115 protein-coding genes and 1 riboswitch (1 of these 116 running past the window's edge) are annotated in these 115,343 nt (G+C 34.9%); of the genes, 95 read left to right on the top strand and 20 right to left on the bottom strand.

Annotation, left to right across the window (positions count from 1 at the left end; translation table 11 throughout):
* The 11 genes from rpsM to rpsI form a co-directional block, all read left to right on the top strand.
* Positions 1 to 238, top strand: the 3' portion of a protein-coding gene (gene rpsM / locus ACLTBU_RS02990) for a 30S ribosomal protein S13 (RefSeq protein ID WP_177670741.1). It extends 131 nt beyond the left edge of the window; only the last 238 of its 369 coding nucleotides appear in the window; its start codon lies beyond the left edge, outside the window; its stop codon occupies positions 236 to 238.
* 24 nt (positions 239 to 262) lie between these two features.
* On the top strand, positions 263 to 670 hold the full coding sequence (gene rpsK / locus ACLTBU_RS02985; protein WP_053983255.1) for a 30S ribosomal protein S11: 408 nt from the start codon (positions 263 to 265) through the stop codon (positions 668 to 670).
* Positions 671 to 688: 18 nt separating this feature from the next.
* Positions 689 to 1,315 carry a 30S ribosomal protein S4 gene (gene rpsD, locus ACLTBU_RS02980; protein WP_177670743.1) on the top strand — a complete coding sequence of 209 codons (627 nt, stop codon included), beginning with the start codon at positions 689 to 691 and terminating at the stop codon, positions 1,313 to 1,315.
* Between the two features lie 51 nt (positions 1,316 to 1,366).
* The gene (locus ACLTBU_RS02975) at positions 1,367 to 2,326 is read left to right on the top strand and encodes a DNA-directed RNA polymerase subunit alpha (protein WP_177670745.1); all 960 of its coding nucleotides are present in this window, start codon (positions 1,367 to 1,369) and stop codon (positions 2,324 to 2,326) included.
* 24 nt (positions 2,327 to 2,350) lie between these two features.
* On the top strand, positions 2,351 to 2,875 hold the full coding sequence (locus tag ACLTBU_RS02970) for a L17 family ribosomal protein (RefSeq protein WP_177670747.1): 525 nt from the start codon (positions 2,351 to 2,353) through the stop codon (positions 2,873 to 2,875).
* Positions 2,876 to 3,031: 156 nt separating this feature from the next.
* On the top strand, positions 3,032 to 3,895 hold the full coding sequence (locus ACLTBU_RS02965) for an energy-coupling factor transporter ATPase (protein ID WP_177670749.1): 864 nt from the start codon (positions 3,032 to 3,034) through the stop codon (positions 3,893 to 3,895).
* Positions 3,871 to 4,734: an energy-coupling factor transporter ATPase gene (locus ACLTBU_RS02960; RefSeq protein WP_177670750.1), complete on the top strand. Its 864-nt coding sequence runs from the start codon at positions 3,871 to 3,873 to the stop codon at positions 4,732 to 4,734. The genes ACLTBU_RS02965 and ACLTBU_RS02960 overlap by 25 nt, the downstream gene beginning before the upstream one ends.
* Complete coding sequence (locus ACLTBU_RS02955) at positions 4,731 to 5,522, top strand: energy-coupling factor transporter transmembrane component T family protein (protein ID WP_177670752.1); 792 nt, start codon at positions 4,731 to 4,733, stop codon at positions 5,520 to 5,522. Before ACLTBU_RS02960 ends, ACLTBU_RS02955 begins: the two co-directional genes overlap by 4 nt.
* Positions 5,523 to 5,573: 51 nt before the next feature.
* Positions 5,574 to 6,335 carry a tRNA pseudouridine(38-40) synthase TruA gene (truA, locus tag ACLTBU_RS02950; protein WP_249332636.1) on the top strand — a complete coding sequence of 254 codons (762 nt, stop codon included), beginning with the start codon at positions 5,574 to 5,576 and terminating at the stop codon, positions 6,333 to 6,335.
* Positions 6,336 to 6,600: 265 nt separating this feature from the next.
* Entirely contained in the window at positions 6,601 to 7,038 is a 438-nt protein-coding gene (gene rplM / locus ACLTBU_RS02945) for a 50S ribosomal protein L13 (RefSeq protein ID WP_177670755.1), read from the top strand.
* 24 nt (positions 7,039 to 7,062) lie between these two features.
* Positions 7,063 to 7,455: a 30S ribosomal protein S9 gene (gene rpsI, locus ACLTBU_RS02940; protein WP_177670756.1), complete on the top strand. Its 393-nt coding sequence runs from the start codon at positions 7,063 to 7,065 to the stop codon at positions 7,453 to 7,455.
* Positions 7,456 to 7,608: 153 nt separating this feature from the next.
* On the opposite strand, the gene ymfI is transcribed toward rpsI, so the two are convergent.
* Positions 7,609 to 8,358 carry an elongation factor P 5-aminopentanone reductase gene (ymfI, locus tag ACLTBU_RS02935; protein WP_249332635.1) on the bottom strand — a complete coding sequence of 250 codons (750 nt, stop codon included), beginning with the start codon at positions 8,356 to 8,358 and terminating at the stop codon, positions 7,609 to 7,611.
* Positions 8,342 to 9,211: a deoxyribonuclease IV gene (locus tag ACLTBU_RS02930; protein WP_249332634.1), complete on the bottom strand. Its 870-nt coding sequence runs from the start codon at positions 9,209 to 9,211 to the stop codon at positions 8,342 to 8,344. The genes ymfI and ACLTBU_RS02930 overlap by 17 nt, the downstream gene beginning before the upstream one ends.
* A gap of 160 nt (positions 9,212 to 9,371) precedes the next feature.
* Here ACLTBU_RS02930 and ACLTBU_RS02925 point away from each other — a divergent pair, with 160 nt between their 5' ends.
* The 12 genes from ACLTBU_RS02925 to ACLTBU_RS02870 all read left to right on the top strand — a co-directional run bounded on the left by ACLTBU_RS02925 (position 9,372) and on the right by ACLTBU_RS02870 (position 24,697).
* A complete protein-coding gene (locus ACLTBU_RS02925) occupies positions 9,372 to 10,373 on the top strand; it encodes an LCP family protein (RefSeq protein ID WP_249332633.1) in 1,002 nt (333 codons plus the stop codon).
* Positions 10,374 to 10,587: 214 nt separating this feature from the next.
* On the top strand, positions 10,588 to 11,892 hold the full coding sequence (locus ACLTBU_RS02920; protein ID WP_412217483.1) for an LCP family protein: 1,305 nt from the start codon (positions 10,588 to 10,590) through the stop codon (positions 11,890 to 11,892).
* Positions 11,893 to 12,004: 112 nt separating this feature from the next.
* Positions 12,005 to 14,836, top strand: coding sequence for a phosphodiester glycosidase family protein (locus tag ACLTBU_RS02915; protein ID WP_412217480.1), 2,832 nt, complete (start codon positions 12,005 to 12,007; stop codon positions 14,834 to 14,836).
* A gap of 229 nt (positions 14,837 to 15,065) precedes the next feature.
* Entirely contained in the window at positions 15,066 to 15,551 is a 486-nt protein-coding gene (locus tag ACLTBU_RS02910) for a hypothetical protein (RefSeq protein ID WP_177670766.1), read from the top strand.
* 24 nt (positions 15,552 to 15,575) lie between these two features.
* Positions 15,576 to 17,501, top strand: a complete 1,926-nt coding sequence (locus tag ACLTBU_RS02905; RefSeq protein ID WP_412217477.1) for a DUF5693 family protein — start codon at positions 15,576 to 15,578, stop codon at positions 17,499 to 17,501.
* The gene (gene csaB / locus ACLTBU_RS02900) at positions 17,480 to 18,562 is read left to right on the top strand and encodes a polysaccharide pyruvyl transferase CsaB (RefSeq protein WP_249332630.1); all 1,083 of its coding nucleotides are present in this window, start codon (positions 17,480 to 17,482) and stop codon (positions 18,560 to 18,562) included. The genes ACLTBU_RS02905 and csaB overlap by 22 nt, the downstream gene beginning before the upstream one ends.
* A 9-nt stretch (positions 18,563 to 18,571) precedes the next feature.
* The gene (locus ACLTBU_RS02895; RefSeq protein WP_177670772.1) at positions 18,572 to 19,309 is read left to right on the top strand and encodes a WecB/TagA/CpsF family glycosyltransferase; all 738 of its coding nucleotides are present in this window, start codon (positions 18,572 to 18,574) and stop codon (positions 19,307 to 19,309) included.
* 268 nt (positions 19,310 to 19,577) lie between these two features.
* Positions 19,578 to 20,696, top strand: a complete 1,119-nt coding sequence (locus tag ACLTBU_RS02890; RefSeq protein WP_177670774.1) for an ABC transporter ATP-binding protein — start codon at positions 19,578 to 19,580, stop codon at positions 20,694 to 20,696.
* A 180-nt stretch (positions 20,697 to 20,876) separates the two neighbouring features.
* Positions 20,877 to 21,974 carry a PucR family transcriptional regulator gene (locus ACLTBU_RS02885; RefSeq protein WP_177670775.1) on the top strand — a complete coding sequence of 366 codons (1,098 nt, stop codon included), beginning with the start codon at positions 20,877 to 20,879 and terminating at the stop codon, positions 21,972 to 21,974.
* Positions 21,975 to 21,989: 15 nt separating this feature from the next.
* A complete protein-coding gene (gene ftsE, locus ACLTBU_RS02880; RefSeq protein ID WP_177670777.1) occupies positions 21,990 to 22,697 on the top strand; it encodes a cell division ATP-binding protein FtsE in 708 nt (235 codons plus the stop codon).
* On the top strand, positions 22,666 to 23,559 hold the full coding sequence (gene ftsX, locus ACLTBU_RS02875; RefSeq protein ID WP_177670779.1) for a permease-like cell division protein FtsX: 894 nt from the start codon (positions 22,666 to 22,668) through the stop codon (positions 23,557 to 23,559). Before ftsE ends, ftsX begins: the two co-directional genes overlap by 32 nt.
* A gap of 10 nt (positions 23,560 to 23,569) precedes the next feature.
* Positions 23,570 to 24,697 carry a murein hydrolase activator EnvC family protein gene (locus ACLTBU_RS02870; protein WP_412217470.1) on the top strand — a complete coding sequence of 376 codons (1,128 nt, stop codon included), beginning with the start codon at positions 23,570 to 23,572 and terminating at the stop codon, positions 24,695 to 24,697.
* Between the two features lie 161 nt (positions 24,698 to 24,858).
* Here the strand turns inward: ACLTBU_RS02870 and ACLTBU_RS02865 are convergent, their stop codons facing one another.
* Positions 24,859 to 25,758: a transposase gene (locus ACLTBU_RS02865; RefSeq protein WP_412217467.1), complete on the bottom strand. Its 900-nt coding sequence runs from the start codon at positions 25,756 to 25,758 to the stop codon at positions 24,859 to 24,861.
* 106 nt (positions 25,759 to 25,864) lie between these two features.
* Here ACLTBU_RS02865 and ACLTBU_RS02860 point away from each other — a divergent pair, with 106 nt between their 5' ends.
* The 3 genes from ACLTBU_RS02860 to ACLTBU_RS02850 all read left to right on the top strand — a co-directional run bounded on the left by ACLTBU_RS02860 (position 25,865) and on the right by ACLTBU_RS02850 (position 29,135).
* Positions 25,865 to 27,088 carry a S41 family peptidase gene (locus ACLTBU_RS02860; protein ID WP_412217464.1) on the top strand — a complete coding sequence of 408 codons (1,224 nt, stop codon included), beginning with the start codon at positions 25,865 to 25,867 and terminating at the stop codon, positions 27,086 to 27,088.
* Between the two features lie 61 nt (positions 27,089 to 27,149).
* On the top strand, positions 27,150 to 28,313 hold the full coding sequence (locus ACLTBU_RS02855; protein ID WP_177670787.1) for a S41 family peptidase: 1,164 nt from the start codon (positions 27,150 to 27,152) through the stop codon (positions 28,311 to 28,313).
* Positions 28,314 to 28,328: 15 nt separating this feature from the next.
* Positions 28,329 to 29,135 carry a hypothetical protein gene (locus ACLTBU_RS02850; protein ID WP_412182306.1) on the top strand — a complete coding sequence of 269 codons (807 nt, stop codon included), beginning with the start codon at positions 28,329 to 28,331 and terminating at the stop codon, positions 29,133 to 29,135.
* A gap of 345 nt (positions 29,136 to 29,480) precedes the next feature.
* Here ACLTBU_RS02850 and ACLTBU_RS02845 read toward each other — a convergent pair whose 3' ends face one another.
* Positions 29,481 to 30,302, bottom strand: coding sequence for a hypothetical protein (locus tag ACLTBU_RS02845; RefSeq protein ID WP_337528592.1), 822 nt, complete (start codon positions 30,300 to 30,302; stop codon positions 29,481 to 29,483).
* A gap of 163 nt (positions 30,303 to 30,465) precedes the next feature.
* Here ACLTBU_RS02845 and ACLTBU_RS02840 point away from each other — a divergent pair, with 163 nt between their 5' ends.
* The 7 genes from ACLTBU_RS02840 (at position 30,466) to ACLTBU_RS02810 (ending at position 38,485) form a co-directional block, all read left to right on the top strand.
* Complete coding sequence (locus ACLTBU_RS02840; protein ID WP_177670792.1) at positions 30,466 to 31,104, top strand: hypothetical protein; 639 nt, start codon at positions 30,466 to 30,468, stop codon at positions 31,102 to 31,104.
* Positions 31,105 to 31,120: 16 nt separating this feature from the next.
* Complete coding sequence (locus ACLTBU_RS02835; RefSeq protein WP_412217460.1) at positions 31,121 to 32,161, top strand: ATP-grasp domain-containing protein; 1,041 nt, start codon at positions 31,121 to 31,123, stop codon at positions 32,159 to 32,161.
* Between the two features lie 299 nt (positions 32,162 to 32,460).
* A complete protein-coding gene (tkt, locus tag ACLTBU_RS02830; protein WP_412217458.1) occupies positions 32,461 to 34,440 on the top strand; it encodes a transketolase in 1,980 nt (659 codons plus the stop codon).
* A 686-nt stretch (positions 34,441 to 35,126) separates the two neighbouring features.
* A complete protein-coding gene (locus ACLTBU_RS02825) occupies positions 35,127 to 35,897 on the top strand; it encodes a basic amino acid ABC transporter substrate-binding protein (protein ID WP_177670797.1) in 771 nt (256 codons plus the stop codon).
* Positions 35,898 to 35,971: 74 nt separating this feature from the next.
* Positions 35,972 to 36,676, top strand: coding sequence for an amino acid ABC transporter permease (locus ACLTBU_RS02820; protein WP_177670799.1), 705 nt, complete (start codon positions 35,972 to 35,974; stop codon positions 36,674 to 36,676).
* 50 nt (positions 36,677 to 36,726) lie between these two features.
* Positions 36,727 to 37,449 (top strand): ATP-binding cassette domain-containing protein, encoded by a 723-nt coding sequence (locus ACLTBU_RS02815; RefSeq protein ID WP_177670801.1) that lies wholly within the window; start codon positions 36,727 to 36,729, stop codon positions 37,447 to 37,449.
* Between the two features lie 133 nt (positions 37,450 to 37,582).
* Positions 37,583 to 38,485, top strand: coding sequence for an SH3 domain-containing protein (locus ACLTBU_RS02810; RefSeq protein ID WP_412217455.1), 903 nt, complete (start codon positions 37,583 to 37,585; stop codon positions 38,483 to 38,485).
* Positions 38,486 to 38,559: 74 nt separating this feature from the next.
* Here the strand turns inward: ACLTBU_RS02810 and ACLTBU_RS02805 are convergent, their stop codons facing one another.
* Entirely contained in the window at positions 38,560 to 39,618 is a 1,059-nt protein-coding gene (locus ACLTBU_RS02805) for an FAD:protein FMN transferase (protein ID WP_412217452.1), read from the bottom strand.
* 115 nt (positions 39,619 to 39,733) lie between these two features.
* Positions 39,734 to 40,252, bottom strand: a complete 519-nt coding sequence (locus ACLTBU_RS02800; RefSeq protein WP_412217450.1) for an FMN-binding protein — start codon at positions 40,250 to 40,252, stop codon at positions 39,734 to 39,736.
* A 352-nt stretch (positions 40,253 to 40,604) separates the two neighbouring features.
* Between ACLTBU_RS02800 and ACLTBU_RS02795 the strand changes: the two genes are divergently transcribed.
* The 5 genes from ACLTBU_RS02795 to nadC all read left to right on the top strand — a co-directional run bounded on the left by ACLTBU_RS02795 (position 40,605) and on the right by nadC (position 46,688).
* Entirely contained in the window at positions 40,605 to 42,473 is a 1,869-nt protein-coding gene (locus ACLTBU_RS02795; RefSeq protein WP_320651647.1) for an FAD-dependent oxidoreductase, read from the top strand.
* 21 nt (positions 42,474 to 42,494) lie between these two features.
* Positions 42,495 to 43,460 (top strand): polyprenyl synthetase family protein, encoded by a 966-nt coding sequence (locus tag ACLTBU_RS02790; RefSeq protein WP_177670809.1) that lies wholly within the window; start codon positions 42,495 to 42,497, stop codon positions 43,458 to 43,460.
* 154 nt (positions 43,461 to 43,614) lie between these two features.
* Positions 43,615 to 44,529 carry a quinolinate synthase NadA gene (gene nadA, locus ACLTBU_RS02785; RefSeq protein ID WP_177670811.1) on the top strand — a complete coding sequence of 305 codons (915 nt, stop codon included), beginning with the start codon at positions 43,615 to 43,617 and terminating at the stop codon, positions 44,527 to 44,529.
* Positions 44,530 to 44,560: 31 nt separating this feature from the next.
* On the top strand, positions 44,561 to 45,874 hold the full coding sequence (locus ACLTBU_RS02780; protein ID WP_412217445.1) for an L-aspartate oxidase: 1,314 nt from the start codon (positions 44,561 to 44,563) through the stop codon (positions 45,872 to 45,874).
* Positions 45,840 to 46,688: a carboxylating nicotinate-nucleotide diphosphorylase gene (gene nadC, locus ACLTBU_RS02775; protein ID WP_412217725.1), complete on the top strand. Its 849-nt coding sequence runs from the start codon at positions 45,840 to 45,842 to the stop codon at positions 46,686 to 46,688. Before ACLTBU_RS02780 ends, nadC begins: the two co-directional genes overlap by 35 nt.
* A gap of 89 nt (positions 46,689 to 46,777) precedes the next feature.
* Here nadC and dapA read toward each other — a convergent pair whose 3' ends face one another.
* Complete coding sequence (dapA, locus tag ACLTBU_RS02770) at positions 46,778 to 47,659, bottom strand: 4-hydroxy-tetrahydrodipicolinate synthase (protein ID WP_412217442.1); 882 nt, start codon at positions 47,657 to 47,659, stop codon at positions 46,778 to 46,780.
* 128 nt (positions 47,660 to 47,787) lie between these two features.
* Between dapA and ACLTBU_RS02765 the strand changes: the two genes are divergently transcribed.
* The 8 genes from ACLTBU_RS02765 to ACLTBU_RS02730 all read left to right on the top strand — a co-directional run bounded on the left by ACLTBU_RS02765 (position 47,788) and on the right by ACLTBU_RS02730 (position 52,136).
* Positions 47,788 to 48,396: a histidine phosphatase family protein gene (locus tag ACLTBU_RS02765; RefSeq protein ID WP_177670819.1), complete on the top strand. Its 609-nt coding sequence runs from the start codon at positions 47,788 to 47,790 to the stop codon at positions 48,394 to 48,396.
* Positions 48,397 to 48,494: 98 nt separating this feature from the next.
* The gene (locus ACLTBU_RS02760) at positions 48,495 to 48,893 is read left to right on the top strand and encodes a DUF3796 domain-containing protein (protein WP_177670821.1); all 399 of its coding nucleotides are present in this window, start codon (positions 48,495 to 48,497) and stop codon (positions 48,891 to 48,893) included.
* Between the two features lie 5 nt (positions 48,894 to 48,898).
* Positions 48,899 to 49,102: a helix-turn-helix transcriptional regulator gene (locus ACLTBU_RS02755; RefSeq protein ID WP_249333241.1), complete on the top strand. Its 204-nt coding sequence runs from the start codon at positions 48,899 to 48,901 to the stop codon at positions 49,100 to 49,102.
* 386 nt (positions 49,103 to 49,488) lie between these two features.
* The gene (locus ACLTBU_RS02750; RefSeq protein ID WP_412217439.1) at positions 49,489 to 49,737 is read left to right on the top strand and encodes a hypothetical protein; all 249 of its coding nucleotides are present in this window, start codon (positions 49,489 to 49,491) and stop codon (positions 49,735 to 49,737) included.
* A 193-nt stretch (positions 49,738 to 49,930) separates the two neighbouring features.
* Positions 49,931 to 50,470, top strand: a complete 540-nt coding sequence (hpf, locus tag ACLTBU_RS02745) for a ribosome hibernation-promoting factor, HPF/YfiA family (RefSeq protein WP_177670827.1) — start codon at positions 49,931 to 49,933, stop codon at positions 50,468 to 50,470.
* A gap of 150 nt (positions 50,471 to 50,620) precedes the next feature.
* Entirely contained in the window at positions 50,621 to 51,331 is a 711-nt protein-coding gene (deoD, locus tag ACLTBU_RS02740; RefSeq protein ID WP_177670829.1) for a purine-nucleoside phosphorylase, read from the top strand.
* Between the two features lie 157 nt (positions 51,332 to 51,488).
* A complete protein-coding gene (locus ACLTBU_RS02735; RefSeq protein WP_283246226.1) occupies positions 51,489 to 51,614 on the top strand; it encodes a hypothetical protein in 126 nt (41 codons plus the stop codon).
* A 33-nt stretch (positions 51,615 to 51,647) separates the two neighbouring features.
* On the top strand, positions 51,648 to 52,136 hold the full coding sequence (locus ACLTBU_RS02730) for a hypothetical protein (protein ID WP_177670832.1): 489 nt from the start codon (positions 51,648 to 51,650) through the stop codon (positions 52,134 to 52,136).
* A gap of 41 nt (positions 52,137 to 52,177) precedes the next feature.
* Here the strand turns inward: ACLTBU_RS02730 and ACLTBU_RS02725 are convergent, their stop codons facing one another.
* Positions 52,178 to 53,692, bottom strand: a complete 1,515-nt coding sequence (locus tag ACLTBU_RS02725) for a bifunctional metallophosphatase/5'-nucleotidase (RefSeq protein ID WP_412217435.1) — start codon at positions 53,690 to 53,692, stop codon at positions 52,178 to 52,180.
* A 173-nt stretch (positions 53,693 to 53,865) separates the two neighbouring features.
* Between ACLTBU_RS02725 and ACLTBU_RS02720 the strand changes: the two genes are divergently transcribed.
* The 4 genes from ACLTBU_RS02720 (at position 53,866) to gpmA (ending at position 56,118) form a co-directional block, all read left to right on the top strand.
* Positions 53,866 to 54,036 carry a hypothetical protein gene (locus tag ACLTBU_RS02720; protein WP_177670836.1) on the top strand — a complete coding sequence of 57 codons (171 nt, stop codon included), beginning with the start codon at positions 53,866 to 53,868 and terminating at the stop codon, positions 54,034 to 54,036.
* A 66-nt stretch (positions 54,037 to 54,102) separates the two neighbouring features.
* Positions 54,103 to 54,351, top strand: coding sequence for a type II CAAX prenyl endopeptidase Rce1 family protein (locus tag ACLTBU_RS02715; protein WP_412217433.1), 249 nt, complete (start codon positions 54,103 to 54,105; stop codon positions 54,349 to 54,351).
* A 147-nt stretch (positions 54,352 to 54,498) separates the two neighbouring features.
* Positions 54,499 to 55,248: a type I methionyl aminopeptidase gene (map, locus tag ACLTBU_RS02710; RefSeq protein ID WP_177670838.1), complete on the top strand. Its 750-nt coding sequence runs from the start codon at positions 54,499 to 54,501 to the stop codon at positions 55,246 to 55,248.
* A 123-nt stretch (positions 55,249 to 55,371) separates the two neighbouring features.
* Positions 55,372 to 56,118, top strand: coding sequence for a 2,3-diphosphoglycerate-dependent phosphoglycerate mutase (gpmA, locus tag ACLTBU_RS02705; RefSeq protein WP_412217429.1), 747 nt, complete (start codon positions 55,372 to 55,374; stop codon positions 56,116 to 56,118).
* 78 nt (positions 56,119 to 56,196) lie between these two features.
* On the opposite strand, the gene ACLTBU_RS02700 is transcribed toward gpmA, so the two are convergent.
* The 3 genes from ACLTBU_RS02700 to ACLTBU_RS02690 are packed head-to-tail and all read right to left on the bottom strand — an operon-like array spanning position 56,197 to position 60,214.
* Positions 56,197 to 58,041, bottom strand: a complete 1,845-nt coding sequence (locus tag ACLTBU_RS02700) for an ABC transporter ATP-binding protein (RefSeq protein WP_412217426.1) — start codon at positions 58,039 to 58,041, stop codon at positions 56,197 to 56,199.
* Entirely contained in the window at positions 58,031 to 59,767 is a 1,737-nt protein-coding gene (locus ACLTBU_RS02695; protein WP_412217423.1) for an ABC transporter ATP-binding protein, read from the bottom strand. Before ACLTBU_RS02695 ends, ACLTBU_RS02700 begins: the two co-directional genes overlap by 11 nt.
* Before the next feature lie 3 nt (positions 59,768 to 59,770).
* Entirely contained in the window at positions 59,771 to 60,214 is a 444-nt protein-coding gene (locus tag ACLTBU_RS02690; protein ID WP_249333236.1) for a MarR family winged helix-turn-helix transcriptional regulator, read from the bottom strand.
* A gap of 263 nt (positions 60,215 to 60,477) precedes the next feature.
* On the opposite strand from ACLTBU_RS02690, the gene secA reads away from it, so the two are divergent.
* The 22 genes from secA to ACLTBU_RS02580 all read left to right on the top strand — a co-directional run bounded on the left by secA (position 60,478) and on the right by ACLTBU_RS02580 (position 83,253).
* Positions 60,478 to 63,057, top strand: a complete 2,580-nt coding sequence (gene secA / locus ACLTBU_RS02685) for a preprotein translocase subunit SecA (RefSeq protein ID WP_412217419.1) — start codon at positions 60,478 to 60,480, stop codon at positions 63,055 to 63,057.
* Between the two features lie 193 nt (positions 63,058 to 63,250).
* Positions 63,251 to 63,817, top strand: coding sequence for a hypothetical protein (locus tag ACLTBU_RS02680; RefSeq protein WP_412217416.1), 567 nt, complete (start codon positions 63,251 to 63,253; stop codon positions 63,815 to 63,817).
* 28 nt (positions 63,818 to 63,845) lie between these two features.
* Positions 63,846 to 64,202 (top strand): hypothetical protein, encoded by a 357-nt coding sequence (locus ACLTBU_RS02675; protein WP_412217413.1) that lies wholly within the window; start codon positions 63,846 to 63,848, stop codon positions 64,200 to 64,202.
* Positions 64,203 to 64,561: 359 nt separating this feature from the next.
* The gene (locus ACLTBU_RS02670; protein ID WP_412217411.1) at positions 64,562 to 65,215 is read left to right on the top strand and encodes an MFS transporter; all 654 of its coding nucleotides are present in this window, start codon (positions 64,562 to 64,564) and stop codon (positions 65,213 to 65,215) included.
* A 389-nt stretch (positions 65,216 to 65,604) separates the two neighbouring features.
* Positions 65,605 to 66,327 (top strand): LytR/AlgR family response regulator transcription factor, encoded by a 723-nt coding sequence (locus tag ACLTBU_RS02665; RefSeq protein ID WP_412217408.1) that lies wholly within the window; start codon positions 65,605 to 65,607, stop codon positions 66,325 to 66,327.
* 347 nt (positions 66,328 to 66,674) lie between these two features.
* Complete coding sequence (locus ACLTBU_RS02660; protein WP_249333223.1) at positions 66,675 to 67,586, top strand: sensor histidine kinase; 912 nt, start codon at positions 66,675 to 66,677, stop codon at positions 67,584 to 67,586.
* Between the two features lie 491 nt (positions 67,587 to 68,077).
* On the top strand, positions 68,078 to 69,271 hold the full coding sequence (locus ACLTBU_RS02655; protein WP_412217404.1) for an MBOAT family O-acyltransferase: 1,194 nt from the start codon (positions 68,078 to 68,080) through the stop codon (positions 69,269 to 69,271).
* A gap of 12 nt (positions 69,272 to 69,283) precedes the next feature.
* Positions 69,284 to 70,477 (top strand): DHHW family protein, encoded by a 1,194-nt coding sequence (locus ACLTBU_RS02650; RefSeq protein ID WP_412217401.1) that lies wholly within the window; start codon positions 69,284 to 69,286, stop codon positions 70,475 to 70,477.
* A 6-nt stretch (positions 70,478 to 70,483) separates the two neighbouring features.
* Entirely contained in the window at positions 70,484 to 71,161 is a 678-nt protein-coding gene (locus ACLTBU_RS02645) for a response regulator transcription factor (protein WP_412217398.1), read from the top strand.
* Entirely contained in the window at positions 71,148 to 72,395 is a 1,248-nt protein-coding gene (locus ACLTBU_RS02640) for a sensor histidine kinase (protein WP_412217395.1), read from the top strand. The genes ACLTBU_RS02645 and ACLTBU_RS02640 overlap by 14 nt, the downstream gene beginning before the upstream one ends.
* Before the next feature lie 86 nt (positions 72,396 to 72,481).
* Complete coding sequence (locus ACLTBU_RS02635; protein ID WP_412217393.1) at positions 72,482 to 72,895, top strand: EamA family transporter; 414 nt, start codon at positions 72,482 to 72,484, stop codon at positions 72,893 to 72,895.
* Positions 72,896 to 72,946: 51 nt separating this feature from the next.
* Positions 72,947 to 74,057, top strand: a protein-coding gene (gene prfB / locus ACLTBU_RS02630) for a peptide chain release factor 2 (RefSeq protein ID WP_177670894.1) whose coding sequence is annotated in 2 segments (ribosomal slippage) — positions 72,947 to 73,021 and positions 73,023 to 74,057 — 1,110 coding nt in all. Because the reading frame shifts where the segments join, the coding sequence is not laid out codon by codon here.
* A gap of 160 nt (positions 74,058 to 74,217) precedes the next feature.
* Positions 74,218 to 74,661 (top strand): ACT domain-containing protein, encoded by a 444-nt coding sequence (locus ACLTBU_RS02625; protein WP_177670896.1) that lies wholly within the window; start codon positions 74,218 to 74,220, stop codon positions 74,659 to 74,661.
* A 16-nt stretch (positions 74,662 to 74,677) separates the two neighbouring features.
* Positions 74,678 to 75,895: a homoserine dehydrogenase gene (locus ACLTBU_RS02620; RefSeq protein WP_177670898.1), complete on the top strand. Its 1,218-nt coding sequence runs from the start codon at positions 74,678 to 74,680 to the stop codon at positions 75,893 to 75,895.
* Positions 75,896 to 75,907: 12 nt separating this feature from the next.
* Complete coding sequence (locus tag ACLTBU_RS02615; protein ID WP_412217390.1) at positions 75,908 to 77,140, top strand: cofactor-independent phosphoglycerate mutase; 1,233 nt, start codon at positions 75,908 to 75,910, stop codon at positions 77,138 to 77,140.
* A 93-nt stretch (positions 77,141 to 77,233) separates the two neighbouring features.
* Positions 77,234 to 78,442 carry an aspartate kinase gene (locus ACLTBU_RS02610; protein ID WP_249333215.1) on the top strand — a complete coding sequence of 403 codons (1,209 nt, stop codon included), beginning with the start codon at positions 77,234 to 77,236 and terminating at the stop codon, positions 78,440 to 78,442.
* Between the two features lie 228 nt (positions 78,443 to 78,670).
* Complete coding sequence (tmk, locus tag ACLTBU_RS02605) at positions 78,671 to 79,291, top strand: dTMP kinase (RefSeq protein WP_412217387.1); 621 nt, start codon at positions 78,671 to 78,673, stop codon at positions 79,289 to 79,291.
* 146 nt (positions 79,292 to 79,437) lie between these two features.
* Positions 79,438 to 79,785, top strand: coding sequence for a hypothetical protein (locus ACLTBU_RS02600; protein WP_412217385.1), 348 nt, complete (start codon positions 79,438 to 79,440; stop codon positions 79,783 to 79,785).
* Between the two features lie 85 nt (positions 79,786 to 79,870).
* Positions 79,871 to 80,137 (top strand): metal-sensing transcriptional repressor, encoded by a 267-nt coding sequence (locus ACLTBU_RS02595; RefSeq protein WP_177670907.1) that lies wholly within the window; start codon positions 79,871 to 79,873, stop codon positions 80,135 to 80,137.
* Between the two features lie 26 nt (positions 80,138 to 80,163).
* Positions 80,164 to 82,587, top strand: coding sequence for a heavy metal translocating P-type ATPase (locus ACLTBU_RS02590; RefSeq protein ID WP_412217383.1), 2,424 nt, complete (start codon positions 80,164 to 80,166; stop codon positions 82,585 to 82,587).
* Positions 82,588 to 82,616: 29 nt separating this feature from the next.
* Complete coding sequence (locus ACLTBU_RS02585) at positions 82,617 to 82,826, top strand: heavy-metal-associated domain-containing protein (protein ID WP_177670909.1); 210 nt, start codon at positions 82,617 to 82,619, stop codon at positions 82,824 to 82,826.
* Between the two features lie 136 nt (positions 82,827 to 82,962).
* Positions 82,963 to 83,253, top strand: a complete 291-nt coding sequence (locus ACLTBU_RS02580; RefSeq protein WP_177670910.1) for a cupin domain-containing protein — start codon at positions 82,963 to 82,965, stop codon at positions 83,251 to 83,253.
* 47 nt (positions 83,254 to 83,300) lie between these two features.
* Here ACLTBU_RS02580 and ACLTBU_RS02575 read toward each other — a convergent pair whose 3' ends face one another.
* From ACLTBU_RS02575 to ACLTBU_RS02560, 4 genes are read right to left on the bottom strand one after another with little or no spacing between them, the layout of a single operon-like run.
* Positions 83,301 to 84,251, bottom strand: coding sequence for an ABC transporter permease (locus ACLTBU_RS02575; protein WP_320651328.1), 951 nt, complete (start codon positions 84,249 to 84,251; stop codon positions 83,301 to 83,303).
* 3 nt (positions 84,252 to 84,254) lie between these two features.
* Positions 84,255 to 85,355 carry an ABC transporter permease gene (locus ACLTBU_RS02570; protein WP_412217379.1) on the bottom strand — a complete coding sequence of 367 codons (1,101 nt, stop codon included), beginning with the start codon at positions 85,353 to 85,355 and terminating at the stop codon, positions 84,255 to 84,257.
* Positions 85,348 to 86,880, bottom strand: coding sequence for an ABC transporter ATP-binding protein (locus ACLTBU_RS02565; protein ID WP_249333721.1), 1,533 nt, complete (start codon positions 86,878 to 86,880; stop codon positions 85,348 to 85,350). The genes ACLTBU_RS02570 and ACLTBU_RS02565 overlap by 8 nt, the downstream gene beginning before the upstream one ends.
* Before the next feature lie 57 nt (positions 86,881 to 86,937).
* Complete coding sequence (locus ACLTBU_RS02560) at positions 86,938 to 88,116, bottom strand: BMP family lipoprotein (protein ID WP_412217375.1); 1,179 nt, start codon at positions 88,114 to 88,116, stop codon at positions 86,938 to 86,940.
* 248 nt (positions 88,117 to 88,364) lie between these two features.
* Between ACLTBU_RS02560 and ACLTBU_RS02555 the strand changes: the two genes are divergently transcribed.
* Positions 88,365 to 90,503 carry a Tex family protein gene (locus tag ACLTBU_RS02555; protein ID WP_412217372.1) on the top strand — a complete coding sequence of 713 codons (2,139 nt, stop codon included), beginning with the start codon at positions 88,365 to 88,367 and terminating at the stop codon, positions 90,501 to 90,503.
* A 96-nt stretch (positions 90,504 to 90,599) separates the two neighbouring features.
* Here ACLTBU_RS02555 and ACLTBU_RS02550 read toward each other — a convergent pair whose 3' ends face one another.
* Positions 90,600 to 91,079, bottom strand: coding sequence for an N-acetyltransferase (locus ACLTBU_RS02550; RefSeq protein ID WP_337529039.1), 480 nt, complete (start codon positions 91,077 to 91,079; stop codon positions 90,600 to 90,602).
* A gap of 182 nt (positions 91,080 to 91,261) precedes the next feature.
* Between ACLTBU_RS02550 and ACLTBU_RS02545 the strand changes: the two genes are divergently transcribed.
* Positions 91,262 to 91,585 (top strand): phosphoribosyl-ATP pyrophosphohydrolase, encoded by a 324-nt coding sequence (locus tag ACLTBU_RS02545; protein ID WP_412217370.1) that lies wholly within the window; start codon positions 91,262 to 91,264, stop codon positions 91,583 to 91,585.
* 280 nt (positions 91,586 to 91,865) lie between these two features.
* Positions 91,866 to 91,993, top strand: a riboswitch (FMN riboswitch).
* Positions 91,994 to 92,101: 108 nt separating this feature from the next.
* Positions 92,102 to 92,728: an ECF transporter S component gene (locus ACLTBU_RS02540; RefSeq protein ID WP_177670919.1), complete on the top strand. Its 627-nt coding sequence runs from the start codon at positions 92,102 to 92,104 to the stop codon at positions 92,726 to 92,728.
* 58 nt (positions 92,729 to 92,786) lie between these two features.
* Here ACLTBU_RS02540 and rbr read toward each other — a convergent pair whose 3' ends face one another.
* Positions 92,787 to 93,374 (bottom strand): rubrerythrin, encoded by a 588-nt coding sequence (rbr, locus tag ACLTBU_RS02535; RefSeq protein ID WP_177670920.1) that lies wholly within the window; start codon positions 93,372 to 93,374, stop codon positions 92,787 to 92,789.
* 173 nt (positions 93,375 to 93,547) lie between these two features.
* On the opposite strand from rbr, the gene tsaE reads away from it, so the two are divergent.
* The 3 genes from tsaE to rimI are packed head-to-tail and all read left to right on the top strand — an operon-like array spanning position 93,548 to position 95,107.
* The gene (tsaE, locus tag ACLTBU_RS02530; RefSeq protein ID WP_249333713.1) at positions 93,548 to 93,964 is read left to right on the top strand and encodes a tRNA (adenosine(37)-N6)-threonylcarbamoyltransferase complex ATPase subunit type 1 TsaE; all 417 of its coding nucleotides are present in this window, start codon (positions 93,548 to 93,550) and stop codon (positions 93,962 to 93,964) included.
* Between the two features lie 8 nt (positions 93,965 to 93,972).
* Entirely contained in the window at positions 93,973 to 94,677 is a 705-nt protein-coding gene (gene tsaB / locus ACLTBU_RS02525; RefSeq protein ID WP_412217369.1) for a tRNA (adenosine(37)-N6)-threonylcarbamoyltransferase complex dimerization subunit type 1 TsaB, read from the top strand.
* The gene (gene rimI / locus ACLTBU_RS02520; RefSeq protein WP_249333711.1) at positions 94,667 to 95,107 is read left to right on the top strand and encodes a ribosomal protein S18-alanine N-acetyltransferase; all 441 of its coding nucleotides are present in this window, start codon (positions 94,667 to 94,669) and stop codon (positions 95,105 to 95,107) included. Before tsaB ends, rimI begins: the two co-directional genes overlap by 11 nt.
* Before the next feature lie 363 nt (positions 95,108 to 95,470).
* Here the strand turns inward: rimI and ACLTBU_RS02515 are convergent, their stop codons facing one another.
* Together ACLTBU_RS02515 and yjeM are read right to left on the bottom strand one after the other, a co-directional pair.
* Positions 95,471 to 95,794, bottom strand: coding sequence for a hypothetical protein (locus ACLTBU_RS02515; RefSeq protein ID WP_249333709.1), 324 nt, complete (start codon positions 95,792 to 95,794; stop codon positions 95,471 to 95,473).
* Positions 95,795 to 95,860: 66 nt separating this feature from the next.
* The gene (gene yjeM / locus ACLTBU_RS02510) at positions 95,861 to 97,357 is read right to left on the bottom strand and encodes a glutamate/gamma-aminobutyrate family transporter YjeM (protein ID WP_412217368.1); all 1,497 of its coding nucleotides are present in this window, start codon (positions 97,355 to 97,357) and stop codon (positions 95,861 to 95,863) included.
* A 131-nt stretch (positions 97,358 to 97,488) separates the two neighbouring features.
* Here yjeM and ACLTBU_RS02505 point away from each other — a divergent pair, with 131 nt between their 5' ends.
* Positions 97,489 to 98,031, top strand: a complete 543-nt coding sequence (locus ACLTBU_RS02505) for a hypothetical protein (RefSeq protein ID WP_412217366.1) — start codon at positions 97,489 to 97,491, stop codon at positions 98,029 to 98,031.
* An 87-nt stretch (positions 98,032 to 98,118) separates the two neighbouring features.
* Positions 98,119 to 99,399, top strand: coding sequence for a glutamate-5-semialdehyde dehydrogenase (locus ACLTBU_RS02500; protein ID WP_412217364.1), 1,281 nt, complete (start codon positions 98,119 to 98,121; stop codon positions 99,397 to 99,399).
* A 56-nt stretch (positions 99,400 to 99,455) separates the two neighbouring features.
* Here the strand turns inward: ACLTBU_RS02500 and ACLTBU_RS02495 are convergent, their stop codons facing one another.
* A complete protein-coding gene (locus tag ACLTBU_RS02495) occupies positions 99,456 to 100,214 on the bottom strand; it encodes a DeoR/GlpR family DNA-binding transcription regulator (RefSeq protein ID WP_177670928.1) in 759 nt (252 codons plus the stop codon).
* 134 nt (positions 100,215 to 100,348) lie between these two features.
* Between ACLTBU_RS02495 and ACLTBU_RS02490 the strand changes: the two genes are divergently transcribed.
* The 15 genes from ACLTBU_RS02490 (at position 100,349) to ispD (ending at position 115,037) form a co-directional block, all read left to right on the top strand.
* Positions 100,349 to 101,611: an MFS transporter gene (locus ACLTBU_RS02490; protein ID WP_412217362.1), complete on the top strand. Its 1,263-nt coding sequence runs from the start codon at positions 100,349 to 100,351 to the stop codon at positions 101,609 to 101,611.
* An 11-nt stretch (positions 101,612 to 101,622) separates the two neighbouring features.
* Positions 101,623 to 102,462, top strand: a complete 840-nt coding sequence (locus ACLTBU_RS02485) for an MBL fold metallo-hydrolase (RefSeq protein ID WP_412217360.1) — start codon at positions 101,623 to 101,625, stop codon at positions 102,460 to 102,462.
* A 199-nt stretch (positions 102,463 to 102,661) separates the two neighbouring features.
* Positions 102,662 to 103,888, top strand: a complete 1,227-nt coding sequence (locus ACLTBU_RS02480) for a putative glycoside hydrolase (protein ID WP_177670931.1) — start codon at positions 102,662 to 102,664, stop codon at positions 103,886 to 103,888.
* A 13-nt stretch (positions 103,889 to 103,901) separates the two neighbouring features.
* Positions 103,902 to 104,321, top strand: coding sequence for a hypothetical protein (locus ACLTBU_RS02475; RefSeq protein ID WP_412217358.1), 420 nt, complete (start codon positions 103,902 to 103,904; stop codon positions 104,319 to 104,321).
* Positions 104,312 to 105,286 (top strand): hypothetical protein, encoded by a 975-nt coding sequence (locus tag ACLTBU_RS02470; protein WP_412217356.1) that lies wholly within the window; start codon positions 104,312 to 104,314, stop codon positions 105,284 to 105,286. The genes ACLTBU_RS02475 and ACLTBU_RS02470 overlap by 10 nt, the downstream gene beginning before the upstream one ends.
* Positions 105,287 to 105,419: 133 nt before the next feature.
* Positions 105,420 to 106,277 (top strand): diadenylate cyclase CdaA, encoded by an 858-nt coding sequence (cdaA, locus tag ACLTBU_RS02465; RefSeq protein ID WP_249333698.1) that lies wholly within the window; start codon positions 105,420 to 105,422, stop codon positions 106,275 to 106,277.
* Positions 106,270 to 107,628, top strand: coding sequence for a YbbR-like domain-containing protein (locus ACLTBU_RS02460; RefSeq protein ID WP_249333697.1), 1,359 nt, complete (start codon positions 106,270 to 106,272; stop codon positions 107,626 to 107,628). The genes cdaA and ACLTBU_RS02460 overlap by 8 nt, the downstream gene beginning before the upstream one ends.
* Positions 107,629 to 107,736: 108 nt before the next feature.
* A complete protein-coding gene (glmM, locus tag ACLTBU_RS02455) occupies positions 107,737 to 109,086 on the top strand; it encodes a phosphoglucosamine mutase (protein WP_412217353.1) in 1,350 nt (449 codons plus the stop codon).
* A 123-nt stretch (positions 109,087 to 109,209) separates the two neighbouring features.
* Positions 109,210 to 110,301: a hypothetical protein gene (locus ACLTBU_RS02450; protein ID WP_249333695.1), complete on the top strand. Its 1,092-nt coding sequence runs from the start codon at positions 109,210 to 109,212 to the stop codon at positions 110,299 to 110,301.
* 296 nt (positions 110,302 to 110,597) lie between these two features.
* Positions 110,598 to 110,831, top strand: coding sequence for a hypothetical protein (locus ACLTBU_RS02445; protein WP_249333693.1), 234 nt, complete (start codon positions 110,598 to 110,600; stop codon positions 110,829 to 110,831).
* Between the two features lie 129 nt (positions 110,832 to 110,960).
* Positions 110,961 to 111,866: a ribonuclease Z gene (locus ACLTBU_RS02440; protein WP_177670939.1), complete on the top strand. Its 906-nt coding sequence runs from the start codon at positions 110,961 to 110,963 to the stop codon at positions 111,864 to 111,866.
* 137 nt (positions 111,867 to 112,003) lie between these two features.
* A complete protein-coding gene (locus tag ACLTBU_RS02435) occupies positions 112,004 to 112,216 on the top strand; it encodes a hypothetical protein (protein WP_249333691.1) in 213 nt (70 codons plus the stop codon).
* A gap of 21 nt (positions 112,217 to 112,237) precedes the next feature.
* Positions 112,238 to 113,260, top strand: coding sequence for a tRNA (adenosine(37)-N6)-threonylcarbamoyltransferase complex transferase subunit TsaD (tsaD, locus tag ACLTBU_RS02430; protein WP_177670941.1), 1,023 nt, complete (start codon positions 112,238 to 112,240; stop codon positions 113,258 to 113,260).
* Positions 113,261 to 113,271: 11 nt separating this feature from the next.
* Positions 113,272 to 114,339, top strand: coding sequence for a PIN/TRAM domain-containing protein (locus tag ACLTBU_RS02425; RefSeq protein WP_177670942.1), 1,068 nt, complete (start codon positions 113,272 to 113,274; stop codon positions 114,337 to 114,339).
* 17 nt (positions 114,340 to 114,356) lie between these two features.
* Positions 114,357 to 115,037, top strand: a complete 681-nt coding sequence (ispD, locus tag ACLTBU_RS02420; protein WP_249333689.1) for a 2-C-methyl-D-erythritol 4-phosphate cytidylyltransferase — start codon at positions 114,357 to 114,359, stop codon at positions 115,035 to 115,037.
* The last annotated feature ends 306 nt before the right edge of the window (positions 115,038 to 115,343 follow it).

The following is a 115,343-nucleotide window of genomic DNA, read 5'->3' as shown; positions in this document are numbered from 1 at the left end:
CGTTAAGGACTTAACTGATGATGAAGCTAACAAAATCCGCGAAATCATCGAGAAAACTCAAATGGTTGAAGGTGACCTTCGTCGTGAAATCGCCCTTAACATTAAACGATTAATGGAAATCGGATGCTATAGAGGAATTCGTCATAGACGTGGCCTTCCAGTAAGAGGACAAAAAACTAAAACGAATGCTCGTACACGTAAAGGTCCTAAGAAAACAGTAGCTAATAAGAAAAAATAGTTAAATAAAGGAGGTTAAGATCTCATGGCAGCAGCAAAAAAAGCGGCAAAAAAGGGTACAACTCGTAGACGTCGTGATAGAAAACATGTAGAACGTGGTATGGCTCATATCCAATCTACTTTCAATAATACAATGGTTACATTAACTGATACAAACGGCAATGCTCTTTCATGGGCAAGTGCAGGTGGCCTTGGTTTCAGAGGTTCTAGAAAATCAACTCCATATGCAGCTCAAATGGCAGCTGAAACAGCAGCTAAAGCAGCAATGGAACACGGTTTAAAATCAGTTGAAGTAATGGTAAAAGGTCCAGGATCCGGACGTGAAGCAGCTATTCGTGCGCTTCAAGCAGCTGGTTTAGAAGTAACATTAATTAAAGATGTAACTCCTGTACCACATAACGGATGTCGTCCACCAAAACGTAGAAGAGTGTAATAGGAGGTGTAAATAGAAATGGCTAGATATATCGGAGCGAAATGTAAACAATGTCGTCGTGAAGGTAAAAAATTATTCTTAAAAGGCGAAAGATGCTACACAGCAGCTTGTGCTATTGAAAGAAGACCATATGCACCAGGTCAACATGGTCAACAAAAAACAAAATTATCTGAGTACGGCTTACAGTTACGTGAAAAACAAAAAGCTAAAAGAATCTATGGTGTTCTTGAAGGTCAATTCAGAACATACTTTGAAAAAGCAGATGCACAACCAGGCATCACAGGTGAGAACTTACTTCGTAACCTTGAACTTCGTTTAGACAACGTAGCTTACCGCTTAGGTCTTGGACGTTCTCGTACAGAAGCTAGACAAGTTGTTCGTCACAACCTTGTTACAGTTAACGGTAAAAGAGTTAACATTCCATCATACCAAGTTAAAATTGGTGATGTAATTGAAGTTAAAGAAGATGCTAAAAGCTTCGAACGCTTCAAACAAATCACTGAAGTAACAGGTTCTCGTATTGTACCAGAATGGTTAGAAGCTGATATCGAAAATTTAAGAGGAACTGTTAAAGCAGCTCCTGCAAGAGATCAAATCGATACAGATATCCAAGAAACACTTATCGTTGAGCTTTACTCTAAGTAATAGTTCGTCACCCTCAAAAGACTATTTTAATATTAAAGGAGGGTTTATCGGGTGTTGGAATTTGAAAAACCACAAATTGAGATTAAAGAAATGTCACCTGACGGTAAATACGGTTGTTTTGTTGTAGAACCTTTAGAAAGAGGATATGGGACTACCCTAGGGAATGGATTACGTAGAATCCTTTCTTCTTCTCTTCCAGGTTCTGCAGTAAGCAGCGTAAAAATTGAAGGCGTACTACACGAATTCAGCAGTATCCCAGGTGTTAAAGAAGACGTTCTTGAAATCCTATTAAACATTAAAGGTCTTGCTATCAAAGACATTAGTGATAATATGGAACCAAAAGTAGTTTATATTGAAGCTACAGGTGAGGGCACAGTGACAGGCGCAGACATTAAATGTCCAGCTGAAATTGAAATCCTTAATCCAGAACATCATATCGCTACATTAAATGGCGGTTCAAACTGTCGTTTATATATCGAACTCACAATCACTAGAGGTCGTGGATACATCGGTACTAATAAACTTAAAAAGACAGATTTACCAATCGGAGTTATTCCAGTAGATGCAAGTTACACTCCAGTAGAGCGCGTAAACTTTACTGTAGAGGATACTCGTGTTGGTCAACAAACTGACTACGATAAACTTACATTACAAGTATGGACAAATGGTACTTTAAAACCTGATGAAGCAGTTAGCTTAGCTGCTAAAGTATTAAGTGAACATTTAAATCTTTTCATTGATTTAAGCGAAAATGCACGTAATGCTGAAATCATGGTAACTAAAGAAGATGACTCCAAAGAGAAAACACTTGAAATGACTATCGAAGAGTTAGATCTTTCTGTTAGATCATTCAACTGTTTAAAACGTGCAGGTATCAACACTGTTGAAGACCTTACAAATAAAACAGAAGATGAAATGATGAAAGTACGTAACTTAGGACGTAAATCATTAGAAGAAGTGTTCCAAAAACTTGAAGAGCTTGGATTTGCATTAAAACCAAGCGAAGATTAGTGACAAACTAAAGGAGGTTAAGGCATGGCTCAAAGAAAACTTGGACGTAATGCAGCTGGACGTAAAGCATTACTTCGTAATCAAGTAACAAATCTCTTATACCATGGTAAGATCAAAACTACTACAGCAAAAGCTAAAGAGATTCGCAAGATTGCTGAAGGCTTAATTGCAATGGCTGTACGTGAAAAAGATAACTATGAAGAAGTAAAAGTTACTGCTAAAGTTGCTAAAAAAGACGTTAACGGTAAACGCGTTAAAGAAGTTGTAGATGGCAAAAAAGTAACTGTATTTGAAGAAGTAGAAAAAACAATCAAAAAAGATAGCGCTACTCGCTTACATGCAAGAAGACAAATGTTAAAGGTATTATACCCTGTAACAGAAGTTCAAGCTAATAAGAGAAGACAAGCTAAATCTGTTGATTTAACAGATAAATTATTCAGCGAAATCGCTCCTAAATACGCAGACCGTAATGGTGGTTACACAAGAATCATCAAAATCGGACCTCGTAAAGGTGACGGTGCTGAAGAAGTTATTATTGAATTAGTATAATGTCCAGGGATTAAGAATTTGCTCTTAATCCCTTTTCTCTATTTATTTTTAAATATCTATTTACATGAGTAGATTATCCTTGTATCTTAAAAAGGGTGTATAACCTATTTATTTAAGTAGATATAGATGTGGAAGTATATAGAAAGAGGAATGTACATGAAGAATATAGTAGAAGCTAAAGATTTAACATTTGAGTACTTGATTCATGATGACCAAGGTGAAGTAGAAGATACGATTATTGCTTTGGATCATATTAATGTAACTATTAAAGAAGGTGAATTTGTAGCGGTACTTGGACACAATGGTTCTGGTAAATCTACTTTTGCCAAACATCTGAATGGTATTTTATCCCCTAAATCAGGAATGTTATGGGTTAATAATATTGACCTAAGTAATGGCGAGTATATATGGGAAGTACGTAAAGATGTGGGAATGGTATTTCAGAATCCAGATAACCAGATCGTTGCAACGATTGTGGAAGAAGATGTAGCCTTTGGTCCAGAAAATTTAGGAGTAGAGCCTAGTGAAATTAGAAAGCGTGTAGATGAAGCTATCCATACAGTAGAGATGGATGACTATAAACGTGTATCACCTAACCAATTATCGGGTGGGCAGAAGCAACGTATTGCTATTGCTGGTGTTATAGCTATGCAACCTAAATGTATTATTTTTGATGAATCTACAGCTATGCTAGATCCTATAGGCCGTTCCCAAGTTATGAAGACTATGCAAAAGCTGAATAAGGAGCAAGGTATTACTATTATTCATATTACACACTACATGCAGGAGGCTATTTTAGCTGATCGTATTATTGTTATTGATGAAGGTAAGGTATTACTTTCAGGTTCTCCGAAGGAAGTTTTCAAAAATGTAGAGGAAATTAGAAGAATAGGTTTAGATGTACCAGATTCTACTTATCTTATCTATCTCCTCAGACAAAAAGGGTATGATTTAGATCCAACCTTATTAACAACAAAGGAGGTTGTAGATGCAATATGGCAATTAAAATCAAACAACTAACACATATTTATAATGAAGGAACGCCTTTTGAGAAAGTAGCTCTTCATGATGTTAACCTGCATATAAAAGATGGAAGCTTTTTAGGGATTATTGGACATACAGGTTCTGGAAAGAGTACACTTATTCAGATGTTTAATGGGCTTTTAAAACCTACAAGAGGAGAGGTATATGTCAAAGGGATTAATATTCATGAAGATGGCGTAGATAAAAAACATATTAGACAATCCGTAGGTCTTGTATTCCAGTACCCAGAATACCAACTTTTTGAAATGACTGTATATGATGATGTAGCTTATGGACCTAAGAACTTAGGGCTAGAGGGAGATGCATTAAAGGAAAGAATAGAATCTTCTTTAAAAGCGGTAGGTTTAGATGAAGAGTTTTGGCAGAAGTCGCCTTTTGAATTATCAGGTGGACAGAAAAGACGTGTAGCCATAGCAGGTGTGTTGGCTATGAACCCAGATATCTTAATTTTAGATGAGCCTACAGCAGGACTTGATCCTAAGGGGAGAGAAGAACTGTTTAGTCAATTAAAAGAGATGCATGAAACAAGGCATTTAACCATTGTACTTATTTCACATAGTATGGAAGATGTAGCACGTTATGTAGAAGAGCTTATTGTACTTTATAGAGGTGAGATTGCCTTTAAGGGAGATACAAGAGAAGTCTTTAAGCATAGAGAAAGACTAGAAGAGATAGGTCTTGGCGTACCACAAATTAGACATATTATGGATGCATTAAAGGAAAAAGGCATGTTAGTAGATACAGATGTATTAACTGTAGAAGAAGCAGCAAGTAAGCTTATAGCTTGTTTAGAGAAAGAGGTGAATAACGCATGATACGAGATATTACGATAGGTCAGTATTATCCAATTAACTCACCTGTGCATAAGCTTGATCCTAGAACTAAGATTCTTCTGACGTTTGCTTATATTATTGCACTCTTTTTCGTAGATACTGTATGGGGATACTTAGGTGTATTCTTAGCATTAGCACTAGCTATTAAAGTAAGTAAAGTACCTGTTAAATACATGCTAAAAGGACTAAAGAGTATTGTGGTCATTTTACTCTTTACTGTTGTACTGAATGTGTTCTTTACAACAGGTGAACATACTATTGTAGACTGGGGTTTTATACGCATTACATGGGAAGGGATTTTCTTTGCACTTGAAATGGGAACGAGATTAATCCTACTTATTGTGGGAAGTTCACTTCTGACATTAACGACTTCACCTATTCAGCTTACAGATGGTATAGAAAGTTTATTAATGCCATTTACAAAGATTCATGTGCCAGCGCATGAAATTGCTATGATGATGAGTATCTCATTAAGATTTATTCCTATTTTATTAGAGGAAACAGATAAGATTATGAAGGCTCAGACAGCAAGAGGTGCTGACTTTGAGAGTGGTAATATTATGCAACGTGCGAAAGCTATGATTCCAATTATGGTGCCATTATTTATTTCTGCATTTAGAAGGGCAGAGGATTTAGCTATGGCTATGGAAGCTAGGTGCTACCAAGGGGGAGCGGGGAGAACGCGTATGAATAAGTTAGAGTACCACAAAGGAGACTTTCTAGCCTTTGGATTTGGCGTGCTTTATATTGTAATGTGTATTGTGTTATAAGATTAAAAGATAAAAAAAGAGACTTAAAGAGAGAATGAATAAGGAGGAGCTATGAGAAGAATACAACTTATTATAGCTTATGATGGAACAGATTATCATGGCTTTGCTAAACAGGAACATGCAATAACTATACAAGGAACTGTAGAAAATGCAATTTATAGTTTAACGGGTAAGAAAGTAGACTTAGTAGGGTCAGGGAGAACAGATGCTGGGGTTCATGCTAAAGGGCAATGCTGTATTATTGATATTGATACACCTATTCCAACAGAACGTTTTGCTAAAGCGCTTAATAGCAGATTACCAAAGGAAATTGTCATTAAAGAGGCAAGGGATGTAAAATCAGATTTTCACCCACGTTTTATGGCGAAGAAGAAGACTTACCGTTATCAGATTCTTACAAGTAAAGTGAATGACCCGTTTATAGGAAAGTATTGTTACTTCTATCCTTATAGCTTAGATATAGAAGCTATGAAAGAAGCAGCACGTAGAATAGAAGGCACACATGACTTTAAATGTTTTTGCGCTTCTGGAAGTACAGTCAAAGATACAGTGCGTACAGTTTATAGTATAGAAGTACATGAGCAAGATGATATAGTTTACCTAGATGTATGTGGGAATGGTTTCCTTTATAATATGGTACGTATTATTGCAGGAACACTCATTGATGTAGGAAGACATAGACTAACTGCACAGACTATTGAAGAGATGCTCGAAAAAAGGGACCGTACATTAGGTGGTCCAACAGCTCCACCAGAAGGTCTTACCTTATTAGAAGTGTACTATGATGCCGCGCTTCGTTATGAACAGACATAAAAAATTAATTAATGAGAAAAATTTTATACTTATTAACAAATATAAAGAGTTATAAACAATTTATATATAAAAATGTGGATAACTTTTAAGAAAAAATGGTTAAATTGTGCATAAATAAATCGGACCTAGTCTCTTGACAGTCCAAGTCACCTATACTATAATGTAATTTGTGTTAATAAGCCCACTTATAGAATCCAAATGCCCCGGATTTTATATCAAATAGACGGTTTAACTAGCGAAGACTAGGCCGAAGGAGGGAATTTATATGAGAACAACATACATGGCAAATGCTCAAAATGTTGAAAGAAAATGGTATATTATTGATGCTGAAGGTCAAACAGTAGGTAGACTTGCAAGCCAAATCGCAGCAGTATTAAGAGGTAAAAACAAACCTACTTATACTCCACACGTAGACTGTGGTGATCACGTAATCGTAATCAACGCTGAAAAAGTAGTATTCACAGGTAAAAAACTTGACCAAAAATTATACAGAAAACACTCTGGATACGCTGGTGGTTTAAAAGAAACTAAAGCTCGTGATATGCTTAACGAACATCCAGAACGCGTTGTTATGTACGCAGTAAAAGGTATGCTTCCTAAAAACTCTTTAGGTAGACAAATGCTTACAAAATTACGTGTATATGCTGGAACAGAGCACAATCATGAAGCTCAAAAACCAGAAGTACTTACATTCAAATATTAATCGTATCGAGAGGAGGCAATACAAATGGCAGCAGTTAGATATTATGGAACAGGTAGACGTAAAAGCTCAGTAGCACGTGTATACCTTGTACCAGGAACAGGTAAAATTACAATCAATAAGAGAGATATCGAAGAATATTTCGGTCTTGAAACATTAAAAGTTATTACTCGTCAACCATTAGTACTTACAGAAACATTAAACAAATTTGATGTTAGAGTAAACGTATATGGTGGAGGAACAACAGGACAAGCTGGAGCTATCCGTCATGGTATTAGCCGTGCGTTACTTCAAGCTGATGGTGAATTCCGTCCAGCTCTTAAAAAAGCAGGCTTCTTAACAAGGGACCCAAGAATGAAAGAAAGAAAAAAATACGGTCTCAAAGCTGCGAGACGTGCACCACAGTTCTCAAAACGTTAATTTTTCAAAGTCAATCCTTTATGGATTGGCTTTTTTATCTTTAAAAATAAGGATATAAGAAAGAGGCTATCAGTCTATCATCTTATATAAGATGAATAGAAGCAGATAGCCTCTTTCTTATTTAGTAGTTTAATGCATAAAGCCTATATATTATTAGAGTAGTCCACCATCTAAAGTAAGAATTTGCCCTGTCATATAGCTGGCTGCCTCACTGGCTAAGTAAAGACAGGTTTTAGCTACGTCTTCAACTTTACCAGTACGGCAAAGAGGTACTTCATCAACAAAAGCATTTTTATCTTCTTCAGAGAAGTGAGCATTCATATCCGTATCAATCCATCCGCAAGAGATGGCATTCACACGAATATTAGAAGGGCCAAGTTCTTTGGCAAGGGCTTTAGTGAAACCATTTAGGGCACTTTTACTCGTGCTATAAGCTACTTCGCAGGAGGCACCTACGTTACCCCAGATAGAAGAAATGTTGATAATGCATCCTTTGTGCTGACTAATCATAGAAGGGACTGCTAAGTGAGAGCAGTTATAGGCGGAAGTCATATTAATTTCCATTACTTTATGCCATATATCTGGTGTTGTATCTGTAAAGAGTCCTACATGGCTGATTCCTGCATTGTTTATAACAATGGTAGGATAGCTGCCAAGTTTTGTATAGGTAAAGTCAAAAAGTGCCTTTGCAGTAGTATACTCAGATACATCGCCTAAGAAACTATAGACTTTAAGAGATTCTTCCTTAAAAGAAGTAGTTGCTTGATCCAAAGCTTCCTTATTATGTGCACCATTAAGAATGACAGTAGCACCTGCTTTAGCAAAGTGGTAGGCAATAGAAAGGCCTATGCCTCTAGAAGAACCTGTAACAAGAACGATTTCGTCATTAAAGTTCACTATCATCGCCCCTTAAATAAGCAATTTCTTCTTTATATAAGTTAGTTTTTTTATCAAGCCAAGGTGTTTCTAAAATGAAAGGTCTACCTTGTACAGCTGGGTGATGAACAATTTTATAAAGTGTCTCACGGCCAATGTGATCTTTGCCCTTTGGATTATCTTCACCAGCACCAAGATTCGCATGACGGTCTTTGCGTGCGCCACGCACATTTAAAGAGCCATTAATATGGAAGACTTTTAGTTTATCAAGACCAATAATGCGGTCAAATTCTGCAATAACTTCATCAAAGTTATTAATGATATCATAGCCACTATCGTGTATATGGCAAGTATCAAAGCAGACACCGATTTTATCACTATATTTAACACCATCAATGATGGCTTTAAGTTCTTCAAAGTTACGACCTATTTCACTTCCTTTACCTGCCATTGTTTCAAGACAGATAAAAGGTTTAGTATCTTCTGTAATAACCTCATTAAGGCCATCAATAATACGTTGTGTACCATATTCAAGTGTTTCTGTAGTGAAAGAGCCTGGATGAAGTACAAGGTAGTTAGAACCCATCTCAGTTGTACGTTCGATTTCAAGTTTTAAGAAGTCACGAGCAAGCTGATAAGTATCTTCTTTGCAGGAAGCAAGATTGATGATATAAGGTGCGTGGATGACAATATCATCTAGACCATAAGCTTTCATAAAAGCTTGCCCTTCTTTAACTTTAAGTTTCTCCATAGGAGAGCGTTTTGTATTTTGAGGTGCACCTGTATAAATCATAAAGGTATTTGCACCGTAAGAATAAGCTTCTTTAGCTGCGCCTAAAAGGCCGCCAGACATAGAAACATGAGAACCTATTTTTAGCATGTATTATCTCCTTTTAATATTAGAATATATAAAATATTTACAACAAAATAGCTGTATAGTATACTGAAATGAAAGTATTCCTAAATTATAGTAACATAAAAAGCCACACATTATAAGGGATAACATAAGGAATAAAGAATAAACTAGGGGGAGTTATAAAATGTCTCGTTTGAGTGGAAAGAAGGCAGGACTTAAAATCTTTTTGATAGTAGCACTGATTACTTTTGTATTATGCGCAATGGTCACTATAGCAGGAGTAACAGCTTATTATGCTTTGGTGTATGATAAGGGCAATACAAGTGTCCATCAAGCAGAAGATGAAGGCATAGAGCCACAAGAAACGCCACAAGCTGAGATGGAAAGTATACAGCCTAGTGAGGCTAAGAAAGATGACAGCAAGACAGTTGCTATTTTTGGAACGGATAAGGCAGGGAGTTTGACAGATGTTATTTTAGTAGCGCATTTTAAGAGTGAAACCAATGAAGTGAATATCCTTTCTATACCACGTGATACAAAGGTTGAATGGACTAAGGAGCAGACTAGTATATTGCCTAAAGCACACCAGTGGGTGAGGGTCAGTAAAATTAATGAGATGACAAGCTGGGGAAGTATAGATGATATAAGACCTCTAACCATTGCTACACTAGAAAAGTTGTTAGGCGTTAAGATTGATCATTATGTGGTAGTCAATTTAGATGCTTTTAGACAGATTGTGGATGCTATTGGTGGAGTAGAAGTAGATGTGAAACAGCGTATGAAGAAGGACGATTATAGCCAAGGTTTACATATTGACCTTTATCCTGGTGTGCAGGTTTTAGATGGGGAGAAAGCAGAGCAATTTGTAAGGTTCAGGAGTTATCCTACAGGAGACCTAGGTAGAATAGAAGCACAGCAGCAGTTTTTAGAAGCTTTTGCAAAGAAAGTGTTATCACCTGACATAATTACTAAAATACCTAAAATTGTACCTATTTTATTCACATCTATTAAAACAGATGTAGGATTAACGGAGATTCCAACCTATTATCCTTATTTGAAAGAATTTAGTATGGATAAGTTACATTTTAGCGTATTACCTGGAGAAGCGCATGAGGAGAATAATCTTTCTTATTTCTTCCCAGATTTAGATGCGGTATGTACTTTAGTACAGGAACTTTTCTTTTAATAAAATAAATATAATTTTTAAAGAGGTGTCAAAATATTGATATCTCTTTTATTTATTTTGTTCATAAATTGAGTCTATAATAGAAAAGATAAAAAAATGCTGGAGAGAGACAATTTATTTTTGGCAGATTTTGTGCTATTATAATGCATGATGTATAATTACAATTTAATTTGGCATGAAATGGATAAAATTTTCGACACAGGGAGTGGAACGAATGAGTACTAAAGGTACTAAGAAAAAGTTGAATAAGAAGAAAAAGCTAGCAAGGACTTTTTTAAGAGCCATGCTAGGTACAGGTTTAATATGTATTATTGCCATTGTAAGTTTAGTGGGCTGTTATAATTACTTTTTTAAAGAAGAGGGTACAAGTAATAAACCTGGAAAAAATCAAGGTGCTACAAAGAAAGAAGAAAAGCTGGAGGATATCTATAAGAATGTTGCCGTATTTGGTGTAGATAAAGATGGATACCGAACAGACGTTATTTTCGTAGTCAACTTTAATAGTGAAACCAATAAGGTAAAAGTACTTTCAGTACCAAGGGATACAAAAGTAACTTGGTCAGAAGAACAAAAACAAAGTTTACGTGATTTAGGAAAAGGCGTTAGAACTGTATCTAAAATTAATGAAATGACAGCTTATGGCGGAATTGAAAATATTAGAGATTTTACTATTAATGAATTAGAGCGTATGTTAGGTGTAACAATTGATAATTATGTCATTGTTAATATTAAAGCATTTAATGAAATCGTAGATGCAATTGGTGGGGTAGATCTTTATGTACCGCAAGATATGAAGCACACTGACTATGCTGGAGAACTGTTTATTGACTTAAAAGAAGGTCAACAACATTTAGATGGAGATAAAGCAGAGCAGTTTGTACGTTTTAGAAGTTATCCAAATGGAGACGTAGACCGTGTAGCAGCTCAGCAAGTATTTTTAAGAGCTTTTGCAGATAAACTACTTAGTCCTTCTATTATTACTAAGATTCCAAAGCTCGTAAGTATTGTCTTTAATTCTATTACAACAGATATAAACTTAACTGAGATCCCACAATATTACCAATACATCAATAACTTTAATGGGGAGAACATATCTTTCCACATCCTTCCTGGAGAAGGATGCTATGAAGGGGGAGCATCTTATTTCTTCCCAGATTTAGATGCACTTGATGCCGTAATACAAGAGGTATTCTTTGATACTGTACCTGCAGGTCAGGAGCCAGTAGAAGAGGAAGTTGTCATAGATAAAGAAGTATCTATTACTATCCTAAATGGAAGCGGTATTACAGGTGCAGCAGGACGTGCTCGTGACCAGCTTGTAGAACAAGGTTATACAGTAAGTGAAGTTGGGAATTATCAAACACATGATGTAGTCACAACCATGGTGATTGCTAAAGATGAAACAAAAGCTAAGCAGTTTTTAACTTATTATCCAAATGCACAAATTACACAAGATGAAACCATTGCCACAGATATTCAAATTGTAATAGGAACTGATATAGAAACAAGTGTAGAATAAAATATAAGCTATAAAAGAATAGATTATAGAGCAATAGTCTACAAGCAGTAGATTAGAAGCAATATAGAATAAAGTAATAAATTATAAAGAGGGCAGTTAAGGAGGGAACAAAATGAAGGCAAGAAAATTATTACTATCTTTTATGATAGGGAGTGTAGCCTTAGGAAGTACTTATAGCACTTATGGTGCAGTACTCCATGAGATTACTCAGTCTCAAACTGTAACAAATGGGGCAACACATATTTCTAAACAAGTGCTGACAGATAGTGGCTGGCAAGATTTAAATATCTTAAGAATTGATTTAAGTAATGATAATGTGGTATTAAAGCCTATACAGTCTTCTGTTTTAGGAGAACGTAATACAATTATGAATTTAGCGACTAGTGCAGGTGCCTTAGCAGCAGTTAATGCAGACTACTTTGATATGAGTACAAAGACACCGGCATTTGGGCCTTCTATTAGTGAGGGGAGCCTTAACAATGCTTATCATAATGACTACTACACATTAGGACCACAAAAATATATGGGAACGCTTATAGTAGATGAAGAAGGTCAGGCTTCTATGGATTACTATAGTGTGAAAATGTGGGTAGAAACAGATGGACAAAAAGCTTTTGATTTATCAAGTTATAATAAAACACCATCTAGTATCCGAACACCTTTTGTTATTGATAGAACTTACTATGTAAATAATGCAGCACTTATTAGCAAGTATCAGCAAGTAGGCCTTTATACTGTTCTTATTGAAGAGGATACAGTCAGTTACATATCAGGATTAAATGAAGTAGTAGAAATACCAAAAGACGCCTACGCTATTATGATTAGCGGCGATACTTTTAGTAAATACATACCTTATTTAGAAGAAGGTAGTGAAATCGTACTCCAGCAAGTTATTACACTTAATAATGAAATTGTAGAGTCAGTTAGTGACTTACAAATGGGTATTGGCGGAGGTGGTCTTATTCTTAAAAATGGACAAGCCTACCAAGGTCAAGCTCATAAAGTATCTGGAGATAAAAAAGAACCTCGTACTATTGTAGCTAATACTTATACACCAAATGAAGTGTTACTGATTACCATTGATGGTAGAACCAATCAGTCTTTAGGTGCGAACCACACAGATCTTATTAAGATTTTACAAGAACTAGGTGCTAAAGATGCTATGTATTTAGATGGTGGAGGCTCTACAACTATGGTTGTAAGAAATGAGGGAGATATGAACCTTACGCTTCAAAATAAGCCATCAGGTGGTTCGCAAAGAAATGTAGCGAATGGTATAGGTGTATTTTCAACTAGGCCACAAGGTGAACTGGCTAAAATAATTATTGAGCCTTCAAGAGAACGTACTTTTGTAGGAGAGAGTGTTCCACTTATACTAAAAGGTGTAGATGAGAATGGAAATTCGGTAGTTTTAAGTAGTAAAGATGTAAGCATTCAGGTAGCTGGTGTCACAGGCAATTTTAATGGTCTTAATTTCACACCTGAATCAGAAGGTGATGCCCTTATTATGGTAACAGCAGGGGATGTGACAGGAACAGCTGAGATTAAAGTAACAAAGCCAACAGGTTTAATTATAGAACCCGCTACGTTGCAAATGGATGAGCAGACTACAAAGCAGGTTCAGGTATATGGTGTAGACCAAGAGGGCTATAAAGTACCTATTACACCAGAAAAGATTAAGTGGACAAGTGAGAGTGGTCAAGTAACTGCAGTTGGTAATAGCATAACAAGTACCAAACGTAGTGTAGACCGTTTAAATGCTTCCTATGCGGGTGTTACAGGTAAACTTAATGTAGTAGTAGGTGAGACAACAGTAGCTCTTGAGTCTTTTGAAGAGACTACAGGTAAATGGGCAGCAAGTAGTAAAGCTGTAGAAGGAAAAGTAGAGGCCTCTAAAGAAATTAAGTACCACGGTAATCAAGCCATTAAAATGACTTATACCTTTAATAAAGATGCCAATAAACAAGTTGCTTATACAGTATTTGAGAAGCCAGTAGTTATTCCAGAGGATGCAAGAAGCCTTAACATGTGGATTTATGCTAATGGACAAGGCGATACACTGAAAGTACAGGTTGAAGATGCAAATGAGCAAGTTCATTATTTAAAATTAGCTGATTCTTTAAGTCATAAAGGATGGAAGTATATGAGTGTCAACTTACCAGAAGATATGAAGCTTCCAGCTAAAATGACAAAGCTTTATGCTTATACTTCAGGTAATACACAGAAACGTACAAGTGCAATTTATATAGACCATGTTTCTATTACAAGAGGGCAAAGAGATTTAGCAGGGACAAGTACACGCTTAGATTATCAGTTTGACCCACTTTATAAGCCAAGCCTTCAAGCACCAGTAGGAAATCAGTATGTGGTTAAAGTAACAGGTCCAACAGCTCTTACAGGTCTAACACATAGTGAAGAAACGCTTAAGAAGATGGCAGATAAGCTTAATAAAGATGCATCAGCTATTATACAGGCATCAAGTAGCAACTTACCACTAGCCATTACAAAAGAACTCTATACATATGCAAATAGCTATAGTGATGTAGCCTTTAAAGATATAGAATTCATTTTTGCAGGAACAGATGGTGGTGGTATACGTCAAACAAGTGCTAGTCAGTGGAATATGTTGAAGCAGTCCTTAGAGATGGCACAGGCAAACAATATTATTTTAGTCATGAGTAGAAACCCACTTACGCAGTTTAATGATGCGAGAGAAGGACAGGCACTTCATGATTATCTTAAAGATTATAAAGCAAAGACTGGTAAAAACATCTTCGTCGTAACAACTGGAGGCCAGACAAAAGAAGTACAACTTGAAGAAGGTATTAGATACATAAGATTAAATGGCCTTGCTACACCAACAGATAAACTTACAGATAGTGAATATTTACTCTTCAAAGTTGTAGATGGACAGATTTACTATACATTTGAATCAATGATGTAAAAAGTGGGGAGTGGTTACAATACCCTCCCCATTTTTTACAATTTAAAAGATACAGGATACTAGATTCATAAGTCTAAAAGGTGTAGGTATGAAAAGTTTATAAAAAAGTATAGGACAGTAAAGAGTAAAAGAATCAAGTAAGAACTTGATGAAATAAAACGATAAAATAAAACGATAAAATAAAAATCTATAAGACAAAGCGAAGGATAAACAAAGGAGGGATCTACCCATGACAAAAAAAATGAAACTTGGTATGATTATGCTTGCTACACTTGTAGTAGGTTCAAGTGTATATGCTGCTAAAGGCGATGCAGGAAGCTCTAATGATCCACTAGTAACAAAAAGCTATGTAGACAGCAAAGTTACACAATTACAAAAGACAGTTGAAGTACAAGCAAGTATGATTGATTTATTAACACAAGAAATTAATAATATGGGTAAAGAAGAAAGTAGCAGCTATGAGGTTGTAACAGTACCAGCAGGACAAAGCATTGTAGGTAAACAAGGAACAGAGATTATTGTACGCTCTGGAAATGGACAGGTTCTTGCAAGTGATGGTGGTGGCCTTCAAGATATGACAGAAGGAACAGATTTATTAGGTGGAAGTGAAATTCCTAAATATCATTTAGTGATTATTCCAAGAGAAGATGGCAGAGGTATTTATGCTACAAAAGACTTAATAGTTATGGTTCGAGGCGGGTATAATATCCAATAATAATGGATTCATACGGAGGAAGAAATGAAAAATCAGACGAAAATTATAATAAGTAGTTTAATCATTTTATCCCTACTGATATGCGTATTTGTAGGTGTAAAACGTGTTAATGTGGAAAGTGATTATAAAGATATACAAATTGCTATTCGCTATAATGATATATTAAATATTGCGAAACAGACAAATGAACCAATTGAGAATGTACTGAAGAAGTTTAAGGACTTAGGTGCAAATGCTTTATTTGTAAGAGAAAATACAGTTATTCCTGCAGCAGGAAGCGACTTTATGAATTTTAAAGAACAAGGTAGAGCAACTGTCTATGAAGGTTATGAACTTGAAAAAGTATACCCAGATAGCGAAAATATTAAACGTTCTAACATCTATATCGAAGCTTACGACAAAGAGGCTTTTGATTTAATTTATAATAATTTAACGCTTAAAGGTATTAGTGCGTATAAAGCTGTTATTGATGGCGAAGATTATATTGAGTTAACAGTGCCTATGAGCATCTTAACATCATTAGGTGTAGGGTATAACTATGGAGACTTACAAATTGCCGCAGACTTAGGTTATGTGATTTTACCACAAGTTAAATCTTGGGACCATGTATCTGATGAATCTATTGCAAGCTTTATTGCGCAGATTGAAGCTATTCCTAACATAGGTAGTATCTACTTTGCAGATAGTAGTATAGTAGAACCAAGCAATTCTCAAATTATTGAAATGGTTAAAAAACATGGCTTAGGCTTTGTAGAGTTCTTTTCCGAAAAACAAAAAGGCTTTGGTAGCTTGGCAAAAGCAAGTAGTGAAAATGGTACAGCTTTCGGTGTAGAAAGACTTCATACTGTAACCGATGCACAAGTTAAACAATATACAACAGACGGACTTATGGATCGTTATATGTTAGCCCTTACAGAACGTAACTTACGTGTCTTCTTATTTAAGATGCCAAATACTTTAGATATTCAAAAAGATGCAAACTTCTTAGCAACAAACATTCAAACATTTAGAGTCTTAGCAGAGAGCAAAGGTTATACCGTAGCAGATGCTGTAGAGCCTTATAACTTACCAGTAGGTAACTATGTTTTAAGTATTTTAGCAGGGATTGCATCGATCTTAATGTTTGTTCTTCTATTAGATCACATGGAGATGATAAAGGTAGGTTATATCTTAGGTGCATTAGGTCTTATTGGATATGCAGGACTTCTTAAATTATCACCAAACTTAGGTCTTAAACTCATGGCACTCTTTGGGGCAGTTATCTTCCCAACTTATGGTGTACTGAGTATCTTAGATGTCAATGAGCGTTCTATGAAGGATACTATCTTAACCTTCCTTAAAGTATGTGCCATTTCATTTGGTGGTGCCCTTACTATTATTGGTACGATTTCTCGTACAAGCTTTGGCTTAGGCATTGATATTTTTGCAGGTGTAAAAGTAGCCATGCTTCTTCCTATTGTTCTTGTTGTAGCGATTGCTTACTACCAACGACATGGCTTAGATTTTAAGTATTACAAAGAGCTTTTAAGTAACAAAGTAACTTATCTTGCATTAGGTTTACTTGGAATTGCAGCTGTTGGGCTTATGATTTATACATCAAGAACAGGTAATACAGGCAGTATTTCAAGCTTTGAACTTGCCTTTAGACAGTTCCTTGATACAACACTTGGTGTAAGACCAAGAACAAAAGAGTTCTTAATTGGACATCCAGCTATGATTATTATGCTTTATTACGGTTATAAAGAAAAATATATTCCATTACTTGTACTCGGTATTATTGGTCAAATTTCTTTAGTTAACACTTATGCACATATTCATACACCTGTTATGATTTCTCTCATAAGAAGTGCTTACGGTATTGTATTTGGCCTAATAATTGGTATGATAGCAATATATGTGATTAAACTATTAGGCAAGGTGATGAATAAATGGATCGTAAAAAATCAGTAGTTATTTCAGGCTATTACGGTTTTAACAATATTGGGGATGAAGCAGTACTTTCATCCATTGTTACAGCACTTCGTAAGCATATACCAGATGTACACATTATAGTATTATCTAACGCACCAAGTCAGACAAAGGCTTTTTATGGTGTACAGGCCATTAATAGATGGCAGATTAAAGAGATTGCAAAAGCTATTAAAGCAAGTGATTTACTTATTAGTGGCGGCGGAAGTCTGCTACAAGATGTAACAAGTAATAAGGTTATTCCTTATTACCTAGGCATTGTTAAAATAGCTCAGTTCTACAAAAAGCCTGTAGTGTTCTATTCACAAGGCGTAGGTCCGGTTGCTAAAGGTCTAGGTAAATGGCTCGTTAAAACAGTAGGGAATAAAGTAACTCAAATTTTTGTAAGAGATGAAGGGTCTAAAGCCCTTCTTGAAACAATAGGTGTAAAGAAAGCACCGATTACAGTTACCATAGATCCAGTACTTGGTATTAAAGCTAAACCAGAACTTGTGGATAAACTTGCACCAAATCTTGTAGCAGGCAAAAAAGTAGGGATTTATATTAGGCCTTGGAAAAATGACAAGGAACTTGTGGATAAGCTAAAAGAGGTATCAAAATATATAGTAGATAGGGGATATGACCTTTATCTTATGCCAATGTATCATAAGGAAGATCTAAGTATTTCAGAAGAGCTTGCAAGTGATCTTGGTGAACATGTTCATGTCATTAGTCAAGAAATGACTATTGATGAAGTAGTAGCTTATACATCTCAGTTTGATTTTATATTAGGTATGAGACTACACAGTCTCATTATGGCTCATGCAGTAGGTGTGCCAATGATTGGTCTTTCTTATGACCCAAAAGTTGCAAGCTTCTTAAATGAAGTGAATGCGCCATATTGTGTAGATGTGGATAACTTAAATGTTACAAGACTTAAAGAATATATTGATAGACTTGTGGATAATTTTGAAGAGGAAAAAGAACGTATTTTCAAAATGAACCAAAAGAAAGAACAAAAAGTAGAATTGCCAGCAGAATATATTAAGCAGCTGCTTGGTTAGGAGGTAAACATGAGAGATACTATTAATGTTTTAGATGTCCCAGTAGACCGTATCACCATGGAGGAAGCAACAAGACGTATCAGTGAATTTGTAAACTCTACAACGTATCATACTGTTATTACTCCAAACCCTGAGATTGTCATGCTGGCAAAGGATAATCCAGAGTTTAAAGCCGTTATGAAACGTGCAGATTTAATTGTGCCAGATGGGATTGGTGTTGTACTTGCTTCAAAAATTTTAAAAAATAGTTTACCAGAGCGTGTAGCAGGATTTGACCTTGTGCAAAATACAATGAAGCAAGCTGTGGATAAAGGATATCGTTATTATTTCTTCGGGAGTAAACCAGGAGTTGCTGATTTAGCAGCGGAGAAAATGCGTAGCACTTATCCTGGTATTCAAATTGTAGGGACACATGATGGATATTTTACAGAAGAGGATATTCCAGCTATTATTGAAGAGATTAACAATAGTAATGCCAATATTTTACTTGTAGCATTAGGGGCACCAAAACAAGAATTATGGATGGATAAATACAAAGATCAGCTGCCTCATATTAGGGTGGCTATTGGTGTAGGAGGTAGCCTTGATGGTATGGCAGGCGTTGTAAAAAGAGCACCTGAGTTCTTCCAAAAAGTAGGCCTCGAGTGGTTCTATCGCTTAATGATGCAACCAACACGTGCAAAACGTATGTTGGTGCTTCCTAAATTTGTTATGGAAGTCTATAAAGAGAAGTACCATAAAAAGTAACAAAATTATGGGGAAGTTAATGCATTTACGGTGCAGGTTAGCTATATGGAGTAGAATATGACATAAAAACATGCTTAGGATTGAGGGTATTTCCAATAAATGTAAAATACTTTTAGGACTATTAACTAAAATAAAATTAGGGATTTTAGAGAAATAGCGAATAGCATGGACTCCTAAAATATAGTATATTTATATTATTAAATAAGTATTGTGTTTTTGCACATAGGTAATCACAAATAAGATCACATTAAGCCAAGGGGGAAAAATCATGGCAGAATTAAAATTAAATAATATTTACAAACGTTATCCAAATGGATTCGTAGCAGTAAAAGATTTCAATCTTCATATTCAAGATAAAGAATTCATCATCTTCGTAGGTCCATCAGGATGTGGTAAATCAACTACATTACGTATGATTGCTGGTCTTGAAGAAATTTCTTCAGGTGAACTTTGGATCGGTGATAAATTATGTAACGATGTTGCTCCAAAAGATCGTGACATTGCGATGGTATTCCAAAACTACGCTTTATACCCACATATGTCAGTATATGACAACATGGCTTTTGGTCTTAAACTTCGTAAAACACCTAAAGACGAAATTGAACGTCGTGTTACAGAAGCTGCTAAAATCCTTGATATTGACCAATGCTTAGATCGTAAACCAAAAGCATTATCAGGTGGTCAAAGACAACGTGTTGCTATGGGTCGTGCTATCGTTCGTGAACCAAAAGTATTCTTAATGGACGAACCTTTATCAAACCTTGATGCAAAACTTCGTGTACAAATGAGAACAGAGATCTCTAAATTACACCAAAGACTTCAAACAACATTCATCTACGTAACACATGACCAGGTAGAAGCTATGACACTTGGTACACGTATCGTAGTATTAAAAGATGGTATCATCCAACAAGTTGATTCACCAACTAAATTATATTCAAAACCAGAAAACTTATTCGTAGCTGGTTTCATCGGTTCACCACAAATGAACTTCGTTGAAGCTAAAGTAGTAGCTAACGGTTCAGATTTAGCTCTTGCTTTCGGAAATGCTACAGTTGCATTACCACAAGAAAAAGCTGAAAAATTAAAAGCTGGTAACTACGTAGGTAAAGAAGTTATGATGGGTATCCGTCCAGAACATATGGCAGATATGGAAACAGTAGGCGATCATGAAAAAGCTAAATTCGCAGTTATTTCTGCTACAGTAGAAGTAACAGAAATGCTTGGTTCTGAAACATACCTTTACATGGTATGTGAAGGCCACAATGTAACAGGTCGTGTTAACCCAAGCTGTAAAGCTAAACCAGGTAGCACAATTGCTATCGGTATCGATACAACTAAAGTTCATATCTTCGATATTGAAACACAACTTACAATTACAAACTAATTTATTAGTGCATAAAAAGCCTGCTCGTAAGAGTGGGCTTTTTTTAATAGTTTCTAAAAAAGGTGTAAATTTATTGATAAAAGGAGGCTAGCCACTTTTTTTTTATACTAAAATAGGATAAAATAAGATATAATGCGATAAAACTATTTTAAATTGATAACAAGTTGGGAGCTGATAGATGTGATTTCGAATCAAATTTTACAAAACACCATTGACGGCCTTAAGAATATTACAAGACGTGATTTTAATATACTAGATGCTGAAGCCAAAATTGTAGCAACAACTATTGAAAATGGTACAACAGAATATGTACCAGAAGTAGAAGCTTTCATTAATTCACATGCAGATAGTCAAGAAATGCAAGGCTTACATTATTTTAAAATTTATGATGAATATTTAGTAGAATATGTACTTGCTGTAAGTGGCGCAGATGATGAAGCTTATAAATTAGGTAAGCTTGCTGCGTTCCAAATTAAAAGCTTACTTGTAGCTTATAAAGAAAGATTCGACAAAGACAACTTTGTAAAGAACTTACTTTTAGATAATCTTTTATTAGTAGACATTTATAGTCGTGCTAAAAAATTACACATTGAAAATACTGTACCACGTGTAGTAATTTTAATTGAATCTAACCAAAGTAAAGAAGGCAATATTTCGGAAGTATTAAGAAATATTTTCCCAGATAAATCGAGAGATTTCGTAACAGCAGTAGATGAACGTAGTGTAATTTTAGTAAAAGAAGTAAATTCAGGGGAAGAAACAGAAGTAGATACTTACTCAAAAATGATTTATGATACATTAACTGCAGAAGCTATGAGCAACGTGCATATTGCAGTAGGTACAATTGTATCTGATCTTAAAGATGTTTCTAACTCTTATAAAGAAGCAAGTATGGCACTTGAGGTAGGTAAAATCTTCAATTGTGAAGATCATATCTCAACTTATTCAAAATTAGGAATTGGTCGTATCATTTATCAATTACCATTACCACTTTGCAAAATGTTCATTCAAGAAGTCTTAAAAGGTAAAAAAGTAGAAAACTTCGATGAAGAAACACTTATGACTGTAAATAAGTTCTTTGAAAACAGTCTGAACGTGTCAGAAACATCAAGACAACTTTATATCCATAGAAATACACTTGTGTACCGTTTAGATAAACTTCTTAAAATGACAGGTCTCGACCTTAGAAAATTCGACGATGCTATTGTATTTAAGATTACAATTATGGTAAGCCAGTACATGGAATATATGGAGAGACAAAATACTGGGAAGCTATAAAGTGGGGGGAGCCAAATGATTTACTTAAATAATGTCTCTAAAACCTATCCTAATGGAACAGTAGGGATTAAGCCCACTTCACTAAGTATTGAAAAAGGAGAATTTGTCTTTATTACAGGAAATAGTGGTTCAGGCAAATCCACCTTACTTAAACTTATGCTAAAAGAGATAGAACCTACACATGGTAAAATTAGTATAAATAATAAAGAGATTACCAAGCTAAGACGTAGACAAGTTCCGTATTTAAGAAGAGACATTGGAGTTGTTTTTCAAGACTTTAGGCTTTTGCCAAATAAGACAGTCTATGAAAATGTAGCATTTGCTATGCAAGTTGTACAGGCAACTAATAAAGAGATTAGAAGAGCTGTGCCCGTTGTACTTGGACTTGTAGGATTGGCTAAAAAAGCAAGATGTTACCCACATGAACTTTCAGGGGGGGAACAGCAACGTACAGCCATTGCACGTGCTATTGTCAATAATTCGCCTATTTTGATTGCAGACGAACCGACAGGAAATTTAGACCCAGCAACATCATGGGAGATTATGACCTTGCTTCAAGACATTAATCTAAGAGGGGTTACAGTTATTGTGGCAACACATGAGAGAGAAATTGTAAACGTGATGAAAAAACGTGAGATAGAAGTAAATAGCGGTATGATTGTAAAAGACATCTATGAGGAGGGCTATGAGGATGAAATGGAATACCATCAAGTATCTCTTTAAAGAAGGGATTCTTGGGCTATGGAAAAATCGTCTTATGGCACTTGCATCCGCAGGGACTATAGTGTTGTGCCTCCTCATTTTAGGTATGTCCTACTCCATAGCTAAAAATATTGAGTATATTATGCATCAAGTAGAGACGCAGCTAGGCATTTCTGCTTATGTTAATGAAGAAATAGAGGAAGCAAGGCTTACAGAGATTGCAGCTCTCATTAAGAATATGCCTCATGTCAATGAGGTGACTTATGTATCTAAAGAAGATGCGCTTAAAACTTTCGCGCAGGGGCAAGAAAACGATACGCTGTTTGAGCAGTTTAAAAATGATAATCCATTACCAGCTTCTTTTGAAATTAAAGTAGATCAAATAGAAAATCAAGATCAAGTTGTAGCCAAATTAAGTGCAGTACCAGAATTACAAGTAGAATACTTTAAAAATGAGTCTAAGATTTTTATGAATGTGAATAGATCTATTCAGCTTGTATCTACTGTTATTATTGGATGCTTAGTTATTATTGCACTTCTTTTGATTACTAATACCATTAAGTTAACTGTCTATGTAAGACGTAGAGAGATTAATATTATGAAGTATTTAGGCGCTACAGATGCCTTTATCCGCTTACCTTTTGTAGTGGAAGGTGTGCTTATTGGGATTATTGGCTGTATGATTCCTATCTATGCTATTAAAGAAGGGTATCAGTTCTTGATAGAGGTTATGGGAGATTCATTAGGAAGTTTTATGGGTGGAATGCATCTTGTACCTAGTGCACAAATTATGCAAGGGCTTGTTCCTATCTTTGTTGCTATTGGTGTAGGGATCGGCATGATAGGCAGTGCGATCGCCATCCGTAAACACCTTAAGGTATAGGAGGCATAGAATGAAACGAAATGAATTAGTCGTATGGATGACTATTATTGCGGTAAGTATTATGCCACTTCAGGCTTCAAGTATAAGCAAGAAGAAAGACGAGCTAGAGGCTGCTCAGCAAAGCATTAAAAATTCCAAGAATCAGCTTGAACAAGTAGAAGCAGAAAAAGCGCAGCTAGAAAAAGAAGTAGATGCGCTTGATAGAAAGATTATAAATGCTGAAGAAAAACTTTTAGCCATTGAAAAGGATATGGCAACAAAGAAAGCTCAGGTACAAAAAGCAGAAAATGAATTAGCCGATGCTATAAAGAAAAAAGAGTATCAGTATGAAGCTACAAAAGAGCGTATGGCTCAGATGTATAAAAATAAAAAATCTGGCTACATAGAGCTGATTTTTTCATCAGGAAGTTTAGGTGAGTTGCTTAATCGTACTAAATACATAAAAGTTATTTCGGAATATGATAATCAGCTTTTAGAAGAATATAAACAGCAAGAAAAAGTGATTGAGAATAAAAAGCAAACACTTGAACAAGAAGAAGCTGAAATTAAGAAACTATATGCTAACCAAAGCTCAGCTATGAAAGAATTAGAAAGCATGCGAGCAGATAAAAATGCTAAAATTAAGGCGAAAGATTCTAAGGCAAATAGTTTAAATGCAGAAATCGATGAGATGGAAGCTATTTCTAAACAGTTGGAAAAAGATATTAAAAGGCTGACGGAGAATAGCACAGTAAAATATAGTGGTGGAAAGTTTGAATGGCCTGTGCCAGGATACTATAGAATAAGTTCAGAATATAATCCACGTGAAAATCCTGTACTAAAGATTCCAGAGTTTCATCAAGGTATTGATATACCCGCGCCATATGGCAAACGCGTTAATGCAGCAGCAAGCGGTAAAGTTATTGTAGCTGGCTGGGTAAATGGATTTGGTAACACAGTTATGATTGATCACGGAAGCGGTATTGTAACTATATATGGACATAATTCCTCTGTAGTAGTTGATGTAGGTGATCAAGTAAGTAAAGGTCAACAAGTAGCCAAAATTGGCAGCACCGGACGTTCTACAGGTAATCATTGCCACTTTGAAGTCCGCATCAACGGCAGCCACACCTCCCCATGGAATTATTTAAAGAAATAGGGACGGTTCATAAAGATTAATAAAAATATACACTATTAGAATGAAAAATTTAGGATGAGTGCAAAATTAACATTCTTAAATGTATATGAAGGAGTTAAGATATAAATTTGAACATAGGAAATAAACCTGTATGAGCAGTAAGCTTATAGAGGTTTATTTTTCTATTGAGCATTAAGATGGATAAAATCTTCAACAATAGAAATATGGCTTGCAAGATATACGCCGTGATTAATAAGAGAAGATATACGTGATATAGAAATATTACCAAGCAACTTACTAATAGCTTTATGGGATAGATTTGAAAAGGCATGGAGCATAAAACAAGTTAATGCACGTAAGGTTGTATATTCATGAGAATACTTCATATAAATATACTTAGGAGAAACATTAAGATAGTGAGCTACATAGTTAATAATAAGATCTGGGGATAATAGGCGGGGAATGTACGTTCTGGTAGTATTAGATTGTGACATATAGAAAGGAATTTCGACATCTTTAATAATAGAAGTATCTATATCATGACTAATAAAGCTATAATATTGTTTTTTGTTTATAGTTTGATTTAGTCCTAATAAGGTGACTAAAAAAGAAGAATCGAGAATTTTAAATCGATTGCAACCTTGCATGTAATCAATTAAACTATTATAAGGATAGTCTATTAATTTATTATCCTTACCTAAGAGATCTTTGGGATTGGCATGAATATAAGTACATACATTAATGAGGTATTTAGTAGAATCAATGATTTTACTTTTAAATCGGTCCTGAAACACAGGACCACGACGATTATATTTATTATTGTAATGGATAGAGTAGCAAAGATTTAGGTAATGCATAACTTTAGAAATGTCACTCCCAAAACAATCAATAACTAGATGAGCATGTGTATTCATAAGTGCAAAAGAATAGAGTTTAAAGTTAAATTTAGCCTTGGCCTTTTTAATAAGGGCTAAGTAAATTTCTTTATCCTCTGTATCATTAAATAATTGAATTTCTGAGATAGAATGAATCATAATATGAAACATACTGTTATTAGTTTTAATACGTGCAACTCTAGGCATATAAAGGAATTCCTTTCTATAAAAGATATTAGAGTATTACCAAGAAATAAGAGAAAGATTCAATAAATAATAAAAATGGATGAACCGTCCCTAAGGAGGTAGGCTAGTGGAGAAAAGAGGATGGATGGGTGTTGGCGCTGGTATTTTAGTTGGGGTTATAAGCGTTGGCACTTTATATGGAATAAGTTATTTAAATAGCAATGGTCAAGGTGGAGTTATAGCTGATTTTCAGAAGGGGCCGGGGCTATTAAATAAGAGTGCTTATAATCAAACGAAAGCTAAGGCGCTTAGTGAGGTTATTCGTACAGCATATATTGGCGAAAGTAATAATGAGGATATGATTGAGGGAATTTATAAAGGCTATGTGTATGGTGTAGGCGATGGTTATACGACTTACCTAGATGCCGATAACTTCAGCAAAGAAGAAACAGAAGAGCAGGGAAATTATATTGGTACAGGCATTCGTTTCACATGGGGGATTACGAACCAACATTTAGTCGTAACGGATGTAGTGCCTAACTCTCCTGCTGATCAAGCAGGTATCGTAGTAGGAGATAAAATCTTTGAAATTGATGGCATCAAGGCCATGGGCTCTAACGATACAAAAATCTATGAAAAGTTAGCCTATACAGGAAACAATCCGGTCGAATATGTGTTTATGAATAATGAGGAGACTGAAACCAAAACGGTTCAGCTTGTAGTAGATGTAGTAGAGGTTAATCTAATTGACTCTAAGTTACTAAAAGATCATATTGGTTATATTGAGCTAAGCGGCCTGGTAGAGGATACACCGAATTTATTAAAGCAATCTATTGATCAATTGCTTAGTGACGGTGCTACACAGCTGATTTTAGACCTTAGAAGTGCGTCAAGTAGCAACTGTGAAGCTGTACAAGCTTTGACTAATCTTTTTATCGGTAATGAAGAGGTCTTTTCTGTAAAGAACAAAGATGGTTCAGTTACGCCTTATAGTACTACAGAAGCTCTTTATGATATACCGCTAGTAGTCCTAACGAGTACATTTACTGAAGGTGTTATAGAAGCTTTCCCAGCAGCTGTGCAGGCTTTTGATAGAGGCCTTGTAGTAGGTGACAAGACAGCAGGAAATGGCACAACACATATACGTGTTCCTTTAGAAGATGGCTCAGGCCTTTCTATCACTACAGGTATTGTATTAGATGCTACAGGTAATCAGATTATGGATGAGGGCATTACACCAGATGTTGCACAGAAAACTACTACAGATAATACATTAGAACTTGTTACAACAGGTATGTTAAAACTAGAGAATGACGTTATAGTGCAAAAAGCAATAGAGGTACTAAAATAAGGATAAGAATTTACAGTTTGACGTAACCTATCATTAATTCATTTTAAGGATGTGATACAAAGTGAAACAGAAAAGTTTTATAAAAGGTACAGCAATTGGCTTTGTATTATCAACAACTATCTTATTTGGGATGACAGTATTTGCAGACAAATATGATTTTATTGATAAAAAGATTGAAGTCATTGAAAAAACATTAGACAAATATTATGTTGGTGAACTGGATAAGACAGCGATGGAGGAAGGCATTTATAAAGGGCTTGTATCTTCTGTGGGTGACCCGTATACTACTTATTATACAAAAGAAGAATTTGACAGTATTATGGAAAAGACAAGTGGTGTCTATGCAGGAATTGGTGTACAAATGATGGTTGACCAGACAGATAATACTATTCTTGTAACAGATGTATTTGAAGGTTCTCCTGCAGAAAAAGCGGGTATGTTATCAAAGGATAAAATTGTAGGAGCAGAAGGGCAGCCCCTCACAGGAGATGACTTTAATGAAGCACCTAAAATTATTAAAGGTAAGCCAGGAACAAAAGTTACTGTGACTGTCTTTAGACCTTCAACCAATGAAACATTAGATTTAGAAATGAAGCGTGAAAATGTCATTTATCCTTCAGTCTCACATAAAATGTTAGAAGGGGATATCAATTACATTAAAATTAGTTCCTTTGAAGAGCTTACCTATGACCAGTTTAAAGAAGCATTAGATGAAGGTACAAAAGCTAACGCTGAAGGGCTTATTATTGACCTACGTGATAATACAGGTGGTCTTTTAGATGTAACAGTTCAAATAGTAGATGAACTCATTCCAGAAGGAGTTATTGTCTCAACAAAAGATAAAAATGGTAAAGTCAAAGAAATGACTTCAGATGATCAGTATGTAGATATACCTATCGTAGTACTTGTTAATGAAAGAAGTGCAAGTGCTTCAGAAGTTTTATCAGGGGCTTTAAAAGATCATAATAGAGCTATTCTTGTAGGTAATCGTACATTTGGTAAAGGTATTGTGCAAACCATTATGCCGCTTACAGATGGATCAGCTATTAAAGTAACAACTTCTCAATACTTTACTCCAAGTGGTGTGTGTATCCAAGGAGAAGGTATTGAACCAGATTATAAAGTGGATTTAGCACCTGAACTTATGATAAAAGCTAAGTTAGAATACAATGAAGACTTACAGCTTCAAAAAGCTGTAGAGGTATTAAGAGAGCAGATTCAATAAGGTAGGGGGCTAACTATGACGGCTTTTGTACAGTATGCTATACTGTATATGGCTAGGAAAATGGGGCTCATATTAGGAGACCCCATTTTTTTTATTATGGTCTTATATAGCATAGTTGTGTACAAAAGACAAATAGAAAAGATAAAGGGAAAAATCCCTTTCAAATATTTAGTCGGTGCAATTGGACAAGATTTGATAGTAGGGATATTCATAGGTATTATAGGGAGCTATCTTCTATCTTATAAGGGAATCAATTTTGAAGTAGATACTAATATTCTAGTTTTAATACCTATTGCCTTTTTACTCATTATGATACACCCGAGATTTGGTTGCTTTTCTTATGTGATTCCAGTAGCTTTTATGATCGAAGGAGTAATGCGGATTATAGGGAAAAATTTCTATCAACTCAATTATCCCATGCTCGTTAGCCTGGTTGGAATCTTACATATTATAGAAGGTTTACTGGTTATAGCAAGTGGCTGGCATCATGCTTATAGCGTACCTATTTATGAGAATAAGAAATTAGTCACTTATAAGATGATGCGACATATATGGATTGTGCCTTTATTTTTTAATCTATTAGGCACATCAACGGTTGTACCTCTTTATGCACTACTAGCCTATGGAGATCATGCTAAAGTACGTTCAACTAAGGCACAGTCCTTCCTTACAGGGTGTCTCATCCTTACATTTGGGCTTATTCTTACTTTACTTGGTTATTACATACATCCAAAAGGTTTACAGGCTAGTGGCATTATCCTGCTTATGCCAGTGTTACATGAACTTATTTTTATGGTAGAAGAGTACTGCAATAAGAAATAAGAAGTAGGCAAGAAGATAAGGACTAAGTAAGAGGATAAGAAGTAGGCAAGAAGATAAGGACTAAGTAAGAGGATAAGAAGTAGACAAGAAGATAAGGACTAAGTAAGAGGATAAGAAGTAGACAAGAAGATAAGGACTAAGTAAGAGGATAGGAAGCAGGCAGGAAGATAAGAAATACGTAGTAAGATAAGTAAATAAATAATAGGGTAAGTAATAAAGAATCAATAACTCACTAATAACTAATAAGAAAAGGGAGTGCTACAAAACTGGTATAAACTCGTTTTATAGCACTCCCTTTAGAATGTTCATTTCTTATTAAGCGTACATGTCCGTGTGTAAGATAATTTATTTTACATGCTCATGGTCTCTTAGATGATCCATGCAGTATTCATAGTTACCGTTACATTTTGAGCAGTATCTAAATTCCATATCTGGATCATCTAATTCTGTTTTACCACAGACATGACATTTGTGGAAAGCTACTTTAATAGGTGCACGTTTTTCTGCATCTAATTCACGTTTAGCAGCTCTAAATTGTTTTTGCCCTGCTAGCCCTTTACGACGTAATTTCTGATGCTTAAGTGCTGGATACGCAAAGAAGATGAAGTATCCAAGCAAAGAAGAACAGATTAAAGCAATTGTAGGAAGACCACCAGTAAGCATTTGCATACCTAAAATCACAAAGTAGAAGACTAATAAGTATTTTGCCTTAAATGGTATAAAGAAGTATAAATAAAATGTTGCATCAGGCATAAGTGTAGCAAAGGCAATAAATAAAGATAAATTAATGTAGTAAGCAAGAGAAAGTAATCTAATATCGAAGATAAAACATACAGCAATTGTCGCAATAATACTAGAGAAGTAAAATACATTGAAGTTAAAGCTTCCGATAATACGTTCAATCTGATTGCTAATAGAGTAATAAATAAAAAGCATTAAGATAAACCACAGTGGATTGAAGTCATCTGGTACAAAGATAAAGGTAATAAGTCTCCAAACTTGTCCAGATAAAATTAAATCTCTATCAAATACAAGTGCACTTAAAATGCCTGGACCTAGTAAATTAACGGCTAAAAACACGATAGCTTGTAAAGATAAAATATACAGCATCAAATTGGGAATAGCATATTTACCAAACTTTTTTTCAAGCTTATATAACCATTGCATAATGATGAAAAGTCCTCCTTAAAAATATTTAAAGTACATACCATGTACATATGGTATAATTATAGTATTAAATTATGATAGTAATATAAATAATTCTGCTTCAAGTATAGCATAGGAAAAAATGAAGTAAAAGAGGGAATAAGAGAAGAAGGAGTAGTATACAATGAAAACAAATAAAGAAAAGTTTAAGAGTATGAACAGCAAGCAAAAACTAGAGTATATCTGGGAATATTACAGATTTACTATATTAGGTACAATAATAGGTGTACTTTTAGTAGGTAATCTGGTCTATACTATGCTTAAGCCAAAACCTAATTTTGATAATCACCTTATTGTAACAGCTATGATGACCCTTGATACAGATAAAGAAGAATTAGATAGGGCTTACTTCAAGGAAAACTTTAATTCAGATATTTATTATATTCCTGCAGACTGGAGTGTGACAGACCAAGCAACGATTGTAAATGACCAAATGATGATGCTGAAAATACAAGTACGAGAAGCAGATGTTTTTGCTATGTCTCAGGCACGTTTTGACAGATATATGGAGATAGAGGGCTTCGATCCATTTATGCCACTTGAAGAAGTACCAGAATTTAAGCCAATACTTGAAGCACATAAAGACCATCTTCTTACAGCTAAAGGTGCAGAAGATGGCAAAGAACACGTTTATGGTATTAAAATCGAAAAGTCTAATGCCTTCCAAGGTGCTACCATTTTAGAACCTCTTGTAATTTCACTAATCAACCCACCTAAAAATATGGAAAAAGCTTTAGAGGTGGTTAATTACTTACTTCAATAAAGATGGAGGAACAAAGATGAATCAAATAGAAACTTTAGGTATTGTAGGAGGCAATCTCCTTGCCAATATGATTTGTATAGAAGCTAAAAAAAGATGTATTAAAACAGTTCTTCTGGAACCTGAACTTAATAATATAGCAGGGGAAACTTGTGATACACATATTACAGCACCTATTACAGAAGATACGATTAAAAGACTTGCTCTTAAAACAGATGCTATTATTTTATGCACAGGTAATCCACCTGTTCTATCATCCAAATTTATGAAAGAGCATGTGATTTACCCAAGTGGTGACGGTTTACAACTTATAGGTAACCGTGTGCATCAGCTTACAGCAGCTGAGCTTTGTGAGGTACCTACACCTAAGTATTATCACCAAAATAACAAGCTTACATTCTTTAAACAAATGGAACAAATTGAACTTCCTTTTAGACTGTATCAAATTTATGAAAATCGTTATGATGTACTTGATGTATACACAAAAGATGATTTAGAGAATTTCTTATTTGAAATCGATGAGTCTGCTATTGAATGGCTTATTGAGGAAATCAATGATTATGATAGGTTCTTAAGTATTACAGCATTAAAAGCTGGAGATAAGGTATGCACTTATCCAGTACAGGAAGAAGTTTTAAATGATGAAGCTGTGAAATACATTTATATGCCAGCAGATGTTTCAAAGGCCATGCATACAAAGCTTTCAAGATATGCTAAGAAAATTTTAAAAGATAGTGAGACAGAAGGCCTATTTACCTTTAAATTTGGCGTTAAACGTAACCGTCAAGTAGAGCTTATGTATATTAATCCAGGTATTACAGTAGGTGATATTGCTACAAATCATTACACAGATTTATCCGTTTATGAGCAGTTCCTTAATTTAATTCAAGGATTACCTATAAAAGATGGTGAAGTCATTAAGCCAAGCACAACAATAGTAATTAAAGAAGAGGATACAAAGAATATTCCTAAATTCCCATATCATCACTATCATTTAGATCGTTATAATAAACTGCCAGTCAGTTTATATATAAGTGAAAGTGTTATAAAAGAAGATTAGAATAATGTCTTGGCAAGTGGAAATAGAAGAGACTCTCATATGACTTATAATTAAGTTAAGTGAGAGTCTTTTTTGTATAATTAACCAGCAGCTATATTTTCTGAGATTTATACAAATAATAAAAGCATTAGTTATAGAGATAAGCGAAGTGAATACAAAGGTCTGTCTTTAATAAAAAACTCATAAAGAGTAGAAAAAGGGAAACTTCTGTTAAAACTTGTATACAATATGAACAAAGCATATTATAATGAAAAATAGGTATATGAATAGCTGTATGTATTTTAAGGAGGAAATTTTAAATGAATTTAGTAGACCAAAAGACAATTAACACTATCCGTATTTTGTCCGCCGAAGCCATTCAAAAAGCGAATTCAGGACATCCAGGTTTACCACTTGGTTCTGCGCCAATGGCTTATACATTATGGGGCAAACATTTAGTACACAACCCACATAATCCAAAATGGGCAAATAGAGACCGCTTTGTATTATCAGCAGGTCACGGTTCAGCATTACTTTACTCTTTACTTCACGTATTTGAGTATGGCCTTACAATAGAGGACCTTCAAAACTTTAGACAAGAAGGAAGCCTTACACCAGGTCATCCAGAATACGGTCATACAGTAGGTGTAGAACTTACAACAGGACCACTTGGACAAGGGATTGCATCAGCAGTAGGTATGGCTATGGCAGAACGCCACTTAGCAGCACACTTCAACAAAGAAGGTTATGACGTTGTAGACCATTATACTTATGCTTTAGTAGGTGATGGCTGTCTTATGGAAGGTATTAGCTACGAAGCTGCATCACTTGCAGGATCATTAGGTCTTGATAAATTAATCGTATTATACGATTCAAATAATATTACAATCGAAGGAAATACAGATATCGCTTTCACTGAAAATGTAAGAGCACGTTTTGAAGCACAAGGATTTGCTACATTCTTAGTAGAAGATGGTAATGATATAGAAGCCATTTCAAATGCTATTACAGCAGCAAAAGCATCTGGTAAACCAAACTTCATTGAAGTGAAAACACAAATTGGTTATGGTTGTCCTGCTAAACAAGGTAAAGCAAGTGCACACGGCGAACCTTTAGGAAATGACAACATTGCTGAAACAAGAAAATTCTTAAATCACCATGATGAAGCATTCTTCGTAGAAGACGAAGTTAAAGCAAACATCAAGGCAATCAATGAAGAAAATGCAGCTAAAGAAGCAGCATGGAATACACTATTTGAAAACTACGCTAAAGCTTACCCAGAACTTGCAAAAGAATGGGCAGCATGGCATAGCGACAAAGAAGTAAGTCTTGAAGAATTATATGCAAACTATGCAGATACTTCAAAAGCACTTGCAACTCGTCAAACATCCTATGAGATTATTAACCAAATTGCTAATAAAGTAGAGAACTTTGTAGGTGGTTCAGCTGACCTTGCACCTTCTACAAAAACATATATGGAAGGCAAAGGTGATTTCCAAAAAGATAGCTACGAAGGACGTAACCTTCACTTTGGTATCCGTGAACATGCTATGGCAGCTATCGCAAATGGTATGGCTGTACACGGTGGCATGAAAGTATACTGTTCTACATTCTTTGTATTCAGTGATTATATGAAAAACTCTATGAGACTTGCAGCACTTATGAACTTACCAGTTTCATACGTACTTACACACGATAGTATTGGTGTAGGGGAAGATGGTCCAACACACCAACCAATCGAGCAACTTGCAATGCTTCGTAGTATGCCAAACATGGTTACAATCCGTCCAGCTGATGGTAAAGAAACAGTAGCTGCTTGGGAATATGCATTAAACAGCAAAGACCATCCAGTATCACTTGTTCTTACACGTCAAAACTTACCATATCTTGCTGGTACAGGTACTAATGTAAAACGTGGTGGATACATCATTGGTGATGTAGCATCAAAAGATGCAGATATCATCCTTATTGCTACAGGTTCAGAAGTACAACTTATTGAAGCAGCAGCAAAAGAGCTTGCTAAAGAAGGCATTAAAGCAGCAGTTGTAAGTATGCCATCTACAGATTTATTCGATATGCAAGATAAAGCATACCAAGAAGAAGTACTTCCAAAAAATAAAACAAAACGTATTGCAGTAGAAGCAGCAAGCTCATTCGGCTGGCATAAATATACAGGCTTCGAAGGTGCAATCATTTCTATGGACACATTTGGTGAGTCAGCACCAGCTGATCTTATCTTCAAAAAACATGGATTTACTGTAGAACATGTTATGAAAGTAGCTAGAGAAGTACTTGCTTAATTAAAACATTTATAAAATCAAATAAGATAAAAATGAAAGAGTGAATAAAATCCTTCCTTATAAGAAGGTTTATTCGCTCTTTTTTTATAATCTAGTAAGGTTATACTTTTCTACGGATATAAAGGATTCAAAATAAATATGTCCACTTTTTTTAATAGTATCTAAGAGGAGTGTTTCTTGTCACTAAAGAGAATCTAAGATTATTTAGCGAAAGAAATAGGGGGCATAGATAAATTCTTATTAAGAAAAGGTTTACTTTATAGAATAGCTATGGAGTTATTTTCTTATTTTTGATGTATAAACATAAGTGTGTTTACAATACAGATAAATTGAGTTTTATACATAGAATAAACAAGTTATTCACATGAAAATAATGGGACAAACCTATAATAATCAAGTTATAAACAGACTTATACACATTATCCACAGGTTGCCTGTACACAAAACATATGTTTGGTAAAATTTATAAGAGGAAATAGAGGAATAAAAATTTAAAATTCATTAGAAAAGATTAAGGCTAGTATTTATAAGGGATTAGAACAGATATATTGAGATTTATACTAGGATAAAGGAGGAAATAAAGAAAAAAGCTATTGACTATTCATTCATAACTGTTTATAATTATGCGTATAGTGGATGAATAATTGAATTACGGTATAAAAATTAATTTTTGGGAGGATTAAAAGATGAAAATAAATAAATTATTAAAAATGAGTGCAGTTGTTTTAGCAGGGATATTAAGCTTAGGAACATTTACTGGATGCAGTAAAAGTGAAGATGTGATTGTAATGGGTACAAATGCCACATTTCCTCCATTCGAAGAAATCCAAGGCAATGAAATCGTAGGATTTGATGTGGATATTAGTAAAATCATTGCAGAGAAACTTGGCAAAACACTTAAGGTAGAAGATATGGAATTTAATCAATTGCTTGGGGCTGTAGCTAGTGGAAAAGTTGATTTTGTGGCAGCAGGTATGACAGTAGATGAAGAACGTGCGAAACAAGTAGACTTTTCAGACAACTACTTCGCATCTAAACAAGTTATTATTGTTAAAGAAGATAATGATAATATTGTAGAAGCAGAAGATTTAGTTGATAAAAAAGTAGGGGTACAACTTGGTACAACAGGAGATATTTTCGTATCAGGTTATACATCAGAAGAAAATGGCGGTACAATTGAAGTTATTCAATTTGATAAAGGTGCTTTAGCTGTAGCAGAACTTAGCCTTGGTAAAATTGATGCTGTTGTACTAGATGAAGAACCAGCTAAAAAAATTGTAGCAAACTACGAAGGTGTTAAAATTATAGAAGCACCATTCATTAATGAAAACTATGCACTTGCTGTAAAAAAAGGTAATACCGAACTCTTAGAGGATATTAATGAAATACTTGCAGAAATTCAAGCTGATGGTACTTATGATGCACTTTGCGAGAAATACTTCGGTAAAACAGAATAAGAATAAGAGTATTGAACTTCACCTATAGGGGGACATACCTATAGGTGAAGTTTTTCAGATGAGGGAGGAATTTTATGTTTAGTTATGAAACAATGATTGCGTTTTTTAATACTTTTATAGAAAGAAAGTATTACATGACCCTTTTAAGTGGTATACAAGAAACTTTACTTATGACGGCTATTGCTACAGTTATTGGTTTAATCATTGGTATTTTTGTAGCGATTATTCAAGTCTCTGAATTTCCAAGAAAACTTAAATGGTTAGAGAAAATCCTTAAGGGGATTGCTAAGCTTTATGTAGATATTATTCGTGGAACACCAGCTATTGTACAAGTAAGTTTTATTTGGCTTGTTGTATTAGCTGATGTAGTTATGGCGCGTCCTGTAGTAGGAGGAATCTCTTTTGGGATTAATAGTGGCGCCTATATGGCAGAGCTTATTCGAGCAGGTATTCAAGGTATCGATAAGGGCCAAATGGAAGCAGGACGTTCACTTGGACTTTCTTATTTTCAAACAATGAAACTTATTATTATACCACAGGCATTTAGACAAATGCTTCCAGCGCTTGTAAGTGAATTTATAGTCTTAATTAAGGAAACTGCCGTTATTGGTATGATTGGTGGACGTGATATTATGCGTGCAGGCAACATTATGATGTCAGATACAGGAAGCTTTATATGGCCAATTCTGATTGTGACTATAACATATCTTGTACTCACAAGTACCTTTACAATCATTATGCGTGTGATTGAGAAAAGAATGAATAAAGGTAGATTTTAGGGAAATATTTCCTAGGAAACTTAGAGAATGTATAAAAAGAGGTGAAATTTGTGATAGAGGTTAAAGGATTATGTAAAAGTTTCGGGGATTTAAAAGTATTAAAGGGAATTGATGACTCTATAAATAAAGGAGAAGTAGTCGTTGTCATTGGACCATCTGGTTCCGGTAAGTCTACCTACCTACGTTGTATCAACTATATGGAAGAAGCAACGCAAGGTCAGATCCTTATTGACGGTGTAGATATTACAGATAAAAGTATAGATATTAATGAAATACGTCAAAAAGTAGGCATGGTATTTCAACATTTTAATCTTTTTCCACATATGACGGTATTAGAAAATATTACACTTGCTCCAATTCAAGTGAAAAAAATGAGTGAAGAAGAAGCAAAAGAAATAGCATATAAACTTTTAGATAAAGTAGGGCTTAAAGAAAAGGCGAATGAATACCCTAACAAGCTTTCAGGTGGACAAAAGCAAAGGATTGCTATTGCACGTGCTTTAGCTATGAATCCAGAAGTGATGCTCTTTGATGAACCAACTTCTGCTCTTGATCCTGAGATGGTTAAAGAGGTATTAGAAGTTATTAAGGAACTTGCTCAAGAAGGGATGACCATGATGATTGTAACTCATGAAATGGGCTTTGCCAAAGAAGTAGGAACACGACTTGTTTTTATGGATGAGGGAAAAATTTTAGAACAAGGTCATCCTAAGGAAGTCTTTGAAAATCCTAAGGAAGAGCGTACGAAACTCTTTTTAAGTAAAGTGTTGTAATAGTTTTGATATAAGTATAAATACTCCCGAAAAGCTTGATAAAGGTGTGTAATTTGATTAAAATAGGATTACTTAACAATTATGTAATACATTTTAATAATCACATAATAATATAAGCCCGAGGAGATTACACATGAAACAACAACTTATGAAGAAAGCTTTTTTAGGATTACTGATGATGCAAAGCGTGCCTATTTTTGCTAACGTATTTGCAGTTGTACAAGATAAAGGCGCAGTAGCTTATTGCAATGAAGCACGTGCTATTTATGAAATCAGCAAAGGAAGCAATCTACGAGTAGTGGATCTCCAAGAGGAAAAGGATACTTATAGAATTGATATAGAAGGCCAGATAGCGGAAATTGATAAAAACCTTCTACATATTAGAAAAGTCATAGCACCTGTTACAGTAGAAGGAACTAAGGTAAGGAAGGAACCTTCGCCAAATGCACAGTTAGTAGAAGAGCTTGTAGTAGGGGAGATTGTTAGTGTACTTTATCAATCAGGGAATTGGTACAATGTAGTATTATCAGATCAAACTGAAGGATTTATTTATAAAGATCAGTTAAAGGATACGAGTTTAAAGCTCCTTCCAGTTAAAGAGTTTAAAACTCAAAAAGTAGAAGTACTAAATTGGGCTACGGCAAACCAAGTAATGCCAAGAGGGAGCGTAGCTACTGTTTTAGATGTATATACAGGCAAGAGATTCAAAATCAAGCGTACCTTTGGCACAAACCATGCAGATGTGGAGGCGCTGACAAAGGCAGATACACAAGTTATTAAGGGGATATGGGGTGGCTTTAGCTGGGAAAGACGTCCAGTTATTGTAGAGTTTAATGGACGTTATTTAGCAGCATCACTTGCTGGTATGCCACATGCAGGGGACTCCTTAAATGAGATTAAGGGGAATGGTATGAATGGTGTTATAGATTTACACTTTAGAGGTAGTAAAAGACATAAAGAGGGTAATATTGCAGCAGTAGTAGACCCACAACATCAAGCAGCAATTAATGTTGCAGCAAAGTATGTCTATAAATAGAATAGAAATTTAAGAAAAAGAGTGTCATCCATGAATACAGTCATGGATGACACTCTTTTTGCAGAGGAATAGAGTTAATTCCCTAATGTAAAGGCACCATTAGTCAGTACAAAATCATCTTTAATACCGTCTGTTAGATAAACTTTGGAGTCTTTAGTAATAAAGATGGCATCTATATTAGGAAGTGACTTAACAAACTCAAGCCCTTCTTCAAGCCCTTTCGAGAAAACTGCTGTTGAAAGAGCATCTCCATCTATAGAAGTCTCACTAATAATAGTCACACCGGCAATTTCATTATCGAAAGGATACCCTGTAGAAGGGTCTAAAATATGGTGATATTTTTTACCATCAGCCTCTAAGTAGCGCTCATATATACCAGAAGTAACGACAGATTGATTAGCAATAGGTATATAGCCTACTGTATTATTACGGCTTTCGAAAGGATCTTGAATACCTACTTTCCATAAAGAGCCATCTACTTTAGTACCAAGTGCATAAATATTACCACCTAAATCAATAAGTGCATGCTCAACACCTTTACTTTTAAGAAGCGTGGCAAGACTATCAGCTGTATAGCCTTTTGCAATTCCGCCAAGGTCAAGTTGCATACCTGGTGTTTGAAGGTAGATTGTTTTAGCCTCTTCATCTAACTCTATTTGTTTATAATTTATAAGTGGCAACACATTTTGAATTTCATCGGTAGAAGGCACACGAGCTTCAGGAAGACCAATGTTCCAAAGCTTTACAAGAGGTCCCACAGATACATCAAAAGAGCCATCTGTAAGTTCACTGTAGTAGTATCCTTTTTGTACAATATCAAAGAGTACATCATTGACGGGATGAGGGGTTGTACCCGCAGAGGCATTAAGTTCTGTTAGAAGCGTGCTATCTTTATTAAGACTTAATTCATTTTCAAGAAGTTTCACCCGTTCGAAGGCTTCATCTAAAATAGTTTCATCTTGGTGGTCAAAGAGAGAAACACTTACAGTTGTACCCATTAAAACTTCAGTACGTCTAAGTGGATCTGAAGGGGATGGTTTTTTTGAGCTATTAGAGTCTAACCCACACCCTGTAAAAATCATTAAAGTTAAACAGCACATGAATAGGCCGAAGCGTTTTTTAAAATTACACATAAAAAGTAATCTCCTTTCACATTTACTATAGCATACCCTAAATGTTAGAAGTAGGCTATGGGATAAAAATAAAAAGGATGTTCGGAAAACCGAACACCCCATTTAATAAAAGTTATTATTCAGCTGGAGCAGCAAGTACTAATACGTCTGTATTACCTGCTTGCATTTGTTCCATAAGTGCTGTTGTGAAAGTAACAAATTCTTCAGAAGAACTTGTTGCACCTGTTACAGCATCAACTTTAGTTGGATCTTGAGAAGCGATTAAGCTTTCTGCTAAAGCAACTTTGAATTCAGCTGGATTTGTACCTGCGTTTTCTTTCATGCTTGTATTGTAGCCTTCATCTTCTGATTTTAAAGCACCATCAGCATTGATGTAGTCAAAGTTTACTTCTGTCATTTTTCCATCAGCAACTGTTACTTCTACGAATGCTTTCCAGCCACGTGAATCTTCTTTATCGTATTCAGCTCTGTATGTTCCATCTTGTAAGCCAGTAGCTTCAGTGTTTTTGTCTGTCTCAGCTGGTGTAGTTGCTTCAGATTGAGCTGGAGTGTCTTCTTTTGAAGAACAAGCAGTAAGAGCTCCAATTGCAAGTACAGATGCACAGATTAAAGCTAAAAGTTTTTTCATTTTCATTTTTTTTCTCCTCTTATACATGAGTAAAATTTAAAATGTACTTTGTTAAAAAGCACTCACTTATTTTAGAGATTATATATGAATAAAAGATAAATAAAAAATTAATAAATTATTAATAGACAAAACATAATTCTTACTATATAGTAAAATAAGTTATAATTAATAAAAGAAATTGATGGAAAATGATTAAAAACTATAGATAAAAAATTAATTATAAGTTAAAATAAAAATAACATAAATTAGTTTTTTAATATAAAATGTTAATTTTTAAACTAGACATTAATAGGTATTTTGTGTAATATATGGTAGTTAAAGAATTAAAATTTATATAAGCTAGAAAAGGAGACAAGATATGGCAGCGAAGAATATTGTAATCTTAGGTGCAGGCTATGCTGGTGTACACGCAGCGAAGAAACTCGCTAAGAAGTACAAAAAAAATAATGATGTAACGATTACAATCATTGATAAAAATCCATACCACACACTTATGACAGAGCTTCATGAAGTAGCAGGTGGACGTGTTCCAGAAGAATCTGTTAAGTTAGATCTTCATAAAATTTTCCATAGAACTAAAGTAAATGTAGTTGTAGATTACATTGAAAATGTTGATTTAGAGAAGCAAGTTGTTAAAACAACACATGGTACATATGCATATTCATACTTAATGGTAGGTCTTGGTAGCGAGCCGGCATACTTTGGCGTGCCAGGTGTTAAAGAACATGGCTTTAGCTTATGGTCATTAGATGATGCGCTCACAATTCGCGAGCACATTAAAGAGCAGTTCAAAAAAGCATCTTTAGAAAGAGATGAAAAAAGAAGAAAAGAACTTCTTACTTTCATTGTAGCAGGTGCTGGATTTACTGGTATCGAAATGGCAGGGGAGCTTTTAGAGTGGAAAGACACACTTGCAGCAAAATACCATGTAGATGTAGAAGAAGTAAAAGTATATGTTGTAGAGGCAGCAGGCTCTATTTTAAATATGCTTGATCAACAGCAAGCAGCAAAAGCAGAAAAATACATGACAAAACATAAAATTGAAGTCATGAAAAATGCTCCAATTACAGAAGTAACAGCAGAAGGTATTACACTTAAAGATGGTAGAAAGATTGCTACACATACACTTATTTGGACATGTGGTATCCAATGTGCTGAAAGTGCAGTAGCTCTTGATGCACCAAAAACACGTGCAAATCGTCTTAAAGCAAATGAATATATGCAAGCAGAAGGTTACGAAAATGTATATGTAATAGGTGACTGTGCATATAATGAGGAAAATGGCAACTGTACAAACCCTCAAATTGTAGAAGCTGCAGAACAAACAGCTGCAACAGCTGCTAAAAACATCATTGCTTCTATTGATAATAAAGAAAAATCAAAATTCAAAGGTAACTACCATGGATTCATGGTATCTATTGGTGGACGTTATGGCGTAGCTAACCTTTCAGGTATTAAATTATCTGGTTTCTTTGCTATGGTTATGAAACACATTGTGAATATGTACTATTTATTTGGTGTGTTAAACGTTTACGCAGTATATCATTACTTACAACATGAATTCTTCGGAATGAAACAAAATAGAAATATTATGCGTGGGCATATTTCTTCACTTGGTAACCGTTTATGGACTTTACCACTTAGATTCTATATCGGTATTTTATGGTTAATCGAAGGTCTTAAAAAATTAGTTGGTGAAGGCACATGGGATGCAGCATGGGATGCTCTTCTTCAAAAAGGTGAATTTGCTTTCACAATCGGTTCAGACAGCTGGATTAAAGCTGGTAATGTAAAAATGCCATTTGAGTGGCTATATGATGCTGTATCTTCAGCATCACAAGCAGGTGACGCAGCTACTACTTTTGCAGAGCCAATCCTTAAAGAAATGCCTAATTTCTATGAATCTATTATGCAAATTTTCATTCCAAATCCAGACGTAGCAGTATTCTTCCAAACAATCGTAGTAGCTACTGAGATTGGTATTGGTCTTGCATTAATTGCTGGTTTATTTACATGGCTTGCATCAGCAGCTTCAGCATTTATGGTTATTAACTTTGTATTATCAGCAATGGCTGGATGGGATATTTTATGGTTCTTCTTCGGAAGTATTGCTCTTATGAATGGCAGCGGACGCACATTTGGTTTAGACCATTATGTATTACCTTGGATTAATAAGGTAGTTGGTGACTTTTGGGTAGGTGGCAAAGGTCACATTTATAAAAAGTAGTTAGTAGAAAGAGGTAAAGGCATGCATATCATTTGGAATAGATATCCGGAGATTAAACTAGAACTTGAAGCAATTATTGACTTGATGGATGAAAATGCAAAGTGCAAGGATAAAATAATTGAGAACTCAATTAAAGAACTTGTACATGCTAATGGAAAGATGATTAGGCCTGCCTTTACAATTCTTGCAGCGCATTTTGGAGACTATGAATCAGAGAAAGTTCGTGCTTTATCTGCTGTTGTGGAGCTCTTTCACATGGCTACCCTGGTTCATGATGATGTCATTGATGATGCTAAGCTAAGACGTGGGAGAGAGACCATTCAATCTAAATATGGGAAGGAATATGCCGTATATATTGGTGATTACCTATTCTGTATTTGTTTTAAAATTCTTGCTCAGACGGCGTCACTGCAAAGTATTCAGATGGATAGCAGAGCTATGTCTCGCATCTGTCTTGGAGAAATTGAACAGCTTAATTCTCGATTTGACACAGATGTTTCACTTAAAAATTATTTAAGACGTATTGCAGGTAAAACAGCAGAACTTTTCTCATTAAGTCTTTATATTGGAGCAGCTGAGAGTGGCTGTAATATGAGATTATCTAAGAGGTTTCACCGTATTGGGCATCATGTAGGGATGGCATTCCAGATTATTGATGATATTCTGGATTATAAAGGTGATGAAAAGACTGTAGGAAAAGATCAAGGTAAAGATATACGAGAAGGCGTTTATAACCTTCCTCTTATTTATGCTTTAGAGAAGAAGCCACAGGATCTTATAAATCTTTTAGAGAAAGAAGTTTATGAAGATGCAGATGTAGAACAGATTATTCAGCTTGTGAAAAACTACGGAGGCATTGAAAAAGCACAAAAGCTTGCTAAGAAATATACAGATAAAGCGTATAAAGAAATTCATAAACTCCCGGATAATCCGTATAAAGAGATTTTACTCGAAATCGTTACAATGTTATTAGAACGTTCTTATTAAAAGGCTACCCAATTGGGTAGTCTTTTTTTTATACCTTTATAAGGAAGCAATACATATGGATAAAAAAATAATACATATGACAAGACACATGTATTGTAAAAAAGTAAAATTAGTGATATATTAACACCTATATGACATTGAGGTGAGGTGCAATATGAAACCAGAAGAATATATGCAGGAGATTAAAAGGTTAAAGGAAGAAAGGGATGCGATTATTTTAGCGCATTATTATACAGATGATAAATTACAAGAAATTGCGGATTATGTAGGTGATTCTTATTATCTATCAAAAGTAGCAAGGGAGGCAAAAGAGCAAGTTATTGTTTTCTGTGGTGTAAAATTCATGGGAGAAAGTGCAAAAATCTTAAATCCACACAAAACTGTTTTATTACCAGATGATGTAGCAGACTGTCCTATGGCTCATATGGTAACACCACAGCAAATAAAACAAGTAAGACAAGAGCATGAAGACTTAGCTGTAGTATGCTATATTAACTCAACAGCGCAGATTAAAGCAGAATCTGATGTTTGTGTTACATCTGCAAATGCTTTAAATATTGTAAAAGCCCTTAAACAATCTAAAATTTTCTTTGTGCCAGATCAGCATTTAGGGACTTATGTAGCATCTAAAGTGCCAGAAAAAGAATTTATTTTTAATGATGGCTACTGTCACATACATAGAAGCATTCAGAAAGAAGCGGTGCTTAGAGAAAAAGCACTTAGACCAGAAGCTCAAGTACTTGTACATCCGGAATGTCCAAGTGAAATTGTAGACTTAGCAGATTATGTAGGAAGTACAACAGGTATTATTGATTACGTAGCTAAAAGTCAAGCAGATTCTTTTATTGTATGTACAGAAATAGGTATTCTGTATGAGCTTAAAAAGAACAATCCAAATAAGAACTTCTACTTTGTAGGGGAGAAAAAAGAATGTGCAGATATGAAACGTATTACACTTAGTAAGCTTTATGAAGCTTTAAGAGATATGAAGTATGAAGTTGTATTAGAAGAAGCTGAAAGAAAAGCTGCAGAAGAAGCACTTCTTGCAATGCATAGGCTAGCAGATTAAGAGAGATTAAACAAGGAAAAGAAGGGATAGTATGCGTGATTCATACGACATTATTATAGTAGGCACTGGAGTAGCTGGGTTATATGGGGCAATTCATTTACCAAGTGACTTAAAGATTCTTATGATAACTAAAGAAGGATTAGAAGATAGTGACTCTTATTTGGCACAGGGGGGCATTTCTACCTTAAGAAATAAAGAGGATTATGACTGTTACTTTGAAGATACTTTGAAAGCAGGTCGCTATGAAAATAATAGAGAGTCTGTTGATATTATGATTCGTGAGTCCACCAATACCATTGAAAAACTTATTGCATTAGGAGTGGAGTTTGATAAGGTAGATGGAGAACTTTCTTATACAAGGGAAGGTGCTCATCGTATTAATCGTATTTTACATCATCAAGATATAACAGGAAAAGAGATTACCTTAAAGTTAATTGAACGTGTTAAAGAGCAAGGTAATATAGAGCTTGTAACCCATGCTACTATGATAGATCTTATTACTAAAGAGAATGTATGCCAAGGTATTGTAGTATCTCACCAAGGATATATACAGCCTATTTATAGCAAAAAGGTTATACTTGCAACAGGTGGTATTGGAGGTTTATTTGAAAACTCTACGAACTTTAAACATTTAACGGGAGATAGTCTGGCTATAGCTCTCAAACATCATATAGCCCTCCAAGACATTCATTATATTCAGATTCATCCTACTACACTATATAGTAAAATGCAGGGGAGAAGATTCCTGATATCCGAAGCAGTAAGGGGAGAAGGGGCTTATCTTCTGAATCATGCAGGTAAGCGTTTTGTAGACGAACTTTTACCAAGAGATGTGGTAAGTGTAGCTATTTATGACCAAATGATAAAAGATGAGAGCCCTTATGTATGGCTTTCACTTATGCACTTAGGAGAAGAAAAGATTAAAAGACGCTTCCCTAATATTTATGAGCGTTGTATGGAAGAGGGATATGATCTATTAAAAGAGCCTATTCCAGTTACGCCAGCGCAGCATTATTTTATGGGCGGCATTAAGGTAGATAAGTATAGTAAGACAACAATGGACAACCTCTATGCTGTAGGGGAAACAAGCTGCAATGGTGTACATGGCCGCAATAGGCTTGCAAGTAATTCATTGCTTGAGAGTTTAATCTTTGCCAAAAGAGCAGCATGCCGTATAGTAGAAGAAGGACTAGGCGTGCTAGATGAGTGCGTTCCTATAGATGTACAAAACTATCAGATGGATAAACTAGAAGAAGATTATAAAGCGCTAATCTTAGAAGAAATTAAAAAGAAGGATGGGGATTTTTATGATAAATGGTGTCACAATGACTATCAATGTGGATGATAAAATACGTCTAGCACTTCAGGAAGATATTACCGGTGAAGATGTAACAACAGCAGCAATTATTAGAGAAAATACACGTTCTAGGGTTCAACTGATTTGTAAAGAAGATGGTATCCTGGCAGGACTTCCAGTTTTTAAACGTACTTTTGAACTTCTAGGAGAAACTGAATTTGAGACTTTCTTTAATGAGGGAGATCATATTAAAAAAGGAGACCTTATTGCAACTGTAACAGGTGATGCAAGAATTCTTTTATCAGGTGAACGTGTGGCGCTTAATTACTTACAAAGGATGAGCGGTATTGCTACTTTAACACATAGTTTAGTAAGTGAGCTTAAAGGGAGTCCTACAAAACTTTTAGATACACGTAAAACAACACCAGGTATGCGTGTTTTTGAGAAGTATGCAGTTAAAGTTGGTGGTGGCTACAATCATCGTTTCAACTTATCAGATGGGATCCTAATTAAAGATAATCATATTGGGGCAGCTGGTGGTGTAAAAGAAGCTATACGTTTAGCAAAAGAATATGCTCCATTTGTAAGAAAGATTGAAGTAGAAGTTGAGAATCTAGAGATGTTAGAAGAAGCCTTAGAAGCAGGAGCAGATATTATCATGCTTGATAACATGTCTAATGAGATGATGAAAAAAGCAGTAAGCTTAGTAAATGGTAGAGCAGAAACGGAATGCTCTGGGAATGTTACTAAAGCACGTCTTAAGGAGATTGCTGAAATAGGTATAGACTATGTGTCTTGCGGAGCACTTACACATTCAGCACCTATATTAGATTTTTCACTTAAAAATTTAACTAACTTATAAAGATAATAGAGTTTGTAGGGGATGCAATAAAATGCAAAGAAAAATGAGTAGGCTAGTAATAAGTGGCCTACTCATTTTTTAGTACTGAATTATTTAATAAGTCCATAGCTTTTTAGTGTTTCTACTAGGAAAGCTTCATTCTGAGGTTCCATATCAATAAGTGGTAGGCGGCATTTACCTACATTCATATTCATAAGGTTCATAGCTTTTTTCACTGGTACAGGGCTTGGTTCACAGAAAAGTGCTTTAACAAGTGGAAGGGTTTTAAGTTGAAGCGCTCTTGCTTTATCGATATCACCATCGAAGAAAGCTTGACAAAGTTCGTGAGTTTCTTTTGGAATAATGTTAGCCATAACAGAGATAACCCCTTTAGCACCAAAGGCAAGGTAAGGAAGTACTAATCCATCTTCACCAGAGTAAATGCTAAAGTCTTCAGGACATAGGTTCATAAGCTCACCTACATGAGAGAAGTTACATTCTTTAATAGCTACTATATTTTCAATTTGAGCAAGTTTAGCTGTCGTTTCAGGACTCATATCAAGTACAGTACGTCCTGGTACATTATAAAGAATAATAGGAAGTTTAACAGCATGTGCAATAGCACTAAAGTGTTCATAAAGTCCTCTTTGAGAAGTTTTATTGTAGTAAGGAACTACAGATAAAAGAGCATCTACGCCAACAGCTTCTGCATAACGGCTTGTTTCAATGGAATGATGTGTGTCATTGCTGCCTGTACCTGCAATAACAGGAATACGCCCAGCTACCTTTTCAACTGTATAACGGATGGCTTCTTTATGTTCCTCAATAGGAAGTGTTGGAGATTCACCTGTTGTACCACAGATGATAATAGCATCTGTGCCTTCTGCAATATGCCATTCAATAAGTTTACCTAATTTATCAAAATCAATCCCTGTTTCATTAAATGGGGTAATAATAGCAACACCAGAACCTGTAAAAATAGGTTTTTTCATCATAAATCCTCCTTTAGAAAAGTGATCTAGTTTTATTATACTATCTAGGCTATTAATAGTATATACAGGAATTGCCTTAAGGGGGTATAAGTACTACAATATTTTTATTAAAATAAGGGAGGATTAAGATGCTTACATTATACATAACAAGACATGGAGAAACCGAATGGAATATACAAAAGAGGATGCAGGGGCATAAAGACTCACCGCTTACAGAGAAAGGGCGTAAGCAGGCACAGGCTCTTGGAAACTATTTAAAGAATATTCCTTTTGAGAAGGTGTTTGTAAGTGATAGTAACCGTGCTTATGAAACAGCATGTACCATTATGGAAGGAAGAGATGTACCCATTATAAAAGAAGTAAGGCTTAGAGAAATGAATATAGGTATATGGGAGGGCTCTACTTTTGAAGAAGTAGAAAGGCTAGACCCTATAGAGTCCTATCACTTTTGGCATGAACCACATCTTTATAAACCACAGGGAGGGGAAAGTTTCTTTAATACAAGAGATAGAGCCTATAGCTTTATACAAGAACTCATAGAGCAGCATCAAGAAGGGAATATCTTATTAGTAACCCATACCATTACACTTAAGCATATTATGAGCTTATGGGATGAGAGAGAAGTGGCCGAGTTATGGAACGAACCTTTTGTATCTCAGACAAGTTTAAGTATTGTAGAACTAGAAGAAGGGAGGGGGACGATTAAAGCCTATGCTGAAACGCCACATCTAGAATAGAGAGGAAATTTTCTATTAAGAAGCATTGACGTCTTTAAATATAAGTGATATATTTATCACATAAAGATACAAATATATCACTTATAAGGAGGTGCTTTATGAAAAGAGATACGACTAGGACACGAAAAATTAGCCCTTGGTTAGGGTTATTAGGGTTACTAGGATTTATATCACCCATACTCTATATAGAATTAAGTAATCCTAATGCACTTTTATTTTTAGGTTTCTTTGGATTTTTTGGATTCTATTTTGAAGGTAAGATGTCTAATACGTTAAGAGATGAGCGCTTTCAATATAATGAGCAAAGAGCAGTAGCGACGGCGAGCAAAATAACACACGTATCGATGGCATTTATACTTATTATTACGGTCAACTGGGTATCACAAAGGGGAATAGAAATAGCATATACCTTTTTAGTTGCAGCACTAGCTCTTTTATGGGCCCTACAGATTTCTCTGCCACTAGGGTTACTCTACTACTATGAGAATAAGGAATAAAGATTATGCCAGAGTTTATATGTACATTAAAGAAATATAGATTAATGAAAGAACTGACTCAGGAACAGTTAGCAGAAAAAGTGGGAGTAAGAAGAGAGACAATTATGAGATTAGAAGCAGGGAAATATAACCCGTCACTTAAGCTTGCCATTGATATTTCAAAAGTCGTAGAAATACCTATCGAACAACTTTTCATATTTGAAGATTAAAAAAACTTAGTACACATTAATGTGTACTAAGTTTTTTTTAGGAGGAAAATTAAATAAGGAATTGACTTGCTAATAAAGTAAGTATGAAGAAAGTGAGAGAAATATTAAGAAAAAATAGATTTTTTGTTAAGTAATAGAAAGTAATAAAATACTTAGTTGATAGGTATAGTTACTAAGAAGAATTTGATATTAGAGTGCAAGATTTTATGAACCTTAATGTTGTATATAGAATGTTAATAAATTAGATAAGATTTATATATATATTATATACAATTTATAGTGCATTTCTTTACATGAACTACATAGGAAATGCCTATACTTCTGCCATAGTCATTAAAAATTTGCATAAGAATCTAAATTTATTTTGAATTGGAGGGTTATATACTATGAAGAAATTATTATTTATTGCATTGGCCTCAATTAGTGCAGCTGCATTTGTGGGATGTGCACCAACATCAGAAGAACCTACAGGTACTGAAACAAGTGCTGGAACTACAACTGATGCAGATACAACTGAAGCAGGAAGTACAGAGGCAGATAGTACAGAGGCAGATAGTACAGAGGTAGATAGTGCAGAGGTAGATAGCACAGAGGCTGATACAAGTAACGTAGATAGTACAGCTGATAACGAATAAAAGAAATACTATAAGAAATCAGTATAGCAAATATAGCCTTTTCAGCCTCTATATAGAGATGAAGAGGCTAATATAAAATAACACATAAAATTATAAAAAACTTTATTCAAAAAGAGGATTTTAGCATATCTTATCGAATATATATAGTATAACTTACCTGTTAACAGGCAGTTGATTGAAAGGAGAGATACATATGAAATACAACATTATAGGTAAAAATATAGAGGTTACAAAAGGCCTTGAATATGCCGTAGAAGATAAACTTCATAAACTAGATAAGTATTTTAATGATCAAACAGAAGTACAAGTAATGTTAAGTGTAGAAAAGCTAAGACACATCATTGAGATTACAATTCCTTTCAATGGACAAATTTTAAGAGGTGAAGTAGAGGGCAAAGATATGTATGCCATTATTGATGATGCCGTGGCTATTATTGAAAGACAAATTGTACGTTTTAAAAATAAATTAAGACGTAGACATCGAAGCGGAGGAAGCATTGCAGGACTTTCCGATGCATTTGCATCTATGGATACAGAGCCAGAAGAGCTGCTAAAAATAAATCGAAAAAAGAAATTTGCGATTAAACCTATGGATACAGAAGAAGCTATTATGCAAATGGAACTTGTAGGGCATAATTTCTTTGTTTATAGAGATGCTCATACTGAGGAAGTTAATGTAGTCTATAAACGTAAAAATGGAACTTATGGATTAATTGAGCCTATTATAGATTAAAATAAAACTAAACGTGCAGGTATATAACTTGCACGTTTTTTATTTAGAAGGTAAAATGTTACAGTAGGCTTTGTCTACCTTGAACAGTTAATCCGTGACATGATACATTTAAGAGGTAGATAAAATTATATATATATTAGGAGGATACTTATGAGTACACCAACTCCACATAACGGCGCAAAATTAGGCGATATTGCAAAAACAGTATTAATGCCTGGAGACCCATTACGTGCAAAATTCTTAGCAGATACGTATTTAGAGGATGTTGTTCAGTACAACTCTGTAAGAGGTATGTACGGTTATACAGGGACTTATAAAGGTAAACGTGTATCAGTACAAGGACACGGTATGGGTATACCATCAATCGGAATTTATACTTATGAATTATATAACTTCTATGGTGTAGAAAATATTATTCGTATCGGTTCAGCAGGTGCTATCGATGAAACGCTTCATATTGGAGATATTGTAATCGGTATGGGTGCTTGTACAAATTCAAACTATGAGGATCAATACTTATTACCAGGTCGCTATGCACCAATTGCATCATTTGACCTTGTGCAAAAAGCAGTATTAGAAGCTGAACGTTTAGGTTACACTTATAAAGTTGGTAACTTATACTCAAGTGATACATTCTATGATGATAGTTTAAGACTTAAGTCATGGCAAAAAATGGGTGTACTAGCAGTAGAAATGGAAGCAGCTGCACTTTATATGAATGCTGCACGTGCAGGTAAAAAAGCACTTACAATTTGTACTATTTCAGACTGTCCATTTACAGGAGAAGCAACAACAGCAGAGGAACGTCAAACTAAGTTTACTCAAATGATGGAAGTTGCTCTATCTTTAATCGAAGAATAAAACCTTAAGGGGCTGTTGCAACAGCCCCTTTTTAATAATCTCTCTAAAAGTTAAGATTCTGAATAAATTATAGTAAAAATAGATAAAATTTTTGAAAATGTATTGAATGCTAATGCATAGCGAGATTAAAATATAAGTAGTGCATATAAATGGTAATATGGAAGGTACTATTACACTACTTAATCGTTTAGGAAAACAATTTGACTTTAAGATTACCAATGACAGAAGAAGCGGGCAGAATTTAAATGCTTTAGAACCAAGTACGGTGATAGAACAAATTTAACACTATTTGAATAACCTTGAAGGATGTGGAAAAATGGAAATTAAATGCACGAAGGAAGAATTTAAAGTTTTACTTGATTTAGTTTATGCAGGAAATCTACTTATAAATGGTATGCGTGAAGTGGATGAGCGTATCGCACCTCATGCAGAACTGGAACAAAAAATTTTTGCTATGGCAAAAGAGTTTGGGCTTGAAGATTATATTGAATTTGATGAAGAATTTAAAGAGTATATGCCAACAAGAGCTTATGAAAACAGCGAAATCAATGACTATATTGATGCGTACGAAGATAAAGTGTTCTGGGAAGAGCTTGTAGTACGTATGGCAAGAAGACAAGCCCTTAACGAACTTGGTGATGAAAATCCAGATATGACTAATGCAGAACTAAGAGATAGACAGATTGAACTTGAAGAATACTATGAAGATGAATTTATCGAAAATGGTATTTATCATTTAAAATGGATTAAACCAGAGATTCAATCAGAAGAAGAAGCTAAAGCAAAAGCGAAAAGGGAACAATAAACATAAGGGAGATAGATTATGTATATCTATCTCCCTTATGTTTATTTAAGAATCGTAATATATTTATTTTTATCGACAGTTACATTTTTATGTTGCATAAAGTAGTCAATGATGATCTCAGGCATTTCTACAAGAATTTCTTTAACAACTTTACATGCAGGGTACATATCATAGCCACCTACACCGCTGTAACGGTAATTGTTCATAGCAAGTGTAAGGATATCGTTAGGACCTACTTCTTTGCCATTTAGACTCATGGATACTACACGTTCACCCACTGGTTTAGTAAGGTCGAAGGTATAGCAAAGTGGTGCGAAGTAATCATAGTTATAGTGAGATACTTTAGGTTTAAGGAATTTATCAGATACTGAAATCTCACCATTTTCTATGTGGAAGTAGCTTGCACTGTTCTCAAGGGCTGCTTTCACAACAGAACCTGTTACTTCAAGTACAATTAAAGTATTTGGGAAGATGTAAGTAGATACAATATCACGTACAGTTACTTCTTTGTTAAATCCTTTTACACTATTAGCAAAAGATGTGCAGGCAATATCAGCACCGCTTCTTTCTAATTGCACTTGGTTGATAAAGTTAGCAAGGTATGTGCCATTTAAAGACATCTCTAAGTGGTTACCAGGTACAAGATCTGTATCTAGGAAGCCAACGGGCTCATCAAGCCATGTTTGGAGTGCAGATTCAAGAGGCATAAGCTCATCGTAAAGTGCTTTGTTATAAGTAAGGCCTGTAGATACTAGTTTAGAAGTACTTGTGATTACGCCTTCTTCGCTGACTGTTACATCTACCTCGGCAAATTGTGTACCGTATTGAGGTGTTTGCACAATATGGGTACCTGCAATGTTTTTGTCTGCAAGTGCAATATGTTGATGACCTGTAAGAAGTACATCAAAATCAAAAGCTTCGCAGATTGCATAAGCTAAGTTTTCTTTAGAATCACTAAGTTTACGATTTGTTTCAAGGTCATATTCAATACCACCATGGTAAATACCGATTAAAAGGTCTACCTCACCTCTAAGCGCTTCATAAGAAGGGCGAATACTATCAAGTGTAGCACTTACAGTAAAATTTTTAAGGTTTTCAGGTTTTTCCCATACAGGAATGAACTCTGTGCTTACACCAATAATTCCTACTTTAAGGCCATTTTCAAGTGTATGAATAGCATGTTGCTTAATTGGAAGTTGATTAAGTTTATCCTCTACGTTGGTACAAAGGCATTTGGCATCGATATAATCAAGGTAGCTTTTTAAATAATCATAGCCATAGTTAAAATCATGGTTACCTAAAGTAATGTAATCATAGCCTGCTTTGTTCATTACTTCAGCAATTGGATTTTTTGGAAGGCCTAGACGACTTATATAAGTTGTAAAAGGAGAGCCTTGGATTGTATCGCCACCATCGATAACAAGTGTATTTCCGTCCTTTTTAAATTGCTCCATCATGCATAGGAAGCCTTGTGGTTTTAATTCCTGATCTCTATAATCTGTTGGATAAACATATCCATGAACGTCAGATGTAAAATAAATTTTTAAGTTTTTCATATTAAGCACCTCATTATATTCTAACAATACTTTGTATTATAGCAGTAAACGTTATAACAGGCTATCATTAGGATATGATTTTAAGCTTAGAATTATTGTAAAAAGTAAGATTTAATATATTCGGTTCGTTTGATATAATGAAAAGAGTTCAAGTAAGAAGTAAGGGAGGTATTTTGACACCTACAAGTGGGATTATTAAAATAGCAGGCAGAGCTTATAGGGAAGATAAGAATAATGCAAAACAACTTATAGGTTACTTATCAGGAAATAGTAAGCGATATGGTAGATTATCCCCTAGAGAAATTCTTGAGATTTTTGGTAGACTGTATGAAAGGAAGCTGTAGGAAGTTAAGAAGAGAATAGAAGAGCTTATTAAAAGTGAACTTACTTTCCAAGATGCCTTCGGGATAATGGCTAGGGTTCTTTTATCTAATGTAGGTTTTCTGATTCTAGCTTTAGTGTTCCTTACCAAAATGTTTGACTTCTGGATTAATCTTTTAGTTGTAGCCGTTATACCAGCTCTATGTGAAGAGATGCTTTTTAGAGGTATGATTCCTAAAGCTCTATTGGGGACGGGATTTGCTTACGCACTTTATAAGGGTGGCTTCATTTTCTTATGTAACTCATGCACCTTTTCAATAATAGGATTATTGTGTTAGTGCAACACCTTACTATGCATAAGGCAAAAGTAGCGTGATAGATGAAATATTAATGATGACAAGCATAATCTATATTATAATAGGAGTAGTTCAGGAGTATTACGAGTTAAACAAAATAAAAATAGAAATAGATAGAAGGAATGAAAAATGGGTTTAATTAAAACAAAACAACAAATAGAAGGCATTATAGAAAGTGCAAACATTAATACAGCCGTTTTAGATCATGTAGCAGCACATATTAAAGCTGGTATGACAACAGAAGATATTAATAAACTTGTACATGACTTTACAGTAGCGCATGGAGCTATTCCAGCACCACTTAACTACTGTGGTTTTCCAAAGAGTGTATGTACTTCTATTAATCATGAAGTATGTCATGGTATTCCAAGTAAAGATGTTGTCCTTAAAGATGGCGATATTATTAACGTAGATGTATCTACTATTTATAAAGGATACTTCTCTGATGCTTCTCGTATGTTTATGATTGGTGAGGTAAGTGAGGAAGCTAGAAAACTTGTAGAAGTAACACGTGAGTGTATGCAAAAAGGTATAGAAACGGTTAAGCCAAACGCTCACTTAGGTGATATTGGTGCAGCCATTTTAGCGCATGCTAGAGCAAATGGCTATAGTGTAGTACGAGAAATTGGAGGACATGGTATAGGCTTAGAATTTCATGAGGACCCTTATGTAAGCCATGTAAGCCGTGCGGGTACAGGTATTAGGCTTGAGCCAGGTATGATCTTTACGATTGAACCGATGGTGAATATAGGAACAGCACGTGTAAGGGAAGATAAGAAAAATGGCTGGACGATTTATACAGCAGATAATAAACTTTCTGCACAATGGGAAAGCATGGTACTTGTAACAGAAGATGGATACAAAATTTTAACCTGCTAATAAATACAAGCCCTGTGGGCTCATGAAGAGTGAGTTTACAGGGCTTTTTGTGCTCTTTTTGGACTTATTTACATAGAATGGATAGGAGGTGAAAAACTATAACGAGGTGAAAGGAGTGAAAAGGTGATTCAATTAGTACTTATTAGGCACGGAGAAAGTATGTGGAATCAGCAAAATAAATTTACAGGCTGGACAGATGTAGAGCTCTCAGAAAATGGTCTTATAGAAGCAAGAAAAGCAGGGATTGTTCTGAAACAACATGGTTTTACTTTTGATGAGGCTTATACCTCTATGTTAAAGCGAGCTATCCGCACCTTATGGATTATTTTGCATGAAATGGATTTAATGTGGATTCCTGTGCAGAAGTCCTGGAGGCTCAATGAGCGGCACTATGGTATGCTTCAAGGACTTAATAAGCAGGAGACTATAGATAAATATGGCGAGGAGCAGGTGCATGAGTGGAGGCGCTTTGTAAATATTAGTCCGCCACCTCTTACAACAGAAGATACTAGATATCCAGGAAATGATATAAAATATCAGGGACTTACCAAAGAGGAACTTCCTCTTACGGAGAATTTGGCAGATACAGAAAAACGTGTACGGGAAGAATGGGAAGAACATATTTTACCAAGTCTTAAAGTAGGTAAAAAGATTATTATATCTGCACATGGTAATACTTTAAGAGCACTAGTTAGATACTTAGATAATCTTTCAAGTGATGGCGTAGCCAATCTTAATATCCCTACAGGAACGCCTTTAATTTATGAATTTGATGAAACTTTACAGCCTATTAGACACTATTATTTGTCTATAGAAGGCGAATTGCCACCTAGTACTGTGCAAAAGTATGTACACGATAACTTGCTATAAAGTAATTTATTAAACAAAAAAGCTGATGCTATCCTTTCGGTGTAGGAGAGTAGCATCAGCTCTTTTTGTGTTATTTTATTAAGCTGATTGATCGAATTGGCTGTTATAAAGATCAGCATAAAGGCCACCTTGACTAAGGAGCTCTTCATGAGTACCTTGTTCCACAACAGTACCAGCTTTCATAACAAGAATCTTATCAGCATCTTTAATAGTTGAAAGTCTATGGGCAATAACAAAGTTTGTACGGCCTTCCATAAGACGTGTCATAGCATTTTGAATATAACTTTCTGTACGTGTATCTACACTACTTGTTGCTTCATCTAGAATAAGAATAGCAGGGTTAGCAAGGATAGCACGTGCAATAGTAAGAAGTTGTTTCTGACCTTGAGAAATGTTAGAAGCCTCTTCGTTAAGGATAGTATCATAGCCTTGAGGTAATGTACGAATAAAGTGGTCTGCATGAGCAGCTTTAGCAGCATTAACTACATCTTCAAAGGTAGCATCTTCCTTACCATAAGCAATATTATCCTTAATGGTACCTTTAAAGAGCCAGGTATCTTGGAGTACCATACCAAATAAATGGCGAAGCTCCTCACGTGTTAAATCTGTAATATCCACACCATCTACTTTAATCTTACCGCCATTTACTTCATAGAAACGCATAAGGAGGTTAATAAGTGTAGTCTTACCAGCACCAGTAGGACCTACAATAGCAATAGTCTGACCTGGTTCTACATCAATATTCATATCTTTCATAAGAAGGTGGTCTTCTTCATAGCCGAAGGCAACATGTTCAAATGTTACACTACCTTTAGGTTTTTCAATATGAACAGGACGTTGAGTTTCTGGCACAGCTTCTTGTTCATCTAATACTTCAAATACCCTTTCAGCAGAAGCTACAGTAGATTGAAGGATATTCGCAATGTTAGCAAGCTGATTGATAGGTTGAGTAAACTGTCTAGAATACTGAATGAAAGCTTGGATATCACCAATTAAGAGACGTCCTGTAACAGCAAGAAGTCCACCAACTACTGAGATAACTACATAGCCAAGGTTGTTAACGAGGCCCATAAGGGGCATAACAAGACCAGACATAAACTGAGCTTTCCAACCTGATTCATAAAGTTCATCATTAATTTTAATAAAAGTATCCACGGATTCTTTTTCATGTCCAAAAGCTTTTACAACGCGGTGACCTGTATACATTTCTTCAATATGACCATTTAAAGCTCCTAGTGCATTTTGTTGACCTGAGAAGTATTTCTGAGATCTTCCAATAATCGGCCTAATGACAAAAATACCTAAAGGTAAAGTAATTAAAATGACAACTGTAAGAAGTGTACTAATACTGAACATCATCACCGTTACACCAATGAGGGTAACAGCAGAAGTAATAAGCTGTGTAATACTTTGTTGAAGGGTATTACTAATGTTATCCACGTCATTCGTAATGGTACTTAAAACATCACCATGAGGATGGCTGTCAAAATATTTTAGTGGAAGACGTGCAAGTTTAGCATTCACATCTTTACGAAGTGTAAAGACTGTACTTTGGGCTACACCTGCCATAAGGTATTGCTGTAAATAGTTAAAGAAAGCACTTAGAATATAGAACCCAGCAAGTAGCATAAGAATTTTACTAAGAGCAGTAAAGTCTATACCACCAGTACCACTTGTGATTCTAGCAACACCTTCCACAATAGTATTGGTAGCACTACCAAGGATTTTAGGGCTTGCAACAGCAAATAAAGTACTGAGACCAGCAAGGACAAAAATAAGGATGAGTCTTGGAAACATAGGTTTTAAATAATTTAAAAGACGTTTCATAGAACCCTTGAAATCTTTAGCTTTGGCACCACCTAGAACCATGCCATGGCCCATAGGGCCACCATGACCACCTGGACGTTTTGGCTTATTTTCCATTTTCAATCTCCTCCTTTGAAAGCTGAGATAGAGCAATTTCTTTATAGACATCACAAGTATTAAGAAGCTCTTTATGTGTACCTTGGCCTACAATTTTGCCGTCGTAAAGTACAAGGATTTCATCTGCGTCCATAATAGTACTTACGCGTTGAGCTACAAGGATGACAGCAGAGTTAGTTGTTTCATGCTTAAGGGCTTTTCTAAGTTTAGCATCTGTCTTAAAGTCAAGGGCAGAGAAACTATCATCAAAAATATAGATTTCAGGCTTACGAATGAGGGCGCGTGCAATACAAAGACGTTGCTTCTGACCACCAGACACATTAGAACCACCTTGAGCGATATAGCTATCTAGGCCATCTTCCATTTCAGATACGAAGTCACGTGCTTGTGCCACTTCAAGTGCCTGCCAGATTTCTTCATCTGTGGCATCTTCTTTACCATATTTCATATTGTCACGGATTGTACCATTAAAAAGAATAGCCTTCTGTGGTACAAGCCCAATTTTTTTGCGAAGCTGTGCCTGAGTCATATCTTTGACGTCTATGCCATCTACTAATAGTTGACCGGATGTGACATCATAGAATCTTGGAATAAGACTAATAAGTGTAGATTTACCAGAACCTGTACCTCCGATAATAGCCGTTGTCTTTCCCGGTTTTGTATCAAAGGTAATATGTGTTAAAGCAGGCTCTTCGCTGTTAGGATATGCAAAGGTCACATCTTTAAAAGTAACTTCGCCATGTATCTTGCAGTCTACATCACCAGATACGCTATCTTGAATCTCAAAAGGTGTTTCAAGTACTTCGTTGATGCGTTCAGCAGAAGCAGCTGCTCTTGGAATAAGCACAAACATCATAGTTACCATTACAAGGGCCATCATAATTTGCATAACGTATTGAATAAAGGCAATAAGGCTACCTACTTCAAAGGCACCAGCCTGAATACGAATACCACCGAACCAGATAAGGGCTACAGAAGTTAAGTTCATAATAATCATCATACTAGGCATAAGAACAGCCATAATTTTGTTAACCTTGATGGCTGTCTGCATAAGGTCACTATTAGCATCATCAAAACGTTTTTGTTCATAAGGTACTTTGTTAAAAGCACGAATAACACGAATACCTGTTAAATTCTCGCGTAATACTAAATTAAGTTTATCAAGCTTTACTTGCATAGATTTAAAAAGAGGCATACCAGAACGTGCTACAAGCAAGATGACTACTACTAAAATAGGAATTGAAATAAGTAGAATAACAGAAAGCTCTAAGTTAGTAGAAAGAGCCATAATAAGCCCACCAATAACCATTAAAGGTGCAGTTACCATCATACGTAAGGACATAAGTACAACTTGCTGAACTTGTGTAATATCGTTGGTAGTACGGGTAATAAGGGAAGAGGTACCGAGCGTGTTAAATTCACCTAGTGAGAAAGACTCCACCTTAATGAATAAATCCGTTCTCAGGTCACGGCTAAAGCCCATAGCCACCTTAGCAGAATTAAGGTTGGCAAATACCATTAAAGCACTTCCTATAAGGGCTACAAGAAGCATTAATAGACCTATGCGTAGAATATAACCTGTATCTCCTGTACCAATACCTACGTCTACGATTTTAGACATAAGTGCGGGTAGGAAAAGGTTGGCAATGGTTTGTAAAAAAAGTAATAATAAAGTTAAGAGTGCAGTACCTAAATAAGGTTTTAAATACTTAGCTAGTCTAAGCAATTTTTATTCATCTCCTTTCAACTCAGCATCTATTAAATTTTGGCGTACCTGCATAAGCAGGCGCTTAAGAATGATTTTCTCTTCTATGCTAAAGTTTTCTGTGTAAAGAGCTTCTTGACTATCATGAATTAGTTTTAACTCCCTACATACAGAATATCCTTTATCAGTTAGGAAAATTCTACATACACGTTTATCCTCAGTATCACAGGCTTTGCGAAGAAGGCCACCACGTTCCAGGCGCTTAATAGCCATGGTAATGGTTGAAGCTTTTACTTGAAGCTTTTCAGCTAAAGTGCCCTGACTTACTCCGTTTTCATGATAGAGGCAAAGTAAGAGTCTAGGTTGCCCGGGGTAAAGGCCATACTTTTCAAGAATAGGGTGGCTTTGGCTAAAACTAAAGCGTGCAATTTCAAAAATTAAATGATTAATGGTATCTGGAGCAGACATAATAGCCTCCTTTGAAAATAGTTAGTCAACTAACTATATATCGAAATCATAAGAAAATCAATGAATAAAATATGAACAAAAAATGAAATTTATTTTCATAACTAAAAGAAGAGTGGGATTGATTATGGCTATAATTGGATAATAGGGATAGTTGTAATAGTGTATAATATTTGATATACTTAGAGTTAGCGTTTTATTAGAGAATGACAGGATATAATATCAATTATCTATATACATAACATAGAAAGAAGAAGGTGAAGATTTTGAAGAACTTAGTAGAGAAAATTTTTGGGACTCATTCACAACGTGAGCTCAAAAGAATAGAGCCAATCGTAGCTAAAATTGAGTCTTATGATGAGGCAATGCAAAAGCTTACAGATGATGAGCTTAAAGCTAAGACAGGGGAATTTAAAGAACGCTTAGCAAAAGGCGAAACATTAGACGATATTTTACCAGAAGCTTATGCTGTATGTCGTGAAGCAAGCTGGCGTGTACTTGGGATGAAACACTTTAGAGTACAGCTTGTAGGTGGGGTTATTCTTCATAATGGGCGTATTGCAGAGATGAGAACAGGGGAAGGTAAAACATTAGTTGCTACACTTCCATCGTATTTAAATGCCCTTACAGGTAAAGGTGTACACGTTGTTACAGTAAATGATTACCTTGCACATCGTGACGCTGAAGAAATGGGTAAACTTCATAATTTCCTTGGTCTTTCAGTAGGTTGTATTTTAAGTGGTATGGAAAATGACGAAAGACGCGAGGCTTACAACTGTGATATTACTTACGGTACAAACAATGAATTTGGTTTCGATTACCTTCGTGATAACATGGTACTTTATGCAGAGCAAATGGTTCAAAGAGAACTTAACTATGCCTTAATCGATGAGGTTGACTCTGTTCTTATTGACGAGGCTCGTACACCTCTTATTATTTCTGGTAGTGGTTCAAAATCTACTCATCTTTATAAAGCAGCAGATATCTTCGTAAGACGCCTTAAAAAAGGTCAGCTTCTTGGAGAAGAAAGTGCTATGGCATCTCTTATGCGAGAAGAGATTGAAGAAGAAGGCGATTTCATTGTTAATGAGAAAGAAAGAAATGTTACACTTACTGCCGATGGTGTAAGAAAAGCAGAACAATATTTTGGTGTTGAGAACTTAGCAGATCCAGACAACATGGAAATTCAACATCATATTAACATCGCTCTTAAAGCACATAACTTAATGCATCTTGAAAAAGACTACATTGTAGATGAAAAAGGTGAAATCGTAATTGTAGACGAATTTACAGGTCGTCTTATGGATGGACGTCGTTATTCAGATGGTCTTCACCAAGCTATTGAAGCTAAAGAAGGCGTGGAAGTTAAAAAGGAAAGTCAAACACTTGCAACTATTACATTCCAAAACTATTTCAATAAATATAATAAAAAAGCAGGTATGACAGGTACAGCTTTAACAGAAGAAGGCGAATTTAGAGATATTTATGGAATGGACGTTATCGTTATTCCTACTAATAGACCAATTCAACGTGTGGACTATCCAGATATGGTATTCAAAACAGAAGATGCAAAATTTGCAGCTGTTATTGAAGATATTAAAGAAGCACATGCAAAAGGACAACCAGTTCTTGTTGGTACCGTAACGATTGATACATCAGAACATCTTAGCAAACTCCTTAAAAAAGAAGGCATTAGACATCAAGTACTTAATGCGAAATACCATGCAAAAGAGGCAGAAATTATCTCTGAGGCAGGTAAAAAAGGTGCTGTAACAATCGCAACCAACATGGCAGGTCGTGGTACAGATATTAAACTTGAAGAAGGCGTACAAGAACTTGGTGGTCTTAAAATCATAGGTACAGAACGTCATGAATCAAGACGTATTGATAATCAGCTTCGTGGTCGTGCAGGACGTCAAGGTGACCCAGGTGCATCAAGATTCTACTTAGCACTTGAAGATGACCTTATGCGTTTATTCGTACCAGAAACAACAATGAAAATGTTTGATGCACTTGGCCTTCCAGACGATGAGCCAATTGAACATAAAATCCTTTCAAAAGCAATTGAAAGAGCTCAAACTAAAGTAGAAAGCAATAACTTTGGTATTCGTAAACATCTTCTTGAGTATGATAAAATTATGAATGATCAAAGAGAAGTTATCTATGGTGAACGTTTTAAAGTACTTAAAAACGAAAACCTTAGAGATAACGTTTTAAGAATGACTAAAAATACTATTACTAAAGCTGTAACAAATGCTACAAATGGTATTGAATATGCAGAAGACTGGAATCTGGCAGCAATGATGGATCACCTTTCTACAATCATTCCATTTGAAGAAGTAGAATTCACAAAAGAAGAACAACAAAACCTTAGTGCAGATTCTCTTATTGATCTTCTTTACAGCAAAGCTGTAGAGCTTTATGAAGGTAAAGAAGCTGAAATTGGTGAACAACTTCGTGAGATCGAACGTGTTATCATGCTTAAAGTAATCGATCAAAAATGGATGGATCACTTAGATAATATGGATCAAATGCGTCAAGGTATTAACCTTCAAGCATATGGTCAACGTGACCCACTTATTGAATACCGTTTCTTAAGCTTTGATATCTTCGAAGAAATGACAGAAAACATTCAAGAAGAAACTGTAAAAGCACTTTTCCACATCCGTGTACAACCTCATCAAGAAATTAAACGTGAAGCAGTTGTAAAAGTTACAGCTACAAATCATAAAGATGAAAGTTTAGGTGCTCAGCCAGTAGTGAAAAAAGAAAAAGTAGGCCGTAACGACCTATGTCCATGTGGTAGTGGTAAAAAATACAAACAATGTTGTGGACAACATGAATAAATAAAATGAAAGAGTGTATTAGGAATTTCCTGTGCACTCTTTTTTGCTGTTTTAAGTATAAATTAAAATTAGATAAAAATAATATCAAATTTAGGGTAAAATTAGATAATTTAAAGGAGTTCTATGATATAACTTGATAATAAGAAATGTGAGAAGCATTATGAGCTAGATTAGTTTACATAGGGGGAAGCTAATGAAAGAAATAAGGAGGAAGATTGCTACTTATCTATTCCATTCTAATACCATATTTGTACAGTTAGTACTCTTTACATTAATAGTAAGTATAGTGCCAATTGGAATTATTGGTTCATTGTTATTTAGCCATCTTTCAAGTTCGGTAGAGGCAACTCTAAGTGAGTCCTATTCACAGATTGTAAAACAATATGTAGCAAATATGAATGAGGGGTTATTAAGGTACCAATATCGTTTGCATCAGATAGCAGATAATACGATTATTATAGATGAATTACTAAATAAAGAGTTGGATACTAACCCTTATGTAAAGGGGAAAAAGGTTACAGTAGAAGTAAGAAAATGCCTAGGTGTAGAAGATTATAATAAGTTTAGAAATTGTATGGTTTATTCAAATATAAAAGATGCAAAAATATATGGGGATAAAGTATCGATGATAGAAGAGGCACGAAAAGAATCTTGGTATAGTGAGGATAGGATTTTAAGTGAAGGGATTTTTATTTACTTAAGTGTAGATAGACAGGAAAATATATTATCTTTAATTGAACCTATCTATTATATTAATTGAGATGGCAATAAAATGTGATTTTGACGTTATGGGACATATTACATATCCAATGAGATACTTATATGAGCAATTGCAGATATATCCTAATATGAATTTATTTAAAGAGCCTATAGAAAGACTTTATAAAATCTTAATTGAAAGAGGAAGGGGAATAGAAGTCAATGCTTCTGGCTTTTTTCAGACTATAGGTAGATCTATGCCAGATTTAGATTTAGTGAAACTTTATAAGCAATGTGGCGGAGAGATTATTACAGTGGGGTGTGATGCACATTATTTAAGACATATTGGATGTGCAGTAAAGCTTGGATTAGATGTAGTAAAAAGTGCAGGGTTTGATTACATCACTACATACGAGCATAGACAGCCCCAGTTTAAACGGATATAAGAATAAATTGTAAATAATTATTAGATAAATAGGTGCAATGATGATAAATAAAATAAGCAGTAAGAGGACATATATAGTGTTTATTGCTTTTAGCATTTGTATGATTGTTTTAGGGGCGAGTGATAGCCTAAGAGGCATATTCTCTATTGTATTTCAAGACTACTATGAGTTAAGTAGGACTCAACTTTCTATGATTATAACTATAAGTTATTTGGGTAATTTAGTTTTTTTACTTTGTGGAGGAAATTTTCTAGATCGATTTAATAAAAAATATGTTTTTATTTCAACTTTAAGTATATGGATAATAGGCGCGTTATTATTTATTAGGGGGGAATAGCTATATATCTTTATTACTTGGCATGTTTTTATGTACAGGTGCATCTACATTATTAAATACAACAATTAATATTTTAGTGCCAGCTATTTTTGCCGGTGCTCCAGGGCTTATTGTAAATGTATTATTTTTTATTCAGGGAATTGGAACAAGTGGCTCTCAAAATATAGTAGGTAGATTTGCAGCAGATATCTCTTATTGGAAGATGGTTAATATAGTATTATTAGGGGCCTCACTTATAGGAATGCTATTTATGTTTTATTCTACCATTCCAAAGGTAGAGCAGAAAAAAGAAACCATTTCCTATGTACATATTATCAAAAACCCAGCGTTTATTTTTTATATTTTAATATTTGGGTTTTATTTTATTGCTGAACACGGTATTTTAAATTGGTTTATGTTATATGGCATCAATGGTTTAGAATTAGAATATGATAGGGCCTCTTTTTTTCTTTCTATCTTTTTCGGGGGGATAACATTAGGACGATTAATGTTTGCACCCTTAGTCCAAATGCTAGGTGTACAAAGAAGTGTCATTGTATTCGGATTAATAGGGGGACTACTTTTATATAATAGGCATAGCTGGTGGCATAAAAACAGTGGTGTTATTAAGTGGTTCAGGTCTAATCCTTTCTATTCTATATCCTACTTTAGTTTTGATGATTCAGAGCTACTATGATAAGGAATGTATTGCATCTGCTACAGGCGTTATTATTAGTATTGCTACTCTGTTTGATATTATTTTTAATCTAGGGTTTGGTAAGATTGTAGATACTCTAGGAATGAGGCAATCATTTTATATATTACAGATAAGTATGTTGTTATTTTTAAGTAGCTTAATATTTTTTCATAAGAAGGTTAAAGTAGAAAAGTAAAGGTCTACTAGGATGGTTCAATGCTATTCTAGTAGACCTTCTTAGTTTAGCGGGAAAGCAATATCCTTATAACATAATGTCTACATGATTTTTCAGTATATTATATAATATAGATATAGCGTTATTTAAGAAAACAGGTATAATAAAAAAGAGACTAGATTTTGAAGCACCATTGTTACAAAGGAGAAAGAGGATGTTTAAAATTGCAATATGTGATGATGAACAGGCGATTTGTTCATATATCGAAGATATCATTTTAGAGTATCAGAGAGAAATCCATGTAGATGTAGAAGTTGAAGTATTTTACTCTGGTAAAGACTTATGTAGAGCGATAGATCATCAGCAACGTTTTGATTTAATCTTTTTAGATATTGAAATGAATCTATTAAATGGTATTGAAGTAGGAAAGAAAATTAGAGAAGAGCTAGATGATTATATTACAAAAATAGTATTTGTTTCAGGTACAGATACGTACTATAGACAGCTTTTTGAAGTACAGCCTCTTAATTTTGTTTCTAAGCCTATACAGCCATATAAGATCAAAGAAAATATTCGTTTGGCTATGAAACTTTCTGATCAGCTAGACGGATTATTTAGATACAAAAAGAAACATGAAAATTATCAAATTGATGTAAAGCACATCCTTTACTTTGAGAGTATAGGGAGACAGATTAGAATGGTAACAGTAGAAGGAGAAGGACAATTCTATGGGAAACTAGAAGAAGTACTTGCACAAGTTGCAAAATATCAATTTATACAAATACATAAATCTTATGTAGTCAGCTATAATCAGATTACTCAGTTTAAATATGAGGCTGTCATCTTATCAAATGGAGAGAGTCTGCCCATTAGCCAGTCCCGAAGGAAAGACATAAGAAATTTTCAGATGAAATATGAGAAAGAGAGACTAAGTTAATGTATTTTTTAGTAAGTATATTATTTATATATAATCTTTATAAATTAATGATGTTGTTTTTTGATAACACTAGGATAAATCGAAAAAAAGAAATTGTTTCTTATGTTATCTATTTTTTTGTAAATGTATTTATTAGTACATATTTTCCTATGCCTATACTGCTTGTGACAAGTAGTATTATAGGCTTCACCCTTATTTCTCTAAATTATAAAGCCAGCCTTAAGAAGAGAATTTTAGCAATATGCTTTATAGTCTTATTATCTGCATGTGTAGAGACTGTAACCGTTCAGCTTATATCTGGATTAAAGCTACAATTGTTTAGAAGGGATCAACCTGAGTTTAATTATATGTTTAGTTTAGTACAGTTAATTCTTTATTCAGTAACTATTATATTAGGTAAGTTTAAGAATATAAAAAAAGGTGAGCAGGTATCACCTCTCTACTGGTTTTTTATTACCTTTATACCACTGATTTCCTTATATATTATTTTATTACTGATGTATATTAAAGATATACCTGTGTTCTTAGCGAATATGGCTATTATAGGTATAATGGTGGTTAACGTTTTAACATTCTATTTATATGATAGAGTATCAGTTATGCATATAGAGAGAACAGAGAAGTTGTTATTAGAGCAACAAAATAAGTATTATGATGAGCAATTTAAGATTATGAATAGCTCTATAAAAGCAACACGAGCTATTAGGCATGATTTAAATAATCATATTGCAATTGTTTCTAGCTTAATTGAACAAGGGACATCACAGGAAGCCTTGCAGTATTTAAAGGATATTAAAGGAAGTTATAATCGAAATGGAAATTATGTTCAAACAGGTAATATTGCTATTGATAGTGTATTAAACTTTAAATTGCAAGAGGCAGATGGACAAAATGTCGATGTATCCTTTGACATCTCTATTCCTGACACAGTAGAAATACCTGCTTTTGATATTGTAACAGTTTTAGGAAACTTATTAGATAATGCATTAGATGCTACATGTAAGCTAGAAGATAATAGAAAGATTGATCTTCAAATGAAATATGATAAAGGTCGTTTCTTATTTAAAATAGAAAATACATATAATGGGCAAGTGTTAAAGCAAGATGGTATTATTTTAACTACAAAGCATAATAGTAGTAATCATGGTATTGGGCTTGAAAATGTACGAAAAATTGTAGATAAGTATGAAGGTATGATGGATATTGAGCATGATGAAAATAAATTTTCTGTAACATTTTTATGCTACACTAATGATTAAAGAAAATGCTTTCTTAGTTCAGTGCAAAACTTTGTATAGTTTTTGACAAAAACTCGCACAAAAATGTAAAAAGTGTAAAATAGTACTTGTTCAATGATATGTTAAGGGAAAATGTAGTAGCATGCTATAGTATAACTTATGAAAGATTTGGAATTTGAGGGAATTTCTAAGGCTTTTATAAAAAACAGGGTGCCTTTTAGAGAGTGGCAAAGGGTTTTATAGATTAAAGAGAAAAAGAAAAAACAGGATATCCGAGGGGGAGGATATCCTGTTTTTTTGCGTTCAGCTTTTATTAAGGTTCATTTCTTATAATAACATCAGCAATATTGATGAGAGGAGAATGAACTTATATGTTATTTTCAAGTTTATTATTTATATTTGTTTTCTTACCAATAGTTCTTGGTATTTACTATGGTATATTAAGAAAAAGAAAAATGCGTAATTTTTTTCTACTGCTAGTGAGTTTAGTGTTTTATGCATGGGGAGAACCCGTGTATGTATTTCTAATGATAGGATGTATAGGTGTTAATTATTTAGCTGGTAGGTGGATAGAGCAATATAGAAATGATCGAAAAAAAATTAAGAGAATTCTAGTATTAGCGGTTTCTTTTAACGTACTTGTGCTCATTACTTTTAAATATACTCAGTTAGCACTTCCAGTTGGCATTTCATTTTTTACTTTTCAGGGGATTTCCTATGTAGTAGATATTTACAGAGAAAGAGGTAAGGCTCTTAGAAATCCACTAGATGTAGGACTTTATATTAGTCTATTTCCGCAGCTTGTAGCAGGTCCTATTGTACGTTATGAGACGATTGCAGATGAAATTTATAATAGGTGTGAAAATGCAGAGGATATAGCTGAAGGTATTAAGCGTTTTATAAAGGGATTGGGTAAAAAAGTTATTTTATCTAATAACTTTGCCCTTATTGCAGATAAGGCATTTGGGCTAGATACTGGGACCATAACGATTACCTTTGCTTGGCTTGGAGCATTAGCCTATGCTCTTCAGATTTACTATGATTTTTCCGGGTATTCTGATATGGCAATTGGGCTAGGGAGAATGTTTGGATTCCATTTTAATGAGAATTTTAATAGACCTTATTTAGCGAAGTCTATTTCTGATTTTTGGCGTAGATGGCATATTTCGCTTGGGTCATGGTTTAGAGATTATGTGTATATTCCTCTAGGTGGAAGCAGAGTAGGGCCAATAAAGCTTATACGCAATCTTTTTATTGTATGGGCTTTAACTGGCGCTTGGCATGGAGCGAACTGGACATTTATTGTATGGGGGCTTTATTTTGGCTTATTTGTTTTAGCAGAAAAGAGTTTCAAGCTAGAGGAGAAATTAAGTTGTCATAAAATAATAGCACATCTATACACCTTAATAGTGGTCTTAGTAGGCTGGGTTATTTTTAGAGCGGCTACACTAAGTCAGGCATTTACTTATATTAAAGCTATGTTTGGATTAACACATAATGCGGTATTAGGCAATCTAGGAGCTTTATATTTATTAGAGAATTTTATTTTAATGTTTTTAGGGATTATCATGCTCCTGCCTTTTAAACGAGTGCATAAACAAAAGGAAGCCCCTCTTTATCTTGTAGGTCTTGGTATAGTTTTTTTAATTGCAACGGCCTATCTTGTCAAAGGGAGCTATAATCCATTTATTTACTTCAATTTTTAGGAGGGAGAGAGTATGAAGTTATACCATAAGATAGTTATTATAGTATTTAGCTTAGTCATTAGCATAGGTGGCCTATTTACTATAGGAGGTAATATAAAAACATTGGCAAAAACGACATGGAATAGTATGAAAGTCGGTTGGCAAAAAGAGCAGGATGTATTAGGGGTAATAGAGGGGTTTACAGAAGGGATAGAAACAAGCCTTACAGAATCATTTTGGCTTAAGGAAAAGTATATCGATTTATACGGACTAGTAGAACGTTTATTAGGTAGAACTTATATAAGAGATGTAAATCCTTCTCTTGTAGTTGTAAAAGATAATCATGAGCAATTACAGTTTTTGACTTTCTCAGCCGACTATACTGAGGAAGTAGAAAAGATAGATAAGCTAAATAAGATACTTCAAAAGAGTAATACGCCTTTACTTTATGTACAGACGCCACTTAAAATAATAGAAGGTTTTACACAGTTACCTTCATCTGTTCAGGACTGGTCAACAGAAAATACAGATAAACTGTTGCAATCGTTAGAGGATAAGGGAGTAGATTATTTAGATTTAAGACAATCTATAATAGAAGATGGTCTTAACCTAGAAGAATTGTTTTATAAGACAGATCACCACTGGACTACCCATACAGCTTTCTGGGCTATGGAACAAGTTGTAGAAAAACTTGAAAATGAGTATGGTATGGTGTTAGATATAGAAAAGAATTATACGGATATCAATAAGTATAAAGCGACAGAATACCCAAACTCCTTTTTAGGGTCACAAGGAAGAAGAGTGGGAAGGCTCTACGCAGGTGTAGATGACTATACGCTTTTGACACCTTTATTTGATACCAACTATAACGTGGAAATTCATAAGAGTGATTCTGTTACAACTTATGAGGGGGATTTCGAGGAAACTATTATTAAAACAAATCTACTAGATGAGAATGAGAGCGTCTATACTAACCGCTATGCAGCTTATTTTGGGGGAGATTATCCAGAGGTAAGAATTGAGAACCGAAATAAAGCAGCTGGACACAAAGTACTTATTATAAAAGATTCTTTTGCTCTACCTTTTAGTGCATTTTTATCTACTATGTTTGCAGAAACACGTTTGTTAGATTTAAGATATTATGATGCGGGTAAATTAGAGAGTTATATTGAAGAGTATAATCCTGATGTAGTATTATTTGTTTATAAATCTTTAAAAATGGAGTAAAGGCATATGATAAAGGTATTACTTGTAGAAGATCACATTAAGATTAGCCAAAATATAAAAACCTATTTAGAAGATGAATTTGAGGTAACGCCCGTTTATAGTGCAGAAGAAGCTAAGTTATATTTAGCAGCAGAAAGTTATGATTTAATCATCCTAGACTTAATGTTACCGGGAGAGGATGGTATGAGTGTTCTTAAGTATCTTGAGCAGAAGCAGATAACAGTAGGTGTTATTGTCCTAACAGCTAAAGAGGACCTTGGCGATAAGCTTAAGGCATTTAATTTAGGGGCACATGATTATGTAACGAAACCTTTCTTTATGGAAGAACTTAAGGCAAGGATGAATGTGGTACTAAAAGGGCTCGGGAAAATTACGAAGGCAAATCTGTTGACCTTTAAGGAGTTGACACTAGATACAAGCAAAAAGAGTGTAACCATAAAGGGAGAAATAGTTGAAATGAATGAAAAAAACTATCATCTTCTTGAGTATTTTTTACTTAATAAAGGTATTTTGCTGTTTAAGGAACAGATTTTTGATCGTATCTGTGGCTATCAAAGTGATGCATCAACAGATATTATAGAAGTGTATATGAGTAGGCTTAGAAAGGTGCTAAGTCCTTTTGGGTATGACCGTTATATTGTTACGAAAAGAGGAATGGGGTATATGCTAGATGAGACAAAGTGACCTTTTTATAAGGACGAAACGTAATATTATTCTAAGTACCTTAAGTATTGTACTTATTTGTCTTATAACCTTTATTCTAGTAACACAGTATTTTTATAAAAGTAGACTATTCGAGGGAGTAGATCAACAGCTACTCACTCACAAAAATATGATTTTGAATGAAGAGATTATCAAGAAGAAAGGGAAAAGTGAAGAGGTTATTATTCCTGCCCCTTTAACACCAGATTTGATTAGTTTTGTATGGAGAGGTAGTGAACTGGTTGATAAAAGTCCACATACTTATTTCGGAGAAGGGAATTATCCCGTTTTTCCTAAAGAGTATGAAGGTGGTCTTATTACATTAGAGAGTAAAGGATATACTTATAGAGCTGTAAGTTTTGAGAAGGAAGGCTTACGTATACAGCTTCTATTTAATGTAGATCCACAGATCCTCTCTGTTAAACAGCTAGAAAGAGCTAATGGCTTAAGCTTAATGGTACTTATAGGGATAACACTGGCACTTGCTTCTTACCTAGCGGCACTCGTTTTAAAGCCAGTTAAAAAAGCTTATAATGAGCAGGTTTATTTCGTACAGGATGCATCTCATGAAATGCGTACACCTCTTGCAGTGATAAAGGGGCAAGTAGAACTTATGACGGCGCATCCGCAGGATAGAATAGAAGAGCATTTTGAACAGTTTTCACAAATGATAGGGGAGATAAGAAGTTTAGAAAAGCTTAATAGAGATTTACTGTTACTTTCAAAAGAAGATATAGAAGGTAAAACTGTAGGAGAAGCTATAGAAGTTAAAAATTTTATAGGTGAGATTAGAGAGTTCTATACGGAACTTGCTGAACTGCAGAATAAGCATTTTATTGTAAAAGTGCCAGATAGTCCTGTTAATGTAAAGTGGGATTTGGAGAAGGTCAAAAGATGTTTAATCATTCTTTTAGAAAATGCATTTAAATATACAGATGAAGAAGACACTATTTTACTAGGAGTGACTAAAGTGAATAAAAGCATTGTTGTGCGAATCGAAGATAGTGGTATAGGCATTTCAAAAGAAGACCAAAAAAGATTATTTGACCGTTTCTTTAGAAGTAGTGATGTAAGGGCCCGTGGTATAGAAGGAAGTGGAATTGGTCTTAGTTTACTACAATCTTTAGCACATACACTAGGTATAAAAGTACAGGTACAATCCGCTTATGGTAAAGGAACTGTTTTTACCCTTGAAATTCCCCTAAAGATGAATTAAATAGAATAAAGATATTTATATAGAAAAAAGCTTATGCTAATATAATAAGAAGAGGGAAATTTATTAAGAAAGTAGGCCTTCTTATTATGTGGATGATTTATGGATTATTATCAGCTGTATTTGCAGCACTTACAAGTATTTTAGCAAAGATAGGAATGGACAATGTCAATTCTAATTTAGCAACAGCTATCCGTACTATGGTTGTTTTAGTGATGGCATGGATTGTAGTAGGTGTGACTAAAACAGCAGGAGGTATTACACAGTTAACAAGGACTAATTGGATTTTTCTTATCTTATCCGGGGTTGCAACAGGTGCATCTTGGCTATTCTATTATAAGGCGATTCAAATAGGTGAGGTATCAAAAGTTGTACCTCTTGATAAATTAAGTATTGTTTTTGTATTTATTTTTTCGGTTACAGTACTTAAAGAACCTCTTTCTATCAAAACTTTAATAGGAACAGGACTTATTACACTTGGCACGCTTGTACTTGTTTTATAAGCTGCATGAGAAATAGATAATAAGATATAAAGAAACAAAAGGAGTGATATTGTGTTAGAACTAGATCAACTAAGGCTATCTTTAGAGCCGTATAATGCAAAATTAATGGAAATGGGGAACTCTCTTTGACATTGCTAAACATAAAGAAGATATAGCAGAGTTAGAAGAAATTTCAGCATCAGCAGAATTTTGGAGTGATATGGAGCACGCTCAGAAAGTGCTTCAGAAGCTTAAAGGATATAAGGAAACGGTAGAAAAGTACGAAAAACTTTGCACAAGCTATGAAGATGTTATGACACTTATTGAAATGGCTAATGAAGAAGAAGACGCAGAGCTAGCTGAAGAAGCGCAAAGTGAAGCAACTGACTTTATGAATGGCTATGAAGAAATGAGAATTGCTACATTACTTGATGGTGATTATGATACAAATAATGCTATCTTATCACTACATGCCGGTGCAGGTGGTACAGAAGCTTGTGACTGGGTAAGTATGCTTTACCGTATGTATACAAGATGGGCAGATAAAAAAGGTTTTAAAGTACAGCTTTTAGATTACTTAGAAGGTGATGAAGCAGGGGTTAAGTCTGTAACGATTCAAATTAACGGTGAAAATGTCTATGGTTACCTTAAAGCAGAAAAGGGTATTCACCGCCTTGTACGTATTTCACCATTTGATTCATCTGGTAGACGTCATACATCCTTCGCATCTTGTGATGTTATCCCAGAGATTACAGATGAGATAGAAATTGAAATTAAAACAGAAGATTTACGTATTGATACTTACCGTGCTACAGGTGCTGGTGGGCAGCATATCAATACAACAGATTCAGCTGTTCGTATTACACACTTACCAACAGGTGTAGTTGTTCAGTGTCAAAATGAGCGTTCTCAGATTCAGAACCGTGAAAAAGCTATGCAAATGCTTAAAGCTAAGCTTTTTGAAAAACAAGAAGAAGAGCGTATGGCGACACTTGAAGGTATCCGTGGCGAAAAGAAAGATATCGGTTGGGGAAGTCAAATTCGTTCTTATGTATTCCATCCTTATAATATGGTTAAAGACCATCGTACAAGTGAAGAGACAGGAAATACTGGAGCTGTAATGGATGGTGACATCGACCGTTTTATGAATGCATATCTTGTTTGGATTCATCAAAGAGATTGATCTTAGGCATCTAAAAATTCTCCGTAAGTAAGGATTTATCTTATTATGGAGAATTTTTTGCGTGTGTAAATAAGTAAAATATATTGAAAAAACTAGACTATTATGCTATAGTCTTTATATTAAAAACAAATGTTCACCATATGCGAACAAGGAGAATACAATGAAACAAAACAAGCAGTTTTACATTATTGATAAAGAGGTTTTACCTGAAGTATTTTTAAAAGTAATGGAAGTTAAAAACTTACTTGAAACAGAGAAAATGTTAACTGTTCAAGAAGCTACTGAAAGGGTAGGGATTAGCAGAAGTTCTTTTTATAAATATAAAGATTCTATTATGCCTTTTTATGAAAAAGGTAGGGGGCAGACCATTACCATTCTCATTAAATTAAAGGATGAAGCAGGTAGATTATCTGATTTATTAAATGACATTGCAGATTTGGGGGCTAATGTATTAACCATTAATCAGATGATTCCTATGAATGGTATCGCACTTATTAATATTTGTATGCAAACTCAAAAGATGAAAATAGGCGAAGGGGAACTTATTGAGCGTTTACAAGGAGTAAAAGGCGTTCAAAGTGTAAAACTATTAGCAAGGGAATAATAAGGAGGAGTAATAAATGAAAATAGCAGTTTTAGGGTATGGTACAGTTGGATCAGGTGTAGTAGAGGTATTAATGACTAATGCAGAAAGTATTGCCAAAAAAGCAGCTACACCACTTGATGTGAAATATATTTTAGATTTAAGAGATTTCGACGAGAGTCCGTTTAAAGAAAAATTTGTAAAAGATATTAATTTGATTTTAAACGATGAAGAAGTTGATATTATAGCTGAAGCTATGGGAGGGATACACCCTGCATATGATTTTGTAAGAGGTGCCTTAGAAAAAGGCAAGAGTGTTGTCACTTCTAATAAAGAACTTGTAGCAGCATATGGGCCAGAACTTTTAGAGATAGCAAAAGAAAATCATTGTAATTTCCTATTTGAAGCCAGTGTAGGCGGCGGCATCCCTATTATTAGACCTCTCAATAGCGCACTTACTGCTGATGAGATTTATGAAATCACAGGTATATTAAATGGTACAACTAACTTTATTTTAACTAAGATGAAGGTAGAGGGCAGAACTTTTGAAGATGTGCTTAAAGAAGCACAGGAACTAGGTTATGCAGAGAAAAATCCAGAAGCTGATGTAGAAGGACATGATGCATGCCGTAAGATAGCCATTTTAGCTTCACTAGCATTAGGTGAATACGTAGATTATAAAGATATTGATACACAAGGTATTACAAAGATAAAAAAAGAAGATATGGAATATGCAAGTCATATGGGCTATAGTATTAAACTTCTTGCAAGCTGCAAAAGAGAAGCAGAGGGCATTTATGCAAGTGTTAAACCAATGATGATTCCAAATCATCATCCATTAGCACCTGTAAGTGATGTATTCAATGCAGTACTTGTAAAAGGCAATATGGTTGGGGATGTAATGTTTTATGGAAGAGGTGCAGGTAAGCTCCCGACAGCCAGCGCTGTTGTAGCAGATATTATAGATGCTGCAAAACATAAAGATACCAATATTATGTGCTTTTGGAGTAGAGAAAAGCTAGAGATCCAGAGTAATGAAAATGAGCATGCTCAGTATTTTGTAAGACTAAAGGGGGAGCCGATCTACATTAAAGCCATAGTAGAAGAAGTTTTTAAAGATACACAATCTGTAGCTGCGCTTGCTCCAAATGAATACGCCTTTATTACTGCATGTGAAACACTAAAGTCTTTACAAGAAAAGCTAGGTCAGCTTAAAGATGTAGAGGTAATGAGTAAAATTTGTATAAAGAAATAGAGGTTAGATAAAATGAAATATGTTGTGGTATTGGCTGATGGAATGGCTGATGAAAGGTCAGCAGAATTAGGTCATAAATCACCAATGGAATATGCACATACACCTTATATGGATGCCCTAGCACCATATAGTGAAGTGGGACTTGTAAATACCATACCGGAGGGGTGTGCTAGAGGAAGTGATACAGCTAATTTAGCTGTATTAGGGTATAATCCTCAAAAGTATAACTTTGGGCGTAGTCCATTAGAGGCTTTAAGTATGGGGGTTCAATTAAAAGAGAGTGATGTAACCTTTAGAATGAATCTAGTGACTTTAAGTGAAGAAGCATGTTACGAAGAGAAGAAAATCTTAGATTACAGTAGCGATGAAATTACAACTGAAGAAGCAAGTATACTTATTAAAGTTGTACAAGAAGCTTTTGGAGACCGAGTAAAGTCTTTTTATCCAGGAATGAGTTATAGACATCTTTTAGTATGGGAAAAGGGCAGTACAAACGTTCAGCTTACACCTCCTCATGATATTTTAGGGCAGATCATTGGTCATTATAAACCAGAGGGAGACCACGGCAGCGAAATCTGGGCGATGATGAAAGCAAGTTATAACCTGCTTAATCATCACCCTATTAATGAGAAACGAAGAGATAGAGGGCTTAAGCCAGCTAATAGTATTTGGATTTGGGGGGAAGGAAGGAAGCCACATCTACCTGAGTTTAATAAAAAGTATGGGGTACAAGGAGCTGTCATTTCAGCAGTAGATCTTATAAAAGGTATTGGCTTAGGAGCAGGGATGCGTTCTATTGATGTAGAAGGTGCTACAGGAAATGTGCATACTAATTATAAAGGGAAGGCAGATGCTGCTATTAAAGCCTTATTAGAAGAAGGATGTGACTTTATTTATGTTCATCTAGAAGGACCTGATGAATGTGGGCATCGTGGGGAAATGGACAATAAGATTTTAGCCATTGAGCAGATTGATAGTAAAATTATTGGACCTATTATTCAGGCATTAGAAAGTGCTGGCGAGGATTATAAACTTTTAGTTTTACCGGACCATCCTACACCAGTTAGATTAAGAACACATACAGGAGAACCTGTTCCTTATATGATTTATAATTCAACATGTAAGCCAATAAAAAGTGATAAAAAGCTTTACAATGAGACTTATGCCAAGGAAGAGGGAAGCTTTATAAACAATGGTTATGAATTAATGAGACATTTTTTGAAAGAAAATAATATATTAGTATAAAAAATTCTGCAGAACACATTGTTTTTTGTTTAACAAGGGTATATAATGGGGTAACTCGAAATGAGATTATACCCATGTGAAGGAGGAGATTACGTGTTAATCGTACAAAAATTCGGTGGTAGCTCTGTGGCAAATACGGAAAGAATCTTTAACGTAGCACAAAGGATTGCTGAAACTTATAAAGAAGGAAATGAAGTCGTTGTTGTACTTTCAGCCCAAGGGGATACAACAGATGATTTAATTGCTAAAGCTAAGGAAATTAGTAGTAAGCCTACTAAGAGAGAGATGGATATGCTGCTTTCAACAGGAGAACAACAATCTGTAGCTTTAATGGCTATGGCTTTATCAGAACTTGGTCTTCCAGCTATCTCACTTAATGCTTATCAAGTAGGTATGATGACTACATCAGCTTATATGAATGCACGTCTTAAAAAGATTAAACCAGACCGTATTAGACGTGAGTTAGATAGAAAAAATATTGTACTTGTAACGGGATTCCAAGGGATGAACCGTTTTGATGATATTACGACACTTGGTCGCGGTGGCTCTGATACAACGGCAGTAGCGATTGCAGCAGCATTACATGCAGATAAATGTGAGATTTATACAGACGTAGAAGGCGTTTATACAGCAGACCCTCGTATTGTAAAAAGTGCAAGAAAAATGGATGAGATTACTTATGATGAGATGTTAGAACTGGCATCTCTTGGAGCACGTGTACTTCATAACCGTTCAGTGGAACTTGCTAAAAAGTACAATGTAGAGTTAGTAGTAAGATCAAGTTTAAGTAGAGCAGAAGGAACAGTTGTTAAGGAGGTTTGTAAAATGGAAAGAATGTTAATCAGTGGTGTAGCAGGGGATAATGAAATTGCACGTGTATCTCTTATTGGAATAGAGGATACACCAGGTAAAGCTTTTGATATCTTCGCGACACTTGCAAAAAAAGGCATAAATGTAGATATTATTCTTCAATCAATTGGTCGTGATGGCATGAAAGATATCTCTTTTACAGTAGCGGAAACAGCACTTGCTGATGTAAAAGAAATTGTTGCTACACATATGGATAGATGGGGACTTACAGATGTAGATTATAATGAAAACTTAGCTAAAGTATCTGTTGTAGGTGCTGGCATGGTAGCTAATGCAGGGGTTGCTTCAAAAATGTTCGAAGCAATGTATGATTCAAATATTAATATACATATGATTTCAACATCTGAAATTAAAATTTCTATCCTTATTGATAAAAAAGATATGCATAAAGCAATGAATGCAATTCATGATGCTTTTCAACTTGTAGATTAAGAGGTTAGCAGCAGGCAGTGGGAAAAAGGAAAGTACAAGACTATTCCTTTATCCACTGTCTTATTTTTTTACTAAGATTTTATTAAAAGTATAGCGTTTCCCATATAAAGGTTGTAGATTAAATTTGCGGATTACAGGGAGTTGTCTTATAATAGGCAGAGAAGTTCTACTTGGGAATAGAGTAGAAGAAATAGATGATAAGTGGATGAACTAGAGGAGGACCTAAGTGTGGCAAAAGGTATATTTATAGCATTAGAAGGTGGGGAAGCTACTGGTAAAACAACTACAGCTAAAGTAGTAAAAGAAAGACTTGAAGCTTTGGGATATGAAGTAGTTGTAACAAGAGAACCAGGAGGCATTCCTTCAGCAGAAGCAATTAGAGAAAATATCATGAATTTCCCTGTGGATGCAAGAACGGAGTTGTTACTTTATCTTTCTGCAAGAAGAGAACATTTAGTAAGCAAAGTTATCCCAGCATTGGAAGCAGGAAAAATTGTGATTACAGATAGATTTTATATTAGTTCCCTTGTCTATCAAGGTTATGCAAGAGGAATTGGTATAGATACAGTGCGAGAGCTTAATGATTTTGTATGTAATGGTGTGTACCCAGATTTAAACATTATTATAGATATACCTGTTGAAGTGAGTATGGACAGAAAACAAGGCGTAGATGATATTAACCGTTTAGATCTAGAAGGCTATGAGTTCCACAAAAAAGTGGAAGAGGCTTATAGAATGATTCACGCAGAAGGAAAAGACAATACCCTTATGTTAGATGGTACAAAAGATATGGATACGATGATAGATGAAGTTTTCTCTGTCGTTAAGGGGAAAATAGATAGAGCATAATAAAAGACTACTTTGTGACCTGCGCGCATCTTACAGACCATATCATACACTAGGGAGCTTGGAAGTAGTGCAGTATGTATTGTAGCAGGAATTCATATTGCCAATGCATTAAGTCATAGTTTCTTCTCTAAGGAGGATTAGTTCAGATGGCTGCTCAGCTTGAAGGCCATCCAGATAATACGATGCCTGCCATACTTGGAGGTATGACTATGGGTGCTATGAATGACAAAGATATGAAAAAGATTCTTAACCAGGCTAAAGTATGTAGGAAAAAGGGAACTTTTTTTAGTGGAGCAGGTCCTACCTTGACTGTTGTAGTACGTAATGTAGTCTCCTTCAGAAGAGAGAGGGTGGACTTTTTAGCAGGTATGAACATAACTGGCAAGTACAAATGCCCCAGGCAGACTAAGGTGGTGCTAAAGTCTGGATTGATGAAGAACTTAAAGATTAGAAAAATAAAAGGCTATTTGCTTGGATATTTAAAATGTTTATAGCAAATAGTCTTTTTTGTTGACAAAAAATAAAAGGTATTTTAATATAAAGACACACCCCCGGTGGGGGAGGGTAGGAGGCGAGGATATGAACGAAGAAAGAAAAAAAGCACTACAAGCCTTAAAGACAGCTAAAGGTCAGACAGAAGGCATTATTAAAATGATAGAAGATGAGCGTTACTGTATGGATATATCTAATCAAATGTTAGCCGTGCAGTCACTCTTAAAAAAAGCAAACTTATTAATTCTTAAAAATCATCTTAATCACTGTGTGAAAGAAGCTTGCCATACAGAAAATGCAGATGAAAAAATTGATGAGATTATCAGTATTTTTGAGAAGATGATGAACAAATAATAAAAGAAAAGAAAGGAAGGGGTTAAATGAAAGATACATTTAAAATAGAAGGTATGACCTGTTCTGCTTGTGCAAATAGAGTAGAGCGGGCAACAAAAAAATTAGAAGGTGTAGAAGAAGCAAGTGTTAACTTTGCTACAGAAACGCTTATGATTAAGTATGACGAGTCAAAACTTAGTAAAGAGCAGATAGAGCAGACTGTGGAAAAAGCAGGGTATAAGGTACATAAAAATACCAAGCAATATACTTTCAATATAGAAGGAATGACTTGCTCAGCCTGTGCAACACGTGTCGAGAAGATGACAAGTAAATTAGAAGGTGTAGAAAGATCCAGCGTTAATTTTGCAACTGAGAAGTTAACGATTACAATAGATGAAGATAAGGTAAGTCCCACTCAAATTAAAAATGCAGTAGAAAAAGCTGGTTATAAAGTGGCAGAAGGAAAAGTGCAGGAGGAGAAAGAGGAAAAAGATCCAAGTAAGGCACTTTTAAAACGTTTTATCTTCTCTTTAATTTTTGCCGTACCATTACTAATTATCAGTATGGGGCATATGGTGGGGATGCCTCTTCCAGAAATTATAGATCCAATGGCAAACGGTTTAAATTTTGCACTTATTCAGTTAGTACTTACAGTGCCAGTTATGCTTATTGGCTATAAGTTCTACGCAGTAGGGCTTAAAAATTTAGTTAAACTTAGTCCTAATATGGATTCGCTTATTGCTGTAGGAACCCTTGCAGCTTTTGTATACGGTCTATTTGCTATTTATAAGATAGCAGGTGGGGACCATGAGTATGCTATGCATCTTTATTTCGAATCTGCAGCAGTTATTTTAGTTTTAATTACACTAGGTAAATATTTAGAAGCTGTATCAAAAGGCAAAACCTCACAGGCTATTAAAAAGCTTATGGGACTTGCTCCAAAAACAGCTACTGTTATTCGCAATAATCAAGAGGTCATTGTACCACTTGAAGAAGTTGTAGTAGGCGATATTATTATTGTTAAACCAGGTGAAAAATTACCTGTAGATGGTGAAGTAGTAGAAGGAATAACTTCTGTAGATGAATCTATGCTTACAGGAGAAAGTATTCCAGTCGAGAAATTTCCAGGCAGCCCTGTTATTGGTGCAAGTATTAATAAGACAGGGCTTATACGTTATAGAGCAACAAAAGTAGGTAAAGATACTGCTCTTGCACAAATTGTTAAGTTAGTAGAAGATGCGCAAGGTTCAAAAGCACCGATTGCTAAACTTGCAGACGTCATTTCTTCTTACTTTGTACCTGTTGTGATTGGGCTTGCTATTCTTGCTACACTTGCTTGGCTTATAGCAGGTGAAAGCATTGTATTTGCTCTAACCATTTTTATTTCAGTTTTAGTTATTGCATGTCCTTGTGCCCTAGGCCTTGCTACACCAACAGCTATTATGGTTGGCACGGGAAAAGGTGCTGAACATGGTGTACTGATCAAGGGCGGAGAAGCTCTTGAGACAACTTATAAGATTAATACTATTGTATTTGATAAAACAGGAACAATTACAGAAGGTAAACCTAGAGTAACAGATGTTATAACCCATGATATGAGTAAGGAAGAAGTCCTTATACTAGCAGCAAGTGCTGAGAAAGGTTCAGAGCATCCACTAGGAGAAGCCATTGTAAGAGAAGCACAGGAGAAGGGCTTAGCCTTTAAAAATATTGAAAGTTTTAATGCGATTCCAGGTCATGGAATTGAGGTTACAATAGATGGGCAGCAAGTTTTATTAGGTAATAAAAAACTTATGGTAGAAAGACAAATTCCTATCAGTCATCTTGAGAATGTTTCAGATCAGCTTGCAGCTGAAGGGAAGACACCAATGTATATTGCGACACAAGGTATTTTAAGAGGAATTATTGCTGTAGCAGATACTGTAAAACCAAGCAGTAAGCAAGCTATTAAAACACTTCAAGAGATGGGCATTGAAGTGGCTATGATTACAGGTGATAATAGAAAAACAGCAGAAGCTATTGCAAAACAGGTAGGCATTGACTTAGTACTTGCTGAAGTGTTACCAGAAGATAAGGCAAATGAAGTGAAAAAGCTCCAAAGTGCTTCTAGAAAAGTAGCTATGGTAGGTGATGGGATCAATGATGCACCAGCACTTGCACAGGCAGATATAGGGATTGCTATTGGTTCAGGTACAGATGTAGCCATTGAATCAGCAGATATTGTTCTTATGAGAAGTGATCTTATGGATGTACCAACTGCCATTAAGTTAAGTAAAGCGACAATTAGAAATATTAAACAGAATCTTTTCTGGGCCTTTGCTTATAATGTGTTAGGTATTCCAGTAGCGATGGGGATTCTTCACATATTTGGTGGTCCACTTATGAATCCTATGATTGCAGCAGCAGCTATGAGCTTTAGCTCTGTATCTGTATTACTCAATGCATTAAGACTAAGAAGATTTAAAGCATAAAATATTAATAATAAAGGAGTGTAGAAGATATGAAAAAGAAAATAATGATTGAAGGCATGAGCTGTGGACATTGTGTAAAACATGTACAAGAAGCCTTAGAAGGTTTAAATGATGTAAGCTCTGTAGAAGTTAACCTTGCAGAAAAATATGCAGTAGTAGAAACAACTGTAGAAGATAGCCAGTTACAAGAAGCTATTGATGATGCAGGTTATGATGTAATAAGTATAGAAAATCTATAAAATAAGAATTTAAATCAAGGAGCTTAATGAAATGAATACAAATGAGATCATTTACCTCATAAAACATGTACTTCCAAATGGAATCATATCCATTAAGCTACCAGAAGTTTAATTGGGGAGTAGAGATAGTATATCATTGGGCCCTAAGACTGAAATGCTTTATGCAAAAGATCTACTTACAGTTACAGAGAGTCCAAGTATGGGCTGTAGTGTAATGGAGATGAATAATTCAACTTATCATTTTGAACTTAACCATGATGAAGTAAATTATATAATTGAAGGAAGTTTAACAATTATTACAGCTGGTAGAAGTAGGACTATAAGAGCTGGAGAGGTGTGTTTTATACCTAAAGGTTCAAAAGGGTCTTATGTTGCAGAAAAAAATGTTAGATTCTTATCAGTAAGTTATGCTGAGAAATGGGAATAAAAAAAGGTGTAGGGCAATTACCCTACACCTTTTTTATATTACAACATTTATCTTTCAGAGTGGCTAAATGGCTCACCTGAAGCTTTAGGGGCTTGTGAAGACTTAGAAAATACGACTAAAGCAATAAGTGTCATAATGTATGGGAATATTTTAAGGCATACAGGTGGAATAGCTTGAAGCTGTGGCAGTACATCAGATACATTAGAAATAGTCCAAGCTGTACCAAAAAATAAGGTTGCCGCCAAGATAGCGAGAGGGCGCCATTGACCAAAAATAAGTGCAGCAAGCGCTAAGAAGCCAAATCCTCCAACTGTACCATTGAATTCACCTGCAAAGGTAACTAAGTAAATGGCACCACCCAGACTGCCAAGCGCTCCAGAGATAATAACACCAATATAGCGCATCTTATATACATTAATCCCTGCTGCATCTGATGCATGAGGATTTTCGCCACAAGAACGAAGGCGAAGGCCAAAACGTGTTTTGTAAAGGAGATAGCAAGTAAATAAGATAATGATTAAGGCCACCCATGTCGTGATATAAGTATTCTTAAAGAATAGATCCCCTATAATTGGAATTTGAGAGAGTACAGGCATATCAAATTTAGTAAAGCCTTGTACACGGATTGTACCACTTCCTGTAATGTTACGTGCTAAGAAAAGTGTAAGTGAACCAGCCATCATATTAATAGCAGTACCGCTAATAACTTGGTTAGCAGATAGGTTAATACTTGCAAAAGCATGGAGGAGTGAGAAAATACCACCTACTATAAGTGATACAAGTAATCCAAGCCAAACGGCTAAGTTGCTTCCAGGGAAGAATTTCTCTACGCTGACAATGGTAAGCGCGCAGGAGAAAGAACCAATAATCATAAAACCATCTAAACCGATATTAATAACGCCACTGCGTTCACAGTAGAGAGCTCCAAGAGCCGTAATTAATAGAGGAATGGTTAAGGCAATGGCGTAAGGAAAGATTTGAACAAGCGTTTCCCACATAATCTACTCATCCTCCTTCTGAGTTTCTAATTGATTATTTGTTTTAACATCTAAGCGCTTTTCATGACGTTTTTTAATGATGCGGTCAAGCCAGCTTTCTATAAGGACGCTAGTTGCTGCAAAGTAGATAATGGTTGCTATGATTGTATCTGCAATTTCAGGTGGGATTTTAGTAGCTGCTGTCATAAAGCCACGACCTGAATAAAGAAGACCAAAGAAGAGGGCTGCAAGAAGTGAGCCAATAGGGGTATTAGCCCCTAGAAGAGCAACAGCAATACCATCAAAACCTTGAGATGGGATGACACCTAACTGGATACAGTTAGCATTACCAGCATATTGAACTACGCCAGCAAGACCAGCAAGGCCACCAGCAATCATCATAGAAAGAATAATATTTTTATTAACAGAAATCCCTGCATATTCAGCAGCATAACGGTTAAACCCTACAGATTTAAGTTGGTAGCCAAATGTAGTTTTGTTAAGAATAAATGCACTGATGATAACAGCTAGAAGCGCAATAAAAATACCTAGGTTAATATAGGAGCCTTGGAATAAGTTGGAGATCCAGTTTGCATGAAGGGTAGCATTTGGGGTAAGAAGCTTGGACTCAGTTTCCATAGTTCCTGTGAAACGTGCTTTAACAGCATAGTAAACAACCCAGTTAGCAATCCAGTTCATCATAATAGAAGAAACAACTTCATGTACATTGAACTTAGCTTTTAAAAGTCCAGGTACAATCCCCCATACAGCACCACCAAGCATACCTGTAATGACCATAATAGGTACAAGGATAAATGCTGGTAGAGTAGGGAAAGTAAGACCTATAGCTGTTGCACAAAAACCACCAAAGAGCATTTGTCCAGGGGCACCAATATTAAAGAGGCCTGTTCTAAAGGCAAAGGCTACAGAAAGACCTGTTAGAATAAGAGGTGTAGCGGTTGCAATAGTATTACCTACGCGTTCTACACTTTTAAGACCACCTTGTACAAGGTAGATAAAACCAGAAATAGGGTTATGGCCTGTAACCATCATAAATAATGTTCCAACAAGAAGGCCTAGAAAGATAGAAATGAGAGAAACGATAAGCTTCTTATATCTATGCATGTTTTACATCTCCTTTCACACCAGCCATCATAAGACCAATTTCATTTTCGTTTGTATCCTGAGCATCTACTGTGCCAATGCGTTCACCATTATTAATAACAACAATACGGTCAGATACATTAAGAATCTCATCAAGCTCTAAGGAAACAAGGAGTACGGCTTTACCTTTATCGCGTTGATCAATAAGACGTTTATGAATATATTCAATAGAACCAACATCAAGGCCTCGGGTAGGCTGAACAGCAATAAGTAAGTCAGGATTAAGTTCAATCTCACGCCCAATAATAGCTTTTTGCTGATTACCACCAGATAAAGAGCGAGCAAGTGTACTGCAACCTTGTCCGGCACGTACGTCAAAGGCATCTACAATTTTCTGAGCATATTTGCTGATGGCATCATAATTAAGTAAGCCATTTTTAGCAAAAGGTGCTTTATTAAAGCGTTCTAGAATCATATTTTCTTCAACAGTATAGTCTAGGACAAGACCGCGCTTTTGACGGTCTTCAGGAATATGAGCTATACCACTTTCAATGCGTTTATGAATAGGAAGATGTGTAATATCTCGCTTACGAATAAAGATCTTGCCACTTTCTGATTTACGTAGTCCAGTAATGGCTTCGACAAGTTCAGTCTGACCATTCCCTTCAACACCAGCAATTCCTACAATTTCACCAGCTCGTACTTCTACAGAGAAGTTTTTAAGACCAAGTACCTTTTTATTATTTAAAACAGATAAATTTTCTACTTTTAAGATGGTTTCACCAGGTGTAGCATCAACTTTATCGACCTTAAAGGAGACGTTACGCCCTACCATCATCTTAGCCATTTCAGCTTCACTTGTTTCTTTTACATTAACTGTACCTATGTATTTACCACGACGAATAACGGTGCAGCGGTCTGCTACAGCTTTAATCTCTTTTAGTTTATGGGTAATAATAATGATCGATTTACCTTCTTTAATAAGACCACGCATAATCTCCATTAAATCTTCAATCTCTTGAGGAGTTAAAACAGCAGTAGGTTCATCAAAGATCAGAATATCAGCGTTACGATAAAGCATTTTCATAATTTCTACTCTTTGCTGCATACCAACAGAGATATCTTCAATCTTTGCGTAAGGATCAATATTAAGGCCATACTTTTCTGAAAGCTGTGCAACTCTTTTAGCAGCCTTTTCAATATCGAGGATAAGTCCTCCGCATTTTTTAGGTTCAATTCCAAGAATGATGTTTTCGGTCGTCGTAAAGTTATGTACTAATTTAAAGTGTTGGTGCACCATGCCTATACCAAGAGCTGTTGCAACGTTAGGATTAGTAATTTTGACTTCTTTACCATTTAGTTTAATAGAACCTCTATCTGGCTGATACATACCAAAAAGCATACTCATAAGTGTAGATTTTCCCGCACCGTTTTCACCAAGTAGTGCATGGATTTCTCCTTGTGCAAGTTGGAGTGTAATATTGTCATTTGCAACGATTCCAGGAAATTCTTTGCGTATACCTAGCATTTCAATAACATAATCCATAGTTTACCTCCTTTGGTAGTATTCAAAAAAAAGGCGGTAAAACCGCCTTTTCATTTACTATTTAATAAGACCTTCACCGTTATCAGCAACTGTGATTTTACCATCTTTCATTTGTTGTACAACGTCGGCAACAGTTTTAATTGTTTCATCACTTAAGTTTGGATTTTCTACAGGAATACCAACACCATCAGTTGTAATATCAAATGTTAATGTTTGACCACCTGGGAACTCGCCATTAAGTTCAGCTTGAATCATATCATATGAAGCGTTATCGATACGTTTAACAGCTGATGTTAAAATACAAGATTTAGTATTGTCAGCGTCATAGAAACCTTCGGCATATTGGTCTGTATCTACACCAATAATCCAAGCTTCTTTACCTTGTTTGTTACGTTCTACACCTTCTTTGATTGCACCAACACCAACACCACCAGCAGCACAGAAGATAGCTTTTACACCTTTATCAAACATTTGAGCTGCAAGTTGTTGACCAGCGGGTACATTATCAAATGAGCCTTGGTATACAACGTTTGATTCTTCAATTGTCATATTTGTACCAAGGTTAGTGTTTGCATAAGCTACACCTTGTTGGAAGCCCCAGTTGAATTTTTGTACAGCAGGAATTTCCATACCACCGATGAAGCCTAATGCACCTTCTTTAAGTTCTAAAGCAGTAGCAACACCCGCAACAAAACCTGATTGATGTTCTGCAAAGTAAATTGCAACAGTATTATCTTTTACATCATAAGCATTATCACCGCTATGTGGTGCACCATCAAGAATAACGAATTTTGCATCTTCATATTTTGTTTGTGATTTGTAGATAGCAGTTTCAAATTTGTAACCAGGAGTTACAATGAATTTATAGCCTGTATCATAGAGATTACCAATTTCTTTTAAGTAGTCAGCTTCAGTTTGACCAGCTGGTTTAAGGTAATTTGTTTGGATACCAAGTTCTTCACCAGCACGTAGGATACCCTCCCATGTGCCTTGATTGAATGATTTGTCATCAATTGTACCAGCATCTGTAACCATACCGACTTTTAAATCGCTAGCACTTGGTTTAGCTGCTTCTTCTGTTGATGTTTTCTTTTCTTCTGGAGCTTCTTTCTCTTCAGTAGGGTTACTTTCCTCTGTGGTAGGAGTACCATTTTCAGCAGGAGTAGCTGAACAACCAGCCAGTGAGAATGTAGCCATTACGCCACATAACAGTAAAGCTAAAAATTTCTTTTTCATGATTTCACCTCAACACCCTTTTTAATAGATTATATGTAGAATAAACAAGCGTTAGAAGATAAAGTTATGTAAAAGTATATTGTTTGTTCAAATGAATAATATATCATTAAATTAATTAATTTTGAATTTTGGATTTTATTTATGTAAAATTGTAATTTTAATTACAAAATATGGGAATGACTTTGAATTTTAAATTTATTTATGATACTATACTGTATAAAGTGAGTAAGGGAACAAAGGAGAAAAAAATGGATATTATTAAGATCTTACAAGAAGAACTACAAATTAAGCGTAGCCAAGTTGAAAATACAATAGGGCTTATAGAAGAAGGGAATACTATACCATTTATTGCAAGATATCGTAAGGAAGTAACGGGGGGACTTAATGATGAAGTGCTTCGTAAATTCCATGAGCGTTATACGTATCTTCAAAATTTAGAAGCAAGAAAAGAGCAAGTTATTCGACTTATTGAGGAGCAAGGTAAACTTACTGAGGAACTTAAAAAGCAAATAGAAACAGCTACTGCAGCAACAGAAGTGGAAGACTTATACCTTCCTTATAAAGCTAAGAAACGTACCCGAGCAACTATTGCTAAAGAAAAAGGATTAGAGCCTTTAGCACAGCTTATTAAAGCGCAGGAAACGGCAAATATAGAAGAGGTAGCAGCTGAGTATATTAACGAAGAAAAAGGTGTGAGTACAGGACAAGAGGCACTTCAAGGTGCAAGTGATATTTTAGCAGAAGGCATTAGTGAAGAAGCCAACTTTAGAAGTGCTATTCGTAAAGTAACTTTTAATGAAGGTATGATTGTCACTAAAGTGAAAGATGCTGAAAAAGATGAAAAAGAAGTTTTTAAAATGTACTATGACTACACTGAAAAAATTAAGTCTATGCCAGGCCATAGAATACTTGCTATGAATCGTGGGGAAAGTGAAAAGATTATTACTGTAAAAGTAGAAGCGCCTATAGAGAAAATCTTGCTCTATTTAAATAAGCAAATAATTAAAGAGGATAGCCCTGTAAGAGAGTATTTAACGGCTACTCTAGAAGATAGTTATAAACGACTTATTGCGCCAGCTATTGAAAGAGATATTCGTAATGAGCTTTCACTTAAGGCAGAAGATGGTGCCCTTGAAGTATTTAACAAGAATCTCTATCAACTTTTAATGGGGGCACCTATTAAGGGGCATACTGTAATGGGAATTGACCCAGCTTTCCGTACGGGTTGTAAAATTGCAGTTATCGATGCCACAGGTAAGAAATTAGATAATACAGTTATTTACCCAACAGCGCCTCAAAATAAAACAGAAGAAGCTAAGAAAGTACTGAAAGCACTAATTGAGAAATATGATATCGATCTTCTTTCTATTGGAAATGGAACAGCTTCTAGGGAAACAGAAAAATTTGTAGCAGATATGCTTAGAGAAATTCCAAAAACTATTCATTATGTCATTGTAAATGAAGCAGGTGCTTCTGTGTACTCTGCTTCGAAGCTTGCTACAGAAGAATTCCCTAATGATGATGTAGGTGTAAGAAGTGCAGTATCCATTGCAAGACGTCTTCAAGATCCACTTGCTGAACTTGTAAAAATTGATCCTAAGTCTATTGGGGTAGGTCAGTATCAACATGATATGAACCAAAAGCGTCTTGAAGAGAATTTAAGTGGTGTAGTAGAGAAATCTGTTAATGAGGTTGGGGTGGATCTTAATACAGCATCTTCTTCTTTACTTCAATATGTAGCAGGTATTAAGAAAACAGTTGCTAATAATATTATTGCCTATAGAGAAGCAAATGGCAGATTCCTCACACGTAAAGAACTTCTTAAAGTAAAAGGTTTAGGACCAAAGGTATTTGAACAATGTGCCGGTTTCTTACGTGTACCAGAAAGTAAAGAGTTCTTGGATGGTACTGCCGTTCACCCAGAGTCCTATAAAATTGCAGGTCAGGTACTTGAAGCATTAGGGTATACGCCAGCAGATTTAAATCAAGGAGGGCTCAAAGGACTTAGCAAAAAGGCAGGGGATCTAGGTCAATTAGCAAGTAAGCTAGGAATAGGTGAGATGACACTTGAAGATATTATTAAAGAACTTGAAAAACCAGGCCGTGACCCACGTGAGGACATGCCAAAGCCAATTCTGCATAGTGATGTCTTAGATTTAGAAGACTTAAAAGAAGGTATGAAGCTTAAAGGAACTGTTAGAAATATTGTAGACTTTGGTGCATTTGTAGATATTGGTGTTCACCAAGATGGACTTGTTCATGTATCTCAAATGTCTGAGAAATTTATTAAACATCCGCTAGAAGTTGTAAAAGTAGGAGATATTGTAGATGTAACTGTTATGAGTGTTAATGTACAGACTAGAAAAATAAGCTTGACTATGAAATAGTATAAGGCAAACTTGTTAATTAAAAAGAAAAAAGAGTGCTACTAAAAACTAAATGAGTTTAGTGGCACTCTTTTTATATTTTATTTCTTAGGGGTATTATAAATCAAGTTCAAGACGGCGGTTGCGTGTACGCATACCGAGTGCAGTATAGAATTCTAAGGCATCCTTATTAAATTCCCATACAGTGAGTTGAATAGACTCAGCTCCATGTCCTTTAGCATAGTTTGCAATAGTATCAAAAAGAAGTTTGCCTGCACCTTGTCTTTTATAAGTCGATTTAATACAAAAATCATTGACATAAGCAGCGTACGTTGGTACTAAGATGGATAAAGAAGGTGAAGACATGAGCTTAAGAGAGCTATAGCCTATTACTTCGTGAGAGGAAGAATCTTCGACTACAAATATTTTAAGTTGATCCTGCATAAGCATGGCATGATAATGCTCTTTTGTAAGAGGTGTATCGACTTTGGCATAAACATCAGGTCTATAGTTACAATGTAAGTTATGAACTTCTATAATAAGATTATTAATAGCAGAGTAATCCTCATATGTAGCTTCTCTTATTTGAAATGACATTATTATTCCTCCCTTTTGTAAAAAAATGGTACAAAATAATTCTAACAGTAATAAAAAATTCTGTCAATTAAAAAGAGGATAAGCATTTTTGTTTAGATTAGGTTATTGACTTTCATAGAAGAGATTCGTATAAACAGTGTATAGCCAACATAATTATAAAAGGATAAAAGAGGTAAAGTAGAATGAAAATATATAATAAACTTGTAAGAGACCGCATTCTAGAAATGATAGAAGCAGATCATAAAAATTGTATTACAAGAAAAGTAGAAGGACATGAACTAAGAAACTTATTAGAAGAAAAGATGATAGAGGAATTTAATGAGTACTTAGAAGATCGAAACCTAGAGGAACTTGCTGATATGCTTGAAGTTCTTATAGGACTTGCAAAGTACCATGGTTATACAGAAGAAGAGCTTATGCATATAAGAATGAAGAAATATCAAGAACGTGGTGGTTTTGAAGAGGGCGTGTTGTTAGAATCCGTAACTATAAAAAAAGAATCTTGATAAGGCAAAGGTCGATGTAGAGTAATAATAAAGTTCCATTCAATTTAATTTCATCCTTATATGCTTAGGTCAATTAAAAATGTAAATACTCCTATTAAGGGAGAGAATGATGAAATTCTTTAAGAAATTTTTAGCAATGCTTTTATAGCATTTGAAAGAATTGGTGGTATTAGGGTTTATTGCAAAAGAGCACACAAAATAAAATGGTACAGGGAACCCTCTTGCAATCCCATACAAATTGGATTATAATGGGGGCATAAAAATTAAATAAAAAAGTTACTTAATTCTTCAGGGCAGGGTGAAATTCCCGACCGGCGGTGATAGTCCGCGACTACATGCTTTTTAAGTATGTACTGATTTGGTGAAATTCCAAAACCGACAGTAAAGTCTGGATGGTAGAAGAGTTGCATGAGCATAGATTTATTGAAATTTTGATAAAGTATGCAATGATTATACAAAAAAACGGCAACCCTAAGAATAATTGGGTTGCTTTTTTATTGTTTAGGAGGATGCTTTATGCAAAATGAAAACAAATTATTATCTACACAAAATCTTATTAAAATAGCCTTTTTAAGTGCTATTGCAGCGATTTTAATGCAATGGGGAATTAAACTTCCAGCTATTTTCCCAAGCTTTTTAGAGATTGACTTTAGTGAAATGCCAGCTTTAATAGCTATTTTAACAGTGCATCCACTTGCAGGTATTGTGGTTGTCATTCTTAAAAATGTATTAAAAGCATTATTATTTGGATCAAGTTCAGGATATGTAGGTGAACTTGCTAACTTACTTATTTCAATTGGTTACATATTACCACTTACTTTCATGATAAGAAAAGGTAAAGATATGAAGACTGTAACAATTGGAATTATAGCAGGTATTGGTGGTTTAGCATTAATGGGAGCTGTAGTTAATTACTTTATCACTATTCCACTTTATGCAAAAATCTTTATGCCAATGGAAACTATTATTGAAATGGGGCATGCTATTATCCCAGCGGTTAATGATAAATTCACATTAATTTTATTATCTATTACACCATTTAATATTGTAAAAGGAATAATTGTAGCTATTGCTAGTGTAGCTTTTCTTAAAGCTATACAGCCAGCACTTAAATACTTAATGCCTAAGAAAAAAGCAGCATAATAAAGATAGAGTAGTAAAATAAAAAAGACTAGTAGAGTTGCCGCTACTAGTCTTTTTTTTATAGCCAAGGCTGTGTAACGACTTTGAAATAGCCTTGTTCATGAAGGCAGTTTGGACAGAATTTAGGGGCAGTAGTTCCTAAATGTACATAGCCACAGTGTTCACATTTATAATAAACTTTCTCAGATTTTTTAAAGAGTGTTTCTTTCGCAAGTTCATTTGCAAAATGGTTGAAACGCTCTTCATGGAGTTTTTCAATCTCAGCAATCAGGGTGAAGTTATTGGCAATATCAATAAAGCCTTCACGTTTTGCTACATCAGCAAAATGAGGATAGACATTAGTATATTCATCATGCTCACCTGATGCAGCATCTTTGAGATTAAAAAGTGTATCTTTAATACCCGTAGGATATTCTGCATTAACAGGAATAGAAGCCTGACCTAGCCTATTACTTAAGTGTTTAAAGAAAATATTGGCATGTGCCAGTTCATTATGTGCTGTTTCATTAAATACATTATGAATTTCTATAAGACCTTCCTTATGTGCTACTTTAGCATAGAGGGAATAACGTGTACGTGCTTGTGACTCACCCGCAAAGGCACGCATAAGATTAAGACAAGTTTCAGATGAAGCAAAATCAGACATTTAGGGCTCACTCCTTTTATGACAATATTCTCAGTATGCGTGATTAAGGGAAAATTATGCATAAAGTGAAAGGACTTTTGTCATACTTTAAAGACAAAGGACAGGGAAAGAGTTGAAACTTGAAACAAACAGTATTACAATAATTCTGAATGACTAAGAGAAAGGAAACACCTATGGAATTTATCAGTTTATCAGAACAAGAAACTTTTAATAAAGGTTATGAAATAGCAAGTAAGGCAAAAAAAGGCGATATTTATTGTCTTATTGGAGATTTAGGTGTAGGCAAAACGGTTTTCTCAAAAGGTTTTGCAAAAGGGCTAGGTATTGATGAACATATTACAAGTCCTACATTTACAATAGTACAGGAATATGATGGCAATATGCCACTTTACCATTTTGATATGTATCGTATTGAAGATCCAGATGAATTAGAAATGATTGGTTATGAAGACTACTTCTTTGGAGAAGGGGTATGCCTTGTAGAATGGGCGAATAACGTACCAGAGGCTATTCCAAGTGCGGCAAAATGGATTACAATAGAAAAAGATTTAGAGCAAGGCTTTGATTATAGAAAAATTACAATGAAATAGGTGAGACAATGAATATATTAGCAATAGATGCATCAGGTCTTTCAGGCAGTGTTGCCTATATAAGCGATTATAAATTAGTAGGTGAATATTATATTTGTCATAAGCTGACACACTCTCAAACAATTATGCCAATGCTTGAGCATTTAAGAAGTATGATAGGGTTAGATTTAGAACAGGTAGATGCAGTAGCTGTGACAAGTGGACCAGGCTCTTTTACAGGTATTCGTATTGGAGTAGCTACAGCTAAAGCTATGGCCCTTGCTCTTGGTGTACCAATCATTGGTATTCCAACTTTAGATGTTATGGCAAACAATATGACTTTTACAGATAAGCTTATTTGTCCAATTATGGATGCAAGAAGAAATCAAGTTTACACAAGTCTTTATAGATGGAAAGAGAATACATTGCAAAGGGTAGAAGAGCATTTAGCTATTTCTATTGATGAGCTTCTAGAAAAGGTTGCTGGAGAAGAAGTAATCTTCTTAGGTGATGGTGTAGATGTAATGCGTAGTAAGATTACAGAGCAGATGGGAAATAAGGCTCATTTTGCTCCAAGCTTCCTTCATATGCAAAGAGCAAGTGTACTTGCGCATCTTGCATGTCAGGCTTATGAATGTGGTGAAATGGAAAATGCAGATGACTTTGTGCCAATGTATCTTAGAAAGAGCCAAGCAGAAAGAGAACTTGAGGAGAGAGAAAAAGGTGCAAATTAGAATTGCTACACTAGAAGACTTAGAAGGTATTCATCAAGTGGAAAGTGTATCATTTAATGATCCTTGGTCTAAACAATCTTTTAGTGATGAACTAAACAATCCAATGACTACTTATCTAGTAGCCGAACAAGATAAGGATATACTAGGCTTTGTAGGAATGTGGGAAGTGGTAGGAGAAGGTCAGATTACCAATGTTGCTGTGCATACAAAGGCACGTAAAAGAGGTATAGGGAAAGCACTTATAGAAGCTCTTGTTGATTATAGTAAATCAAGAAAATTAGAAGTACTTCTTTTAGAAGTCAGAGAAAGTAATGAGCCAGCAAAATCACTTTATAGTTTAAATGGATTTAAAGAGATTGGAAAACGCAAAAATTATTATACTAAACCCACAGAAGATGCTCTTCTTATGGCATTAGCATTAGAAGAATAAAAAGGAAAAAAGCTAGCACAAAGTCACTCCCCCCTTAATATGGTGGCCTCGCGCTAGCTTTTTTTATGTGGCAATATACTTAGTATAAAGGATACATCAGATAGAAGCAAATCCTTATGCACTTATGTAAAGAAATGCTATCTTTGCAAAAGCGCTGCCACTACGACTCATGCAAAGTGGTATAAGTCAACTTGCATAAAAATTAGAGGGGGGAGCTAACCTTAATACAAAGTGACTTATAATAAAGGAAGAAAAACTGCCTAGGATTTGTTTTGCCTCCTTATAATATATATACGGACAAGTCGTTAAAATGCGTCATAAAATAATAAAAAACTTAAAAATAAAAAGGTGAGTAGCTAAAGACTACTCACCTAATATACTTTCTAAGCCTTCGAAAAGTTTATCACTTGAAGCTGCTTTCACCTGTAATTCATAAGGGTTAGAAAGGTGGGCTGCTAAAAGTTCATCTAAAGACTCAAATGTAGATGCCCCATACTTATCAATAAAAGAACTCATAGCATTCTCATCTTCTAAAGATTCTAGCTCATCTAAGATTGTTTCTAAAGAGGTTTCTTCAGTAGCTTTATAAGAAGAGGCCGTACCTATAAGTTTTCCAAGGCTCATAGTTGGCAAAGGTTCATCTAAAATTATACTTAACTGACTTATTTTCTTTTTCTTTGATTTCATAATAGGTCCTCTGATGTCTACATGTTTTGAACCTATCATATATCAAAGTTTATTTAAAGACAATAGTTACTTAGTTTGTTTAGATTCATAGTTTTTATACAGAAGAAAAGCAATGAGTGCAAAAAGTAAAGGACCACCACCTGATAAAAGAGTATCTAGCCAGTTACCTTTTGCGAGCCCTGGTTCGATAATAGAAAATAAGTTCGCAAATCCAATAACTACTGTAACAATAATAGAAGCAATGAGGGCTAAGGTATAGGATTTATAAATTTCAAAAGGTTTTTGAATGCTGTCTTTTTTCTTAAAGAATGGGAAGGCAGCAGATAAAAACATATAAGGAATAGTCATAGCTACATTAGTCATTATCACTAATTTATTAAAGAAAGCAGAGGCATTATCACCACCAAAGGCGACAATTAAAATGAGGATAATAACAATAACTGCTTGTACATACATAGCATAGACTGGCATATTATTTTTAAGTTCACTGAATTTCTTAGGCCAAAGTGCCTTAGGTGTACCTTCAATAAGCTGTTTTAGTGGTGAATAGATTAAAGTGAAGAAGGCACCTGTTAAGGCAAGAAACATAGAAAGACCTACTAGTCTTGCGACCCACATACCTATGGTAAGAGCTGCTTGAGGGTTAGCTCCTAAGGAACCAGCAAGCACGACTCCCAAGTTTTCCATTACAATATAAGTTACATTGGCTGTATTTACACCCGGTAAAGAGAGAATTTCTTGCCAGTTAATAAAAGTACCTATCATAAAAATACCTAAGGCATATCCAATAGAGATAACAATAGCTGAAATAGTAACACCTAGAGGAAATGTTTTTTCGGCATTCTTGGTCTGGTCTACAAGACCACCTACAGCTTCGATACCACCATAAGCAAAGATAGCATAAGTAAGGAAAGAAACAGTAGAAAGACCAGATTGATAAGCTGGATTAGGGGATACAGCAAAATCATGTAATCCATTAAGAATAGGTTGTGCAAACTGTCCACCATTTAAAATAAGTACAATAAAGCCGCCTAATAGAAGAACCACATTTAAAAGCATAACAGCAAGTCCACCTACAGAAGTAACTTGCTTGATTTTATCAAGCCCTTGTGTAGAGATAAAGGTAACAAGGATAATCCAAAGCACAGCAAGAATACCTAACCACATAGTAGGTTTCAGACCAAAATAAGTAAGGTTGTGAGTAAGATCTGCTCCAAAGATAGCATTAGAAAGAGGTACCCAGATAGTAGAAGATACATTAACTTGCCAAACAAGGTAGGAAGCATACCACATAAAAGTTCCAATGAAGGCGTATTTAGGACCAACAGAACGTTCCATCCAAGAATAAATACCACCTTTTTCCTGCTTATAAGCTGCACCATATTCAGCCATCATAAAAGCATAAGGCAGGAAGAAGAAAAGTGCCCCAATAAGATACCAAGGAATAGCAGCATAGCCCATAAGAAAGAATGCTCTTGGCATATTGGCAAACCCATATACGGATGTAAAAATCATTAATACTAGTGAAAATAAAGTCAGTTGTTTCTTTGAATCAGTTGACATCTTAGTCCTCCTTAGCAATTAATAAACTATTATTAGAGTGCACTAAAATGCAAAAAATATGTTAAAAACCTCAGATTATGTATATAATAGAAACGACAAAGACTAAATGAAGCTAAGCGGAGGAAAATGAAATGAGAGTACTTAATACCAAGAAGAGTATTTTAGAATATATTGCCGAAGCACAGAAATTAGGTAAAGAAGGCATAGATCCAGATCGTATGGCAGAAATTTATAAAGAAATTTATGATGCCATAGAAGCTATGAGTTCTAATGTTAAGGCAAATACTATTGTATTTCTTAAAAATGAGCTTAAAAAAGGGATTGGTAAATATCAGCCTGTAGACCCAGATAAAAAAGAAGACTATTTTATGGAATTCTTTAAAGAGGCTTATCCAGAAGGAAAACGTAGAAAAGAATATACTTATACACTTGTAGATCCTAGTAAGATTACAGTAGATCAAATTTTACACACGCTTAAATATATCAATAGCTACTGTAAAGATAACCGTATCTCACAAGATCAGAAAAAGTCTATCATTCCAATGATAGAAAGAATAGCAAGAACCGATAGCTTAAAACATATTAACCAAGTACGTAGTATGGAGTACTTAAGGAAGGCAGTACGTGTACGTATTGAGAAGTCTCCTAAAGGACACATTGTTACAAGATGCTAACACGTCATAGAAAAGAATTGATCTATTAAAGGGGTATGTATAAAATAGCATTAAATTAATATCGGTATAAAGTAAGGAGTTTAAGTTATGAATATTTATGAAGCAGCGAAAAAAGCAAGAGAAGCCTCTATTATATTACAGGCAGTAGAATCAGATGCTAAAAGAAAAGCATTAGAAAGTATTAAAGAAGCTTTAGAGGCTCATCAAGAAGCAATCTTTAAAGCTAACCAAGTAGACATTGAGATGAGTGAGGCCCAAAATGTGTCGATGCCAGTACTTAAAAGGTTGCGTTTTGATAAAGCTAAGTTACAAGATGTATTAGATGGTATTGAAAGTTTAGTACATATGGAAGAGCCTGTAGGCAAGGTACAAATGCAAACAGAGCTTGATGAAGGACTTATTCTAACACGTGTATCTTGTCCAATTGGCGTAATTGGTGTTATTTTTGAATCAAGACCAGATGCACTTGTGCAAATTTCAAGCCTTTGCTTAAAGAGTGGTAATGCTGTACTTTTAAAAGGGGGGAGTGAAGCTAAAGAGACAAATAAAGCTTTATTTGAAATTATTAAGAAGGCTTCAGAAGAAGCAGGTATGCCAGAAGGATGGATTACACTTATGGAGACAAGAGAAGAAGTAAGTGAAATCCTTAAAATGAATAAAGAAATTGACCTACTTATCCCAAGGGGTTCAAATGAGTTTGTACAATATATTATGAGAAACTCTGATATTCCAGTTATGGGTCATGCTGATGGTATTTGCCATACTTATGTAGATGAACATGCAGATCTTGATTTAGCTGTAAAGGTAGTAACAGATTCTAAAACACAGTATGTATCTGTATGTAATGCTTTAGAAACTTTACTTGTTCATGAAAAGGTAGCAAATGACTTCCTTCCACGACTTAGAGAATCTCTTGAAAGCAAAGGTGCTACTATTAAAGGATGCGCTAAAACACGTGCTATCATTGAGTGTGAAGAAGCTACAGAAGAAGATTGGCAAACAGAATACCTAGATTATATTTTATCTATTAAAATTGTAAGTAGCTTAGAAGAAGCGATCTGTCATATCAACACTTATGGTTCAGGTCATACAGACTGTATTGTATCAACAGATGAAGAAGCTGTACAAAAGTTTATGATGCTTGTAGATTCAGGAAATGTATTCTGCAATGTCTCTACACGTTTTAGTGATGGATTCAGATATGGATTTGGGGCAGAAGTTGGTGTAAGTACTTCTAAAATCCACGCAAGAGGCCCAGTAGGTATTGAAGGACTTCTTATTTATAAATACAAGCTTTTAGGTCATGGTCATATTGTAGGAGATTATGCATCTGGAGTAAGAAAATTTACACATAAAAAATTAGTTTAAAACTATAAAAAGAAGCAGCTACAAACGAAATGTTTGAGATGCTTCTTTTTATTTCCCTAAGGAAGAGGATAAATAACTTCGCAATTTGCTCTACTGGCTATTTCCATAAGTGAATGAGGAAGGACTTTGTCAGTAATGAGATAATCAATATTCTGATAAGCACTTAAATAAAATTTATAATTCGTATAAATCTTGCTGTTATCACAGAGCATAAGAGAAAGCTTGGCATTTTCAAGCATCTGCTTTTTAACTAAGGCCTGCTGCATACTTGGTTCATAGAACCCTTTTTCATCTAAACCGCTGCAAGAAAGGATACATAAGTCTAAATTAAATTGTTTGATATACTCTAGAGCAGACTCACCTACGATACCACTTGAACCTTCACGGCTATAGCCACCAGTAATAAAGAGCTCGGCTGTTGTATTTTGCATAAGTGCATAAGCTGTTTCGATACCATTTGTAACAATTGTAAGATTTTTGTAGTGAGCTAACATAGGACAGAGCTGCAGCACTGTAGAACTAGAATCTAGAAAAAGAGACATGCCATCTGTTAGAAAGTCTTTGGCTAAATGACAGATAGTAAGTTTTTGTGGTATATGCTCCTTATTGCGGAGTTTAAAATGTTTTTCTTTGCTATTCGTCATAAGAAGCCTAACAAAACCTTTTTCTCGTTGTACAAGTCCCATTTCTTCAAGTGTAATTAAATCACGCCTAATTGTAGAATGACTATAGGCAAGTAGATTCGATAAGTCTGCTATGGCTATAGCTTTTTTTTGTTTTAAAATCTCCAAAATATGTTCTTGTCGTGTATTCAATGACCCAATCCCCTTATTACGTTCATAAAAGATGAATTATTTTTCACTATTTTAAGCGTTTTATTAAAAAAAATCAATACAGCGTTCAGCTCTTTAAATTCTAAGATGAGGCTATAAAATAAGGGGGAAGGAGAGTGAATAACTTGCAAATTACAAATCAAAAAATGCTCAGGAAACTTTTTTGGATAAGTTGGATTGCCTATTTCATTTCTTATATAGGAAGATTGAATTATGCAGCTTCTATGATAGAGATTGGACAGAGTGAAGGCTATACAACTATCCAGCTAGGTGCTGTAGTAACAGCTTTATTTATTACCTATGGTATTGGTCAGCTTATAAGTGGTATAATAGGGGATTATTATTCACCGAGAATTTTAGTAGGTATGGGACTTATAGGGTGTAGTCTTTGTAATGCACTTATGTTTGTATCTAATAGTTATTGGCAGCTTATTATAATATGGGGATTAAATGGCTTTGCTTTATCGCTTATATGGCCACCTATGGTGAAACTTTTTTCAAAGCATATGTCAAAAGATTATTTACATAAAAGCTGCTTTAATATACAAACTTCAGTAGCGCTAGGAACATTTGCTACTTATGTACTGTGTTCAAGCTTACTTATAGTATGGAACTGGCGTACTATTTTCATAGTAACAGCTCTTTTCTTAATGGGAGCCGCAGGAGCTTGGAACAAAGTCATTAGAGAGATAGAGATCTATGCTGATCAGAATGGTGAGGTAGAAGAAGTACCCGATATACGAGAAGAGAAGAAAGAGATAGAGAAAATAAATGAGAAAGCATCTTTCTTGAAGCTTTCTGTAAAATCAGGCTTAATGATTATTTTAATAGCGGTTCTTATTATGGGATTCTTGAAAGATGGAATTATGACTTGGGTACCGCAGTATATAACAGATACTTTTGGAGCAAACAGTTATTTTTCCATATTTCTTACAGCATTCTTACCACTTGTTAATTTATCTGGGATTTATATTATTAAATATATTAACAGCAAGAATAATGGAGATGACCTTAAAACAACAGCTTTATTTTATGGTGTAAGTACAGTGAGTTTATTGCTACTTGTACTTGTAGGTAGAAATAGTATGTACTTATCCGTATTTTTCTTTGCTGTTGTTACTTCATGTATGTTAGGAATCAATACTATTTTAGTCAGTATCTTACCAACTTACTTTATTAAATATAATAAAACTTCCTTTGTTGCAGGTCTTACTAACTGTGTAACTTATTTAGGAAGTGCTTTATGTGGGTATGGGCTTGGTGCATTAGTAGAAGGTTTTGGATGGAATGTAACAAGTATTGTGCTAGTAGGTATTTGTATATTAGGTATTGTGGCAGCAATACTTGCAAGACCGCTATGGCAGAAATTTAAGCAATAAAGGAGAACAAAATGAAAATTAAATACTTAGGAACGGCAGCTTACGAAGGTTTCCCAGGATTATTTTGTGAATGTGAGGCTTGTCAAAAAGCAAATGCAGAGGGTGGAAAGAATATACGTTTACGTGCAAGTATGACGATTAATGAAGATACACTAATAGATTTTGGACCAGACATCTATATGCAGAAACTTAGATACAACTTGAATCTAGCTAATATAAGACACTTTATTATGACACATTCTCACTCAGATCACTTTAATCCGTTTGATTTGATGGCAAGGAGTGAAGGTAACTACTCACATTTTCAGGGCGAGAATAAAGGTTCTAAAATCAATGTATATGGAAATGAAAAAGTAAAAGAGTTTTTTGACTTTGCTGTAAAAGTTGAATTTGGTGGTCATCAAGACTTTATGAATTATATAGAAGTTGTACCTTTTAAAACTTATGAGGTAGGAAAACTTAAAGTGACACCACTTCTTGCACAGCATCAGCCAGATGAAAAGTCGCTTATTTATCTTATTGAAGAAGAGAGAAGAACTTTATTATATGCTAATGATACAGGGATTTTTCCAGAAGCTACATATGAATATCTTCAAAATGTAAAATTAGATGTAGTAAGCTTAGACTGCACACATGGTGCACGTTATGCAGGAGGTTCGGGGCATCTTGGTCTTGAAACATGTGTGCAAACAAAAGAACGTTTACTTAGTATGGGTAGTGCGTGCGAAGAGACAACTTTTATTATCACGCATTTCTCACATAATGGTGGTTTATGCCATGAAGATTTAGAAAAGGTTGCTATACCACATGGTTTTGCCGTAGCATACGATGGAATGGAAATGAAAATTTAATAAGTGTTAAGGGCTATTGTTCAGATCTAAAAGGATTGAGCAATAGCCTTTTTTTGATAGATAAGAGGCTAGTATCGTATAAAAACTACAGAATTGGCAATAATTCACAAATAAACATTTAAATTGTGTAAAAAAAGTTAATCGTCACTCAAATTAAAATATGTTATAATTTATTATGAGGTAAAGGAGCGTTGTACTAGTGAAAAAATATAAGGTCAAACCCTATCAAAGTTATTATCATTATAAACGTCAGAAGATGATGAATAAAAGAATTCTTTGCGCTGTTGTATTACTGGGCCTAGTTTTTGCTGTACTTATTAGGACACATAAAATAGAAATTCAAGATATGAATAAACTATTTAACAGTTCTAAAGTAGCCGTATTAGAAGAAAGTACACCTGTTTATTTAGAGCAAGATTCGGTTCAATATGATGTACATATGACGCCAACTAGTGTTAAAGGAGTTTACTTACCTGCCACTTATATGTCACAGTTAGATACATTAATTGAACTTGCAAAAGAGACAGAAGTTAATGCAATTGTTATAGATATTAAAGATGATAATGGATACCTCACTTTTAAATCAGATAATCCTGCTTTAGTGGGGGCTGTCAAAGATAAACCTCTTATCTCGGATATTGAAAAAGTTATGAATAAGCTTTATAAGGCTGGGATCTATCCTATTGCGCGTATTGTAAGCTTTAAGGATAATGTAAGGACAAAATCTAATCCTGAAAAGGCTGTAAGATGGCAAGATGGTACACCTTTTGCTACGAGTAAGGGGGAGAGGTGGCTTAATCCTTATGATAAGGATAACTGGGATTATCTCTTGGAAATTAGTAAAGAAGCTATTAATTTAGGCTTTAAGGAAATACAATTTGATTATATTAGATTCCATGAATCTATGGAGGGGAAAAACTTAGATTTTCCGGATAATAAGTCAAAAATTGATATTATAACAGAATTTACTCAGTACATGTATGAGCATCTACATTCATATGGTGTAGTAGTATCAGCAGATGTGTTTGGAACAATTATTACAAGTAAAGTAGATGCAAAAATTGTTGGACAGGATTATGCTGAGTTATCTAAGCATTTAGACTATATTTGTCCAATGATTTATCCATCCCATTATGGAGAAGGTTCTTTTGGCATTACTTATCCTGATCTGTATCCATATGAACTTATACTAGAAGTAATGCAGTATTCAAATGCCGTTATAAGAGATATACCTAGAAGTGAGAGAAGAGCTAAGGTAAGGCCTTGGCTACAGGACTTCACAGCATCTTGGCTTGGCACTTATCAGCAATATGAGGCAGAACAAGTTAGAGCACAGATTTTAGCAACCTATGATGCACTTGGTAAAGAGTGGTTACTATGGAATGGGGCAGGAAAGTACCATAGTGATGCTTTAGAAGAAGAATAGGGGGTGAGGGTATATGGATGAGAAAAAAATTATTTTAATGTCAAAGCTAGCAATAGAAGAGAAAACATATTTAAAGAACGATGAAAAGATTACAAGTTACTATCCGGAAGACTACGTCTATATGAATAATTTTAAAACACGGTGTTTAGTAGTGCTTTTAGTAGGTATAGGATGTATAGGACATATTTTTATGCGTATCCGGTTAGGTTTAACATTTCCCACTACAGTACAGGAAGTTTTTTCGGATTATATTATACCTTATGGAGGAACAGTAATATTAGTAGTATGGATTTATACTATTTTATCAACATGCGTTTATAAAAAGCGTTACACACAGGCCAATAAACGTATAAGTAACTACAGAAAAACATTAAGAGAATTAGAAGAGTATGAAGTAGATAAAAGCAAGGGGGGGAATGGCGTATGCAACTAGATGAAAGAATATTGATTATAAGAGATAAAGTGCTGCAGTTCTATAAAATATATGAGAAGGTTTGGATAGGAATGGCCAAGTTTCTAAGTATGCTTCTAGTGATGGTAGCCATTACTAGGACCATTGGCTATGCTCCCACACTTACAAGATCGTACATAATAGCTGCTTTAGCACTAGTAAGTACCGTGCTCCCTGCACAATATATAATGTTGGAGATACTAGGAGTTAGTGTCATTCACTTACTACACTTTAATTGGATTATAGGGGGAGTAGTACTTGTTATTTTTATCAGTTTATATATTTTATTCATTAGGCTATATCCAAAGGAAAGCTTGCTCATTGTTTTAACCATGTTAGCTATGAAGGTTGGATTATTATGTATGCTCCCTATTGTAGCGGGGTTGTTTGGAGGACTTGGCGCAATCCTTGCGATATTAATTGGGATAGTAGGACATTTTTCTTTTACATCTTTAGAGATGATGCTCCAAAGTTTATTAAAAACTGAAGATCTAGTTGTATGGATTCAAGAGAATTTAAATCTTTATATAACCCAGATTTTTTATAATAAAGAATTACTAGCAATGTTAAGTATATGCCTAATAGTATTTTGTGTTGTATACATTATTAGAAAACAGGTCATAGACTATGCACCTTATTTAGCAGTAGTTATTGGTGGAGTTATGAATATATTAGGTTTTATACTAGCGGAGCTTTTCCTAGATATTTCAATGAATACATTTTTATTAGTATTTATGACTATAATAAGTGTAGTGATTGCACTGGGTATTCAATTTGTATCAAGACCAGCAGATTATTCAAGAAGTGAGTCTATACGGTTTGAAGATGAGGATAATTATTATATGGTGAAGGTTATACCGAAAATGCAGGTAAGGAAAAGTGTAACGAAAGTACAGAAGGTATATATTCCACCTAATAGAAACGAAGAAATAAATATGGAAGAATAAAGAGACACTTGTTGTCTCTTTTCTTCTATCCTAGCAAAAAGGTAGCTATAATTTTTTTATACAAGTAACGGCTGTAATTTGAATATAATCATGATATAATAAAAACAAAATATGTAAAAAGGGGTTGCACTACTTGGATGTTATAGGAGAAGCGTTAGACAAGATTGGCTATCTTAGTATTCCTCGCATTGGTATAAGGGATATTATTGATATATTAGTCGTGGCATTTTTCTTTTATAAAGTGTTAATGTGGATTAAGGATACAAGAACATGGGCACTTTTGAAAGGTGTTGTGATTATTATTGTCATTGCAGTAGTTGCCTTTGTTTTTCAACTGCATACAGTATTATGGATTATTTCAAATGCTATTACACTAGGAGCAATAGCAGTCCTTGTTCTATTCCAACCAGAACTTCGAAGAGCCTTAGAGCAGATTGGTAGGGGAAACTTTTTAGGATCTATCTTATCAACAGAAGAAGTCAATAGACAAGGTTTATCTGAAGAAACCGTAGATGCTATCGTAAAGGCTTGTATGCAGATGGCAAAGGTAAAAACAGGAGCATTAATTGTTATTGAGCAAGAAACAAAATTAGGAGATGTAGAAAGAACGGGTATACCTATTGATGCAGTTGCTTCTAGTCAATTGCTTATTAATATATTTGAGAAGAATACACCACTTCATGATGGAGCAGTTATTATCAGTAACAATAGAGTTACAGCAGCAACTTGCTTCTTACCACTTAGTGATAGTTTAGAAATCAGTAAGGACTTAGGGACAAGACACCGTGCGGCTATTGGTGTATCAGAAGTTACAGATGCAAGAGTAGTTGTTGTATCTGAAGAGACAGGCAATATTTCTTATGTAAAGAATGGTAAAATTAAAAGAGGTCTAGGAGCAGACGAACTTAGACGTATTTTAAGTACACATAAAAAACGTAAGAAACATGATATTAAAATGGTCCTATGGAAAGGAAAACAAAAAAATGAATAGATTTTTTTCAAATAATGTAGCATGGAAAATCATTTCTCTTTTGTTAGCAACCTTACTATGGTTCTTTGTGATAAACTATCAAAATCCTGAGCTCACACAAGAAATTAAGCATAATGTTACCATTCGTGGTATTAATGAATTAGAAGCTAAAGGTTATGTATTGGAAAATGAAGAGCAACTAAGGAATATGCAAGTAAGAATTTTACTTAAAGGCCCGAGGTTAGAAATGGAAAGGTTAAAAAGTGATAATGTCCAGATCGATGTTAGGCTAGACCTTACACAATACGCTAATTTATTGACTGAGGAGGATGCAGTTTCAATAGAAAAGCCTATTCAAATTACAGCGCATACCAATATTGAAGGGATTATAGTAGAAGATATACGTCCTAAAACAGTAGGAGTAGTTTTTGAAAGAGAAGAGCAGGCTACAAGAAATATTCATTACACTATTCAAAATGAAAGTAATAGTGAGTATGCTGCACTTGACCCAATTTTAAAACCTACCACAGTAGAAATTAGTGGACCAAAGAGTAGTGTAGAGAAAGTAGAAACTGCACAAATTAATATCAATGTAGATAATTTCTCAGAAGATGTACTAAGCTATACAGTACCTATTATACTTTTAGATGAGCAAGGAGAAGAAGTAATAGGGGTTAAGAAGGTTCCTGAATATGTAGAGGTTACTTTACCAATTGGTAAGAAGAAACGTGTTCCATTAGAGCCTCAATTTAAAGGAACATTACCCCCAGGTTACATTAAAGCGAATACACTTGTAAGTCCACAAGAGATTACTATTGTAGGTAAGGCTGCTATTGTGGATACTATTCAATCTATCAAACTTGAGAAAATTGCATTAGATAATGTTATTCAAAGTAATAATTTTAGGACAGATTTCATTTTGCCAGAGGGTATTGAATATATTGATAATATTGAGCCTAAAGCTACTGTAACCTTAGAAATTCAGAAAGAAACAGATTATAACTATCAGGTTCCAGTAAGTGAATTAAATCTACAAGTTATAGGATTACCAGAAGGTTATACTTATGAAGTAATAGATGAAACTGTAAGTATTGTATTGGCAAGTACAGCAGAAAAATTACTTGCATTTAAACCAAGTCAAATACAAGTAACGGCAGATTTTTCTTCAATGCAAGATATTATAGCAGGGGAATACCGTATACCATTACAAATTGTAGTACCCGATGAATTTAAAGTAGTCAATGTACCTGTATATATGAATATTCTCGTCAATGCACCAGTTGACGAGGTGCCAGTAGAACCTGAAGTGCCTGTAGAAGGTGAGGAAGATACAATGGTAGATACACAAGACCAACCTATAGTTGAAGAATAAAATATAAAGGCTACCATTTTATGGTAGCCTTTTGTGAAATAAGACCTGCATTAAATTCTTATGTATGTCGTACACTGATAATATATCAAAGAAAGCGAGACGAATTTTATGGGAAAATTATTTGGGACAGATGGCGTACGTGGTGTCGCTAATAGTGAGTTAACTGGTCAATTAGCTTTCCATTTAGGGCAAGCTGGAGCATATGTACTTACTAAGGAAACAAAGAAGCAACCTAAAATTTTAGTAGCAAGAGATACAAGAATATCAGGAACCATGTTAGAATCTGCATTAGTTGCAGGCATTTGTTCAGTAGGTGCTAAGGCTATTTGTATAGGTGTTATTCCAACACCAGCAGTAGCTTATCTTACTAAGGAATTAGGAATGGATGCAGGTGTTATGATTTCTGCTTCTCATAATCCTTTAGAGTTTAATGGTATTAAGTTTTTTAATGCGGAAGGATACAAATTGAGAGATGAATTAGAAGATGAAATAGAAAATCTCATTGTATCTAGGCCGGATAGTATTCCGCTCCCTATAGGTGAAGAAATAGGAACATGGCAAAACGATCATAGTGTAATAGAAAGTTATATTAATTTTGTATGTGATACCATTCCAGGAGACCTAAAAGGTATTAAAGTACTTGTGGACTGTGCAAATGGGGCAGCATCTGAGGTGGCACCTCTTGCATTAAGACAGTTAGGTGCTGAGGTAGAGGTTATTCATAATAAGCCAAATGGTGTTAATATTAATAAACTATGTGGTTCTACACATATGGAAGACTTAAGTAGACAGGTAGTAGGAAGAGGTATGGAAGTTGGGATTGCCTTTGATGGTGATGCAGATAGATGCTTAGCAGTAGATGAAGCTGGGCAGCTGATTGATGGGGACCAAATTATGAGTATTATTGGTTCAGATATGAAAAGAGATGGCAGACTCAAAAAAGATACTATTGTAGCTACGGTTATGAGCAACATAGGTTTGAGTATTATGAGTAAGAAAGAAGATATCCATCTTGTGCATACGCGTGTAGGAGATAGATATGTATTAGAGAATATGGTTAAGCATGGTTATAACTTAGGTGGTGAGCAGTCAGGTCATGTTATTTTCTTGGATTATAATACAACGGGTGATGGGCTTATTACCGCTATTCAGCTACTTTATGTTATGAAGAAAACAGGAAAGAAATTAGGTGAACTAAAACAAATTATGGATGTATACCCACAGGTTTTAGTCAATGCACATGTTAAAAATGAAAATAAACATGCTTATTTAGAGGATTTAGAGATTCAAGAAGAAATTAATAAGCTGGAAGCTCAGTTTAAAGATGAAGGACGGATCTTAATTAGACCATCTGGAACAGAGCCTTTAGTACGTGTGATGATAGAAGGAAAAGATAAAAAAGTTATGGAAGCGGCGGCTAAAGAGCTTGCAAAACTTATTGAGAAGAGATTAAGCTGATTGATGCAAAAAGACCTACTGATAAGAGGTCTTTTTTTATACAAATTTATTGAATTTCTATTTATTAATATTCTAATAATATGTTAATATTAAAGAAGATAGTTTGTATAAGTCGGTGAGTATATGAGAAAAAAGATAGTACATATCATAATAGGTATATTATTATTAGGAATAGGGATAAGTTTAATAAAAGAATACCGTATAAAAGAAGCTATGCAACTCACACAAGAAGATATATTAGAGGACCATTTTTATGATCAATATGAATGGATTAGTGATAGATTTGTAAGAAATAGCTTTACGAATGAAGAACAGGGGGTGCAAGATGAAGAAAGTATTTTTGCAAGCCTTAATTTGTTATATATGGAATATTTATTAAACGATAATAATCGCATTGGTTTTGAAAAGGTTGTACGTTTTATGCAGGAAAATCTATTAACTGAAGAAGGATTAGTAGGTTTTGGGGCTCATAAAGATTTGGATTTAGGTACGATGGAAGTGATAGAGAAGACTTCTCTAGCAGATAATCTTAAATTTTATAAGTTACTTACTAAGGCTTATTTGGCATGGGGAGAACCTTATTATAGTGATTTAGCAGAGAAAATAGCAGAGAAAATTCAGCCGTATAATATAAAGAATGGTAAATTTGATTTACGTCATGAAGGTGAAGCAGAACATGGAGAGATTGAGCTTTATGAGTTAGATTTAAAAGGACTTGCTTTATTGGCAGAGGATCAGATGCTTCAGAAAGATATTTATAAACAAAGTAAAAAAATACTAAAAAATGCTTATATACATAATGAACTTCCTCTTTATTACAGTAGCTATGATTATATAAATAAAGTTTATATAGAAACAGAAAGAATAGATACATTAGAGAGCTTACTTATTGTGAAAGAGCTAGCAGAGAATAATGGATTAAAAAAAGATACAGTTAAATGGCTTAAGAATCAGCTTAAATCAGGTGGTATTTATGAGCAATATAATACGCATACAGGTATTGTAACAAGCCATGAAGAGCGTATTTCTATTTATGCTGTTGTAGCACAAATAGGTAAGGTGGAAGGAGATATTGAGCTGTATACATTAGCTATGGAAAAAATGTTAAAATTTCAAGTAAAAGATTCTAAAAGTGAGTTTTACGGTAGCTTTATAAATAAAGAAACAGGTAAGGCAGATTGTTATGAAAACTTACAAGCTTTGCTTGCTTTTTAAAGTAATAAAAAATAAGCGATAGGGACACTATCGCTTTTGGAAATAGATATTTAGGGTTTTAATATTTATACAATTAATGTTGGGGTTTTGAGATAATGTTCAATGGGGAGGAATCAACAATTATCTCAAGCATAGTTTAAACCGATTGAACCGAAGTTATACAACAAAATAAATAAATTAAAAATAAAAGAGGCTGTAAATATTACCTATATACTTAATGGGGGGAAGGGGTATATAATAAGATTAGAGATAATGCTTGAAATAACAGCCGTATGAAGCGGTAGGGGGTGCCGGAAGTGCAAGGTGAAGTGAAGTGCAATTGTTGTGGACAGCCTATTAAAAAGATAGATGGGCGAAACTATGAGGATTATTTACATGTAAAAAAGACATGGAGTTACTTTTCCTCAAAGGACCTTACAAAGCATTCATTTAACATATGTGAAGCATGTTATGATAAATGGATTAAGGATTTTGCCATACCAGTTGATGAGGCACCAGTAATTGAAATCTTTAATTGTGAAGATGAATAAATTTAAAGACGTATGAGATAGACTATTTCATACGTCTTTTTTTATAAAATGCTCAAATATAGGCACAAAGTTGTAACACTTGTCATAAAAGGATATAATACTATTATAAGTACAGAAAGGATGTATAGAATGTTAGATATTTGTTTATTAGGAACAGGAGGCATGCTTCCATTGCCGGAAAGATTTTTGACAGCAATGCTTGCAAGGTATAATGGAAGAAAGCTACTTATAGATTGTGGTGAAGGTACTCAAGTTACCATGAAACTTTTAGGATGGGGATACAAAACACTAGATGTACTTTGTTTTACTCACTATCATGGAGATCATGTTACGGGACTTCCAGGCTTACTTTTAACTTTAGGAAATGCAGGAAGGCAGGAACCTTTAACTATTATAGGACCACCGGGATTGAAGAAAATTGTAGATGGATTAACTGTTGTATGTCGTGATATCACTTTTGATCTTAATCTTATTGAGCTTCCTTATGAAAAACAAGAGTTAGTAGTAGGCGAATTCCATATTTCCGTACTACCTGTTCCGCATAAAGTACCGTGTTTTGCTTATACCATAGAAGGCAAGAGACAACCTAAGTTTGTAGTAGATAAAGCAAAAGAGAATAAAGTTCCACAAAAATACTGGAAAATGCTTCAGTTAGGGAATGAAGTTGCTGAAGATGGTAAAGTTTATACACCGGATATGGTATTAGGTGAAGCTAGAAAAGGAATTAAGGTATCATACTGCACAGATTGTAGACCTATAGATGCTTTAACAACTTTTGTACAAGATGCAGACCTTTTCATATGTGAAGGTATGTATATTGAAGACGAATTAGAACAAGTGAAAAAGTATAAGCATATGTTAGCGAGTGAAGCCGCACGTGTAGCAAAAGCTGGAAATGTAAAAGAATTATGGCTTACGCACTTCAGCCCAGCAGTGCCAAATTCTAAAATAGATATTACGAATATAAAAGAAATCTTTGCAAATACCATAGCAGGTAAAGATCGCATGACAAAGACTATAGGTTTTGAAGAGTAAGAGTTATTGAAGATATTATGGTAATGCAATATGATCAGGGGGTTACGCCAGAAGTTATAGAACAGACGTTAAAGGCATTGGAGATGCTTTATGGTGAAGAGGCATTAGGGTGTAACACTTATCGTAGCTAGTTAGAGTTGATAGAAGAAATTAGGATTAATAAAGAAGCAGATGTATACCTAGTAGGAAATACAATAGACGCTCTTACATTTCCCACCTTAGAGAAAGCGTCTATAGAAGTTACACATGAAATGACTAAAGAAATAGAAAAAAGGCAATATACATTAATTAAGCAAGATGGACTATGGAAGGTTCATAGCTATAAGGAACTTGCTAAAAGTGAAAGATAAGAAAGCGTTGGAGGAGTAAAGATGAAAGAAACAAAAATACTCGCTATTGAGACATCTTGCGATGAGACAGCAGCGGCTGTTGTTGTAAATGGTAGAGATGTACGTTCAAATATTATAGCAACACAAATTGACTTGCATACTAAGTACGGTGGTGTTGTACCTGAAATTGCGTCAAGGATGCATGTGGAGAAAATCAACTATGTTATTAATGAGGCACTTGAGAAAGCAGAAATGACTTTAGATGATATTGATGCTATTGGTGTAACATATGGGCCAGGGTTAGTAGGTGCATTATTAGTAGGTGTTGTAGCAGCAAAAGCACTTGCATTTACTAAGAATATTCCTTTAGTTGGTGTCCATCATATAGAAGGACACATTGCAGCTAACTATATTCAGCATCCTGAACTTGAGCCTCCATTTTTATGTCTTGTAGTATCAGGTGGACATACACACCTGGTTAAAGTTAAAGACTATAATGAATATGAAATTATGGGTAAAACAAGAGATGATGCAGCAGGAGAAGCTTATGATAAGGTAGCAAGAGCCATAGGTCTTGCTTATCCGGGTGGACCAAAGATTGATGCTCTAAGTAAGGAAGGTAATAAAGAGGCTATTAAATTCCCTAAAGCTATGATTAGTGATGGATATGATTTCAGCTTTAGTGGACTTAAATCAGCAGTACTTAATTATGTTAATAGTGCCAAAATGAAAGATGAGCCTATTAATGTAGCAGACATTGCAGCAAGTTTTCAGCATACAGTAGTAGAAGTACTTGTTACGAAAACAATGGCACTTGCAAAAGCAGAAGGAATTACTAAAATTGCTTTAGCAGGTGGAGTTGCAGCTAATAGTGGTTTATGCGAAGGAATGAGTGAAGCATGTAAAAAACATGGATTCACACTTTACCATCCAAGTAAGATTTTATGTACAGATAATGCAGCCATGATTGGTTCAGCTGCATATTATGAATATTTAAGGGGATCAAGAGCAGACATGACATTAAATGCTGTACCTAATTTGGCAATTGGGCAAAAAGCATACTAAGGGGGAACATAATGCAAAAGATTATAAGGTTTTTAGCCTCGGGGATTATTGCAGGTATTGCTGCTGTTACAGTTATAGACTTAGAAGAAAAGCAGATTATTCCGCCAGACCTTGGAAGTACATTAGAAGGATTATTTAAGTTTCTCTATGAATATAAAGAACTTATTGTGTTTGCAGTAGTTTTTGGTCTTATGTTTATAACATTTGGTGCACTTATAGCAAAAATATTAGCACCAAAAGTAGAGAGAGCACTTATTAAACATTCTATGCAAGAAACACTTATGTATATTATTGGACTCGCTATAGGTTTAGGAATGGCAAACCTGCTTGGAGCACCTCTATTAAGTGGAAAATCAGGAATCATCAACGTACTATGGGGAATTTTCTTATATCTTGGGTTAGGCTATATAGGGGTATATATTGTTCATATAAAGAAAGAAGAGATGAAGGGATGGTTTACAAAGAAAGATTCAAATACTTTAGTAAGCGCACCTAAGATTCTTGATACAAGTGTTATTATAGATGGACGTATTTTAGATATTATCAAAACGCATTTTTTAGAGGGGAAGATTATTATTCCAACTTTTGTACTAGATGAACTACGCCATATTGCAGATTCCTCAGATAAACTAAAACGTAATAGAGGACGAAGAGGATTAGATATTCTTAATGAGATTCAAAACCTAAAGAATGCCCCTATAGAAGTTATGGAGATAGATTATAAAAATATTAAAGAAGTAGATGTGAAGCTTTTAAAATTGGCAGATCAGATTCAGGGTGTAGTGGTAACGAATGATTTTAATCTTAATAAAGTAGCGCAGTTACAAAAAGTAGTTGTACTTAATATTAATGATTTGGGGAATGCTGTGAAACCTGTAGTACTTCCTAATGAAGAAATGGTTGTTACGATTGTAAAGGAAGGTAAAGAGCAGGAACAAGGTATTGCTTATTTAAATGATGGGACAATGATTGTTATAGAAGGTGGCAAAAAAGCTGTAGGTGAAACTAAGACGGTACTTGTTACAAGTGTGCTTCAAACTTCTGCAGGGCGCATGATTTTTGCTAAAATCATTAAGTAGGTAAAAGGAGTTAAGGAATGAAATATATATCAGCTATTGTTGTTGCGGGTGGTAGTGGTTCACGGATGGGAACGAGTACTAAAAAGCAATATTTAAAAATTAAAGATAAAGAGATTCTTGTCTATACAGTAGAATGTTTTCAAAATATGCCAGAGATACAAGAGATTGTTGTTGTAACAGGTAAGGAAGATATAACTTATGTAGAAAAACTTTTAAAAGATACTTATAAGCTTAATAAAGTAAGTTATATTGTAGCAGGTGGAAAAGAAAGACAAGACTCTGTCTATAACGGTATACAGGCAGCTGATGAAAAGTCAGACTACCTTGTTATCCATGATGGAGCGAGACCACTGATTACCAAAGAGGTTGTGAGGGCAGGGCTAGATATGGCTTATGCTCACAGAGCAAGTATTATTGCTGTACCTGTAAAAGACACTATTAAGCTTGTAAGTAAAGACGGTAAGGTGGAAGATACACCAGATAGAAGTTCTTTATGGTCTGTTCAGACACCACAGATTTTTGAGAAAGAACTCATTATCCATGCACATGAATATGCCAAAGAGCATGGATTAAGTGTAACAGATGATAGTATGCTTGTAGAAGCGATTGGTGTACCTGTATATATTGTAGAAGGTGAGTATACCAATATTAAAATAACAACCCCAGAAGACCTTATTATCGCTGAGAAAATGCTTTAATAAAGATGTTGTCATACGTCAATATAAGGGGAAGCACCTAAAGAAAAGAAAAAAACGAAAAAAGTTTTAAAAACATGTTGACGTATGACAAATGTCATGTTATATTAATTAAGCAGTCGGGGCGCAGCAAATGCCACGGGGCAAGCAAGAGTAATAAGAACTGAAAAAAGTAAAAAATAACTCTTGACAAATACTAGAACAGTTGATAAAATGTTCTAGTGTCGAGTCGAAAAAGACTGACAAGCTAAATAATATGGAGAGGTGTCCGAGTGGTTTAAGGAGCTGGTCTTGAAAACCAGTGACTCC

The organism is Zhenhengia sp. (assembly GCF_046966505.1).
In the GTDB taxonomy this organism is placed as follows: Bacteria; Bacillota; Clostridia; order Lachnospirales; family Cellulosilyticaceae; genus Zhenhengia; species Zhenhengia yiwuensis.
The sequence above is the reverse complement of the archived record's forward strand: the minus strand, read 5'-3'. Positions and strand labels throughout refer to the sequence as shown.

What these genes read in the sequence shown, in the direction of transcription:
- rpsK (WP_053983255.1), top strand. Translation starts at nt 263, where the DNA reads ATGGCAGCAGCAAAAAAAGCGGCAAAAAAGGGTACAACTCGTAGACGT.
- rpsD (WP_177670743.1), top strand. Translation starts at nt 689, where the DNA reads ATGGCTAGATATATCGGAGCGAAATGTAAACAATGTCGTCGTGAAGGT.
- ACLTBU_RS02970 (WP_177670747.1), top strand. Translation starts at nt 2,351, where the DNA reads ATGGCTCAAAGAAAACTTGGACGTAATGCAGCTGGACGTAAAGCATTA.
- ACLTBU_RS02965 (WP_177670749.1), top strand. Translation starts at nt 3,032, where the DNA reads ATGAAGAATATAGTAGAAGCTAAAGATTTAACATTTGAGTACTTGATT.
- ACLTBU_RS02960 (WP_177670750.1), top strand. Translation starts at nt 3,871, where the DNA reads ATGGCAATTAAAATCAAACAACTAACACATATTTATAATGAAGGAACG.
- ACLTBU_RS02955 (WP_177670752.1), top strand. Translation starts at nt 4,731, where the DNA reads ATGATACGAGATATTACGATAGGTCAGTATTATCCAATTAACTCACCT.
- truA (WP_249332636.1), top strand. Translation starts at nt 5,574, where the DNA reads ATGAGAAGAATACAACTTATTATAGCTTATGATGGAACAGATTATCAT.
- rplM (WP_177670755.1), top strand. Translation starts at nt 6,601, where the DNA reads ATGAGAACAACATACATGGCAAATGCTCAAAATGTTGAAAGAAAATGG.
- rpsI (WP_177670756.1), top strand. Translation starts at nt 7,063, where the DNA reads ATGGCAGCAGTTAGATATTATGGAACAGGTAGACGTAAAAGCTCAGTA.
- ymfI (WP_249332635.1), bottom strand. Translation starts at nt 8,358, where the DNA reads ATGATAGTGAACTTTAATGACGAAATCGTTCTTGTTACAGGTTCTTCT.
- ACLTBU_RS02930 (WP_249332634.1), bottom strand. Translation starts at nt 9,211, where the DNA reads ATGCTAAAAATAGGTTCTCATGTTTCTATGTCTGGCGGCCTTTTAGGC.
- ACLTBU_RS02925 (WP_249332633.1), top strand. Translation starts at nt 9,372, where the DNA reads ATGTCTCGTTTGAGTGGAAAGAAGGCAGGACTTAAAATCTTTTTGATA.
- ACLTBU_RS02920 (WP_412217483.1), top strand. Translation starts at nt 10,588, where the DNA reads ATGAGTACTAAAGGTACTAAGAAAAAGTTGAATAAGAAGAAAAAGCTA.
- ACLTBU_RS02915 (WP_412217480.1), top strand. Translation starts at nt 12,005, where the DNA reads ATGAAGGCAAGAAAATTATTACTATCTTTTATGATAGGGAGTGTAGCC.
- ACLTBU_RS02910 (WP_177670766.1), top strand. Translation starts at nt 15,066, where the DNA reads ATGACAAAAAAAATGAAACTTGGTATGATTATGCTTGCTACACTTGTA.
- ACLTBU_RS02905 (WP_412217477.1), top strand. Translation starts at nt 15,576, where the DNA reads ATGAAAAATCAGACGAAAATTATAATAAGTAGTTTAATCATTTTATCC.
- csaB (WP_249332630.1), top strand. Translation starts at nt 17,480, where the DNA reads ATGGATCGTAAAAAATCAGTAGTTATTTCAGGCTATTACGGTTTTAAC.
- ACLTBU_RS02895 (WP_177670772.1), top strand. Translation starts at nt 18,572, where the DNA reads ATGAGAGATACTATTAATGTTTTAGATGTCCCAGTAGACCGTATCACC.
- ACLTBU_RS02890 (WP_177670774.1), top strand. Translation starts at nt 19,578, where the DNA reads ATGGCAGAATTAAAATTAAATAATATTTACAAACGTTATCCAAATGGA.
- ftsE (WP_177670777.1), top strand. Translation starts at nt 21,990, where the DNA reads ATGATTTACTTAAATAATGTCTCTAAAACCTATCCTAATGGAACAGTA.
- ftsX (WP_177670779.1), top strand. Translation starts at nt 22,666, where the DNA reads ATGAAATGGAATACCATCAAGTATCTCTTTAAAGAAGGGATTCTTGGG.
- ACLTBU_RS02870 (WP_412217470.1), top strand. Translation starts at nt 23,570, where the DNA reads ATGAAACGAAATGAATTAGTCGTATGGATGACTATTATTGCGGTAAGT.
- ACLTBU_RS02865 (WP_412217467.1), bottom strand. Translation starts at nt 25,758, where the DNA reads ATGCCTAGAGTTGCACGTATTAAAACTAATAACAGTATGTTTCATATT.
- ACLTBU_RS02850 (WP_412182306.1), top strand. Translation starts at nt 28,329, where the DNA reads ATGACGGCTTTTGTACAGTATGCTATACTGTATATGGCTAGGAAAATG.
- ACLTBU_RS02845 (WP_337528592.1), bottom strand. Translation starts at nt 30,302, where the DNA reads ATGCAATGGTTATATAAGCTTGAAAAAAAGTTTGGTAAATATGCTATT.
- ACLTBU_RS02840 (WP_177670792.1), top strand. Translation starts at nt 30,466, where the DNA reads ATGAAAACAAATAAAGAAAAGTTTAAGAGTATGAACAGCAAGCAAAAA.
- ACLTBU_RS02835 (WP_412217460.1), top strand. Translation starts at nt 31,121, where the DNA reads ATGAATCAAATAGAAACTTTAGGTATTGTAGGAGGCAATCTCCTTGCC.
- tkt (WP_412217458.1), top strand. Translation starts at nt 32,461, where the DNA reads ATGAATTTAGTAGACCAAAAGACAATTAACACTATCCGTATTTTGTCC.
- ACLTBU_RS02825 (WP_177670797.1), top strand. Translation starts at nt 35,127, where the DNA reads ATGAAAATAAATAAATTATTAAAAATGAGTGCAGTTGTTTTAGCAGGG.
- ACLTBU_RS02820 (WP_177670799.1), top strand. Translation starts at nt 35,972, where the DNA reads ATGTTTAGTTATGAAACAATGATTGCGTTTTTTAATACTTTTATAGAA.
- ACLTBU_RS02810 (WP_412217455.1), top strand. Translation starts at nt 37,583, where the DNA reads ATGAAACAACAACTTATGAAGAAAGCTTTTTTAGGATTACTGATGATG.
- ACLTBU_RS02805 (WP_412217452.1), bottom strand. Translation starts at nt 39,618, where the DNA reads ATGTGTAATTTTAAAAAACGCTTCGGCCTATTCATGTGCTGTTTAACT.
- ACLTBU_RS02800 (WP_412217450.1), bottom strand. Translation starts at nt 40,252, where the DNA reads ATGAAAATGAAAAAACTTTTAGCTTTAATCTGTGCATCTGTACTTGCA.
- ACLTBU_RS02795 (WP_320651647.1), top strand. Translation starts at nt 40,605, where the DNA reads ATGGCAGCGAAGAATATTGTAATCTTAGGTGCAGGCTATGCTGGTGTA.
- ACLTBU_RS02790 (WP_177670809.1), top strand. Translation starts at nt 42,495, where the DNA reads ATGCATATCATTTGGAATAGATATCCGGAGATTAAACTAGAACTTGAA.
- nadA (WP_177670811.1), top strand. Translation starts at nt 43,615, where the DNA reads ATGAAACCAGAAGAATATATGCAGGAGATTAAAAGGTTAAAGGAAGAA.
- ACLTBU_RS02780 (WP_412217445.1), top strand. Translation starts at nt 44,561, where the DNA reads ATGCGTGATTCATACGACATTATTATAGTAGGCACTGGAGTAGCTGGG.
- dapA (WP_412217442.1), bottom strand. Translation starts at nt 47,659, where the DNA reads ATGAAAAAACCTATTTTTACAGGTTCTGGTGTTGCTATTATTACCCCA.
- ACLTBU_RS02765 (WP_177670819.1), top strand. Translation starts at nt 47,788, where the DNA reads ATGCTTACATTATACATAACAAGACATGGAGAAACCGAATGGAATATA.
- ACLTBU_RS02760 (WP_177670821.1), top strand. Translation starts at nt 48,495, where the DNA reads ATGAAAAGAGATACGACTAGGACACGAAAAATTAGCCCTTGGTTAGGG.
- ACLTBU_RS02755 (WP_249333241.1), top strand. Translation starts at nt 48,899, where the DNA reads ATGCCAGAGTTTATATGTACATTAAAGAAATATAGATTAATGAAAGAA.
- ACLTBU_RS02750 (WP_412217439.1), top strand. Translation starts at nt 49,489, where the DNA reads ATGAAGAAATTATTATTTATTGCATTGGCCTCAATTAGTGCAGCTGCA.
- hpf (WP_177670827.1), top strand. Translation starts at nt 49,931, where the DNA reads ATGAAATACAACATTATAGGTAAAAATATAGAGGTTACAAAAGGCCTT.
- deoD (WP_177670829.1), top strand. Translation starts at nt 50,621, where the DNA reads ATGAGTACACCAACTCCACATAACGGCGCAAAATTAGGCGATATTGCA.
- ACLTBU_RS02735 (WP_283246226.1), top strand. Translation starts at nt 51,489, where the DNA reads ATGGAAGGTACTATTACACTACTTAATCGTTTAGGAAAACAATTTGAC.
- ACLTBU_RS02730 (WP_177670832.1), top strand. Translation starts at nt 51,648, where the DNA reads ATGGAAATTAAATGCACGAAGGAAGAATTTAAAGTTTTACTTGATTTA.
- ACLTBU_RS02725 (WP_412217435.1), bottom strand. Translation starts at nt 53,692, where the DNA reads ATGAAAAACTTAAAAATTTATTTTACATCTGACGTTCATGGATATGTT.
- ACLTBU_RS02715 (WP_412217433.1), top strand. Translation starts at nt 54,103, where the DNA reads ATGGCTAGGGTTCTTTTATCTAATGTAGGTTTTCTGATTCTAGCTTTA.
- map (WP_177670838.1), top strand. Translation starts at nt 54,499, where the DNA reads ATGGGTTTAATTAAAACAAAACAACAAATAGAAGGCATTATAGAAAGT.
- ACLTBU_RS02700 (WP_412217426.1), bottom strand. Translation starts at nt 58,041, where the DNA reads ATGGAAAATAAGCCAAAACGTCCAGGTGGTCATGGTGGCCCTATGGGC.
- ACLTBU_RS02690 (WP_249333236.1), bottom strand. Translation starts at nt 60,214, where the DNA reads ATGTCTGCTCCAGATACCATTAATCATTTAATTTTTGAAATTGCACGC.
- ACLTBU_RS02680 (WP_412217416.1), top strand. Translation starts at nt 63,251, where the DNA reads ATGAAAGAAATAAGGAGGAAGATTGCTACTTATCTATTCCATTCTAAT.
- ACLTBU_RS02675 (WP_412217413.1), top strand. Translation starts at nt 63,846, where the DNA reads ATGGGACATATTACATATCCAATGAGATACTTATATGAGCAATTGCAG.
- ACLTBU_RS02670 (WP_412217411.1), top strand. Translation starts at nt 64,562, where the DNA reads ATGTTTTTATGTACAGGTGCATCTACATTATTAAATACAACAATTAAT.
- ACLTBU_RS02665 (WP_412217408.1), top strand. Translation starts at nt 65,605, where the DNA reads ATGTTTAAAATTGCAATATGTGATGATGAACAGGCGATTTGTTCATAT.
- ACLTBU_RS02660 (WP_249333223.1), top strand. Translation starts at nt 66,675, where the DNA reads ATGTTTAGTTTAGTACAGTTAATTCTTTATTCAGTAACTATTATATTA.
- ACLTBU_RS02650 (WP_412217401.1), top strand. Translation starts at nt 69,284, where the DNA reads ATGAAGTTATACCATAAGATAGTTATTATAGTATTTAGCTTAGTCATT.
- ACLTBU_RS02645 (WP_412217398.1), top strand. Translation starts at nt 70,484, where the DNA reads ATGATAAAGGTATTACTTGTAGAAGATCACATTAAGATTAGCCAAAAT.
- ACLTBU_RS02640 (WP_412217395.1), top strand. Translation starts at nt 71,148, where the DNA reads ATGAGACAAAGTGACCTTTTTATAAGGACGAAACGTAATATTATTCTA.
- ACLTBU_RS02635 (WP_412217393.1), top strand. Translation starts at nt 72,482, where the DNA reads ATGTGGATGATTTATGGATTATTATCAGCTGTATTTGCAGCACTTACA.
- ACLTBU_RS02625 (WP_177670896.1), top strand. Translation starts at nt 74,218, where the DNA reads ATGAAACAAAACAAGCAGTTTTACATTATTGATAAAGAGGTTTTACCT.
- ACLTBU_RS02620 (WP_177670898.1), top strand. Translation starts at nt 74,678, where the DNA reads ATGAAAATAGCAGTTTTAGGGTATGGTACAGTTGGATCAGGTGTAGTA.
- ACLTBU_RS02615 (WP_412217390.1), top strand. Translation starts at nt 75,908, where the DNA reads ATGAAATATGTTGTGGTATTGGCTGATGGAATGGCTGATGAAAGGTCA.
- ACLTBU_RS02600 (WP_412217385.1), top strand. Translation starts at nt 79,438, where the DNA reads ATGGCTGCTCAGCTTGAAGGCCATCCAGATAATACGATGCCTGCCATA.
- ACLTBU_RS02595 (WP_177670907.1), top strand. Translation starts at nt 79,871, where the DNA reads ATGAACGAAGAAAGAAAAAAAGCACTACAAGCCTTAAAGACAGCTAAA.
- ACLTBU_RS02590 (WP_412217383.1), top strand. Translation starts at nt 80,164, where the DNA reads ATGAAAGATACATTTAAAATAGAAGGTATGACCTGTTCTGCTTGTGCA.
- ACLTBU_RS02585 (WP_177670909.1), top strand. Translation starts at nt 82,617, where the DNA reads ATGAAAAAGAAAATAATGATTGAAGGCATGAGCTGTGGACATTGTGTA.
- ACLTBU_RS02575 (WP_320651328.1), bottom strand. Translation starts at nt 84,251, where the DNA reads ATGTGGGAAACGCTTGTTCAAATCTTTCCTTACGCCATTGCCTTAACC.
- ACLTBU_RS02570 (WP_412217379.1), bottom strand. Translation starts at nt 85,355, where the DNA reads ATGCATAGATATAAGAAGCTTATCGTTTCTCTCATTTCTATCTTTCTA.
- ACLTBU_RS02565 (WP_249333721.1), bottom strand. Translation starts at nt 86,880, where the DNA reads ATGGATTATGTTATTGAAATGCTAGGTATACGCAAAGAATTTCCTGGA.
- ACLTBU_RS02560 (WP_412217375.1), bottom strand. Translation starts at nt 88,116, where the DNA reads ATGAAAAAGAAATTTTTAGCTTTACTGTTATGTGGCGTAATGGCTACA.
- ACLTBU_RS02555 (WP_412217372.1), top strand. Translation starts at nt 88,365, where the DNA reads ATGGATATTATTAAGATCTTACAAGAAGAACTACAAATTAAGCGTAGC.
- ACLTBU_RS02550 (WP_337529039.1), bottom strand. Translation starts at nt 91,079, where the DNA reads ATGTCATTTCAAATAAGAGAAGCTACATATGAGGATTACTCTGCTATT.
- ACLTBU_RS02545 (WP_412217370.1), top strand. Translation starts at nt 91,262, where the DNA reads ATGAAAATATATAATAAACTTGTAAGAGACCGCATTCTAGAAATGATA.
- ACLTBU_RS02540 (WP_177670919.1), top strand. Translation starts at nt 92,102, where the DNA reads ATGCAAAATGAAAACAAATTATTATCTACACAAAATCTTATTAAAATA.
- rbr (WP_177670920.1), bottom strand. Translation starts at nt 93,374, where the DNA reads ATGTCTGATTTTGCTTCATCTGAAACTTGTCTTAATCTTATGCGTGCC.
- tsaE (WP_249333713.1), top strand. Translation starts at nt 93,548, where the DNA reads ATGGAATTTATCAGTTTATCAGAACAAGAAACTTTTAATAAAGGTTAT.
- tsaB (WP_412217369.1), top strand. Translation starts at nt 93,973, where the DNA reads ATGAATATATTAGCAATAGATGCATCAGGTCTTTCAGGCAGTGTTGCC.
- ACLTBU_RS02515 (WP_249333709.1), bottom strand. Translation starts at nt 95,794, where the DNA reads ATGAAATCAAAGAAAAAGAAAATAAGTCAGTTAAGTATAATTTTAGAT.
- yjeM (WP_412217368.1), bottom strand. Translation starts at nt 97,357, where the DNA reads ATGTCAACTGATTCAAAGAAACAACTGACTTTATTTTCACTAGTATTA.
- ACLTBU_RS02505 (WP_412217366.1), top strand. Translation starts at nt 97,489, where the DNA reads ATGAGAGTACTTAATACCAAGAAGAGTATTTTAGAATATATTGCCGAA.
- ACLTBU_RS02500 (WP_412217364.1), top strand. Translation starts at nt 98,119, where the DNA reads ATGAATATTTATGAAGCAGCGAAAAAAGCAAGAGAAGCCTCTATTATA.
- ACLTBU_RS02485 (WP_412217360.1), top strand. Translation starts at nt 101,623, where the DNA reads ATGAAAATTAAATACTTAGGAACGGCAGCTTACGAAGGTTTCCCAGGA.
- ACLTBU_RS02475 (WP_412217358.1), top strand. Translation starts at nt 103,902, where the DNA reads ATGGATGAGAAAAAAATTATTTTAATGTCAAAGCTAGCAATAGAAGAG.
- ACLTBU_RS02470 (WP_412217356.1), top strand. Translation starts at nt 104,312, where the DNA reads ATGCAACTAGATGAAAGAATATTGATTATAAGAGATAAAGTGCTGCAG.
- ACLTBU_RS02460 (WP_249333697.1), top strand. Translation starts at nt 106,270, where the DNA reads ATGAATAGATTTTTTTCAAATAATGTAGCATGGAAAATCATTTCTCTT.
- glmM (WP_412217353.1), top strand. Translation starts at nt 107,737, where the DNA reads ATGGGAAAATTATTTGGGACAGATGGCGTACGTGGTGTCGCTAATAGT.
- ACLTBU_RS02450 (WP_249333695.1), top strand. Translation starts at nt 109,210, where the DNA reads ATGAGAAAAAAGATAGTACATATCATAATAGGTATATTATTATTAGGA.
- ACLTBU_RS02440 (WP_177670939.1), top strand. Translation starts at nt 110,961, where the DNA reads ATGTTAGATATTTGTTTATTAGGAACAGGAGGCATGCTTCCATTGCCG.
- tsaD (WP_177670941.1), top strand. Translation starts at nt 112,238, where the DNA reads ATGAAAGAAACAAAAATACTCGCTATTGAGACATCTTGCGATGAGACA.
- ACLTBU_RS02425 (WP_177670942.1), top strand. Translation starts at nt 113,272, where the DNA reads ATGCAAAAGATTATAAGGTTTTTAGCCTCGGGGATTATTGCAGGTATT.
- ispD (WP_249333689.1), top strand. Translation starts at nt 114,357, where the DNA reads ATGAAATATATATCAGCTATTGTTGTTGCGGGTGGTAGTGGTTCACGG.